Consider the following 114854-nt stretch of genomic DNA (forward strand, 5'->3'; position numbering starts at 1 on the left):
CGTGACGCCGGCGTGCGTGCCGACCGCTCCGACGTGCCCGCCGGCGGGGCCGTGGCCCCCGCTGATAACGCTTCGGTGCACAACTCGGGACGCGATGCGTCCGATCGGACGGCGTCAAGGCACCATGGTCCGATGCGCGAGGACGGGACGACGGTGATCGGTGCACTGGTGCACCGTGCCGTCGACGGGGACGCGCAGGCCACCCACGACCTGCTCGCCCACGTGCACCCCCTCGCCCTTCGCTACTGCAGGACCCGGCTGAACCGGCTGCCCGGTGATGCCCGTCACTTCGTGGAGGACCTCGCACAGGAGGTCTGTGTCGCGGTGCTGATGGCGCTGCCGCGGTACAAGGACACCGGCAGACCCTTCGAGGCCTTCGTCTTCGCCATCGCGGGTCACAAGGTCGCCGACCTCCAGCGCGCCGCGATGCGGCACCCCGGATCGACGGCCGTGCCCTCGGACGAGATGCCGGAGCGGCCCGACGACTCGCTCGGTCCGGAGGAGCGGGCGCTGCTCAGCAGCGACGCGGCCTGGGCCAAGAAGCTTCTCGCCAATCTGCCGGAGAACCAGCGCGAGCTGCTGGTCCTCCGGGTCGCGGTCGGGCTGACCGCCGAGGAGACCGGGCAGATGCTCGGAATGTCCCCGGGTGCCGTCCGGGTCGCCCAGCACCGTGCACTGAGCAGGCTGAGGGCCCTCGCGGGTCAGTAGAGGGCGGTTCCGGTGGCTTCCACGGTGTGGAGGAAGCCACATAACCGCTAGGTGATCTTGATCGTGGAATGAGACACCCCGCGAGGCCGTTAGCATGGACATCCGCACCGATCAAGGCCATTTGGGGAAGGTGTCATGACTGCAAACGTCGACGGAGTGCCCGAGAAGTTCGCGCGGCTCGGGCTGACATACGACGACGTGCTGCTGCTGCCGGGCGCGTCCGAGGTCCTGCCCAACGCGGTCGACACCTCGTCCCTCATCTCGCGCAACGTACGGGTGAACATCCCCCTGTTGTCGGCGGCCATGGACAAGGTGACCGAGGCCCGGATGGCCATCGCCATGGCCCGTCAGGGCGGCGTCGGCGTGCTGCACCGCAACCTCTCGATCGAGGACCAGGTGAACCAGGTCGACCTGGTCAAGCGGTCCGAGTCGGGGATGGTCACCGACCCGATCACCGTGAACCCCGACGCCACACTGGGCGAGGCGGACGCGCTCTGCGCGAAGTTCCGCATCAGCGGGGTGCCGGTCACCGACCCCGCCGGCAAGCTCCTCGGCATCGTGACCAACCGTGACATGGCCTTCGAGTCGGACCGGTCGCGCCAGGTGCGCGAGGTCATGACGCCGATGCCGCTCGTCACCGGGCGGGTCGGCATCTCCGGCGTCGAGGCCATGGAGCTGCTGCGCCGCCACAAGATCGAGAAGCTGCCGCTGGTCGACGACGCCGGGATCCTCAAGGGCCTCATCACGGTCAAGGACTTCAAGAAGGCCGAGCAGTACCCGAACGCCGCCAAGGACGCCGAAGGCCGTCTGCTGGTCGGCGCGGCCGTCGGTGCCAGCCCCGAGGCGCTGGACCGTGCGCAGGCGCTCGCCTCCGCGGGGGTCGACTTCCTGATCGTCGACACCTCGCACGGACACAACAGCAACGCCCTCGACTGGATGGCGAAGATCAAGTCGAGCGTCGGCATCGACGTCATCGGCGGCAACGTCGCCACCCGGGACGGCGCCCAGGCGCTCATCGACGCCGGCGTCGACGGCGTGAAGGTCGGCGTCGGTCCCGGCTCGATCTGTACCACCCGCGTGGTCGCCGGTATCGGGGTCCCGCAGGTCACCGCTATCTACGAAGCCGCGCTCGCCGCACGCGCCGCGGGTGTTCCCGTCATCGGCGACGGCGGTCTCCAGTACTCCGGCGACATCGGCAAGGCGCTCGCCGCCGGGGCGGACAGCGTGATGCTGGGCAGCCTCCTCGCGGGCTGTGAGGAGTCCCCGGGCGAGCTGATGTTCATCAACGGCAAGCAGTTCAAGTCGTACCGCGGCATGGGCTCGCTGGGCGCCATGCAGTCCCGCGGACAGGGGCGGTCGTACTCCAAGGACCGCTATTTCCAGGCCGAGGTGTCCTCGGACGACAAGCTCGTCCCCGAGGGCATCGAGGGCCAGGTGCCCTACCGCGGCCCGCTGGCCAACGTCCTCCACCAGCTGGTCGGCGGCCTCCGCCAGACCATGGGCTACGTCGGCGCCGTGTCCGTCGACGAGATGGAGAGCAAGGGCCGCTTCGTCCGGATCACGTCGGCGGGCCTCAAGGAGAGCCACCCGCACGACATCCAGATGACGGTGGAAGCGCCGAACTACAGCAGGAAGTAACGCATCAGCGCAGGTGAGGGGCGGACCGGGGTTCCCGGGACCGCCCCTCATGTGCGTGTCGGGGATACTGGTCAGCGCAGACGTAGAGGAAAGGCCACACCATCGTGACTGAGATCGAGATCGGGCGCGGCAAGCGCGGTCGGCGGGCATACGCGTTCGACGACATCGCTGTCGTGCCGAGCCGGCGCACCCGTGACCCGAAGGAGGTCTCGATCGCCTGGCAGATCGACGCCTACCGTTTCGAGCTGCCCTTCCTGGCCGCCCCCATGGACTCGGTGGTCTCCCCGCAGACCGCCATCCGCATCGGTGAGCTGGGCGGCCTCGGCGTCCTCAACCTCGAGGGGCTGTGGACCCGGCACGCCGACCCGCAGTCGCTCCTCGACGAGATCGCCGAGATGCCCGTCGAGGCCGCCACCCCGCGGCTCCAGGAGATCTACTCCGCCCCCATCCAGGAGGAGCTGATCGGGCAGCGCCTCAAGGAGGTGCGCGACTCCGGTGTCGTCACCGCCGCCGCGCTGTCCCCGCAGCGGACCGCGCAGTTCTCCAAGGCCGTCGTCGACGCGGGTGTGGACATCTTCGTCATCCGCGGTACGACGGTCTCCGCGGAGCACGTCTCCAGCGCGGCCGAGCCGCTCAACCTGAAGCAGTTCATCTACGAGCTGGACGTCCCGGTCATCGTCGGCGGCTGCGCCACGTACACCGCCGCCCTCCACCTGATGCGCACGGGCGCGGCCGGTGTCCTCGTCGGCTTCGGCGGCGGCGCCGCGCACACCACGCGCAACGTCTTCGGCATCCAGGTCCCGATGGCGACCGCGGTCGCCGATGTGGCCGGGGCCCGCCGCGACTACATGGACGAGTCCGGCGGCCGGTACGTGCACGTCATCGCGGACGGAGGCGTCGGCTGGTCCGGCGACCTGCCCAAGGCCATCGCCTGCGGTGCGGACGCCGTGATGATGGGCTCCCCGCTGGCCCGTGCCACGGACGCGCCCGGCCGGGGCCGGCACTGGGGCATGGAGGCCGTCCACGAGGACGTGCCGCGCGGCAAGCTGGTCGACCTGGGCTCCGTCGGTACGACCGAGGAGGTCCTGACCGGCCCCTCGCACAGCCCCGACGGCTCGATGAACATCTTCGGCGCGCTGCGCCGGGCGATGGCCACCACGGGCTACAGCGACCTCAAGGAGTTCCAGCGCGTCGAGGTGACGGTGGCTGACTCGCAGCACAGCCGCTGATCCCGCTCGGCACGCACGACGGCCCGGACCTTTCCCTGGTCCGGGCCGTCGTGCGTGCGTGAGGTGTCAGCCGGCCCGCCTGGCGCCACCGAAGGCGGCGACCGGACCGAGGAGGAGGAAGAGGTACGTCATGAAGTCGGCCTCCTCCTTCCAGATGTCGATGACGTCGCCGAAGTGGTCGAAGAAGACCTCGGAGAAGCCGACCCCCAGGCCGTCCGCGAGGATCATCGACATGCCGACGAGCTGGCCGAGGAAGACTGCGGCCAGGGAGAACACGGCGGCGGAGCCGAGGACGGCGGGGTTGGCGCCGCCGACCTTGCTCGCGGCGAAACCGACCAGGAAGCCGACACCGATGGCCGCGTAGCCGACCTCACGCTCGATGGATCCGGCGAGGACGCCGTAGAGGATGGCGGCCACGATCGCGGCGCCCAGCCCGGCCAGCACACCGAGACCGACCTGGTTGCGGGCGGCCGGCGGGGCGGGCGGGAACGGGGATCCGCCGAATTGACCCGGCTGCTGACCCTGCGGACCCTGCTGTCCCGCGAAGGGGTTGCCGGTCGGTGCGCCCTGCTGCTGGCCCGCGTACGGGTTGCCCGGCTGCTGCCCCTGCTGCCCCGCGTACGGGTTCCCCGCCTGCTGGTTCGCGTACGGGTTGCCGTCGGCCGGCTGGCCGCCGTAGGGCTGCTGCGGCGGGTTCGGCGGCTGCACGGGCTGGCTCATGGTGGTGTTCCCCCTGGGACGGTGCGCACTGATGTGCGAGAAGTGACGCCGCAGGCTAGCAGCCCGCGCCGACATGGCCCACCACAATCCGTACGGATCCCGGTCAGAGGCGCGCTACAGCCGGTGGGCGGCCCCCGCCGGGGTGGCGCCCCGGGTGTCCAGGAGGAGCTGGGCCTTCACCGCGAGGCCTTGGAGGTCGTACGTGCGGTGGTGCTGGAGCAGCACCGTCAGGTCGGCCCCGGCCGCGGCCTCGTAGAGGGAATCGGCGCGCGGGACGGGGACGTCGCGCACCCGCCAGTCCAGGACGTGCGGGTCGTGGTATCCGACCTGGGCGCCCATGTCCGCCAGCCGGGTCGCGATCTCGCGGGCGGGCGAGGCCTCCTGGTCGGCGAGGTCCGGTTTGTAGGTGACACCGAGCAGCAGGACCCTGGCCCCCCGGACGGACTTGCCGTGCTCGTTCAGCAGCGTCGCGCAGCGCTGGATCACATAGCTCGGCATCCGGTCGTTGATCTCCTTGGCCAGCGAGACCATGCGCAACGGGTGCCCGGGCGTGCGGCTGTTGTACGGGAAGCAGCCGGGGTCCACGGGCGCGCCGTGGCCGCCGACACCGGGTCCGGGGCGGAACGGCTCGAAGCCGAACGGTTTGGTCTCGGCACACCTGATGACGTCCCAGAGGTCGACGCCGAGATCGTGGCAGAGCACCGCCATCTCGTTGACCAGGGCGATGTTGACGTGCCGGAAGTTGGTTTCCAGAACCTTCGTCATCTCCGCCTCACGCGGTCCGCGTGCCCGGACGACCTTGTCGGTGAGCCGCCCGTAGAAGGCGGCGGCGGATTCGGTGCAGGCGGGGGTGAGGCCGCCGATGACCTTCGGCGTGTTGCCGTACACGTGGGTGCGGTTGCCGGGGTCGAGGCGGCCGGGGGAGTGGGCGAGGTGGAAGTCCCGTCCGGCGCGCAGCCCGGAGCCCTCCTCCAGGAGGGGGCGCACGACGTTCTCGGTGGTGCCGGGCGGCACGGCTGATTCCACCAGCACGGTGGTGTGCGGCCGCAGCCGGGCGGCGAGCGCCCGGGCCGCGTCGGTCACGGCTCCGAGGTCGAGGGTCCGGTCCGGTCCGAGCGGGGTGGGGGCACAGATCGCGGCGGTGCGCACCCGGCCCAGCTCGGCGGGGTCGGCGGTGGGCCGGAAGCCTCCCGCGACCATCCGCCGGATGTCGGAGGCGCTGAGAGATCCCTCGACCGGAGTACGGCCCGCGGAGAGTTCGGCGAAGGGGTGTGGGTCGGTGTCGTAGCCGACGGTGTGGATCCCCACACCGACGGCTGCTTGGGCGAGGGGCAGGCCGAGGTGACCGAGTCCGATGACGGCGAGGTCTGCGGGCATGTGGGCCGTCCTTTCCCTAAGACCAAGAGACAGAAAGTGCAACTGCTGGGGACAGCGCTATGTCAGACTAGGCGTAAATATGACCTATATGTCGCATTCTGTGACTCGTGTGGGGCGGGTGTTGTCCACAGGCGGTGGCTGAAGTCGCGGAGCGCGGACAGAATCGAGAGGTGGGCACGGGTGCCCGGCCCCCCGGCCGGTCCCCGCTCCCGTGCCGTACCACCCCGATGCACCGGGATTACCGGGAGGCAGCAGTGAGGACAGCGACACTGGGACCCGCGGAGCGCACCGAAGCGCTGACCGCGATGGCCGAGCGCGAACTGGACGTGCTGGTCGTGGGAGCGGGCGTGGTCGGCGCCGGGACCGTGCTGGACGCGGCCACCAGAGGACTCTCCACCGGACTGGTCGAGGCGCGCGACTGGGCGTCCGGCACGTCCAGCCGGTCGAGCAAGCTGATCCACGGAGGGCTGCGCTATCTGGAGATGCTGGACTTCGCGCTCGTACGGGAGGCGCTGAAGGAGCGCGGGCTGCTGCTCGAGCGGCTGGCACCGCACCTGGTGAAGCCCGTTCCCTTCCTCTACCCCCTGCAGCACAAGGGATGGGAGCGGCTGTACGCCGGCTCCGGCGTCGCGCTGTACGACGCGATGTCGGTCTCCTCGGGCCACGGCCGTGGGCTGCCCACGCACCGGCACCTCTCCCGCCGTCACGCCCTGCGGATCGCCCCCGCGCTCAAGAAGGACGCCCTGGTCGGAGCCCTGCAGTACTACGACGCCTCCATGGACGACGCGCGCTACGTGGCCACCCTGGTGCGCACCGCGGCGGGCTACGGCGCGCACGTGGCCAACCGGGCGCGGGTGACCGGCTTCCTGAGGGAGGGCGAGCGGGTCGTCGGCGCGCGGGTCCAGGACGTCGAGGGCGGCGAGGAGTACGAGATCAGGGCCAAGCAGGTGGTCAACGCGACCGGGGTGTGGACGGACGACACCCAGGCGCTGATCGGCGAGCGCGGACAGTTCCACGTCCGGGCGTCGAAGGGAATCCACCTCGTCGTGCCCAAGGACCGCATCCACTCCTCGACCGGGCTCATCCTGCGGACCGAGAAGTCCGTGCTCTTCGTGATCCCGTGGGGACGGCACTGGATCATCGGCACGACCGACACCGACTGGGACCTCGACAAGGCCCATCCCGCCGCTTCGAGCGCCGACATCGACTATCTGCTCGAACACGTGAACTCCGTGCTGAACACCCCGCTGGGCAGGGACGACGTCGAGGGCGTCTACGCCGGGCTCCGTCCCCTGCTCGCCGGCGAGTCGGACGCCACGAGCAAGCTCTCGCGCGAGCACACGGTGGCGCACCCGGCCCCCGGGCTGGTCGTCGTGGCGGGCGGCAAGTACACGACGTACCGCGTCATGGCGAAGGACGCCGTCGACGAGGCGGTGCACGCCCTGGACCAGCGGGTGGCGGAGTGCGTCACGGAGGACATCCCGCTGCTGGGCGCCGAGGGGTACCGCGCCCTGTGGAACGCCCGCGCCAGGATGGCCGCCCGCACCGGACTGCACGTCGTCCGGGTGGAACACCTGCTCAACCGGTACGGCTCGATGACCGAGGAGCTCCTGGAGCTCGTGCGGGGCGACTCCTCGCTGGGCGAGCCGCTGGCGGGCGCCGAGGACTATCTGCGGGCCGAAGTCGTCTACGCGGCCTCGCACGAGGGCGCCCGGCACCTCGACGACGTCCTGACCCGGCGCACCCGGATCTCCATCGAGACCTTCGACCGGGGCACGCGCTGTGCGCGTGAATGCGCTGACCTGATGGCACCGGTGCTCGGCTGGGACACGGACCAGGTCGAGCGCGAGGTGGAGCACTACCGCAAGCGGGTGGAGGCGGAACGGGAGTCGCAGCGGCAGCCGGACGACCAGACAGCGGACGCGGCTCGGCTGGGGGCGCCGGACATCGTGCCTCGCTGAGGTCGCACCCGGATCCGGGCCCTCAGGAAACCTCGGAGCGGGCCTGCGGGCAGAACTCCGCCTCCAGCAGGCCCGCTTCGAGTCCGTCGCCGGGCGGGGTGTCGGTGTTGACCCGGAAGGTGAGGACGTGACGGCCGTCGCGGGTCGCGGCGGTCCGGACGTAACTGCCGGTGATGTGGCCGCTGTGGCCCCAGACGGTGGTACCGCAGGAGAGTTCCTGCGGATAGATCCCCATGCCGTACGAACCGCCGGCGGCACGGGTGTCGAGGAGCGTGGCCAGCTGGGCGGGCGGCAGCAGCCTGCCGTCCAGCAGCGCCGCGTAGAAGCGGTCCAGGTCGGCCAGTGTGGAGACCAGCTCTCCCGCCGCTCCCGCGATCCGCGGGTCGGCGGCCGTGACCTCACGCAGTGCGCCGTCCGCGGGAGAGCGGTGGTAGCCGCGGGAGTGCGGGGAGGGGAGGGTGGTGCGGTCGCCGGGGAGCGAGGTGCCGGTGAGCCGGAGGGGGATGAGGACGCGGTGCCGTATCTCGGCGGCGTAGGGGCGGCCGGTGACGCGCTGGACGACCATGCCGAGCAGGACGTAGTTGGTGTTGGAGTACGTGTACGAACCGATCGCCGTCACCGGAGGGCGGGCCATCGCCACCCGGACCGCGGCGGCGGGGGTGAGCGGCTGCGCGGAAGGGCCGGCGGCGCCCGTGAGCGACGGGTCGGTGGCGGGCAGGGCCGCCGCGTAGTCGTAGAGGCCGCTGGTGTGGGTCAGCAGCGCCCGCAGGGTGATGGCGGAGCCGTCGTGGCCGTGGCCGCGCACGACCCCCGGAAGGTATGCGTCGACGCCGTCCTCCAGCCGGAGCCTGCCCTCCCGGACGAGTTGGAGGACCACCGTCGCCACGAACGTCTTGGTGATGCTGCCTGCCCGGAAGTGGTCGGCGGCCCCGATACCGGAGCCCGCGGAGCCGTACGTCTCCTCGCCGCCGGGGGTGTTGCGGTGTGCCAGAAAGGCGGCCGCCGGGGCTCCGCCCTCGACGACGAACCGGGGGAGGTAGGAGGATGCGGGCGTGAGGTGTGGTTCGCTTGGCAGGCTCGCGGTTCCCACGGCGAGCAGAGTCAGCACCAGTGGGGCGGCGAACAGCGCCCTGAATATCGGCATGGCAGGGGGTTCCTTCCTCGGGCCACATCATGGCCGACCTCGGACCCGGCACCATGACCGGTCCCGGGGTGAGGGACAATGAACGCTCTGCCAGGGCGGGTTGATCGCAGAGGGGACGCATGTCGGAGGCGGAGCAGGCACGGGAGCCCCAACGGGACAAGGACGGACGTCTCCTCGCGGGGCGGTACCGCCTCGGGGAGGTGCTCGGCCGGGGCGGCATGGGCACGGTCTGGCGTGCTGCCGACGAGACGTTGGGGCGTACGGTCGCGGTCAAGGAACTGCGGTTCCCGTCGTCCATCGACGAGGACGAGAAGCGGCGTCTGATCACGCGGACCCTGCGTGAGGCGAAGGCCATCGCGAGGATCCGCAACACCAGCGCGGTGACGGTCTACGACGTGGTCGACGAGGACGACCGGCCGTGGATCGTCATGGAGCTGATCGAGGGCAAGTCCCTCGCCGAGGTGATCCGTGAGGACGGGACGCTGACGCCGAGGCGCGCCGCGGAGGTCGGCCTCGCCATCCTCGACGTGCTGCGCTCGGCGCACCGCGAGGGCATCCTGCACCGCGATGTGAAGCCCTCCAACGTGCTGATCTCGGAGGACGGCCGCGTCGTCCTGACCGACTTCGGCATCGCCCAGGTCGAGGGCGACCCCTCCGTCACCTCGACAGGCATGCTCGTGGGTGCCCCCTCCTACATCTCGCCCGAGCGGGCCCGTGGCCACAAGCCGGGACCACCCGCCGACATGTGGTCGCTCGGCGGACTGCTGTACGCGAGCGTCGAGGGCCGCCCCCCGTACGACAAGGGCTCGGCCATCGCCACCCTGACGGCCGTGATGACGGAGCCGGTCGAACCGCCGGCCAACGCCGGTGGGCTGGAGGAGGTCATCTACGGCCTGCTGGCCAGGGATCCCGACCAGCGGCTGGACGACGCCGGGGCGCGTGTCCTGCTCAAGAGGGTGATCAACGCTCCGGAGAAGCCCGTCGCACCGCCGGCCGACTCCACCCAGGTCATGGCGCTGCCCACGATCGGTGACTCCGAGAGCGTCAAGAGCAACAAGAGCAACAAGAGCGACAAGGGCAGCAGAGGCGGCAGGAGCGACGCCAAGGGCGGTGCCAAGAAGGCCGCTGCCGCGGCTGCCGCCGCCGCGGCAGCCACCCCGGCCGGCAACGGCAGCGGGTCCGGAGCAGCCGTGGACGCCGGGAAGCCGGCCACCGGCGACTCCGTCGCAGCCGCTCAGGCTTCCGGCTCCTCGGCAGGGGCCTCGTCCGCCACCACTCCGGTCGGCGTGTCCGCGATCGCCGAGAGCACCCGGGACCGGCTGCGCGGCGCGCTGCGGTCCGTACGCAACGCGAAGGCTCCGGCGGCCGCCGCTGCCGGTGCCGCGGCGTCCTCGCAGGCGCAGGGCTCCCCGGCTGCGACGGCATCGGTCTCAGGACCCGCCGTGCCGCCCGGGCGCCCGGCCGCGACCCGCGCGTCCATCACCGATGTCGTGCCGCGCCGCACGCTGGCGGTCATCGCCGGTGTGGTCGTGCTGGCCGTCCTCGGCACGGTCCTGGCACTCACCCTCGGCGACGACGGCGCGGGCAACGAAGGCGGTGGCTCGAAGGGCGACACCGCCGCGTCGGCCGGTGCCACGGCCGGGGACGACGCCGGCAGCGACTCCGGCAAGGGCAAGGACACCGGCACCGACGACGGGAACGGCAAGGACGGCACGGACGCCCCGGGCGAGGACAAGGGCAAGGCGTCCGCCGATCCCTCGCCCACCCCGGAGACCGAGAAGCCTGCCCCCGGCCCGGACGCTCTGCCGGCCGGGTACAGGAAGGTGGCCGACGAGCGGTTCCACTTCACGATGGGGATGCCGGAGAGCTTCAAGCGCAACGCCATAGCGGGAAGCAACTCGGGCGGCATCTACAACGACGGCGGTGGCTTCCCGCGCGTCCAGGTCGACTACAACAGCTCCCCCGGGGAAGACGCCGCCGCCGCATGGCGCGGCCTCATGGGGGCGGTCGCCGGGAGCAGTAACGGCTACAAGCACATCGGCATCAAGAAGGTCGAGTACAACGGCTACCCGACCGTCGCGGACTGGCAGTTCACCCGCACCCAGCAGGGCGTGCGGGTCCGGGTCCTCAACCGGGGCTTCAAGGTCGACGCCGGCCGCGGCTACTCGATCATGATCAGCTGCAAGGCGGACGCGTGGGACGACGCGGAGTGCAGGACGCTGCGTGAAACGGCCTTCGCCACGTTCAAGCCGACCGGCTGAGCCGGCCGGGCGGCCGGGCGGCCGATGGAGCGGCCGGGTTGCCGTGACACGGCCGCGCGGCCGCGACGTGCCACGTATGGTGAGAGGCCAAGGATCGTACGCAGCCGGAACGACGGGTCAATTGCACGGCAAGTGGCCGTGATTGACGGGTTGATGCGGTTTCGATGACCGGGGGACAGCGCGCTCTGGGGAGGCGTCGTGGACGACTATGCGGGTCGGGTGCTCGCCGACCGCTACCGCCTTCCGCTGCCCCCGTCCGATGCGTACGAACTGGTCGAGACGCGGGCATTCGACACGTACAGCGGCCAGGAAGTCCTGGTCCGGCAGGTGCCGTTGCCGGAGGTCGTGGACGCGGAGGTGCTCGACGCCGACGGCCTGCCGTCGGCCAGGCGTGCCACCGGGCGTACGGTGCGGAGGTCCACGGACCCCGCGGTCCGGCGGGCGATCGAGGCCGCGCAGGCCGCGGCCCAGGTGCCCGACCATCCGCGCCTGGACCAGGTCTTCGACGTGTTCGCCGAGGCGGGATCGCTCTGGATAGTGAGCGAGCTGGTCGCGGCCCGGCCGCTCGCCGCGCTCCTCGCGGAGCGGCCCCTCAATCCCTACCGGGCCGCCGAGATCGGCTCCGACGTGCTCACGGCGCTGCGGGTGCTGCACGCGCACGGCTGGACGCACCGCAACATCACGGTCCGCACGGTGCTGGTCTGCGACGACGGCCGCGTCGTGCTGACCGGACTCGCGGCGGGCGCGGCCGAGGAAGCGCTGTGCGGATACGTTCCCGCGCCGCAGCCGGACCAGGAGGACACCTACGGGCCCCCGGCGGTCGAATCGGGCCCCACCGGTCCGTACGAGCCGCCGGCCGCGGAACCGGAGCCCTTCGGGCCCCCGGCCGTGGAGGCCGGCCCGTACGAGCCGCCGGCGTCCGGGCCGTACGAGCCGCCGGCGGTCGGGTCCGGCTCGTACGAACTCCCGTCCGCCGAATCCGGCCCCCACCGCCCCTCGGCGTCGTACGCGCCGGAGGCCCCTCCGGCCGCTTCGGAATCCTTCTTCGCTCCCGAAGCTCCCGACGCTCCCGAAGCTCCCGGCGCTCCCGAATCCTTCTCCGCTCCGGAAGCGCTGCCCGCCCCCAGAGCGTCCACCGACGGAGTGCCGGCTCCCGGCTCCGGTGCCGAGATCGAGGTGGCACCCCCCGTGCCTCCCGCTCCCGCCCCGCCCGCCGAGCCCGGAGCCGGCAACGCGGCGCAGCTGCGCGCCGTCCGTGCCGGGGCCATCGCTGCCTACCGGGCGGGGGCCCGCGCCGCAGCGGCCCGCGCAGGCGAGGAGCAGAGGCGCGCGGAACACGACCGCGAGGGCGGCCCGGGCGAGGAGCGGCGCGAGGAGCCCGGTGAGGAGTCCTCCGCTCCTGACACCCCCGGGGGCCCGCGACTGACCGGTGCCTGGGGCGGAGCGCCGGGCGACCCGTACCCGTACGACGACGAGGACGACGAGGACGACGACGAGGACCCCGGCGGTCCCAGGCCGCCCGGCAGGCGCGTCCACCTCGCCGGTACCTGGGGCGACGGCCCCGGCTCAGGCCGGCCCGTGCCCGCCGGCGGCTCCGGAGGACAGGGAGGATCCGGCGAGGACGCGCTGCGCGCCGACTCCCGGCGTCTCGGCAGCGGACCCGTGGAGCGCCGTGACCGGCTGCCGCAGCCGGTGGCCGCCCGCGCACCCGCCGGGGGGTGGGACGAGGTCGTCGCCGGCGGCGGCACCACCCCCGCCTACCGGGGCCCGGCCACCCCCCTCGCCGCCGAGCGGGCGAGGCAGGCCCGGATCGCGGTCGTCGGAGCCGTCACCGAGCGGTGGGCGCCCGAGCAGGCGGGCCCGGTCCACGACAACTGGCAGCTCGCCCCGCCCATCGGGCCCTCCACCGACCTGTGGGCGCTCGGCGCCCTGCTCTACCGCGCTGTGCAGGGCCACGCCCCGTATCCGGAGGAGAACGCCGCCGAACTCGTCCAGATGGTCTGCGGTGAACCGCCCGCCTTCGCGGAGGAGTGCGGCCCGCTGCGTCCCGTCGTCGAGTCGCTGCTGCGCCAGGACCCCACGGAGCGCCCCGACTTCGAGGAGCTGCGCGGCTGGCTGCGCTCCCTCGTGCGGTCGGCACCCGAGCCCGAGGCCGGCACCGACATCGTCACGATGCCGCCCGCCGACGCCGCCCGCCTGCCGGTCGTACGCCGCCGGGGCGAGCTGGTCCGGCGTCGTTGGGGCCGCGGGGGCGCGGCGCACGGCCGGCACCGTCAGGGGAAGCCGCAGCGCCGCGAGAGGCAGCCGGCGTACGAGCAGGCGTACGAGAAGCCGCAGACGTACGAGAAGCCGTCGCGTGCCCCCCGCGAGCCCAAGGGGCCCAAGGTACTGCGGCAGCCGCAGCCCGGCGGCCGGGCGCCGCGGCGGCTGGGGCGGCTGCTGCTGGTGCTGATCCTGCTGGCGATGGCGGCCGCCATCGCCTACGCCCTGCTCTTCATGCCCAAGGAAGGGTCGGAGACAGGGGCAGGGGCCGAGCCCTCGGGCTCGGCCGCACCGGCCGCTCCGGAGCCCGCGGACAGCCCGTCCTCCGGTTCGTCGGATCCCTCGGCTTCGTCCGGCTCCTCCGGTTCGCAGAGGCCGCAGACCAGCCGTTCGGCCGCCGCCCTCGCACCGGGCTACGAACTGCGCAAGGACGCTGAAGGCTTCGAGATCGGCGTACCGGAGGACTGGCAGCGCAGTCCCGCCAACGCCGACCGTCAGGTCCGTTACGGCAGCGACGGGTTCAGCGTCCTCGTCGTGCCCGGACGGGACACCGTCAAGGCCAACGGAAGTGATCCGCTGGACTACCAGCGGACCTCGGAACCCGAGTTGCAGCCCTTCCGCGAGTCCAGCTGGGCCACCTCCACCGGCCTGCGCCGCGTCGACGTCGGACGACAGGCCATGGCGGAGGGGCAGTTCACCTGGCAGGAGAGCGGCGGTCGTGAGGTGTACGTCCGGAACCTGGTCCTGATCGTCGACGGCAGGTACCACATCGTGCAGGTCATCGGCCCGGAGAACGAGCGGGACAAGGTCTCCGAGATCTACGCCCAGGCCATCTCGTCCTACCGCGTGAGCTCCTGACGGGGCGACAGCGGGGCGCGACAAGCATCACAGCGCGGTCTCGTGAGGGATGCGAGGTTACGTGGGAGCGCCCTCCCTCCGTAACCTGTCGTCCCAAGGAACGGGGCGAGGACACACGTGGAACACGCGCAGGGAACGGACGCGGGAATCGTACTGGCCGGACGTTACCGTCTCGGTGACGTCCTGGGCCGCGGGGGCATGGGCAAGGTGTGGCGCGCCCACGACGAGGTGCTCCACCGGACCGTCGCCGTCAAGGAGTTGACCGCCGGACTGTACGTCGCCGAGGCGGACCGGGCCGTGCTGCACGCCCGCACGCAGAAGGAGGCGCGCGCGGCGGCCCGGATCACGCACCCGGGGGTCGTCACCGTCCATGACGTCATCGAGTACGACGACCGGCCCTGGATCGTCATGCAGTACGTCGACGGTCCTTCGCTCGCCGACGCGGCGAAGGAGTCCGGCGAGGTCGAGCCGCGCGAGGCGGCCAGGATCGGCCTCCATGTGCTGAGCGCCCTGCGGGCCGCCCACGACGCCGGTGTCCTGCACCGGGACGTGAAGCCGGCCAATGTCCTGCTCGCCCGGGACGGCCAGGTCCTGCTGACCGACTTCGGGATCGCCGCCATCGAGGGCGACTCCACCATCACCAGGACCGGTGAACTGGTCGGCTCCATCGACTACCTGGCGCCCGAGCGGGTGCGCGGCGGCGACCCGGGGCCCGCGTCCGACCTCTGGTCGCTCGGTGCCACGCTCTACTCGGCGGTCGAGGGAAGCTCGCCCTTCCGCCGTACGTCCCCCATCTCCACGATGCAGGCCGTCGTCACGGAGGAACCGCCCCCGCCGTTGCGCGGCGGCGCGCTGACACCGGTGATCACCGCGCTGCTGCGCAAGGACCCCGCGGACCGTCCGACGGCCCAGGAGACGGAGCGCATGCTGCTGGACGCGATGGAGGGGCGGAAGCCCCGGGCCGCGCAGGCACACGTGCCGACGCAGCGGCTCTCCGAGGACGACCTGCGCCCCTTCTTCGCGCCGGACGGTTCCACCGCCCACCTCGACCGGCCCCTTCCCCCGCCGTCCGTACCCCCGTACACCTCGACTCCCACCACCCGGCGCAGCCCGGGACGGTGGCGCACCGTCCTGCTGGTCGTGGCGGTGGCCGCCCTGATCGGCGGGGCGGCGGGCCTGGTCGCGATGAAGGCGGCGGGCGACAGCGGTGGTACGACCGGGGGTGCGACGGGGCGGAGTACCGCGGGTCCGGCTCCCGCGCCCTCGGCCTCGGCCGTCGATGACCAGGCCGGGGCCTCGGAGGGGAAGGGCGACGAGCCCGCCCCGAAGGACCTGCCCGACGGCTGGAAGCGGGTCACCGACCCCGAGGGCTTCAGCCTCGCGGTCCCCGAGGGCTGGGAACGGCAGGAGAACAACGGCCAGATCGACTACACACCGGACAACGGAGCTCACCGCCTCCGGATCAGCCTCGATCCGCAGCCCGACTTCGGCAACTCGTACGCGCACATGCAGAGCATCGAGAAGGACCTGGCCGCGCGCCTGCCCGCCTACGAACGTCTGACGCTGGAGGAGAACGTCTTCCGCGACCGCCCCGGTTCCCGCTGGGAGTTCACCTGGGTCGAGTCCAAGGACTTCCCGGGCCCGCGCCACGGCATCGACCAGATGTACTTCGCCGAGGCGGGCGGGCCGGAGTACGCCTTCTACATGACGGGGCCGGAGGAGGACCGGGCCGAGACCCTGAAGCGTTTCGAGACGATGCTGCGCAGCTGGGAGCCGCCGGCGCGGAGTGGCTGAGGGGCACTCGTCCGCCTCCGAGGAGGGCGGCAAGGACGCCACGCGGACGAAGGACGCGAACGTCAGGTTCACGAAGACCGGGCCCCAGGGCAGGACCGCGTACGACATGGCGGCGGCGGAGGACGGCGAGGCAATTCACGCCGAGGTGGCCGAGCGGCTGAAGATTCACGATTCCTGACGTCCGGTCCCGAGAACTACGGTGGATCGCCCCTGATCAGCGGTTATGTAGCCAGTGATCACTGGCTGCATGGCCGGGCGTGCCGAGGGTCTCTGGCGGGGTCTGTGAAAACCTGTTACCCACGGGTACCCAAAGTGGGCGGGTGGACATACTCTCGCCCTCATGACGGACTCGCAGGCCTCCACGACCACCTCCGCCGCCTCCGGCACCCGCGTGGGCACCAATCCGGTGGCCGCCGCCCCGGTGGGCGCGCGCACCGCTGCCGACGTGGTCACCCCCGAGGTGATCGCCCAGCTGACCCGTGGTGTCGTGGGCTCCGGCCGCACGGCCAACCACAGCCCCTTCACCGGGGAGAAGCTGGCCGACCTGCCCGAGTCCGCCCCCGAGGACGTCGAGGCCGCCTTCGTGCGCGCCCGAGCCGCCCAGCCCGCGTGGGCGGCGACCCCCGTCCGGGCCAGGGCCGCCGTGCTGCTCCGCTTCCACGACCTGGTCCTGCAGCGCCAGTCCGAGGTCCTCGACCTCATCCAGCTGGAGACCGGCAAGGCCCGGCTGCACGCCCACGAGGAGGTGCAGGCGGTCGCCGTGTCGGCCCGGCACTACGGGCGCAGGGCCGTCGCGTATCTGAAGCCGAAGCGCCACACCGGGGTCGTCCCTACCCTGACCAAGGTCACCGAACTGCGCCAGCCGCGTGGTGTCATCGGCCAGATCGCTCCCTGGAACTATCCGCTGGAGCTCTCCGTCGGCGACGCCCTGCCCGCCTTCGTCTCCGGCAACGCGGTCGTGATGAAGCCCGACACGGAGACGGCGCTGACCGCGCTGTGGGCCCGTGACCTGCTGATCGAAGCCGGCCTTCCCGCCGAGGTGTTCCAGGTCGTCCTCGGCGTCGGGCCCGTCATCGGGCCTGAGGTCGTCCAGCGTGCCGACTACGTCTCCTTCACCGGCTCGACCACCACCGGGCGGGACGTCGCCCTGCGAGCCGCGGCGCGGCTGGTGGGCGTCTCGCTGGAGCTCGGCGGCAAGAACCCCATGCTCGTCCTCGAGGACGCCGACGTCGAGAAGGCCGCCGAGGGCGCCGTACGCGCCTGCTTCTCCTCGGCAGGGCAGCTCTGCATCTCCATCGAACGGCTGTACGTCCACGCGTCCGTCGCGGACGCCTTCGTGGAGCGTTTCGCCGCCCGCACGAAGGCGATGCGGCTCGGCAACTCCCTCGCGTACGGGGCGGACATGGGGTCGCTCGTCAGCGGGCGGCAGCTGGAGACCGTCACCCAGCACGTCGCCGAGGCCGTCGAGAAGGGCGCCGTGGTCGTCGCCGGTGGTGCCGCCCGCCCGGACATCGGGCCGTACTTCCACGAGCCGACCATCCTGGACAACGTGCAGGAGCCGATGGCCGTCTGCACCCAGGAGACCTTCGGGCCGGTCGTCTCCCTCTACCGCTTCACCGACGAGGACGAGGCGGTGACCCTCGCCAACGCCACCCCGTACGGCCTCAACGCCAGTATCTGGACCAAGGACGCCCGGCGTGGCCACCGGATCGCGGCCCGGCTCCGGGCGGGCACGGTCAACATCAACGAGGGGTACGCCCCCGCGTACGGCAGCGTCCAGTCACCCATGGGCGGCATGAAGGACTCCGGTCTCGGGCGGCGGCACGGCTCCGAGGGCATCCTGAAGTACACCGAGGCCCAGACGGTCGCCCAGCAGCGGCTGATCCCCCTCGCTCCGGCCTTCGGGATGGACGACGAGAAGTACGCCGCCTTCATGAGCCGCAGCCTCAAGGCGATGAAGGCCTTCCGGCTGCGCTGAGCTGCCCCCGCCCCTCCCGCAGCGTTTCCCTTCTGCCCTTTTCGTACCGAGGAGAGCCATGTCCCAGGACAGCCCTGACCGGAACCAGGCCGGACCGGCCGTTCCGGCGGCGGACGACGACGCGTACGACTACGACGTGCTCGTGGTCGGATCGGGCTTCGGCGGCGCGGTCTCGGCCCTGCGGCTGAGTGAGAAGGGATACCGGGTCGGCGTCCTGGAAGCGGGCCGCCGCTTCACCCGCGAGACGCTGCCCAGGAACTCCTGGGACATCAAGAACTACCTGTGGGCCCCGGCGCTCGGTCTGTTCGGCATCCAGCGGGTGCACCTGCTGGGCAAGGTGATGGTGCTGGCCGGCGCCGGCGTCGGCGGCGGCTCGCTCAACTACGCCAACACCCTGTACGTACCACCCGCGCCGTTCTTCGAGGACCGTCAGTGGGCCGGCATCACCGACTGGAAGGCCGAACTGGCCCCGTACTACGACCAGGCGAAGCGGATGCTCGGGGTACGGCTCAATCCGACGGTGACCCCGGCGGACGTCCACCTCAAGGCCGTGGCCGAGACCATGGGCGTCGGCGACACCTTCCACCTCGCCCCGGTCGGCGTCTTCTTCGGCGACGGTCAGGACGCCGACGGGAAGACGCGCACGACGCCCGGCGGGGAGGCGGCCGACCCCTACTTCGGCGGCGCGGGCCCCGCCCGGAAGGCGTGCTCCCAGTGCGGCGAATGCATGACGGGCTGCCGTCACGGTGCGAAGAACACCCTCAACGAGAACTACCTGTACCTGGCCGAGAAGGCCGGTGCCGTCATCCACCCGATGACGTCCGTCGTCGCGGTCACGGACGGCGCGGACGGCGGCTACCGGGTGTCGACCGTGCCCACGAACCGACGCCGCAAGGCGGAACCGTCCGTGCTGCGGGCCCGGAAGGTGGTCATCGCCGCCGGTACGTACGGCACCCAGACCCTCCTGCACACGATGAAGGACGAAGGGCTGCTGCCCCGGCTGTCGTCCCGGCTCGGTGAGCTGACCCGCACCAACTCCGAGGGCCTGGTGGGGGCGCAGACCAGCGACCGGCGCTACCGCAAGAAGCACGGCACCGCCAAGGCCGACTTCACCAGGGGAGTCGCCATCACCTCGTCGATCCATCCCGACGAGAACACCCACATCGAGCCGGTCCGTTACGGCAAGGGCTCCAACGCGATGGGCGCGCTGACCATCCTCCAGGTTCCCTACAGCACGCACCGGGTGCTGAGCTGGTTCGGGAACGTGGCCAGGCACCCGTGGCTCCTGATGCGCTCCCTGTCCAACCGGCGCTGGTCCGAGCGGACCATCATCGGTCTCGTGATGCAGTCGCTGGACAACTCGCTGACCGCCTACCGCAAGCCCGGCGGCGTGGGCAAGGGGCTGCTCACCGCCCGGCAGGGCCACGGCTCTCCCAACCCGACCCAGATCGCCGAGGCCACCCAGGGGGCGACGCTGCTCGCCCAGGAGATCAACGGCTTCGCCGGATCGAACATCGGGGAGCTGATGGGCACCCCGCTCACCGCGCACTTCCTCGGTGGCTGCCCGATCGGGGCGAACCCGGACGAGGGCGTCATAGATCCGTACCACCGGCTGTACGGGCACCCGGGCATCTCCGTGGTCGACGGTTCCGCCGTCTCGGCCAATCTCGGCGTCAACCCGTCGCTGACCATCACGGCGCAGGCGGAGCGCGCGATGTCCTTCTGGCCCAACAAGGGTGAGGCGGACACACGTCCGGCTCAGGACGCGGCCTACGAACGCCTCGCCGCGGTCGAGCCCCGGACGCCCGCCGTGCCCGAGGAGGCGTTCGGGGCGCTGAAGCTGCCGTTCCTGGGGATGCCCGTGGTGCCGCCGAAGAAGGCTGTCACCGACGTCTGACGGCGGGAACGCCAAGGGGCTGCACCCCCCTCCGAGTGCAGCCCCTCGACGTACCTGCCGGTGACGCGCCTTACGCGGCGGCGTCACCGTTCTTGCGACGCCGCACGACGAACATCGCGCCGGCACCCAGCACCACGGCCGCGCCGCCCGCGAGGGCGAACATCGTGGTGCTGGAGGACGAACCGGTCTCGGCGAGGCTGCCGGTCACCTTGGCGGTGTCGCCGGCCGGCTTCGTGTCGGGGACGGGGACGCTGCCGCCCTGCTGGGGCTTCGTGTCGTCCTCGTCACCGGCGTCGACGATCTGGAACTTGTAGGCGACGTCCGTGAAGCACGGCACCGACTCGAGTTCCTCGCCGAAGACGAGACCGCCACCGAGGCTGAAGCCGGCGCCCACCGGGGCGCTCGCCGCCACCTTGAGGCGCAGGTCGATGTCGACCTCGTAGCCGGGCTTGAGCTCGTCGGTCTCGCCGACGTATCCGGACGCGGTGCCGTCGCCCTCCAGGTCCTCCCACGTGCCGTCGGCCTCGTTGAGCGCCTGGATCCTGACCTGCTTGCTGGTGAAGAGGTGCTCGCCCGCCTTGTCGGCAGCGGCGGCCGCGAAGAAGACCACGTTCTTCACGGTCTTGCCCGAGTCGTTGTAGGCGTTCAGGGTGAACCGGTCCCAGCCGCTTCCCCGGGCGATCTTGCCGGACAGGCCGTTGATCGCGAGGTCCAGCGGGTGGGGCTCGCAGTTGCCGAGTTCCTCGTCCTCGCCGGGCTCCTCCTCCTCGTCGGTCTCCGAAGGGGTGGGCGTCGGCGTGGCGGACGGCGTCTCCGTCTCGGTGGCCGTCGGGGCCGGCTCCGAGGTCTCGGGCGTGGTCTCCTCGGACGACTCCGTGGCCTCCGGCGTCGCGGACGGCGATGCGGACTCGGTGTCCTCGGGAGTCGGTGACTCGGACGGGGCCTCGCTCGCCGTCTCGGTCGGCGTGGGCGACGCGGTCTCGGTCGTCGTGGTCTCGGTGTCGGCGAAGGCGGCCGGCGCCGACAGCAGGACGACCGGGCCTATGACGGCGGTGGCGGCAGCAAGTGCCAGGGTGCGGCGGAGCTTCATCTGGGCCTCAGCGGGTCCGTGGTACCGCGTGGGCTGCGGTACGCCTGAAAGGAGTGAACGGGCCTGCCGTTGTGGGGCACGGAACGAGCCGGTGTGTTCGCCAAGCATGACCGGCGGAAGGGGGGAACGGTTGCCCCCGCTTTCACAGAATCTTTATGTGTCGCTCGCCACACCCTCGCGCCGTACTCAACTCGTGATCTTGTGCCGGGCAACTCTCGGCGGCGCCGCGCGGTCGAACCCGTACCGAGTCACAGCAGTCCCACAGCTCCGCCGATCCCCAGAGGTTCGCGATGACACGTCTTCACCCGAGAGCAGCGCTGCGCCGGACGGCAGGCGGCCTCGCCGCCGCCGGGCTGCTCGCCGCCGGTACGCTCGCCGCCGGTGCCCCGGCGCAGGCGGACAGCCCCGCCTTCACGCTCGGCGGGCCCGCCGAGACGGCCCTGCACCCCTACCCGGCGAGCGGCTCCCCGCAGAAGACCTCGCTCGCCCTCACCGTCAGCAATCCGGACGAGGACGAGGAGAGCTACGGGTACGAGGGCGAGGTGACCTACACCGTCGACTTCAGCGGCATCGCGGGCGTCGCCGTCGTCTCCCCCGCCGAGGACACCGGTGCGGACTGCACGATCACCGGCACCACCGCCGTCTGTCACGACTACGGCGTGTACCCGGGGCTCAGCGGCATCGCGGACTTCGGCCTCGCCGCGGCGAAGGGCAGCACGGACGGCGCCTCGGGCACCATCCGGGTCACCGGTGAGGCGGAGGGAGCCACCTTCGTCCCCTTCTCCACGAAGGTCGTCGTAGGCGGCCCCGACCTGGTCATGGAGCAGATCCCCTTCGACCGGGAGACGAAGCCGGGCGACGTGCAGCCGGCCCCGGTCACCTTCACCAACAAGGGGTCGAGGGCCGCCGACGGGGTCCTGCTGACCCTGATGCACTCGCGCGGCCTGGACATCCCCGAGCGCTACGCCAACTGCGAGTACGACAGCGAGGCGGGGGAGGAGCCGCAGGACGCCTTCGCGTGGTCCACCGCGCTGTGCTCCGTCGAGGGCTCCTACGAGCCGGGCGCCACCTACACGCTCGCGGTTCCGCTGTCGGTCCGGGCCACCGAGCGCGCGTACTACGACACCTTCGTCTACCGCATCCACGAGGACAGCGCCGCCCAGCGCTCGGCGCAGCGCGCGGGCGCCTCCTTCGCCCGTGGCGCCGGACCGGAGCTGACCCTGAAGAAGGTGACGTCCTCCGCACGGAGCGCGGACCTCGACCCCTGGAACAACCAGCAGGAGGCCGACTTCCGCACCGAGAACACGGCCGACTTCGCGGCGTACGGAGCCAAGGCCGAGGGCGCCGAGGGCGCCACCGTGACGGCCGAGGTCGGCTACCGCAACGCGGGCCCCGCCTGGATCGGGTACATCCGCTCGGGCGAGGCCGTCGCCACGCTCGACGTCACCGTGCCCGCCGGCGCGGAGGTCACCGGGAAGCCGGAGTCCTGCCAGGGGGTGACGGCCGCCGGCCGGTACCGCGAGAAGCAGCTCGGCGCACCCCGCTACTTCTGCGACTCGTCGATGACCGTGCGGGACGGGGCGGACATCGCTCTGCCCTTCCAGCTGAAGATCAACGAGGTGGTGCCCGGCGCCTCCGGCGCCGTCACCGTCCGTAACACCTGGCTGAGCGAGCCCGCCCTGCCCTTCGACCCCGACACGTCCGACAACACGGCGCAGCTCGTGCTGAACCCCGCGGACACGGGTTCCGAGGACACCGGCGGCACGTCGGAGGGCGCCTCCACCGGCACGGAGGGCGCGACCGGCGGTGACACCTCGGGCTCCACGTCCGGGACGTCGGGCACGACGGGCTCCTCGGGCGACGCGGCCACGTCGGGATCCACGACCGCCAGTGGTACGTCGGGCACGTCCGGCTCCGCCTCGACGGACAACGGGGGCATCCTCGCCTCCACCGGCTCGGCCGCGCTCGTGGCCACCGCCGCCGCAGTGGTCGCCCTGGCCGCGGGCGGCGTGCTGTACGCGACGAACCGGCGCCGCGCCCAGCAGATCTGAGACCGTCGTCCACGACGGTCCGAAGGCGGCCGGTCCCGGGCGTCCCCGGGGCCGGCCGCGCATGGGTGACCGGGCTGCTGTCCCCTGCCGACCGGTCACACGCGCCGGGCCGTGGTCCCACGACGTACCTGCGGTACGTCACACGTCCCGGCGGAGCCACGCGTGGATTCCTGCCGATGCCGCCCCTGGCTGGCACGGACACCCGGAACAACGAAGCGCTCCGGGCCCCGGTCACGCGCCGTACGGGTGAGACCGGGCCCGAACGCCGGTGCGGCCGTACAGCCTTCCCGCACGTCACACCCGGCCGCGGCACAGCTCCAGCAGCGTCATGGCGAGCGCGGTGCCAGGCTTGCCCAGGGCATTGCTGTAGTGGCTGAGGACGTCCATCTCCCGGGAGAGGTTCACCCGGCGGCCACCGGACGTGATCCTCGCCTCCTGGATCACCGCCGAGACGGCCATCCGTTCCTGGATCAGACCGATGATCCGGTCGTCCAGCGCGTCGATGCGCGCCCGGGCGCCCCCGATCAGGGAAGCGGCCTCGTCGGTGTGCGCGCCGGTCCGCTCGGCGGCCGTCTTCGTGGGTGCGGTGCTGGTCATCTGTGACTCCCGAGGGGCTGAGGCCCCCGGAACGACAGGTCCGGAACGCCAGAACGCCCCGGGCCTGTCGGCCCGGGGCGCCTGGAACGTTGCTTGTCAGTTGCTCAAGCAGCACGACCATGGCAGCCGGCGGGCCGGGTGCCATAGGTAAAGACGAAGGTCGTGTGCTGACGCATGCGGGACAGTATGGACCCCGTCCGGGCCGGGGTCGACTCCGGGCCCGGATGGTGAGACGGGAGCCCGGCGGGGCGATGTTCCACGGCCGGTAGAATTGGGAGGACCGACCCCTCTCCACCGCCGGAAGGCCGCCCCGTGCCAGCAGCACCCCCCGCCGCCCCCGACACCACGACCGACGTCGTCCTGGTTGTCGACTTCGGCGCCCAGTACGCCCAGCTCATCGCCCGTCGTGTCCGTGAGGCCCGGGTCTACAGCGAGATCGTCCCGTCCACGATGCCGGTGGCCGAGATGCTGGCCAGGAACCCCCGGGCGATCATCCTGTCCGGCGGCCCGTCCTCGGTGTACGCGGAGGGCGCGCCCAGCCTCGACCGCTCGCTGTTCGAGGCCGGGGTCCCGGTCTTCGGCATGTGCTACGGCTTCCAGATCATGGCCACGACCCTCGGCGGCACGGTCGACGACAACGGCGCCCGCGAGTACGGCCGCACCCCGCTCACCGTCTCCAAGGCCGGCTCCACCCTCTTCGAGGGCACGCCCACCGAGCAGTCGGTCTGGATGTCGCACGGCGACGCCTGCTCCGCCGCCCCCGAGGGCTTCACCGTGACCGCGTCCACGGACGTCGTCCCGGTCGCCGCCTTCGAGAACGACGAGAAGAAGCTCTACGGCGTCCAGTACCACCCGGAGGTCATGCACTCGACCTACGGTCAGCAGGTCCTGGAGCACTTCCTCTACCGCGGCGCGGGCATCGAGCCGACCTGGACGACGACCAACGTCGTCGAGGAGCAGGTCGCCCTCATCCGCGAGCAGGTCGGCGACAAGCGCGCCATCTGCGGTCTCTCCGGAGGCGTGGACTCCGCGGTCGCCGCCGCCCTCGTGCAGAAGGCCATCGGTTCCCAGCTCACCTGCGTGTACGTCGACCACGGTCTGATGCGCAAGGGCGAGACGGAGCAGGTCGAGAAGGACTTCGTCGCCGCGACCGGCGCGAAGCTGAAGGTCGTCGACGCGGAGAAGCGCTTCCTCGACGCCCTGGCCGGGGTCTCCGACCCCGAGCAGAAGCGGAAGATCATCGGCCGCGAGTTCATCCGGGTCTTCGAGCAGGCCCAGCTGGAGATCCTCCAGGAGGACGGCCCCGAGGTCGCCTTCCTCGTGCAGGGCACCCTCTACCCGGACGTCGTCGAGTCCGGCGGCGGCACCGGCACCGCCAACATCAAGTCCCACCACAACGTGGGCGGGCTGCCCGAGGACATCGAGTTCCAGCTCGTCGAGCCGCTGCGCCAGCTGTTCAAGGACGAGGTCCGGATGGTCGGCCAGGAGCTCGGCCTGCCGGAGGAGATCGTCCAGCGCCAGCCGTTCCCCGGCCCCGGCCTCGGGATCCGGATCGTCGGCGACGTCACCAAGGAGCGGCTCGACCTGCTGCGCGAGGCCGACGCCATCGCCCGCGAGGAGCTGACGGCGGCCGGCCTGGACCGTGACATCTGGCAGTGCCCCGTGGTCCTGCTCGCGGACGTCCGCAGCGTCGGCGTCCAGGGTGACGGCCGCACCTACGGCCACCCGATCGTGCTGCGCCCGGTTTCCTCCGAGGACGCCATGACGGCCGACTGGTCGCGCCTGCCGTACGAGACGCTGGCGAAGATCTCCACCCGCATCACGAACGAGGTCGCCGACGTCAACCGCGTGGTCCTCGACGTGACGAGCAAGCCGCCGGGGACGATCGAGTGGGAGTGACCCCTGCTCCCTGAGGTCAAATGCCGATGCCGTCGCTCATTCGTTTGGGCGGCGGCATCGTCGTATCCGCTGGGTAGGCTGACTGGAGAGACGAGACTCTGCCCATGGGAGCAATCATGAGCGCCGCATCCGAGCCCCGGCTCGAAGAGCAGCGGTACCGGTGGCCCATCCCGCCCGAGGGCGGATGGACGTCGGACGACCTCGACCGGATTCCGGGCCTCCCGCCCCACACGGAGTTGCTCGACGGGAGCCTCGTCTTCATGAGTCCGCAGCGGAAGTTCCACACACGCACGATGTGGCTGCTGGAAAAGGCGCTGCTCGCGCACCTTCCGCACGACCTGGACGTCGACCGGGAGATGTCCATCAGGCTAGACGCCAGAAACCGTCCCGAACCGGACCTGCTGGTCTACCGCGCGGGGGCGGACATGGGCGCCACACAGACGTGGTTTCCTCCTGAGGACGTCGTTCTCGCCGTCGAAGTCGTGTCGCCGGACTCCCTCGAGCGTGACCGCGAGGTCAAGCCGCGCAAGTACGCCGCCGCCGGGGTGCCCCACTTCTGGCGGGTCGAGGCGAACGACGACGGCCTGCCCATCGTCTACGTCTACGAACTCGATCCGGCTCTGAGGGCGTACACGCCCACGGGCATCCATCACAACAAGCTCAGGGTGGACGCTCCGTTCCTGGTCGAGGCTGACCTCACGGAGATCTACAACCGCGGCAGATAGAAATTCCGTGGTCCGTCGGAGGCCTGGCGTGCCAGGCTCGTGGAATGTCTGCCGACGAGATCAGAGCCCTCATGTCCGCACCCGGCAACGACCGCCTCACCTGGAACACCCCGCTGTCCGAGGAGCACGCCGCCCAGCTGATCGCAGCCTGCGCCCCGGTTCCCGGGGCGCGGATCGCCGATTTCGGCAGCGGCTGGGGCGAGTTGCTGATGCGCCTGGTCGAGGCGGCGCCCGGATGCACCGGGGACGGCATCGAGACCGACCCGGAAGCCGTGGCGCGAGGGCTTCGGCTGGCAGGGGAGCGCGGGCTCACGGGCCGGGTGCGGTTCCACGAGGTACCGGCGGCGGAGTACCAGGGGGACGGCTACGACCTCGCTGTCTCCATCGGTTCCTCGCACGCCTGGCCGGGCGGCACCTCTGAGGCGCTGAAGGCACTGCGAGCAGCCGTACGCCCCGGCGGCCGGGTGCTGTTCGGGGACGGCTTCTGGGAGCGGGAGCCCTCGCCCGAGGCGCTGGAGGGGCTGGGCGCGGAGCCCGGGGACTTCGGCTCGCTCCTGGAGCTGGTCCGGCAGGCGGAGGCCGCGGGGCTCAGGCCGGTCCAGGTGACCGTCGCCGATCAGCGCGAGTGGGACCTCTTCGAGTCCGCCGCCAACATCGGGCGCGGCGAGCGCTGGGCGCTGGCCAACCCCGGACACCCGCTGCACGCCGCTGTGACCGAGGCCGTCGACGCACGCCGCACCGGGTACTACGGGGGATACCGCGGGACACTGGGCCTCGCCTACCTCGTGCTCAGCACCTGAGAATCGTACATATCCACGACACGCGCCCCTGGCCCGCCCCGATGCGGGACGAGCCCGCTCCGTACGGCACAATTCGCAGAAATCGCAGGCGAGTTGGTTCTACCAGGGTGGAAAGGGCGGCGTTCTCCGTGGCTTTGGACGAGGCGAGGGCGAAAAGTGCGCACGGCGGTAGCTGTACGTGCGGCGACTGCCCGCACGGAGCACGCGAAGGACACCGCCGCGCGGTAGCGGCCTTCCTCACCAAGCGGGACGAATTCGCCGCCGGGCAGGGCCTCCCCGCCGGGGTCGCCCAGTCCGTCTCCGCCTCCCGGCAGTGGGTGTCGGACGAGCTGACGGAGTCGGCCCGCACCGTCGCCGAACGCAGCCGCGAGGCCGGTGACGCCTGGCTGCACACGCTCTGGGTGCGCACCCTCGTGGTCGTCTGGGGCGGTGTCGCCCTGCTGGTCATCGGCGAGGCCGTCACCGCCATCGGCGCCGGCTGGTCGACGGCCCGCACCGCGGGCCTGATCGCCGCACTCGTCACGGCGGGCCTGCTCACCGGCGCCGCCCGCGTCCACCGGACCCGCGGCGGCCTCCTCGCCCCGCTGATCGGCGAGGACAACCGGCTCTCCACCTCGCGCACCGTCGCCGCCTCCTGGGTACTGCTCGCCGTCTTCTCCGTGCTGGTCCTCGCGCTGCAACTGGCCGGGGCGTCCGACCCCGCCGACCGGGACGCCCTGATCGAGGGCCTGGACCTGGTCCGCTCGGCCGGCGTGCTGACCGTGCTCGCGCTGGTGTGCGCCGTCGCCGTCGTCGTGCGCCGGGTGGTGACCGTACGCGTACTGGCCCAGCGACTGCAGAAGCTGCGTGCCGACCGGCCGCGGGCAGCCGACCTGCTGACCGACGACTCCGGGCGGGGCAGCTTCACCGATGTGCAGTACGTGCTGGTCAGCGCCGTCGCCGTGCTGTTCGCGGCGGTCCGTCTGGCCCGCCGCCCCGAGCAGCTGCCGGACCTGCCGTGGGGGCTGGCGATCCTGGTGGGCGTCTCCGCGGCGACGTACTTCGCCGGGAAGTACGCGGAGGGTGGCCGCCCGGTCATCCTGTCGGTCGTCCGGACCAGGGAGGCCGGCGATCTGGACGCCCCCATCCGTACCGGCGACGACATCGAGATCCGCGGCGCGGGATTCGTCCCGCCGGGCGCCGGCAGCCCCGACCGGCTGGCACGGGTGGTCGTCAGGATCGGGCGGGTGCATGTGCACGTCCCCCTGATCCCGGTCACCGGAGGCTTCGCCAACCCGGCGGACACCGTGCTCACCGTGCCCGTGCCCGTCGAGGTCGAACCCGGCGCGGTGGAGGTACAGGTCGTCACGGCGGCGGGCGTGGAGACCAATTCCTGCGTCGTCGACATCACGGACTGAGCCGCACACCTGGTGAGCGGCTCCGAACCGGCGTACGTATGGTCTCTTGAGGGCCAACGGAAGGCGGAGCTGTGATGCACGGGTACAGGGGCGGTTCCTACGGGCTGGACGAGCCGAGAAGCCTCAGGGACCGGGCGGGGGAGTACGCGCTCCTGCCCCTGCGGATCTTCCTCGGCGTCACGTTCGTCTACGCGGGGCTCGACAAGCTGACCGACGAGGCGTTCCTGTCGGCGAGCGGGACCGGCTCCATCGGCGGGATGATGAACGCCGTACGCGACAGTTCGGCGATCCCGGGCCTCGTCGACCTGGCTCTGAAGAGCCCCGAGGGCTTCGGTTACGCCATCGCGATCGGTGAACTCCTCGTCGGCCTCGGCAACCTCGCAGGTCTGTGGGCGCGGCTCGCGGCGCTGGGCGGAGCGCTGATCTCGCTGAGCCTGTGGCTGACCGTCAGCTGGCGGACGGAGCCGTACTACTACGGGAACGACCTGGTCTACCTCATGGCGTGGCTGCCGTTGCTGCTGGCGGGCGCGCCGTACCTGTCGCTGGACGCCCTGAGGGGTGGCCGACGCCGCCGGTGAAGCCGGGCGCGGCGCGGGCCGAGGGCGGCCAGGGACCGCAGCGGGACTGCGCGCCCGGGGTGAGTCCGCGTGTCTCGTCCGGCCGGATCCACGATCGGCCGGACGGCCCCCGTCACGGCAGGCGCCCGTGGCGCCCCGTCAGGGACGGCCGGCTATCGCGCGCCTGCCACCTGCCGTTCGGCGACGGTCACCTGCCGGTGGCACCACCGCAGGACGGCGCCTGCGCCGCCGAGTCCTCAGCCGGGTCCTTCCGCGCCGCACGCCGGCGCCGAAGCCGGTAGCTCACCCAGGTCACCGTGGCGGCAAGCCACAGCCCGCCGAAGAACACCGGGGCGAAGAACGTCCAGGTGGCGTTCCACGCCCTCGCCGCGTCAGCCGCGTAACCGCCTGCCAGCGCGAGCATGACGAGGCCCGCCACCGCGCGGCCGGGCCTGATCTCATGACGCAGCACGGGTGACCTCCAGCTGTCCGATGCCGATTCCCATGCCCAGCTCGACGGTGCCGGCGGGCTTGCTGTCCTTCGGCGGCGCGAGGGTCCGCTCGGTCCGGCGGTCGGGGGCGATGTCCACGTCCTTGCGCAGGTCGGACGGGAACTGGATGTCGCCGAGGCCCGCCTCGGCGTCCACCTCCACCGTCACGCCCGCCGGCACGACCACGAGCGCGCGGCCCGCCCCCACCTCGATACGCGTACGCAGGGTCTGGCCCTTCGGGACGGTGACCCGGGAGAGGTCGAGCTTCGCGACCCCGGTGCCGAGCTTGTACAGGGGCTGGACCGCCGTGACGGAGGCCGGGCGCCATTCCTTGCGGATCCAGTCGGTGCCGATGTCCCTCGGTACGACGGAGGATCCCGCCAGCAGGCCCGCCGTGATCACGGCCAGCAGGATCGTGCCGAACCCGGTCCGGCCCAGCACCGAGGCGACCAGCAGGCCGAGGCCGAAGACCCCGAGTGCGGCGGCGAGCCCGATCTGCAGGCTGGTGCCCAGCGGATGGGTCTGCCAGCTCAGTCCCGTGCCCAGCCCTCCCGCCACCAGGGCGAGCAGGAGGACGAGACCTCCGATCGACCGTGGCCCCCGGGGGCCCGGTGCCCGGTAGGGCGGGCGGTACGGGGCATCCGGCGTCGGCCTGTTCCGGCCGGCCTCCGCCGCCTCGGACGTCGCGTCCGCGGGCCCCCAGAGATAGCCGGTTCCGGCCGGGCCGGTCGTGCCGTCCTTGATGATCGGCTCCCGCCACCAGGACGGACCGCCCGGCGTGGGCGGCGCCTTCACCTCGGGCGGCGCCCCGTGGCCGGGGGCGTGAGCCGTGTACTTCGGGGTGTGCGCCGCCACGCCCGGCGTGTGGTGGGGCGGGTGGTACGGGGCCGTCCTGCGGTGCTGGGTCCAGACCGAGAAGCCGACCACGGTCAGCGACAGCATCGCGGCGAAGGAGAGCATCCCGCCGTTGTGCAGCATCGACAACAGCAGCCCGCAGCCGACCAGGGCCAGCAGCAGGGCGATGAGCGAGGCGCCCTCGACCCGGCCCGACAGCAGTCGGCGTGCCTCGTTCTCGTCCTCGCCCTCCACGGGGAGCAGCAGCCACGCGAAGCCGTAGAAGATCAGGCCGATGCCGCCCGTCACCGCGAGGACGCCCAGTACGATCCGGAAGATCACCGGGTCCACGTCGCAGTACCGGCCGAGCCCACCGCACACCCCGGCCACCACTTTCTGCCGGGGGCTGCGCTGCAGGCGGGGTACCTGCTCGGGGGGCGGGGTGGCGCCGGGAGAGGCGTCCTGGGGAACGGTCATGGCTCCATGGTGACGGCCCGTACGCCCTCGTGGGACCCGCGACGACCCTGGCCGATCCCTGATATTCCGTCCCGGTGGCCCCTGGGGCCCGTCCGCGGGACCTCCGGCCGCGGGACGCCCGCCCTGAGCGCATCAGGGTCGAGTCCGGGCAGACCCTGATGCCACGGCCCGCCGGAACGTGTGACGATCGGTGCATGCCAGCAGCCACGACCCGAGCCCCGAGCTCCCACGCCCCGGACCCGGAGGAGCCGGCGCCGCGCAAGCTGTACCGCAGCGCCGACGGGCGGATGCTCGGCGGGGTGGCGCGCGGGCTCGCCGGACATCTGGGACTGCCCGTCGCCTGGGTCCGGTTCGTCTTCCTCGGACTGTTCTTCGCGGACGGCATGGGCGCCCTGCTCTACGCCGTGTTCTGGATCGTCGTACCCCTCGGGGTCGGCGGGGTCGGAGGGGTGGAGAAGTCCTTCTTCGAGACGGCCCCGGACGGCCGGCGCAGACTTCGCAAGCCCGACGCGGGCCAGGTCTTCGCCCTGCTCGCGCTGCTCGTCGGGGCCGTGATCTTCGTCAGCAACGTCGACATGGGCAGCAAGGCGGACCGGTACGTGTGGCCCGCACTGCTGATCGGCGCGGGCTCCGTCCTGGTCTGGCGCCAGGCCGACAACGCGCGGCGCGCCAGCTGGATCGAGGCGGGCCGCCGCCGCCGGGTACTGCACCTCGCCCGTGCACTGGCCGGTGTCGCGCTCGTCGGCCTCGGCCTCGCCGCCTTCATGGTGGTGCGGGGCTCGGCGGCCCAGCTCGGCACGGCGCTGACCGCGGCCATCGCCGTACTCACCGGCATCGCGCTGCTCGCGGGCCCCTATCTGGTGCGGATGACGCAGGACCTCTCCGAGGAACGCCTGATGCGCATCCGGGCCCAGGAGCGCGCCGAGGTCGCCGCCCATGTCCACGACTCCGTCCTGCACACGCTCACGCTGATCCAGCGCAACGCGGACGACGGCGGCGAGGTCCGCAGGCTCGCCCGTGCCCAGGAGCGCGAGCTGCGCAACTGGCTGTACAACCCGGAGGGCACCGGCAAGGAGGAGGCCGAGGAACCCTCGACCCTCGCCGAGGCGGTCAAGCGCGCCGCCGCCGAGGTCGAGGACAAGCACGGGGTCCCGCTGGAGGTCGTCGTCGTCGGCGACTGCCCGCTCGACGAGAAGCTCGCGGCACAGATGCAGGCCGCACGCGAGGCGATGGTCAATGCCGCCAAGTACGGTGGTGAGGGCGGCGCCGTCCAGGTCTTCGCCGAGGTCGAGGGCCGCACGGTCTTCGTCTCCGTACGGGACCGGGGGCCCGGGTTCGACCTGGACGCCGTCCCGGACGACAGGATGGGCGTACGGGAGTCGATCATCGGCCGGATGCAGCGCAACGGCGGTACGGCGCGGCTGCGTTCGGTGCCCGGCGGGGGCACGGAAGTCGAGCTGGAGATGGAAAGGACGAGCGAGTGACCGAGAACACCGAAGCGACCGGGGGTCCGGAGCGCCGGGTACGGGTCGTGCTCGTCGACGACCACCGGATGTTCCGCACCGGGGTCCAGGCCGAGATCGGCCGTACCGAGGAGACAGGGGTCGAGGTCGTCGGCGAGGCCGCCGACGTCGACCAGGCCGTCACGGTGATCACCGCGACCCGTCCCGAGGTCGTCCTCCTCGACGTCCACCTCCCGGGAGGAGGCGGGGTCGAGGTGCTGCGGCGCTGCGCCCCGATGATGGGGGCGGTCGAGAACCCGGTGCGCTTCCTGGCGCTGTCCGTGTCGGACGCCGCCGAGGACGTCATCGGTGTGATCCGCGGCGGTGCCCGTGGCTACGTCACCAAGACCATCACGGGCACCGACCTGGTGGACTCCGTCTTCCGGGTCCAGGACGGCGACGCGGTGTTCTCGCCGCGGCTGGCAGGGTTCGTCCTGGACGCGTTCGCCTCGACGGACGCCCCGCCGGTCGACGAGGACATGGACCGGCTGACGCAGCGTGAGCGCGAGGTGCTGCGGCTGATCGCCCGGGGATACGCGTACAAGGAGATCGCCAAGCAGCTGTTCATCTCGGTGAAGACGGTGGAGTCCCACGTCTCGGCCGTGCTGCGCAAGCTCCAGCTCTCCAACCGGCACGAGCTGACCCGGTGGGCCACGGCGCGGCGGCTGGTCTGAGCCCCGCACCCGCTCAGGCGGGGGCGAGCGAGATGTTGAGCTTCTCGCCGGTCCTGCGGTAGCCGATGCTCGCGTAGATCCGCTCGACGTCGGGGCCGCCCGGCTCCAGCCACACGGTCTCGAAGCCGCGCTCGAAGGCGGTGCGGGTCAGCCAGGCGGAGAGCGCCGCGCCGATGCCGCGGCGGCGGAAGGTTTCGGCGACGGCCAGGCCGGCCAGTTCGCCGATGCCGTCGGCCGGGACCGAGCAGCCGCCTGCGCCGGCGGGCAGGCCGGCCACGGTGGCGAGAGCTGATACACCGCCGTCCGCCGTCGCTCCGCGCAGCCAGGCGATCTCGCCGTCCTCGGGTCCGCCCTCACCACCGAACCCGCTGTGCTGGACGGCGGCCGCGGCGGTGAACTCGTCGGCGGTGACCGGCTCGGCGATGCGGAGGCCGTCCACCGGCTTCGGCGCGAGCAGGCCGTCGGCGCCGCAGGCCATGACCGGGGCGCGGCTCTCGACCGTGAAACCGGCGTCCAGCAGGGCCGGTTCGACGGCGGGTGCCCAGGCGGGCAGGAACTCCAGCCGGGGCAGCCGGTCATGTGCGCGGAACGCCTCGACGAGATCGGTGATCTCCTGCGCGGTGGGTTCGGCACCCTGGTCGGGGATGGCGTAGTTGACGAACTTCAGTTCCCAGCCCGGGTTGTGGCGCACCGTGAACGGGCCGACCCGGTAGTGGTCCGGGGAGCGGAGGGCGAGTGAGCGGGCGTAGTTCTGGATGGCGTTGTCCATGGGCCCCGGAGCCTAGGCGACACGGGTCCCTCCCGCGAAGGGCATTTCGCTGATCGGCGCGATACGGACGGGGGCGCCCGGGCGTGGGGCGTGGATCATCTGCCCGCCCCCGATGTAGAGCCCGACGTGGGTGACCCCGGGGTAGAAGAAGACCAGGTCCCCCGGGGCGAGTTCGGAGCGGGAGACGCGCTGACCCGCGTTGATCTGGGTGTACGTCGTGCGGGGCAGGGAGACGCCCGCGGCCCGCCAGGCGGCCTGGGTGAGGCCGGAGCAGTCGAAGGAGGAGGGCCCGGTGGCGCCCCAGACGTACGGCTTGCCCAGTGCCCCGTACGCGAAGGCGACGGCCTGTGCCGCACGGGCGTTGGGGGCGGCCACGGAGCCGCGGGGGACGTCCCGGGCGGCACGGACGGCGCTGCCGCCGTGCGCGGCGTCGGCCGAGCGCTCGTAGGCGGCGCGCTGACCGGCGGTGAGGGTGGCCAGGAGTTTCCGGGCGTCGGCGAGCTTGGTGCGGACGGCGTCCTTGTGCTTCTTCAGGTCGGCCCGGCGGGAGGAGAGGACCTCGAGCTCGTCCTCCGCCCGCTCGCGCAGCTGGGCGAGGTCGCTGATCTGCCGGCGTACGCCGTTGACCGCACCGGCCTGGCGGTCGCCCGCCCGGTCCTCGTACGCGGCGCGCTCCAGATACTCGTCCGGGTCGGACGAGAGGGCCAGGCGGATGGCGGGGTCGACGCCGGCGCTGCGGTACTGGGCGGTGGCGAACGAGCCGAGGGCGTCCCGCGCGGTGTTGAGGCGCTCGGTCCTGCGGGCCGCCTCGTCGCGCAGTGCGTCCAGGGACTTCTCGGAGGCGGCGGTCTGCTCCTTCGCGCCGTTGTACTTCTCGGTGGCCACCTCGGCGTCGTGGTACAGCCGGTCGACCTTGGCCTTGACCTGGGCCGGGGTGAGCTGGGGGTCGGCCTGGGCGGCGCCCTCGAGGGCCGTCGCCGTCGCCGCCCCGGCGAGGGCGACGGCGGCTGCGGTGCGGGCAGCAGGCCCGGTGAACAGGCGCTGCCTGGGCTTGCGGTGAGCGGCTTCTCGATGGGCGGCCACGGGGGTGGTGCGTCCTTCCGTTCGACTGCCCGGCGGTGGGTGCCGCGGGCCCGCCGGGGTCCGGCGCCGGGCCACCACGGGGGGAGTGGCCCGCCGCCGGATTCCTGGCGGGGCGACCGGGGCACCGCCCGGTACGGGAGCGGTGGTGAAGAGCCGGTCACCTGGGAGGGACGCTAAACCCGGCGCACGGGGAGGAGGTGTAATGACAGGTATTGCCCTCATGTGCTGTTTCGTTTCCGCCCGATGAACGGAAAAATCAACCTGAGTCCGGCAATTCGTGCAGACTCGGGCCGACTCATCGGTAAGTCGTACCTGGCCGAAGAGTGGTGATATGGCCGCGGTTAGGCTGCGGCCATGGACGTACTCATCAATGTCTTCGTGGCCCTGCACATCATCGGTATCGCCTCCCTGCTGGGCGGCTTCCTGACCCAGATGAAGGCCATGGGGGCGGGCACGGCCCGCTTCGTCCCGGCGATGCTGCACGGCGCGCTCACCATGCTCGTCACGGGGGTCGCCCTGGTCGGGCTCAACCAGGCCGACGACCAGAGCGTGAACAACATCAAGATCGGCATCAAGCTGCTGGTCCTGATCGTGATCCTGGCGCTCGCCTACGTGAAGCGGGACGAGGAGAAGGTGGACAAGGGCGCGTTCGCCGCGGTCGGCGGGCTGACCGTCGCCAACATCTTCATCGCCACGCTCTGGACCTGAGCGGACGGGTACGGCGAGCAGGGGGCGGCCCGTCGGCCGCCCCCTGCTCCGCGTCCTGGGTCAGGCCGGGCGCACGCTGCCGTAGATCGGCATGTAGTAGATCGACTCCTCGCGGACGTTCGCACCCGGCTTCGGTGCGTGGATCATCATGCCGTCGCCCTTGTAGATGCCGACGTGGCTGATGTCGTCGTAGAAGAAGACCAGGTCCCCCGGCTGCAGATCCGCCGTGGCCACGCGGGTTCCGACCTCGACCTGGTCCCAGGTGGTGCGCGGCAGATCGACGCCCGCCTCCCGCCAGGCGGCCTGGGTGAGCCCGGAGCAGTCGTACGAGGAGGGACCCGTCGCCCCCCAGACGTACGGCTTGCCGATCTGGGCGGCGGCGAAGGCCAGGACCTTCCCGGCCTTGGTGGCGTAGCCGCTGTCGGAACCCGTGCCGCCGGTCCCGGTGCCGGTGGCGGGTTCCTCCTGCGAGGCCTCCTCCTTGGCGGCCTGCTCCTTGGCGGCCTGCTCGGCCTTCTCCTTCGCGGCGGCCTGCTGGCGGGCCAGCTCCTCGGCCTTGCGCCGGGCCTCGGCCTCCTTCCTGCGCTCCAGCTCCGCGAGCCGCGCCTTCTCCTCGGCGGTCAGCTCCGACAGCAGCGTGCGGGCCTCGGCGAGCTTCGTCTGCACCTGCTGCTTGCTCGTGCGCAGCGTGGCCTGCGACTCGGTGAGCGTCTCCAGGCTCTTCGTCGCCTCGACGCGCTTCGCCGCCGCCTCCTTCTGCTGCGCGCGGAAGTCGGTGACCGCCTGCTGCTGCTGGCTGGTCATCCGGGCCATCAGCTGGTCCTGGTCGAAGTACGACTGGGGGTCGTCAGCGAGGAAGAAGGTCGCCGTCGGGGCGATCGAGCCGCTGCGGTACTGCGCGGCGGCGTAGTTGCCCAGTTCCCGGCGCGTCTCGTTGAGCTTGTCGGCCCGCTTCGCCGCGGCCTCCAGCAGTCCGTCGACCTTGGAGCGCTGCTCCGCCGACGCGGTCTTCGCCTTGTTGTACTGCTGCGTCGCGGTACCGGCCTGCCGGTAGAGGGCGTCGACCTTCTTCTGTACTTCCTCGATGCTGGGCCTGGGCGCGGCGGGGGCGGCCGTCGCGCTCTGCGTGGAGAGCAGGGTGACGGACGCGAGCGCCGCCGTCGTGAGACCGACGGCAGGGGTGGTGGTGCGCACCCGGGTGCGCGGCTTGCGATGCGATGCCAAGGCCGGCATCTCCTTCCGTGGACCGCCTACCGGGTCGGCGATGGGTTCCCCCCAGGCCGTCCAGGCACTGGGGGAGGGGTCGGGCGGAACGGAAGGCTGCCCTGCGGCCCGGTGGAGACGGACCGATTCACCCCGGTGCTGCGCGTGGGTCCCCGGTTCCTGGCTCCCTTCGGGGGAGCACGGATTCGGCAGGGGCGCCCGTGCGGCGTGGTTCGCCTCAAGGGGGTACGGGGCACCTGTCGGAGCACGCTAGCCAACCCGTGGTGTCCCTGTGAAGGTTGATGTTCGATATGCCCGATACGTTTTCGTGACCTTTTCGGGGCGGCCGGGCACACGGCCGGAAATCGCTCCGGAATCTCACCGACCGTGGGTGAACCGTCTCGTTACGCGCACGGCGCCCGGTCCTTGTCACCGATGCGGCCCGGGCTGTCGGTGCGGCCGCCTAGACTCGTGAGGCGATGAGCAGCCTCTTTGACGACAGTTTCCTGACCGGCCTCCAGCGAGCTGAGGACGGCCCCCCGCCGCCCCCCGAGGAGCACGCACCCGAAGCGGTGCCGGAGGGCCTCTTCGAGGACGTCTTCGACGCGCCTCCGCCGCCGCGTGACGCCTACTACCGCGACGGTGCCCCGCGCCCCGTCATCGACTCCGCAGCGCTGCTCGACGGGCTGAACACCGAGCAGCGCGCCGCCGTCGTGCACGCCGGTTCCCCGCTGCTCATCGTCGCCGGAGCCGGCTCGGGCAAGACCAGGGTGCTCACCCACCGGATCGCCCATCTCCTGGCCGAGCGCGGGGTGCACCCGGGGCAGATCCTCGCGATCACCTTCACCAACAAGGCCGCCGGCGAGATGAAGGAGCGTGTCGAGGACCTCGTCGGCCCGCGCGCCAACGCCATGTGGGTCATGACCTTCCACAGTGCCTGCGTGCGGATCCTGCGCCGCGAGTCGAAGCGCCTGGGCTTCACCTCGTCGTTCTCGATCTACGACGCCGCCGACTCCAAGCGGCTCATGGCACTGGTCTGCCGCGATCTGGACCTCGACCCGAAGCGCTACCCGCCGAAGTCGTTCACGTCGAAGGTCTCGAACCTGAAGAACGAGCTCATCGACGAGGAGACGTTCGCGGGCCAGGCCGCCGACGGCTTCGAGAAGACGCTGGCCCAGGCCTACGCGCTCTACCAGGCGCGGCTCCGCGAGGCCAACGCGCTGGACTTCGACGACATCATCATGACGACGGTCCACCTGCTCCAGGCGTTTCCCGACGTCGCGGAGCACTACCGCCGCCGCTTCCGCCACGTCATGGTCGACGAGTACCAGGACACCAACCACGCGCAGTACACCCTCGTGCGCGAGCTGGTGGGCCCGTCCGGCGAGGCCGAGGCCCCGGGCGAGCTGTGTGTCGTCGGTGACGCCGACCAGTCGATCTACGCCTTCCGCGGCGCGACCATCCGCAACATCCTCCAGTTCGAGGAGGACTATCCGGACGCCACCACGATCATGCTGGAGCAGAACTACCGCTCCACGCAGACGATCCTCTCCGCGGCCAACGCCGTCATCGAGCGCAACGAGAGCCGTCGCCCCAAGAACCTCTGGACGAACGCGGGCGCGGGCACCCGGATCGCGGGATACGTCGCGGACACCGAGCACGACGAGGCGCAGTTCGTCGCCGACGAGATCGACCGGCTGACGGACGCGGGGGACGCGAAGGCCGGCGACGTCGCGGTCTTCTACCGCACGAACGCCCAGTCCCGTGTCTTCGAGGAGATCTTCATCCGCGTCGGACTGCCCTACAAGGTCGTCGGCGGGGTGCGCTTCTACGAGCGCAAGGAGGTCAGGGACGTCCTGGCCTACCTCCGGGTCCTCTCCAACCCCGAGGACACCGTCCCGCTGCGCCGCATCCTCAACGTGCCCAAGCGGGGCATCGGTGACCGGGCCGAAGCGATGATCGACGCCCTGTCGATGCGCGAGAAGATCTCCTTCCCGCAGGCGCTGCGCCGCGTGGACGAGGCGTACGGCATGGCGGCGCGCTCGGCCAATGCCGTGAAGCGCTTCAACACGCTCATGGAGGAGCTCCGCACGATCGTGGAGTCCGGTGCGGGGCCCGCCGTCGTGCTGGAGGCGGTCATGGAGCGGACCGGCTACCTCGCGGAACTCCAGGCCTCCACCGACCCGCAGGACGAGACCCGTATCGAGAACCTCCAGGAACTCGCCGCCGTCGCCCTCGAATTCGAGCAGGAGCGCGCGGAGGAGGAGGGCTCGGGGACGCTCGCCGAGTTCCTGGAGAAGGTCGCGCTCGTCGCCGACGCCGACCAGATCCCCGACGAGGACGAGGACGGCTCCGGCGTCATCACGCTGATGACCCTGCACACGGCCAAGGGCCTCGAGTTCCCGGTGGTCTTCCTGACCGGCATGGAGGACGGCGTCTTCCCGCACATGCGCGCGCTGGGACAGGTGAAGGAGCTCGAGGAGGAGCGCCGGCTCGCCTATGTGGGCATCACCCGCGCCCGTGAGCGCCTGTATCTGACCCGGGCGGCGATGCGGAGTGCGTGGGGCCAGCCCTCGTACAACCCGCCGTCGAGGTTCCTGGAGGAGATCCCGGACCAGCACCTGGAGTGGAAGCGCAAGGGGCCGATGGCCGCTCCGGCGGGGCCGACGTCCGGCATCACGTCGTCGCTGTCCTCGTCGCGCTCGAAGTCCGGCCCCTCGGGATTCGCGACGCGCCGCAGCTCCGAGAAGCCGGTCGTCACCCTGGTGGTCGGGGACCGGGTCACGCACGACCAGTTCGGCCTGGGCACGGTGACGGCGGTCGAGGGGTTCGGCGACCAGGCGAAGGCGACGGTCGACTTCGGCGACGAGCGTCCCAAGAAGCTGCTGCTGCGCTACGCGCCGGTCGAGAAGATCTGACTCAGTACGGGTTGATGCCGTGGCTGCGGAACCACGGCATCGGGTCGATCGCCGAGCCGCCGCCGGGCCGTACCTCGAAGTGCAGGTGCGGGCCGGTGGAGTTGCCGGAGTCTCCCGAGTAGGCGATGACGTCACCGGCCTTCACCGGGCCGGAACGGATCTTCGCGGTGCTGAGGTGGCAGTACCACGTCTCGGTGCCGTCGGCCGCGGTGACGATCACCATGTTTCCGTAGGCGCTGTTCAGCTGCGTGCGCACGGTACCGTCGGTCGCCGCCATCACCGGGGTGCCGTAGCCCACGGGGAAGTCGATGCCCGTGTGCATGGACATCCAGTTCACCCCGGCCTGGCCGTAGATGGCGCTGAGGCCGTGCTGCTTCACGGGCAGCGCGAACTTGGGGCGCGCGGCCTCGCGGCGTGCGGCCTCCTCCTCGCGCTTCTTCTTCTCGGCGGCCTGACGCTCCTTCAGGTCGATGCGCTCCTGGGTGCGGCTGGCACGGTCGGCGAAGTTCTCGGCGTCGGCGCTGAGGTTGGCAAGCTGGGTGTCCAGCTTGTTGTTGGCCACGGCCGGCTGGACCGTGTCGGCGGCGGCCATGGACGTGGTCTCGTCCTTCGTCTCCTCGCCTCCGCCGACGCTCACCGAGGCGGCGGCGATGCCCGCGACGCTCATGACGCAGGCGGAGGGGACGGCGACGGTGAGGAGCGCGGAACGCTTCGCAGGGGTGCGGCGCCTGCCCCGGCCGCCGCCGCGCGGGGCGGCGGAACGGCTCACCGGGCGCGCGGAGGGGGTCACGGAGGCTGATTCCGCGGTCACGTCGACGAGGTCCGCCGTCGGCTCGGGTGCGTCGGCCTCGTGGATCTCGTCGTACGTGTCCGTGTACGCGTCCGTCTGCGGGGTACGGGTCTCGGTGTACTCGGCGTGGTCGTGCGCGCCGGGGGAGTCCTGCGGATCGTGGGAGGCGAACTGGACTGATTCGTAAGGCTCGTAGGACGCCGACTGGTGTTCGTACGAGGGATACGACGTCTGTTCGGGGGCGTACGCGGCGTTCTCGGGCGTGGCGCCTGTGTTCCAGGCCGTGGCGTCGTAGGCGCCGGTGTCCGCGGCTGCGTAGCTTTCGTATCCCGCGGTCTCGAAGGCGGGAGGAGCGAAGGTGCCGGTCGCGTAGGCCGTCGTGTCGAACGTGGTGGTGGGGAACGCGCCGGTGTCGCCGGACCCCCACTGATCGGCCTGGCCGGTCGTGTCCCAGCCCGTGGTGTCCCACTGGCCCGTCGCGTCCGGGGCCGGGGCGGCGGCCTGGGACGGAAGCGCGGCTTCGGGCACCCAGGTCGCGGTGGTGTCCTCGTAGCCCTGGGGCGCCTGCGGGTGGGACGGGGTGTCATACGGGTCGTACGAGGCCTGCTGATGCGCTCCGGTGTCCCACTGGCCGCTGTCGTAGCCGCTGTAGCCGCCGTCGTACGCCGGGGCGTAACCGCCGCCGTACGTCGTCTCGTGGTTGTCGTCCTGCTGACCCGGAAGGGTCCCGAAGAGCGGGTCGGTGTCGAAACCGCCGGTGGGCCGGCTGTCGTATCCGGCATACCCGGCGTGGGGGTGCTGGTCGTTCACCAACTTCTCTCTCGCCTCGGCAGCAGGACCTGTTCCGGGTTCCGGTGGGGGGATCCCAGGGTGAGCAGTGGCCGCGACTGTACCCGGCGGTAGTGGAGGACGACAATCTTCGGCGGCTTTCATCCCCTCAGGAAACGGGCAATCGACCGCCTTTCGGCGGACCGGAGAGCCAGAGTTGGTTCTATGTTCGAAATTCGTTCTAATCGACAGGCGGTGTGCGGGGGTTCCGGGGCGGGGGATCAGGCGACCGAGGCCGTCCCAGGAGTGCCGATGGCCGTCCCGTCGGACTCGAGCGCCTGACGGATCGCGGACGCGACGGCGGGGTGCACCGGGAGCGCGAGATGGCCGATGCCGGTGACGCGCACGTTCACCGCGTCGAGGTCGGGGTGATCGACGCAGGCCGTCTCGACCGGAAGTATCACCCTGTCCAGCTCGCTCCAGAAGCTGATGAACCGTGTCCTGCAGCCCGGAGCGGGGCGGCGCAGTTCCTCGATCAGCGCGGAGCCGCTGCGCATCTGGCGGACGATGGGGTGGGCGCCTGCCAGCGGCGCGGCGGCAGTGCCGCCGTGCGGTGTACCGAGGGTGACGAGCGTGCGTACCCGGCGGTCCCCGCCGAGCCGCTGTACGTAGTACCGCGCGATCAGGCCGCCGAGGCTGTGGCCGACGATGTCGATCTCACGGTGCCCGGTACGGGCGCAGATCTCCTCCACATGGCGGTCGAGCAACTCGGCAGCCGTGCGGATGTCGCAGGTCAGGGGCGAGTAGTTGAGCGACTCCAGATGGTGCCAGCCGTGCCGGGCCAGGGAGCGGCGGAGCAGGACGAAGACGGAACGGTTGTCGATGAAACCGTGCAGCAGGACGACCGGGGGCCGGTCGTCGGCCGGGATGGGCAGAGCGGTCGTGTCCGCCGGACGGGTGACCCCGCCGGTGTCGGCGCCGGTGTCCTGCGGAGGTGTGGGGGTCCGGCGCTCGGGGGTGAGGCCGGACGGGTAGATCAGCGCGTGCCCGGCGAGGATCGCCAGCTCCAGTGCCGTGGCCCTGATCAGTGCCGACGACAGCCAGGCCGGGCGCAGGCACGGCCTGCGCAGCAGTAGGGGTAGGAAGGACAGGACCTTCATGGCCGACCTCCTGCACGGCACGCGGGGGAGGCGGCTCCCTGACCCGTATGCCCTCACGGGGGTCGCTGCGGAGGCGGCCGGCAGCCCTGATGCGGCCGGGGGCCGTACCACCGTGCCGTGCGGCTGACGGCGCGGTGGGACGGCGACCTCGTTGCGGCTCCCCTGGCGGCGCTCCCCGCGCGGCCGTGGGCCGCCCGGTGCTGGGAACGACGCCGGCGAACATGTCCCATGTGTGATTTCCCCCTCCCGGCCCACCGCGAAACGACGCCGTGCGGGATGCTGTGGATAACGTTCGTTCACATCACCGGCCCTCCGGGCACGGGAGACGCATGTGGAGGCATAGATGGGTGTGACCGGTCCGATCCGTGTGGTGGTGGCCAAGCCGGGCCTCGACGGCCATGACCGCGGGGCCAAGGTCATCGCGCGGGCGCTGCGGGACGCGGGCATGGAGGTCATCTACACGGGGCTCCACCAGACGCCCGAGCAGATCGTGGACACAGCGATCCAGGAGGACGCCGACGCCATCGGTCTCTCGATTCTCTCCGGTGCCCACAACACGCTCTTCTCCAAGGTCATCGAGCTGCTGAAGGAGCGCGAGGCGGAGGACATCAAGGTGTTCGGCGGCGGCATCATCCCCGAGGCGGACATCGCTCCGCTGAAGGAGCAGGGCGTCGCGGAGATCTTCACCCCGGGTGCCACGACGGCCTCGATCGTCGACTGGGTGAACGCGCACGTCCGACAGCCGGCGGAGGCCTGAGCGCGCCGTGGCCCGGGGTGGGACCGCGGCTCGGCGCCTTGGTGCCTCGGCCTCCGGAGCGGGGCTCGGACGGCTCCGGCCGTAGCGGGGCTCGGTCCCTCAGGGCGGGGCCACTGGGGCTCAGGCTCTGTGGGCGGATCCAGGTCCACGGCCGCTTCGGCCCATGGCGGGGCCCGGCGCGGGGCCTGCGGGGCGGATCCACAAGGCCTGGGCATCCGCAGTGCTTCGGCCGACGCTGGGCGGGGCCCTTCCTTCCGCGCGTCCGTCTCCTGACGCCTGCCCTGCCGCTGCCTTCTGCTGCCTGCCTCCTACTGCCTGCCACCTTCTGCCTCGTCGCTGCCCCTCCCCGTTGCTGTTCCTGCCCCTCCCGGCCGGTCCTGGCGGTCCTGGGCCAGTTCCGCGTCCATGGCGGCGCGCAGGCGCAGGGTGGACACCAGCCGCAGGAACGCCTCCGACCAGTAGCCGCCCGCGCCGGGTGAGGCGCCTTCCGGCTCGTCCGGCGTGGTGGTGAGCACCGCGAGCCGGTCCGCCTCGGCCGGGTTCAGGCAGCGCTCGGCGAGCCCCATCACCCCGCTGAAGCTCCAGGGGTAGCTCCCCGCGTCCCGGGCTATGTCCAGTGCGTCGACCACCGCCCTGCCGAGCGGCCCGTCCCAGGGCACGGAGCAGACGCCGAGCAGCTGGAAGGCCTCGGACAGGCCGTGCGCGGCTATGAAGCCGGCGACCCAGAGCGCACGCTCGGAGGGGGGCAGGGTGGCGAGGAGCTTCGACCGCTCGGCCAGCGACACCGTCCCCGGGCCGTTGGCCAGGGGGGTCGACGGGGCGCCGAGCAACGCCCGTGCCCAGCCGGGGTCCCGCTGCCGCACGGCGGCCCGGCACCAGGCGGCGTGGAGCTCCGCGTCCCAGCCGTCGGAGACCGGCAGCATCACCAACTCCTGCGCCGTCCGGCCGCCGAACTTCTCCCGCCAGACCCCGAGCGGGGTCGCCTCCACCAACTGGCCGAGCCACCATGACCGTTCGCCTCGGCCCGAGGGGGGTACCGGCACCACTCCGTCGCGCTCCATGGCGGCGTCGCACTCGTGCGGCGCCTCCACGGCGATGGACACGTCACCCCCCGTACGGTCGGGGTTCACGCAGGACGTGGCACGAGCCGCCATCCGTCGGGCGAGCGCAGAACCGGGCAGCGCGGACAGCAGCTCGGCTGCCGTGGAGCGGACGTTGCGGCTGCGGTCCGCGAGCGCCTCCTCCAGAAACGCTTCGTCGCTCCCGGAGAGCCCGGACCGGAGGGAGTCGACGAACATCAGCCGGTCCTCGGCCCGCTCCGTGGACCACGTGGCGGTGAGCAGCGACCTGGCCGCGTCGGGATCCTGCTCCCGCACCGCCCCGAGCAGCGCGACCCGCTCGGCGAAGAGCCCCTCCTCCCAGAGCCGGCGAACCGCCTCCGGATCCGATGTGTCCGGCCGGTGCGCACCGCGGTGCGAGGCCCGCAGCGCGAACCTCCACTCCGGATTCAGCCCGGCCAGCCAGAGTCCGCGCGGTCCGGCGAACGCCAGCACGTGCGGACGCAGATCCGAGCGCGCTCGTGCCGCGTCCAGCAGGGCGGGCAGGAGCTCCGCCGGTGCCCGGTAGCCGCGTGCGTGGGCGGAGGCCAGCCACTGGGGGATGAGCTCGGTGAGATCGGGAGCCGCTCCCCGGCGCCCGCCACTGGGCGGAGCCGAGCGGTCGGCCAGCAGCTGGGCGAGCCGGCGGCGGGCGGCGGCCGGCAGCGGCGGCCGGGGATCCGCAGGCGCCGGCACGGGCAGGACGGCTCCTGTGGCCGGCCGCAGGGCCGCCCTGCGCCGCAGCGTGTGCACGGCGGCCGCGTCGAGCAGCGCCACCGGGCCGGCCGCGGTGCCGCCTGCCGCGCGGAGCGGACGCCGGTCGGTGCCGAGGAGTGCCGAGGTGACCAGGTCTTCCCATGGGGGGTTCACGGGTACGTCCGGCGTCGTGATGTCGGTGGGCATCGGGTCCCTTCCGGTGGTCCGGGGACAGCGGGTCGCAGGCTTGCGGCGGTCGAGGAGGACGCGGTACGTCAGGCGAGGGCCACTGCCGCGCTCGCTCCGGCGTCGTCGGAGGTCTCGGGAGGCCAGGCCGCGAGCGGGTCGAAGCCCCGGTGCCCGCACTCGCCGAACACGGTCAGGGGGCCTCCGCCGGACAGTGCCACGAGCTTCCAGAGCCCTGGCCGGGACAGTGCGGAGGGCGCGATCGGAAGGGCGGAAGCGTCCGCCGCGCCGACCAGGCGCCAGCCGTCCCCGGACGGCGCGGGTATGACATCGCTCAGCGTGACCGGCCACGCGTCGAGCCAGGGGTCGTCCCGAAGCGCCCGCCCGTACGCGGCGACGGCCTCGGCTGTCGTGCCGCCGGGCGGCGGTGCTGCCGTGACGACGGGCTCGCCGTACCGAGGTCCCAGCTCGGCCCGCAGCCCTCCGCCGCCCGAGAAGGGCGTCACCTCGGCGTCCACCACAGCGCCCACCGGCAGTGCATGGGCGGGAGCTCGCCCCGGCGCACCGTAGGACAGCAGCAGGGCGGTGCGCGCCGACTCCGTGCCGTACAGCCAGATGCGGCGGGTGACGATCCGGCCGTCAGGTACGTCGTACTGCGCGAGGACGAGCCAGCGATCGCGGACGGCCGGTCCTTCGGCCGAGGCCGTCAGTCCCACCCTCCTGCGGACGGTCGCGGCCAGCGGGCCGGGCAGCCGGTCGCGCCCGAGCCAGCCCGAGTCCAGCAGATGCAGGAGCGCGCACTCCTCGAGCAACCGCGCCGGCCAGCCGGGTCCCGAAGCCGGAAGCGACCCCAGATCCCGCACCCGGTTGGCGAGCCCCGGCGCCTGGGCGTCGACCATGCGGGCCGCCGTTTCCTCCCACAGCCCGTATCCCGGCCGGTCCACCTCCGCGAGTCCGCCGCGCAGCAGATCGGTGAGGCGCTGCTCCAGCTCCCGCGTGCCGCCCGTGATGCGCTCGGCCCTGCGGTCGGCGCGCCGGGCGGCCTCCCGGCTCGCGGGCCCTTCGGCCGCCGCCGGTCCTGGAGGTGCCTCGGCCGCCGCCCGGCCGCGTCGGTCCGCAGGCCGCCGCGCGGCCCAGGCGGGCGGCTCCTGGACCCGGCCGAGTACCCGCGCGTCGGAGGCGAGGAGCAGCAGGAGTCCCAGGACATGCCGGCAGGGGGATTCCTCCCGGCGGCAACTGCACCTGTAGTCAGGCACGTTCGTGTCGACCGTCGTGCGGTGCGGGGGACCGTCGCCGTCCGCGCACACCCCCCACGCGACACCCGGACCGCCGCGCCCCGCACCGGACCACACGCGCTCCGAACCGAGCGCGAGGCCCGCCGCACGTGACTTGTCGTCAGGAGCGAGCTCCAGCACCCACTCCGTCGTCTTGTGCTCCACCCGACCGGCGGAGCGCCAGGGTTCTCCCCCGTGAGACAGCACCATGGAACCGACGGTAGGGCGTGCCACTGACAATCAGCCGCGACCTGCGATTCCGCCCGTTCCGCGCTGACTTGACCGTTTCGCTTCGGTGCGCTTCTCTGCGAAGAGGACAACGACATCGGGGGATTCGGATGAACCGCACCACACGCACCACCCGTATCGGGCGCACCACCCGTGCCGCGGTGGCGGGGCTGGCCGCCTGCGGCCTCGCGCTCGGCCTCGGCGCCTGCTCCGACGAAGCCGTCGAGGCCGTCGACAAGGTCACGGACGAGACCTACGAGGTGACCTACGAAGTCACCGGTACGAGCGCCGGCGAGATCCAGTTCCACGGTGGTGGCGGCAAGGCCCTGGAGCCCGAGACCGAGTCGGTCGAGTCGCCCGTGCTGCCGTGGAAGAAGACCGTCACGCTGCGCGGGATCATGCCGCCGGCGGTCATGCCGGTCCCACCGGACGCGGGCGCGGCGGACCTCGCCTGCACCATCACCCACAAGGGCGAGGTCATCGCGGAGGCGAAGGGCGAGGAGCTCCTCACGAGCGGCGGATGCGTCGCGGTCTCGCCCGTCACAGGCTGATCCTCCGCCTGGTCCCCGATCGGTCCCGGGCCCGTGCCGGGACCGATTGTCAGTGCCGTGGTGCACGGTGGAAACCGCATCGGATCGACCGATCCGGAGGGGGATTCATGACCGTGTCCGTACAGACCGACGCCGCTGGCGGCGAAGCCCTGAGGCCGCACGCCGAGCATGCCTTCGCCGACGAGCTCAAGGCGCTCGCCGCCGCTGACGACCGCCCCAGGCCCGCCCGTTGGAAGCTCTCGCCCTGGGCCGTCTCCACCTATCTGCTCGGCGGGACGCTTCCGGACGGCACACTGATCACACCGAAGTACGTGGGCCCGCGCCGCCTCGTCGAGGTCGCCGTGACCACGCTCGCCACCGATCGGGCCCTGCTGCTCCTCGGCGTTCCGGGGACCGCCAAGACCTGGGTGTCCGAACACCTCGCCGCAGCCGTCAGCGGGGACTCGACCCTGCTCGTCCAGGGAACCGCGGGCACCCCCGAGGAAGCCGTCCGCTACGGGTGGAACTACGCGCAGTTGCTGGCCCAAGGGCCCAGCCGTGAGGCGCTGGTGCCGAGCCCGGTCATGCGGGCCATGGCCGAGGGCATGACCGCACGCGTGGAGGAGCTCACCCGCATCCCCGCCGACGTGCAGGACGCGCTCATCACGATCCTTTCGGAGAAGACACTTCCCGTTCCCGAGCTGGGCCAGGAGGTCCAGGCGGTCCGGGGGTTCAATCTCGTCGCCACGGCGAACGACCGCGACCGCGGGGTCAACGAGCTCTCCAGCGCGCTGCGCCGCCGGTTCAACACCGTCGTGCTGCCGCTGCCCGCGACACCTGAGGCCGAGGTGGACATCGTCTCCCGGCGCGTCGCCCAGATCGGGCGCTCGCTCGACCTGCCCCCGGCGCCCGACGGGATGACCGAGATCCGGCGCGTCGTCACGGTCTTCCGCGAACTGCGCGACGGCATCACCACGGACGGCCGGACCAAGCTCAAGTCGCCGTCGGGGACACTGTCCACGGCCGAGGCCATCTCCGTCGTCACCGGAGGCCTCGCGCTCGCCGCCCACTTCGGCGACGGTGTCCTGCGCCCGGGTGACGTGGCAGCGGGAATACGCGGGGCCGTCGTCCGCGATCCCACGGCCGACCGCGTGGTCTGGCAGGAGTACGTGGAGACCGTCGTCCGGGAGCGGGACGGCTGGAAGGACTTCTACCGCGCCTGCCGCGAGGCCGCCGAATGACACCCCGCGCCGGAGGGGCCACCGCCCCAGGGGGGCCGCTGCTGCTGGGGGTTCGCCATCACGGTCCCGGCTCCGCCCGTGCGGTCCTGGCAGCCCTGGAATCCGTACGGCCGGGTGCCGTGCTCGTCGAGGGACCACCCGAGGGCGACGCGCTGCTGCCGCTCGCCGCGCACAGCCGGATGCGTCCCCCCGTCGCGCTGCTGGCGCACGCCGTGGACGACCCGGGACGTGCCGCGTTCTGGCCGATGGCGGACTTCTCGCCCGAGTGGGTGGCGATCCGCTGGGCATCGGCGCACGGGGTCCCCGTGCGTTTCGTGGACCTGCCCGCCGCGCACTCCCTGGCGCTGACGGAACAGCGGGAGGGCGGGCCGGGGGAGGGCCGGGGGATGGATCCGATCGGAATCCTCGCCGGGACCGCCGGCTACGACGACCCCGAGCGCTGGTGGGAGGACGTCGTCGAGCACCGCGCGACGGGCGGGCAGCCCGCCGACCCGTGCGCCCCGTTCGCCGCGCTCGCCGAGGCGATGACGGCGCTGCGGGAGGCCTACGGGGACGGGGGACATCCGCAGGACGCCGTCCGGGAGGCCTGCATGCGCCTTCAGCTGCGCGCCGCCCGGAAGGAGTTCGGCGACGACATCGCCGTGGTCTGCGGCGCGTGGCACGTTCCCGCCCTCACGGCGAGGACGACCGTCGCCGCCGACCGGGCGCTCCTCAAGGGGATGCCCAAGGTGAAGACGGAGCTGACCTGGGTGCCCTGGACCCATCGCAGGCTCGCCCGGTACAGCGGATACGGCGCGGGGATCGAGTCACCCGGCTGGTACGGGCACCTGTTCGCCGCCCCGGACCGGCCCGTCGAGCGCTGGATGACGAAGGTGGCCGGACTCCTGCGCGACACGGACAGGACCGTGTCCTCCGCGGACGTCATCGAGGCCGTCCGCCTGGCCGGGACCCTGGCAGCCCTGCGAGGCCGCCCGGCCGTGGGCCTGGACGAAGCCACCGACGCCGTCAGGGCCGTCATGTGCGAGGGATCCGATGTGCCACTCGCCCTCGTACGGGACCGGCTCGTCGTCGGCGAGATCCTCGGGGAGGTCCCGGACACCGCCCCGGCCGTCCCCCTCCAGCGCGACCTGGACAGGCAGCAGCGCACACTGAGGCTCAGGCCCGAGGCGGAGAAGCGCGAGCTGGAGCTCGATCTCCGCAAGGACACCGACGCGGCCCGCAGCAGACTGCTGCACCGGCTGCGGCTCATCGGGGTGCACTGGGGCGAACCCGCCGCGGGCCGGGGCAGCACGGGGACGTTCCGGGAGGCCTGGCGGCTGCACTGGGATCCCGAACTCTTCGTGCGGATCGCCGAGGCCGGGGTGTGGGGCACCACGGTGCTGGGCGCCGCGACCGCCAGGGCCGAGGCGGACGCCGTGTCGGCGTCCTCGCTCGCCGGGGTCACCGCGCTCGCAGAGCAGTGCCTCCTGGCCGGCCTGACCGAGGCTCTGCCCGTCGTGATGAGGGCCCTCGCCGACCGGGCCGCCCTCGACGCGGATGCCGGCCACCTCGCCGACGCACTGCCCGCCCTCGCCCGCTCCCTGCGGTACGGGGACGTACGGGCCACGGACACCACGGCTCTGGGAGAGGTGGCCGTCGGCCTGGCCGAGCGCGTCTGCGTGGGCCTGCCGCCCGCCTGCACCGGCCTCGACGCGGACGCGGCCGAGGAGGCGCGGCGACGGATGGACGGCGTGCACATCGCGATCGGGCTGCTCGCCACCACCGTACGGGCGGAAGGGCTGCCCGAGCGGTGGGCGGGCGTCCTGCACAAGCTGTCCGCCAGGGACGCGGTCTCCGGTGTGATCCGGGGCCGTGCCACGCGCCTGCTCCTGGACGACGGGCGGCTGGCCGGGAGCGAGACCGCGCGCCTGATGGGGCTGGCCCTCTCGCCCGCCGCCGCACCGGCCGAAGCGGCGGCGTGGATCGAGGGGTTCGTCGGCGGAGCGTCGGGCGGCGGTCTGCTGCTCGTCCACGACGAGCGGCTCCTCGGCCTCGTCGACACCTGGCTGACGGGCGTACCGGCCGACACCTTCGCCGACGTACTGCCCCTGGTGCGCCGCACCTTCTCCGCCTACGAGCCGGGTGTGCGGCGCACGCTGGGTGAGCTCGTCCGCCGGGGGACGGGCCCCGGGAGGGCGGCGCGCGACGAGGGCGTGGCCCCCGCGCCGGGCTTCGGCGAAGGACTCGATGAGGAGCGGGCGGACGCGGTGGTGCCGGTGGTGCGGCTGCTGCTCGGCCTCGACACCCCGGCGGAGCGGGCGGTGAGGGGATGACCACGGACCGGGCGCGCCCGGAGGAGGAGAGGGCGATGGACACGGCTCCCGCAGAGGACGAGCGGCTGCGGCGTTGGCGCATGGTGCTCGGCGCGGACAGCGCCGAGAGCACGGGACGCGCGCTCACCGGACGCGACGCGGCGATGGACGGGGCCCTGACCGCTCTGTACGACGGCGGGAGGAAGCCGGGCGGCCGGGGCGGAGCCGAGCGTTCCGCGGGGCTCGGGGCATCCGCCCCGTCGGTGGCCCGCTGGCTCGGCGACATCCGCACGTACTTCCCGGCCTCCGTCGTCCAGGTCATGCAGCGCGACGCGATCGACCGCCTCGGGCTCTCCGCCCTGCTGCTGGAGCCGGAGATGCTGGAGGCCGTGGAACCCGACGTCCATCTGGTCGGCACCCTGCTCTCGCTCGGCAAGGCGATGCCGGAGACGACGAAGGAGACGGCCCGGGCCGTCGTACGCAAGGTCGTCGACGACCTGGAGCGCCGGCTGGCCACCCGCACCAGGGCGACGCTCACCGGCGCCCTCGACCGCTCGGCCAGATCGGCCCGGCCGCGCCACCGCGACATCGACTGGGACCGCACGGTCCGGGCCAACCTCAGGAACTACGTGCCCCTTCCCGGCCGTGAAGGGGCCGGGACGGTGATACCCGAGCGTCTCGTCGGGTACGGGCGGGCGGCCCGGTCCGTGAAGAAGGACGTCATCCTCTGTGTCGACCAGTCGGGGTCCATGGCGGCCTCCGTCGTCCACGCCTCGGTCTTCGGCGCGGTGCTCGCATCGATGCGGACCCTGGCGACCCGGCTCGTGGTGTTCGACACGGCTGTCGTCGACCTCACCGACCAGCTCGACGATCCGGTCGACGTCCTGTTCGGCACGCAGCTCGGCGGCGGTACGGACATCAACCGCGCGCTCGCCTACTGCCAGTCGAGGATCACCCGCCCGGCGGACACCGTCGTCGTCCTCATCAGCGATCTCCACGAGGGAGGGATCCGCGAGGAGATGATGCGACGGGCCGCCGCGATGAAGGCGTCCGGCGTGCAGTTCGTGACGCTGCTCGCCCTCTCCGACGAGGGCACACCCTCCTACGACCGGGACCACGCAGCCGCGCTGGGGGCGCTCGGCGCCCCTGCCTTCGCCTGCACTCCGGACCTCTTCCCCGAGGTCATGGCGGCGGCGATCGAGAAACGGCCTCTGCCGGTACCGGACACGGGCCGGTGACCCCACGGACCCCGGTCCGCGATCCCGGCCACGGGCCGTCCCACCCGGCCGGCGGAGAGCCGTTTTGTCCTCCGCACCCCCGTCACCAGCGCGGTCTGTGACCGGTATCACCGCTCAGGTGTGATGTGCAATTTAGGGTCCGGCGCGGCGCGGGGGATAACCTGCCGGATGGACATGCCGCGTACCCGGTCACCGTGTGCGCCTCCCTAGTGACTGCGCAGTCACGTTGCCCTCGCGGCACGCCCACGCAGAAAACCAACCGCGAGACCACTAAAAGGGACGGACGCGCGTGGACCTGTTCGAGTACCAGGCGAGGGACCTCTTCGCCAAGCACGGTGTACCGGTGCTGGCCGGTGAAGTCATCGACACGCCTGAGGCAGCCCGCGAGGCGACCGAGCGGCTGGGCGGCAAGTCCGTCGTCAAGGCGCAGGTGAAGGTCGGCGGCCGCGGCAAGGCCGGCGGCGTGAAGCTGGCGGCAGACCCGGAGGAGGCGGTCGCTCGCGCGACCGACATCCTCGGCATGGACATCAAGGGCCACACGGTCCACAAGGTGATGATCGCCGAGCTGTCCCCGGAGATCGAGGCGGAGTACTACGTCTCGTACCTCCTCGACCGCACCAACCGCACCTTCCTCGCCATGGCGTCGGTGCAGGGCGGCATGGACATCGAGGAGGTCGCGGAGAAGACCCCCGAGGCCCTCGCGAAGGTCCCGGTCAACGCCGTCGACGGCGTGGACATCGAGAAGGCCCGCGAGATCGTGGCCCAGGCGAAGTTCCCGGCCGAGGTGGCCGAGGGTGTCGCCGAGGCCATGGTGACCCTGTGGGACACCTTCGTCGCCGAGGACGCGCTCCTCGTCGAGGTCAACCCGCTGGTGAAGACCAAGGACGGCCGCATCCTGGCGCTGGACGGCAAGGTGTCTCTCGACGAGAACGCCGACTTCCGCCAGCCCGACCACGAGGCGCTCGAGGACAAGGCCGCGGCCAACCCCCTCGAGGCCGCGGCCAAGGCCAAGAACCTCAACTACGTCAAGCTCGAGGGCGAGGTCGGCATCATCGGTAACGGTGCCGGTCTGGTCATGTCGACCCTGGACGTCGTCGCGTACGCCGGTGAGAAGCACGGCAACGTGAAGCCCGCCAACTTCCTCGACATCGGTGGCGGCGCCTCCGCGGAGGTCATGGCGAACGGCCTGGAGATCATCCTCGGCGACGCGGACGTCAAGTCCGTCTTCGTCAACGTCTTCGGTGGCATCACCGCCTGCGACGAGGTCGCCAACGGCATCGTCCAGGCCCTGGAGCTGCTCAAGTCCAAGGGCGAGGACGTCACCAAGCCGCTGGTCGTGCGCCTCGACGGCAACAACGCGGAACTGGGTCGCAAGATCCTCTCCGACGCCAACCACCCGCTCGTTCAGCGTGTGGACACCATGGACGGCGCGGCCGACAAGGCCGCCGAGCTCGCCGCGGCTGCGAAGTAAGGGACGAGGGACTCCAACACCATGGCTATCTTCCTCACCAAGGACAGCAAGGTCATCGTCCAGGGGATGACCGGCGCCACGGGCATGAAGCACACCAAGCTCATGCTGGCCGACGGCACCAACATCGTCGGTGGCGTGAACCCGCGCAAGGCGGGCACCTCCGTCGACTTCGACGGCACCGAGGTACCCGTGTTCGGCTCCGTCGCCGAGGCGATGGAGAAGACCGGCGCCGACGTGTCCGTCCTCTTCGTCCCGCCGGCCTTCGCGAAGGCCGCCGTCGTCGAGGCGATCGACGCCGAGATCCCGCTGGCCGTCGTGATCACCGAGGGCATCGCGGTCCACGACTCGGCCGCCTTCTGGGCGTACGCCGGTTCGAAGGGCAACAAGACCCGGATCATCGGGCCGAACTGCCCCGGTCTGATCACCCCCGGCCAGTCCAACGCCGGCATCATCCCGGGCGACATCACCAAGCCCGGCCGCATCGGTCTCGTGTCCAAGTCCGGCACGCTGACCTACCAGATGATGTACGAGCTCCGTGACATCGGCTTCTCGTCCGCCGTCGGTATCGGTGGCGACCCCGTCATCGGTACGACGCACATCGACGCCCTCGCGGCGTTCGAGGCGGACCCCGAGACCGACCTCATCGTGATGATCGGCGAGATCGGTGGCGACGCCGAGGAGCGTGCCGCCGACTACATCGCGAAGAACGTCACGAAGCCGGTCGTCGGCTACGTCGCGGGCTTCACCGCCCCGGAGGGCAAGACCATGGGCCACGCAGGCGCCATCGTCTCCGGCTCCTCCGGTACCGCCGCGGCCAAGAAGGACGCCCTCGAGGCGGCAGGCGTGAAGGTCGGCAAGACGCCGACCGAGACCGCCAAGCTGGCACGCGAGGTCCTCGGCGGCTGACCGCCCACCCCGCTTCACCGCGGAACGGCGCGGGGCCCCCCCCCCTACAACCAGGGGGGGGGGGCCCGCCCGTTTTTCTCCCCCCCACCCCCCCGGGGGGGGTGGGGGGACGAAAACGGCGGGGGCCGGCCCCCCTGGTCGTAGGGGGGCGGGCCCGCGCCGTTCCGCGGTGAAGCGGTCGAGCTGATGAGGAGCACCCCGAAGCAGAGTGCCGCCCGGGTCCAGAGTTCCGCGATGCGCTCGCCGCCCGCGCGGACGGCGGGTGCGGACGGTGGCGCGGGCACGTCCTCCGCGAGGGCGAGTGCGCGGAGCCGTTCATGGAGCACCACGGACCGGCCGCCGGGCCCCGGGGACTCCACCAGGCCGGGCACCTGCTCCACGACGGCGGTCCGTGCGTTCACCAGCCTGCTTGCCGCGGCAGGCGTACTCGCCTCCGTCTCCGCGGCCGTCTCCGGCAGCCCGAGGCCCACACCGTCATGGAGCAGCAGCGTGCGGCGGTACGAGGGCGGAAGGCCGAGCAGCGCGTCGAGCAGGGCGCCCCGCGCCGGATCCCCGGGAAGCGGGTCGGCCCGGCGGTGGGCGGGGCGCAGCCGGTGCCAGGGGGACATCGCGTACTCGTACGCCGCCGCCCGTACCCAGCCCGCCGGATCACGGTCCCTGACCACCTCGGGCCAGCGCTGCCAGGCGATCCGGAAGGCGTGTTCGACGGCTTCCCTGGAGAGGGTCCGGCGGCCGGTCAGCAGAAAGACCTGACGGGTGAGGCCCGGCGCCGTGCGGCTGTACAGGACGTCGAACGCCTCCTCGGACGTGAGGCTCTCCCGGGCCCGGGGGACGAGGCCCGGCCCCTTCGGCGGGGCCGGCTCCGGCTCGGGGGCGGTCCGGGTGCCGACAGCGGGGCCGGTTCCGGGGTCGGTCGCGGGTGCGGTCGGGGGCGTCGTGCTGCTCCGGGGGACGTCGACGGAGGGGGGCGGCGCGGAGGGAGGCGGCGCGGAGGGGGGCGGCGCGGAAGGGTTCGGCGCGGAGGGGTGTCCGGCGCAGCCGAGCAGCTTGGCGTAGGCGGCGCGCAGGCGGCCCCGCGGGCTGGTGCGCCCCTTCTCCCAGGAACGGACGGTGGCGGGCGTGACGCCCACGACTCTCGCCACATCTTCCTCGCTCAGCGCTCTGGCCTCGCGCAGCCTCCGGCGCTCCTTGGGAGAGGGCAACGGGGCGGCGGGAGCCGGACCGGTGATGCTCCGTGTCATGCCCGGCCTCCGTCCCCGGCGGCACTGCACTGGGTGAAAAAGTACATAAACGTATATTGAGCGACACAGCGGCCGTTAGCCCGTTACACGAAATAAGCGCGTGTCGTTGGCAGCATGGCCGCGTGACCCAATTGACCGAGAACAGCCCGATGTTGCCGGCCGAGCGGAGCCGGTCCGGCGCGCTGGCCTCTGCCTTCGTGCGCGGGGTGCTCGCGGCGGGGCTCGGGCTCGGCGCGCTGGCCGTCCTGGTCATGGGGGTGTGGATCAGCTCTCCGTACCCCGACAGCGGGCCGGTCGGGGCACTGCACGTGGCGGCCGGGCTCTGGTTGCTCGCCCACGGTGCCGAACTCGTCAGGGCCGACACCCTGGGAGGGCACCCGGCGCCCGTGGCGACCATTCCTCTGCTGCTGGTCGTGCTGCCGGTGTGGCTGGTGCACCGGGCCGCCAGGGACTCGGTGGAAACGGGCGGAAAGGCTCCCGGCGAACACTCGGTGGCCGGGGCGCTCTGCGCGGTCAGCGCCGGATACCTGCTGGTGGTAGTGGCCGCGGCCGCTTACGGGCGGAATGGCGGGCTGCCCGCCGACCGGGTCTCGATCGCCTTCCCGGTGACCCTCGTGGTGACCGGTACGGCCGCCGCGGGGGTGTGGGCGGCGTGCGGCCGGCCGCTGGCTCCGCTCCTGGTCTGGGCCCCGCTGCGGCTCCAGGAGGCGGCCGCCCGCTCCCGCTTCCGTTCGAGCGCCGTTGTGGCCCTGCGGTCGGCCGCCGCCGGTGTGCTCATGCTGCTCGGAGGCGGGGCGCTGCTGGTCGCGACGGCGCTGGTGTGGCACGCGGGGGCGGCGAGGGAGTCGTTCCTGGGGCTGTCGGGCGACTGGGCGGGCCGGATCTCCGTACTCCTGCTGGCGACGGCGCTCGTGCCGAACGCGGCGATGTGGGGTGCCTCCTACGGCCTCGGGCCGGGATTCGCCCTCGGCACGGCGTCCATGGCCACTCCGCTCGCGTTCACCGGTCCTCCCGCGCTGCCGGACTTCCCGCTGCTCGCCGCGGTCCCCTCCCACGGTCCGGGGACGGCGGTGAACTGGGCGTCGGCCGCGGTGCCGGCCGTGGCCGGTCTGGCCGTCGCCCGCTTCGTCGCGCGGGGCGCGGCTCCGGTGCGCGGGGCGCGCGAGGAGGCGTGGGGCCAAGGGCGGACCGCGGTGGTGGCAGGCCTGGCGGCCATGGGCTGCGGGGCCGGCGCGGCGGTCCTCGCGGCGGCGTCGGGTGGCCCGCTGGGCACCGGGGCGCTGGCGGAGTTCGGCCCCGTGTGGTGGATGGTGGGCCCGGCCGCCCTCGCGTGGACCGGCGTCATCGGCGTACCGGCGGCGCTGCTGCTCAGGGTGTGGCGGCTGAGGGAACACCGGTGGGGGTGGCGGTGGGAGGCGGCGCGCGGGGAGCCGGGGGTGGCGGCGCCGGGGCTCGCGCCGGGGCTCGCGCCGGAGGAGGCGGCGGGGGAGTTGGCGGAGCAGGCGGCGGAGAAGGGGCCCGGGGTGGCAGGCGGGAGCGCGGAACCGTACGACTTCCTGTCGGCCGGCCCGTGGCACGAGGAGGGGGCGAGGGAAGCGCGCTGGGCCAAGCTCAAGAAGGGTTCGGGTGGGCTGATGGCGGACTTCGAGGCCGAGGGGGAGGCGGTGCAACCCACGGCGCCGCCCGTGCCGGTCCTCGCTCCCGCGCCGCCGGACTCCCCGCCCGCTTCCGTTCCCGCGCCGCCGGACTCCACACCCGCTCCCGTTCCCGCGCCGGACTCCCCGCCCGCTCCCGTTCCCGCGCCGCCGGACTCCCCGCCCGCTACGCAGCCCGGCCGGGTTCCGGATGCCCAGGGGCACCCGGAACCCGGCCGGGAAGGCGACGCTCGGTAGCGAGCGTCCCGGTCTCGGTCCGGACGGGCTACTTCTTCACCCCGAAGAAGGGCTCCAGCGGATCGGGCAGCTTTTCGTTGCAGGCGATGGCGCCGGACTTGGTGAGTGCGTCGTTCACACAGGTGTAGTAGTCGCGGTAGACCAGCTGGACCGTATACCCGGTGGCCACGATCGCCAGGGCCAGCAGCGCCGTCACGAGACCGCTGACAGCGGCCGTCGTCTGCTGCCTGCTGCCGGTCTGCCGGGTTCCGGGGGCGGATCCGGGTGCGGCCGCCGGGGGCGGCGGCGTGGCGGCCCGGCCCGTGCTGATCGCGCCGGGATCCGAGGCCGTTCCCGCGCCGGGCTCCTGGGGTTTCCGCGGCCCGCCGCGGAGGGCGCTGACCGACCAGTACACGGCGAGGGCACCGAGGAGCATCGCGATCTCGGGGAAGTCGAACAGGGCGAAGAAGAACGCCCACATGCCGCCCAGCACCGCATAGCGTGCGCGCCGCTGGACGGGGTCGGTCGGGTCCCAGCGCAGCCCGCCGGGACTGCCCTCGGGGCCGCCGCCCTGGCCCGCCGGTCCGCCGGTGCCGCCGGGCCGGCCGCCGAACCCGCCGCTCTGGCGTCCCGGCTGCTGGTCGCTCCACTGACTGCCCCAGGCCGGACGGTCGCCGGAGTGCCCGTCGCCGCCGTCACCGCTCCCGCCGTCGCCTCGGTCTCCCGGCGTGTGGGAAGGGTGGCGGGGCTGCCAGGGCTGGTCGGGCCGGTCCTCGGGCGGTGCGGCGAACGGATTGTCGTCGGACGACCCGGACGAGGATCCCGACGAGGAGCCTGAGCCCCTGGAGGAGCCCGGCCCCGACGGGGATCCCGATCCTGATGGATTGTCCGGTGATGAGGACTTGCGTTCCCGCATCAGCGTGGATGCCCGCTCGGGCAGCGGGTGGCCAAGGGCGGTGCGGAGGCGGTCCGGCATGTGGTGAACGTCTTCCCCATCTCGTCATTTCCGCCCGGGGGCGGTTCCCTGTCCCCTGACGCTACCTCCCGGTCACGCCCCCGTCCCGTGGGGGCCGCCGGGTGTGCCGGTATCGTTGCTGACGGTCGGACCGTTCGTAGAGTTCCCCGTATCACGGGGTGAGCTTCTTTCGTACGACCATACAAACGCACCTCCTGTACATCGCGTACCAGCTGCACCACGCGAGAAAGGGCCCTGCCGTGGCCTCCCCGCCCCCCTCCGCCGCTCCGGCCCGTGTGGTCGTGCTCGTGTCCGGCTCAGGCACGAACCTCCAGGCACTCCTCGACGCGATCGGTGACGACCCCGAGGGCTACGGCGCCCGGATCGTCGCGGTCGGCGCGGACCGCTACGGCACCGTCGGCCTCGAACGCGCCGAGCGCGCCGGGCTGCCCACCTTCGTGTGCAAGCTCGGCGAGTACGCGAGCCGTGACGACTGGGACGCGGCCCTGACCGAGGCCGTGGCGGCGCACCGCCCGGACCTCGTCGTGTCCGCGGGATTCATGAAGATCGTGGGCAAGGCCTTCCTGGCCGGGTTCGGCGGCCGTGTCGTCAACACCCACCCCGCCCTGCTCCCCAGCTTTCCCGGCGCTCACGGCGTGCGCGACGCGCTCGCGTACGGCGTGAAGGTCACCGGGTGCACCGTCCACTTCGTCGACGACGGCGTCGACACCGGTCCGATCATCGCGCAGGGCGTGGTCGAGGTGACCGAAGAGGAAACGGTGGAGGGTGAAGCCGCCCTCCACGAACGCATCAAGGAAGTCGAGCGCAAGCTGCTCGTCGAGGCCGTGGGGCGGCTCGCCCGTGACGGCTATCGCATTGAGGGACGAAAGGTTCATCTCGGTCATGTCGGTGAATAAGCCCATCCGCCGCGCCCTGGTCAGCGTCTACGACAAGACGGGGCTCGAAGACCTCGCCCGCGGTCTGCACGAGGCGGGTGTCGAGCTGGTGTCCACCGGCTCCACCGCCGGGAAGATCGCAGCCGCCGGCGTGCCGGTCACCAAGGTCGAGGAGCTCACCGGCTTCCCCGAGTGCCTCGACGGCCGTGTCAAGACGCTGCACCCCCGTGTGCACGCCGGCATCCTCGCCGACCTGCGTCTGGACGCCCATCGCGAGCAGCTCGCCGAGCTGGGTGTGGAGCCGTTCGACCTCGTGGTCGTCAACCTGTACCCGTTCAAGGCCACCGTCGCCTCCGGCGCCTCCGACGACGAGTGCGTGGAGCAGATCGACATCGGCGGTCCGTCGATGGTCCGCGCAGCGGCCAAGAACCACCCGTCCGTGGCGGTCGTGACCAGCCCGGAGCGCTACGCCGACGTCCTCGCGGCGGTCAAGGCGGGCGGCTTCGACCTGACCGCCCGCAAGCGGCTCGCCGCCGAGGCCTTCCAGCACACCGCCGCCTACGACGTGGCGGTCGCCTCCTGGTTCGCGGACGACTGCGCGGCCTCCGACGACTCCGGCCTCCCCGAATTCCTCGGGGACGCCTTCGCGCGCAAGAACGTCCTGCGCTACGGGGAGAACCCGCACCAGCCCGCCGCGCTCTACACCTCGGGCGAGGGCGGACTCGCCGAGGCCGAGCAGCTGCACGGCAAGGAGATGTCCTACAACAACTACACGGACACCGACGCCGCGCGCCGCGCCGCGTACGACCACGCCGAGCCGTGCGTGGCGATCATCAAGCACGCCAACCCGTGCGGCATCGCCATCGCCGACGACGTCGCGACCGCGCACCGCAACGCGCACGCCTGTGACCCGCTGTCCGCGTTCGGCGGCGTCATCGCCGTCAACCGGCCGGTGACCGTCGAGATGGCCGAGCAGGTCGCGGAGATCTTCACCGAGGTCATCGTCGCCCCGGCGTACGAGGACGGCGCCGTCGAGGTGCTCGCCCGCAAGAAGAACATCCGGGTCCTGCGCTGTCCCGGCGCCCCGGCCTCCGAGGTCGAGGTCAAGCCGATCGACGGCGGCGCCCTGCTCCAGGTCACCGACCGCCTCCAGGCCGAGGGCGACGACCCGGCGAACTGGACCCTGGCCACCGGCGAGGCGCTCTCCGCCGACGAGCTCAAGGAGCTCGCCTTCGCGTGGAAGGCCAGCCGTGCGGTCAAGTCCAACGCGATCCTGCTCGCCAAGGACGGCGCCTCCGTCGGCGTCGGCATGGGTCAGGTCAACCGCGTCGACTCCGCGAAGCTCGCGGTCGAGCGGGCCGGCGAGGAGCGGGCCCGGGGCGCGTACGCCGCGTCCGACGCCTTCTTCCCCTTCCCCGACGGCCTGGAGATCCTGACCGCCGCCGGCATCAAGGCCGTGGCCCAGCCGGGCGGCTCGGTCCGTGACGAACTGGTCGTCGAGGCCGCGAAGAAGGCGGGCGTGACCATGTACTTCACGGGCACGCGCCACTTCTTCCACTGACACTCCCGCGGTGGCACGACCACCGAGGGGGCAGTGACGACACCGCAGGCCGCACCCGACGGGTGCGGCCTGCGGTGCGTCCCGGCGTACGGAAAAGAGTCGTCCCTCTGTTCTAATGAATGGCCTTGCCGGGCCGTGGCGGGCGGGACCGGTGCGTCCGGCAGTGACCAGTGTGGGACTCCGTTGCGGGGGCATCGTGCTTGACCTGAACCAGAGCGAGACCGGCGTGCCCGGGGAGCAGGCCCCGGAGCCGGCCACGCGTACGCCGCACCCGGCGCCGCTGCGCCCGTACCTGATCGCCGCCGTGGTCCTGTGCGCGCTCTACTTCCTCTACGGGTACCTGCGGTACAGCCATTTCCTGTCGCCCTCCTGGGACCTCGGCATCTTCGAGCAGGAGGTGCGCGCGTACGCCGGGTTCGACGCCCCGGTCGTGGACATCAAGGGGCCGGGTTACCTGATCCTCGGTGACCACTTCAGTCCGCTGGTGGCGCTCCTCGTCCCGCTCTACTGGATCTGGCCGTCCGCCGTCGCCCTCCTGTTCGCCCAGGCCGCCCTGTTCGCCGCCTCCGCCGTCATCGTCGGGCGTACCGCCCAGCAGATCCTCGGCGGCCGCTCCGGCATCTGCGTCACCGTCGCGTACGGGCTCTCCTGGGGCCTCCAGGAAGCCGTGAAGGCCGACTTCCACGAGATAGCCTTCGCCGTCCCGCTGCTGGCCCTGGTCTGCCGGGCGCTGCTCATGGAGCGCTGGCGGGCCGTCGTCCTGTGGTCGCTGCCGCTGGTCCTGGTCAAGGAGGACCTCGGGATCACCGTCGCTGTCGTGGGCGGGCTCCTTGCCCTGTACGGGCGGCGGTTCCAGGGCTTCCTGCTGGCGGCCTTCGGCGTGTGCGCGTTCGCGCTGACCGTGCTGGTGCTCATACCGGCGGCGAGCAGCGCGGGGACGTACGACTACTGGAAGAAGATCGAGGAGAACGGCGGGCAGGAGGTCTCCCTGCTCGACTCCGTCCTCGGCGTGCTCGACTCCTCGGTCAAGCTCGAGATGCTGGTCTTCCTGGTCGGCGTCACCGCCTTCATGGCGCTGCGCTCCCCCCTGATCCTGCTCGTCCTGCCCACCCTGGGCTGGCGCCTGCTCTCCCAGGACTCCAACCACTGGGGCATGGTCTGGCACTACAGCGCGATCCTGATGCCCGTGGTTTTCCTGGCCATGGCCGACGGCATCCGCCGCAGCCAGGGGTCGGGGCGCTCCTGGCTCGTCTCGTATGCGAACGTCGCCGTCCCGGTGGCCACGGCGATCGCCGTCGCCCTCACCCAGCACCTTCCGCTCCGCGACCTGCTGCGCCCGGAGACGTACCGCGCCGACGCGCGCACCCACGCGGCCGAGGCGGCCCTGGACGCCATCCCCGTGGGCGCGAGGGTGGAGACGGACATCACGCTGATGGCGCACCTGACCGCGGACCGTACGGTCTACTGGGTCGGCGGGGCCCCCGGCACCGCACCCGACGTCGTCGCGATCAACCTGGACTTCGGCTGGTCGCGGCCGATCGACGACCCGGTGAAGTACGCCGAGCAGCTTCACCCGGAGGCGCGCTACCGGGTCACCAGGGAGGTGGGCTCCTTCGTCGTCATGGAGCGGACCACGCCGGTGCCCGCAAACAGCTGAAGGCCGCACACCCGCTGGTGAGCGGGTGTCACGGCCTTCATGCGCGGGCGCGCTCAGAAGCTCAGTACTGCGGCTGCTGCTGACGGTTGAACCAGGCGCCGCCGTCGGACTTCGCCACGAAGACGACGACCAGGATGGCCAGGACCGTGTGGATGAGGCCGATCACGATGAACGGGTAGATACCGAGGATCGCGGTGATCACGCCGAAGATGATGGCCGTGATGCGGATTCCGTTGCCCCCCTTGCCGAACTTGGCGCCGAGGAAGACGGCGAGGACTCCCCAGAGCACGGCGAAGACGGCCATGCCCCACAGTGCGGCGCCCGAGTAGTCGGCGAGCTGCTGGAACTGGACGTCGTCCTTCAGCGTCGCGTCGTTCTTGGCCGCGTTCACAGCTGCGGCGGCGAGGGCGACGAAGATCGCACCGATGACCTGGAGCCCGGCGATCACGAAGAGCATGACGCGGGCGGCCTTCACACCGCCCGGCATCTCGGTGGGTCCGCCGGGGAAGCCGTAGCCGCCCTGGACCGGCGGTGCCTGCGGGTAGCCGTACCCCTGCTGGGGAACGCCCTGCGGGGCCTGCTGGGGGTAGCCGTAGCCCGGCTGCTGCCCGCCCGGCTGCGCGCCCTGCTGCTGGCCGTAGGGGTTGTTGGGGTCGCCGAAGCTCATGGCGAGGTTCCTCCGTTGCGAAGTGCGGGGACGACGCGGGTCGCGCGGAGGAATCATGTGCAATTGAACGGTGGTCCCCCCGACACTGTCCGCGGTGATGCGGGCCTTATCGTCGTCGTGACATCCGCTTTTTGTCCAGCTGATTGCCGAATGTGTTGTGCAAGTGCAATCTCCCGTCCACGTGGCAGGCCAGGATTGGTACGCGGGCGGGGTCATCCGCGAGGATGGGTGTCATGACTGCCCAGATTCTCGATGGCAAGGCCACCGCAGCTGCGATCAAGTCCGATCTGACCGTCCGCGTGGCGGCCCTCAAGGCACAGGGCATCACCCCCGGCCTGGGAACCCTGCTCGTCGGCGACGACCCGGGCAGCCGCTGGTACGTGAACGGCAAGCACCGTGACTGCGCCCAGGTCGGCATGGGCTCCATCCAGCGCGAACTCCCCGACACCGCCACCCAGGAGGAGATCGAGGAGGTCGTACGGGAGCTCAACGCCAACCCGGAGTGCACGGGCTACATCGTCCAGCTCCCGCTCCCCAAGGGGATCGACACCAACCGCATCCTGGAGCTGATGGACCCGGCGAAGGACGCGGACGGGCTGCACCCGATGAGCCTGGGCAAGCTCGTGCTGAACGAGTCCGGCCCGCTGCCCTGCACCCCGCAGGGGGTCGTCACGCTGCTCCGCCGCCACGGCGTGGAGATCAACGGCGCCCATGTCGTCGTCGTCGGCCGCGGAGTCACCATCGGCCGCCCCCTCCCGCTGCTGCTGACGCGCAGGTCCGAGAACGCGACCGTCACGCAGTGCCACACCGGCACCCGTGACCTCTCGGCGCACCTGAGGCAGGCCGACATCATCGTGGCGGCCGCCGGTGTGCCCCACCTCATCAAGCCCGAGGACGTGAAGCCGGGCGCCGCGGTGCTGGACGTGGGCGTCAGCCGGGACGAGAACGGCAAGATCGTCGGCGACGTCCACCCCGGTGTGGCCGAGGTGGCCGCCTGGGTCGCCCCGAATCCGGGCGGCGTCGGCCCCATGACCCGGGCCCAGTTGCTCGTCAACGTGGTCGAGGCGGCCGAGCGCGGTGCCGCCGAGGCCTCCGCCGTGTCCGCAGGCTGACCCGGACCGGAGGAACGTCATGGGCGCTGGTACGAGTCCGGCGGACGGTACGCACACGGACGGGCCGGCCGGGCGGACGGGGACGTCCGGCACCGCGGGGAAGCCCGGGGAGGCGCGGGTGTCCGAAGAGGCACGGGTGTCCCAGGAGGCCGGTGCGCGGGGAGGACCCGGGCAGCACGGGGAATCCGAGGCCTCGGGGGCTTTTGTCGCCGACGGGGCTTCCGTCGCCGACGGGGCGGGCGGGGCCGCCGTGGTCACAGAGGGCAGTGGTTCGACCCTGGAACCCTCACGTCGCTTCTCCCTGACCCGGGACACCGCGCGTCCCGAGGGCGGCGGCCGCGCGGCTCCGGGGGATGCTCCCGCCCCCGCCCGGCAGTGGCCGTTGCTCACGGTGCTCTGCACCGCGGGGCTCGGGCTGCTGATCGTGGGGACCGACCCCTTCGCCCAGGCCTTCAGGATCGGCGCGATGCTGATGGGCGTCGCCCTGCTCGCCGGGGCGGTGCTGCGCTGGGTGGTCCCCTCCGTCGGCATGCTGGCCGTACGGTCCCGGTTCACCGATCTGGTGACCTACGGGCTGATGGGTACGTTGATCGTGCTGCTGGCGCTGATGGCGCAGCCCCAGCCGTGGCTGAAGGTCCCGTTCCTGCAGGACGTGGTCCACTTCACGATCCGCTGAGGGGTGTCCGTCCCCTCCCCCGAGGAGGGACGGACACCCGGACAGGGAGCCGACGCAAGTAGAGCCGCTTTGCGGTGACTTGAGCGGCCTTGACCTGTCCTGGGAACAAGCGTCATGGACATGAGGTGCGGGTTCAAGAGGTGCCCGGCGCCTGTGGCACGGAAGTGACCATTCCGCCACCGTGTGATCGTCACGCAACGGAGAGGGACCGGTGCGGCGCGGTCTACGGCGCACAACGGAGCAGGTACTCATACCGAATGCCCCGTGCGCCTCTTTGTCCGGAACTGGCATCCTGGATCCGTGCATCCTTCTGGGTAGTTCGGAGCGTGGAGCCGACCGTTCCGATGTCAGGGAGGGGCCCGGCGCCGGCGCAGGGGGCGCGCCGGGACGTCCGGGGGATATCGACTGGGGGGGGGAAAGCAATGCCTCGTTGGAAGGCTCTACCGGAAGAACTCGATCCGCAGATGCGGGAGTTCGTGGGTCAGCTGCGCAGGCTGGTGGACCGCAGCGGGATGAGCCTGGCCGCGGTCGCCGACCGCACGGGCTACAGCAGGACCTCGTGGGAGCGTTATCTGGGCGGCAGGCTGCTGCCGCCCAGAGGGGCGATCGTCGCGCTCGCCGAGGTGACGGGTACGCAGCAGCACCATCTGACGACCATGTGGGAGCTGGCCGAGCGCGCCTGGAGCCGCTCCGAGATGCGGCACGACATGACGATGGAGGCCATCAGGATCTCCCAGGCGCGTGCGGCGCTCGGGGAGGCCGGTGTGGCCGCGGCCCCCGTGGCGAGTCGGCGTGCGGCCCGCTCGGCCGGCGCAGGCACGGGGGTGTCCACCGCCGCGGGGCCCGGGGGAGGGGGGTGGGACGCGGGGCGTCCACCGTCCGTGCCCGTCCAGCGCGGCACGGTTCCGCGGATTCCGCAGCAGCCGCGCCCGGGGCCCGCGACGGGTCCGGACGGAGGCGGACTCCGTACGGACGGTGGTGACGGAGGGCGGCAGGGGAGCGGCCGTCGCAGGGTGACCGTGGTCCTCGCAGGTCTCGTGGGCGCTCTCCTGCTGATAGCCGGCGCCGTGCTGCTGACCGGTCCGGGCGGGGACGACGACGCCGGCGCGGTGGCCGCGACACCGTCCGCCGAGCCCGGCACCAGCGCGCCCCAGGCGCCCGCCGGAGTCGGGTGCAGCGGTGCCGACTGCACCGGGCAGGACCCGGAAACCATGGGCTGCGGCGGCCAGTTCGCCGACACGGTGGCCAGGGCGGCCGTCGGCGGCGGCCTCGTGGAGGTCCGCTACAGCGAGGCATGCGGGGCGGCGTGGGCCCGTATCACCCAGGCGTCCCTGGGAGACATCGTGCAGATCACCTCCGGTACGTCGGAGCAGGACGGCACGGTGTACGCCGACGCCGAGGCGTACACCCCGATGGTCGCCGTGGAGAAGGCGTCGGACGTCGAGGCCTGCGCGACCCTCGCTTCGGGGACGACCGGCTGCACCACACCGGAGTGACGTGAGGGGCGGCTGCGCTGAGTGACCGACTGTGTGCGGTCCCACAGGGGGGCGGGCCGCCCGTACGGCGAGGGTCGGATAGCCTGACCGCTGGATATCTCTTCACGTCAAGATTCAGAGATATCCAGCACCAGGGGCAGGGACCCCCACCGCCAGCTGTCTAACGGAGATCGCCATGACCCGCACTCCCGTGAATGTCACCGTGACCGGCGCAGCCGGCCAGATCGGCTACGCGCTGCTCTTCCGCATCGCCTCCGGCCACCTGCTCGGCCCGGATGTGCCGGTCAACCTGCGACTCCTCGAGATCCCGCAGGGCCTGAAGGCCGCAGAGGGCACCGCCATGGAGCTCGACGACTGCGCCTTCCCGCTGCTGCGGAACATCGAGATCACGGACGACGCCAACGTCGGCTTCGCCGGCGCCAACGTCGCCCTCCTGGTCGGCGCACGCCCGCGCACGAAGGGCATGGAGCGCGGCGACCTGCTGTCCGCCAACGGCGGCATCTTCAAGCCGCAGGGCAAGGCCATCAACGACAACGCCGCGGACGACATCAAGGTCCTCGTCGTCGGCAACCCGGCCAACACCAACGCCCTCATCGCGCAGGCCGCCGCCCCGGACGTGCCGGCCGAGCGCTTCACCGCGATGACGCGCCTGGACCACAACCGCGCGATCTCGCAGCTGGCCGCCAGGACCGGTGCCGCCGTCTCCGACATCAAGCGGCTGACGATCTGGGGCAACCACTCGGCGACCCAGTACCCGGACATCTTCCACGCGGAGATCGCCGGCAAGAACGCCGCCGAGGTCGTCAACGACGAGGCATGGCTGGCCGACACCTTCATCCCGACCGTCGCCAAGCGCGGCGCCGCGATCATCGAGGCCCGTGGCGCCTCCTCGGCCGCATCGGCCGCCAACGCCGCCATCGACCACGTGCACACCTGGGTCAACGGCACCGCCGAGGGCGACTGGACCTCGATGGGTATCCCGTCGGACGGCTCCTACGGCGTTCCCGAGGGCATCATCTCCTCCTTCCCGGTCACCACGAAGGACGGAAAGTACGAGATCGTCCAGGGCCTGGACATCAACGAGTTCTCCCGTGCGCGCATCGACGCGTCGGTACAGGAGCTCTCCGAGGAGCGCGACGCGGTCCGCGAGCTCGGCCTGATCTGACCGGGGACCGGCCTCCGGGCCGGACTCCGGAGTCGTACGAGGGCGCCCCCGGCAGGATCCGCTGCCGGGGGCGCCCTCGTACGTGCTTCAGCGGCCGAGCAGCCGGTCGGCGAGGCCGCGCACGGCGTCTGAGGCCCTGTGCTGCAACTGAGGACCGAAGGTGATCCGTGTGGCGCCCAGCTCTCCGAGCCGGCGGACGGCGGACGGGCCGTCGGGTGCGCCGACGGCGTTGAGCGGGACCGGCACCGCGGCGGCCACACGGGGGAGGACGTCGGCCGGGGCCATGATCGGATACACGCAGTCCGCGCCGGCTTCCGCGTAGAGCCGGGCGCGGGCGACCGTCTCCGTCACCACGTCCGTGGCGGCGGGGCCCGCGTGGACGTACGTATCGACGCGGGCGTTGACGAACAGACGCCCGCCCGCGACGGCGCGCACCTCCGCGAGCCGGTCGGCGTGCCGCCGGGGGTCGGTCAGGACGCCGTCCGCCGAGTCCTCCAGATTGCAGCCGACCGCCCCGGCCTCCAGGAGGCGTTCGACGAGTTCGTCCGGCGCCAGGCCGTAGCCGGCTTCGACGTCCGCCGACACGGGGACGGACACCGCTCGTGCGATCCGTGCCACGGCCGCGAACATCTCGGCGGCGGGCGTCTGCCCGTCGGCGTACCCGAGGGAGGCGGCCACACCGGCGCTCGGTGTGGCCAGGGCCGGGAATCCGGCGTCCTCGAACACCCGGGCACTCGCGGCGTCCCAGGGGCCGGGCAGGACCAGCGGATCGGCCGGAAGGCGTCCGTGGTGCAGGGCGCGGAAGACGGAAGCGGGATCGTTCATCAGGACTCCGGGACGGGAGGAACGCGGGGTGGTGGTCCGGCACGCACGGGGCGAAGGGTTCCCTCGCCCCGTCGCTCTCAGTGCTTGACGTCGCCGGGCGTGTAGTGCCCCGGGGTCAGCCGGGTCGTCACACCGAACCGGTTCCAGGCGTTGATCACCGTGATCGCGGCGATCAGCTGGGCGAGCTCGGTCTCCTCGAAGTGCTCGGCGGCCTTCGCGTAGACCTCGTCGGGCACGAAACCGTCGGTCAGGACCGTCACCGCCTCCGTCAGCCGGATCGCCGCCAGCTCCTTCTCCGTGTAGAAGTGCTGCGACTCCTCCCAGGCGCTGAGCTGGATGATCCGCTCGACGGACTCACCCGCAGCGAGGGCGTCCTTCGAGTGCATGTCCAGGCAGAAGGCGCAGCGGTTGAGCTGGGATGCGCGGATCTTCACCAGTTCGAGGAGAGCCGGGTCGACTCCCTTCCGGGCGGCGACGTCCAGTCGGACCATGGCCTTGTAGACGTCGGGGGCGAGCTGCGCCCACTGAAGCCGGGCGGGGTGCTCGGGGGCGTACTCGGCGGGCGTGGCGTGGTGGTGCGTGTGCGTGGTCATGGGTTCGACGCTAACGGGCTGATGGCGCACCGGTATGGTCCATTTCCATGACGGATTCCTGGGCCGCTTTCGGCGCCGACCTGCACATCGAACCCGTCGGCGCCGGGCTGCGCAGCGGGCTGATGAACGCGCTGAGGGAGGCCGTGCGCACCGGACGGCTGACGCCGGGGACCCGGCTGCCCTCCTCCCGGACGCTCGCCGTGGACCTCGGCGTCGCCCGTAACACCGTCGCCGACGCCTATGCCGAGCTCGTGGCCGAGGGCTGGCTCACCGCGCGGCAGGGATCGGGGACCAGGGTGGCGCAGCGGGCCGATGCGGCCGGTCCGGGAGCCCGCCGTGCTCCGTCCCGGCCGGTTCGGCGGCGGCCCACCCACAGCCTGATGCCGGGATCGCCGGACCTCTCGGCCTTCCCCCGGGCCGAATGGCTCAAGGCGTCGAGGCGCGCCCTCGCCGCCGCGCCCGACCAGGCCTTCGGGTACGACGATCCACAGGGCCGCATCGAGCTGCGCACCGTCCTGGCCGGCTACCTGGCGCGAGCGCGGGGGGTGTACGCGGACCCGGAGCGCATCGTGATCTGCTCCGGTTTCGTCCACGGGCTCACCTTGATGGGGAAGGTGCTGGCGCGGCGCGGGGTGCGGGAGGCGGCCGTCGAGTCGTGCGGGTTGGACATCCACTGGGGTCTTCTGGCCGGGGCGGGCCTGGCCACTGTGTGCCTCCCTGTTGACGAGCTCGGGGCCAGGACCGGGGAACTGGGGGGTATGCGCCGTGTGGGCGCCGCCCTGCTGACACCCGCCCACCAGTTCCCCACGGGAGTCCCGCTCCATCCCGACCGGCGGGCCGCGGCGGTGGACTGGGCACGGGCCTCGGGCGGCCTCCTCCTGGAGGACGACTACGACGGCGAGTTCCGTTACGACCGGCAGCCGGTGGGCGCCCTCCAGGGGCTCGACCCGGAACGGGTGGTCTATATGGGAACTGCCAGCAAATCGCTGGCTCCCGGGCTCCGGCTGGCCTGGATGGTGCTGCCGGAGGGCCTGGTGGACGAGGTGTGCGAGGCCAAGGGCGGCCCCGAGTGGATGACCGGGTCGCTGGACCAGCTGACCCTCGCGGAGTTCATCGCGTCCGGGGCGTACGACCGGCATGTGCGGGCCATGCGGCTGCGCTACCGCCGCCGCCGCGACCAGCTCGTGCGGGCGCTCGCCGAGCGGGCACCGGACTTCCGGGTGAGCGGCATCGCGGCGGGGCTGCACGCCGTGCTCGAACTGCCCGAGGGGACCGAGCATCCGGTCGTCCAGGCGGCCACCTGGCAGGGGCTCGCGCTGGAGCGGCTCTCGCGCTTCCGGCACCAGGACGCGGAGCCGGGGCGCGAGGGGCTGGTCATCGGCTACGGCACGCCGTCGGAGAGCGGATGGGCAGGAGCGCTGGACGCCCTCTGCCGGGTGCTCCCGTAGACGGGGATATCGGTACATGCGGGGTGCGGGTGCGCACCGGGTTTCAGCCGAGAGGGGCGTGCATCTAATCTGACTGGCAGTTCGAGGGCCGACGGATGCCGGCCCGTGGGTACGACGGGGGAGAACAGAACGTGAAGAGGCGCAAGCTGAGGTCGAGCACCGTCGTGCTCGGCGGCATGGGAGTGCTCGCGGCAACGCTCACCGCATGCAGTTCGGAACCGGACGAGCGGTGCGTCCATCCGGTGACCCAGGAGATCCTGCCGGACTACGAGTGCGAGGACAGCGACGGCAGCGGTACGTACTACTACGGCGGCAGCAGCCACAAGAACCGGGTCTCCGGCGGCAGTTTCAACAAGTCCGCGGTCGAACGCGACGGATTCGGCTCCTCCAGCTCCAGCGGCGGCTGACACCCTCATGGAACGCCGCACCATCGAACCACGCCCCGGGTGGCAGGAGACCGTCGAGGAACAGGGGCTGATCTATCCCCTGACCCGCTACCCGGACGGATCGCTGCGCCCGTACTGGGACGAGAGCGCCTACTACGTCTTCTCGCTGCCCGAGGTCGAGGCGCTGGAGGAGGTCGTGGAGGAACTCCACGGGATGTGTCTGGCCGCCGCCGCGCACATCGTCGAGCACGACCGCTTCACCGATCTCGGCATCACCGACCCCCGGCTGGCGGGCCTGATCGCGGAGTCCTGGCGACGCCGTGCCGAACTCCCCTCCCTGTACGGCAGGTTCGACCTGCGGTACGACGGGACCGGTCCGGCCAAGATGCTGGAGTACAACGCGGACACCCCCACCTCGCTCGTCGAGGCGGCCAGTCCCCAGTGGTTCTGGATGGAGGACCGCTTCCCCGGGGCCGACCAGTGGAACTCCCTGCACGAGCGTCTCGTCGACGCGTGGAAGCGGCAGGCCCCGCTGCTGCCTCCGGGCCCCCTGCACTTCGCCCACTCCGACGGCGACGAGCTGGGCGAGGACCTGATGACGGTGGCGTATCTGCGGGAGACCGCCGCGCAGGCCGGGATCGAGACCGAGGCGCTCTCCGTCGAACGGATCGGCTGGGACCGGCTGTCCGGCCGATTCGTCGACGAACGGCTCCGCTTCATCCGCAGCTGCTTCAAGCTGTACCCGTGGGAATGGCTGACGACGGACCGCTTCGGCCCGCACGTGCTCGGCACCCTCGACAACGGCGGGGGCACCGGCAGCACCTGCTGGATCGAGCCGGCCTGGAAGATGCTCCTCTCCAACAAGGCGCTGCTGGCCATCCTCTGGGAGCTGTATCCGGGCCACCCCAACCTCCTCCCCTCCTACCTCGACGGCCCCCGCGAACTGGCCGGGCCCGACGGAGCGGGTTACGTCGCCAAGCCGCTGCTCGGCCGCGAAGGCGCCGGGGTCACCGTCCACGAACCGGGTGGCGCCGCGGTGACGCGCGACGAGCCGTGCTGCTACCAGGAGCTGGCACCCCTGCCCGATTTCGAGGGCAACCGCGTGGTGCTCGGCGCCTGGGTGGTCGAGGACGAGTCCGCCGGGCTCGGCATCAGGGAATCAGCGGGGCTGATCACGGACGAGTACGCCCGCTTCCTGCCCCACGTCATCCTCTGAGCCGGTGGCCGCCCGCCGCCGCTGCGGATTCAGCCCGCCAGTACGCCGCGCAGCTGGTCCAGGCCCCAGTCCAGGTCCTCCTTACTGATCACCAGGGGCGGGGCGATCCGAATCGTGGAGCCATGGGTGTCCTTGACCAGCACCCCGCGGTCCATCAACTTCTCGGAGATCTCCCGGCCCGTCCCCAGGGCCGGGGAGACGTCGACCCCTGCCCACAGACCCCGCCCCCGCACGGCCTGCACCGCGCCGCCGGTCAGCAGCCCCAACTCGTGGTGGAGGTGGTCGCCCAGCTCCGCGGCACGCTGCTGGAACTCACCGGTGCGCAGCATCGCGACCACCTCCAGAGCGACCGCGCAGGCCAGGGGGTTCCCGCCGAACGTGGATCCGTGCTCGCCCGGCCTGTAGACACCGAGCACCGCGGCGGAGGACACGACGGCCGAGACGGGCACGACGCCACCGCCCAGCGCCTTGCCCAGAACGTACATGTCGGGCACGACCCCCTCGTGCTCGCAGGCGAAGGTCCGGCCCGTGCGGCCCAGGCCCGACTGGATCTCGTCCGCGATGAACAGCACATTCCGCTCCCGGGTCATCTCCCGCACTCCCGCGAGATAGCCCGGCGGCGGAACCAGGACCCCGGCCTCGCCCTGGATCGGTTCCATCAGCACCGCGACGGTGTTCTCGGTCATCGCTCCGGCGAGTGCGGTGAGATCCCCGTACGGCACGATCTCGAACCCCGGCGTGTACGGGCCGAAGTCGTCCCGCGCCTCGTGGTCGGTGGAGAAGCTGACGATCGTCGTCGTCCTGCCGTGGAAGTTGTCGGCGGCGACGATGATCTTCGCCATCCCGTCCGGAACGCCCTTGACCCGATAGCCCCATTTGCGGGCCGTCTTCACCGCTGTCTCGACGGCTTCCGCCCCCGTGTTCATGGGGAGGACCATCTCCATGCCGCAGAGCTCGGCCAGCTGCGTACAGAAGTCGGCGAACCGGTCGTGATGGAAGGCGCGCGAGGTCAGCGTCACCCTTTCGAGCTGGTCCTTGGCCGCGTCGATCAGCCGCCTGTTGCGGTGTCCGAAGTTGAGCGCCGAGTAGCCGGCGAGCATGTCGAGGTAACGGCGCCCCTCCACATCGGTCATCCAGGCGCCGTCCGCCGAGGCGACGACGACCGGCAGCGGGTGGTAGTTGTGCGCGCTGTGCGCCTCGGCGGAGGCGATGGCGGTTTCCGTGGTCGACACGGGATCTCCGTTCGTCGTGCGGCGTGGGCGGGGTGTGCCCACTTTGTATCGTCGGTCGGATTCAGGACCCGGAAACCTTCAGCCCGTGGCGCGCCTCGCGAGCTCCGTCCCCGGCGAGCGTCCGCATCGCTGCCGCGAGCGCCCGCCGCCGTGCTGCCGCCGAGCCGCCGATGAGTGCCTGGCGCCGTCCGGGGCCCCACGCGCCGAGTCCCGCCGGCCCCACGCGCCGAGTCCCGCCGGCCCCACGCACCGAGTCCCGCCGGCCCCTGGCGGCGGGGCGGCCAGGGTGACCACCGGGCCCACCGCCCGACCGGGTACGGCACGCCGCCAGGGGCCCAGGAGTGCGCACGGCCCCGAGACCCGTCGGCCCGGTCCACGGACCGCTCGGATCGTCGACCCGGCGATCGCGGCGTGCCTCGGACAGCCTCCTCACCTCTTCCGGCCGGGACGTCATCCGCCCGCCCCGCACCCACAACGGCGTCGGGCCGGCGGTCCGTTCGGACCTGACCCCCTTGGTGCCGTCCTCATCGACCCTCGTGAGCGCCTGGAGACGCGGCCCCGCGAGCCACGCCCCGTCAGGCCGGCCCGCGACCTGACCGTCCTGGCCTTCCCCTTCGCCTCCTCCACCACCTCCACCTCCCCGGAGCACCTCGGGCGCCACCGGCGGGCAGTCCGCCCGCCGGACCGCCTCGTGCACGGGCAGCGGCGCTCCGTGGCCCGGCCCCCGCGCCTCCCGCACCGGGGAGCCACCCGGCGGGCCCGGCACCCACCGCACCTCGACCCCGCCGAAGCCGAACCGATCGGCGACCGCCGCCCGTACCGGGGGGCGTGAGCACCAGCACCACGAGCAGACCGGAGAAGGCCGCGGCGAGGGCCCGGACGCGTCCGCGGGTCCATGCGCGGATCCGCTCCAGGCGTCCCACCGGTTCTCGCACGGGCACGGGCACCGCCTCCGCCACCATCTGCGCCAGGACCCGCTCGGCCATCGTCGCGCCGTCGGTGTCCGGCACGTCCAATCCGTCGCGCAGCGCCCGCAGCTCCGCCCGCAGGCGCGCCCGCTGCCCGTCCTCCGGCAGCCCGGGACGCTCCGGGTCATCGCCGACCGTCACCCTGCCCACCGCCTCCGCCTCCCTCCTGCTCGTACCGCTCGTCCTGTTCCGGCCCCAGCTGTCCTCCGAGCCGCCGCTCCAGCTTCCTCAGCGCGCGGTTCAGCCGGGACTTCACCGTCCCCCGCGGCCAGCCGAGGGCCTGTGCCGTCTCCGCTTCGCCCATCTCCAGCAGATAGCGGCAGGTCACCACCTGGCGCTGCTCCTCGCTCAGCTCGTCCAGCGCGGCGGTCAGCAGTGTCCTGCCTTCCCGGGCGAGGGCAGCCGCCGCCGGGTCCGCCGAGTCGGGTATCACCGGATCGGCGCCGCGGTAGCCGGCCTCACGGCCGGCCACCGCGCGCGCACGTCCGGCCGAGCGGACCGTGTTTCTCGTCTCATTCATCACGATGCGCAGCAGCCACGGCCTGAAGGACGCACCGTCCCGGAAACGGCCCAGGGCCTGATACGCCTTGAAGAAGGCGGACTGCACCACGTCCTCCGCGTCCGCCCCCGCTCCGAACGCGACCGCGGCCCGCAGGGCGACCCCCGTGTGGGCGCGCACCAGCTGCGCGTATGCCTCCGTGTCCCCGGCGCGCACACGAGCGACCACCGCGGCCTCACCGTCGTCGCCTCCGGACAGCCCTCCGGCCTGCCCGACAGCACCGCTCCCACCCGCGTCGTCGGTGGTGCGGCTCTCTTCCAGGCCCGGCTGTGGAGCCCCTTCCCGCGTCCTCACATCTTTCCTACACCGGTTGCCGGAGATCGGTTCCACACCTGAGACAATGAGTTCATGGCCTCTGATCGACCCCGCGTGCTCTCCGGAATCCAGCCCACCGCAGGCTCGTTCCACCTCGGCAACTATCTCGGTGCGGTCCGCCAGTGGGTGGCGCTGCAGGAGTCCCACGACGCCTTCTACATGGTGGTGGACCTGCACGCGATCACCGTGCCGCAGGACCCGAAGGACCTCCGGGCCAACACCCGGCTGGCCGTCGCCCAGTTGCTCGCGGCCGGGCTGGATCCGGAGCGGTGCACGCTCTTCGTCCAGAGCCATGTCCCCGAACACGCCCAGCTCGGCTGGATCATGAACTGCCTCACCGGTTTCGGCGAGGCGTCCCGCATGACGCAGTTCAAGGACAAGTCGGCCAAGCAGGGCGCCGACCGGGCGACCGTGGGCCTCTTCACCTACCCGGTCCTCCAGGTCGCCGACATCCTGCTGTACCAGGCCGACCAGGTCCCGGTCGGTGAGGACCAGCGTCAGCACATCGAGCTCACCCGGGACCTCGCCGAGCGTTTCAACGGCCGCTTCGGTCAGACGTTCACCATCCCGGCGCCGTACATCCTCAAGGAGACGGCGAAGATCTTCGACCTGCAGGATCCGGCGGTCAAGATGAGCAAGTCGGCGTCCACGCCGAAGGGCCTGGTCAATCTTCTCGACGACCCGAAGGTCACCGCCAAGAAGGTCAGGAGCGCGGTGACCGACACGGACACCGTGATCCGCTTCGACGCGGAGAAGAAGCCCGGCGTCAGCAACCTCCTGAGCATCTACTCCACCCTCACCGGCACCGCCGTCACGGATCTGGAACAGAGGTACGAGGGCAAGGGTTACGGCGCGCTCAAGACCGACCTCGCCGAGGTCATGGTGGAGTTCGTCACTCCGTTCCGCACCCGGACCCAGGAGTACCTGGACGATCCGGAGACCCTGGACGCCCTCCTGGCCAAGGGCGCCGAGAAGGCCAGGACCGTCGCGGCCGAGACGCTGGCGCAGACCTACGACCGGATGGGCCTTCTGCCTGCGAAGCACTGAGTCCAAGGACCCTGGCGATACCACGGCCGAAGGGGCCACACTGGCGTCGGCACCACTGAAGAACGACCTGCGACGATAGAGGAGAACGATGTGGGGACCGTAACGCTTGGCGTTTCGATCGCGGTCCCGGAGCCGTACGGCAGCCTGCTCCAGGAGCGGCGCGCGAGCTTCGGGGACCCTGCCGCGTACGGCATCCCCACCCACGTCACCCTTCTTCCGCCGACCGAGGCCGAGGCGGCCGACCTGCCGGCGATCGAGGCCCATCTCTCCCACATCGCCACGGCCGGGCGCCCCTTCCCGATGCGGCTGTCCGGTACGGGCACCTTCCGCCCGCTCTCGCCGGTCGTGTACGTCCAGGTGGTCGAGGGCGCCTCGGCCTGCTCCTGGCTCCAGAAGCGGGTCCGGGAGGCCTCCGGGCCCCTGGTGCGGGAGCTGCAGTTCCCGTACCACCCGCACGTGACCGTGGCTCACGGCATCGAGGAGGAGGCCATGGACCGCGCGTACGAGGAGCTCTCCTCGTACGAGGCGGCCTGGACCTGCGGTTCCTTCGCGCTGTACGAACAAGGCGCGGACGGTGTCTGGCGCAAGATCAACGAGTTCCCGTTCGGAGCCGGCGGCGGCGCGCCCGCGGTACCGGCCCAGGGCAGCAGTTCCATGGACCAGCCGTCCCTGCACCCCTGAGTTCGGATCAGGCACGGCCCGGGACAGCCCGGCGCAGGCCTGATCCGGCCCACGGACTACCGGACCGGAAGCCGGCGGAACAGCGGACGCGGCACGTGCCGCAGGGCCGACATCACCACCCGTAGCGCCCCCGGCACCCACACCGTCTCCGCACCCCGCCGCAGCCCCGCCACGATCGCGTCCGCGACCGCCGCCGGGGTCGTGGCGAGCGGGGCCTCCTCGCGCCCCGCGGTCATCCGGGACCGCACGAAGCCGGGGCGTACGACCATCACGTGCACCCCCGTCCCGTGCAGCGCGTCGCCGAGCCCCTGGGCGAACGCGTCCAGGCCCGCCTTGCTGGAGCCGTAGATGAAGTCGGCGCGCCGGGCGCGTTCACCGGCCACCGAGGAGAGCACCACGAGCGACCCGTGGCCCTGCGCCTGGAGTGCGCCGGCGCACACCAGGCCGGCCGAGACCGCCCCCGTGTAGTTGGTCTGCGCCACCCGGACCGCGGAGAGGGGCTCCTCCTCGTCGCGCGCCTGGTCGCCCAGGACGCCGAAGGCCAGCAGCACCATGTCGATGTCGCCCTCGGTGAAGAGCTTTCCGAGCACCTCCTCGTGGGAGGCGGAGTCGAGCGCGTCGAAGGCAACGGTACGGACGTCGGCCCCGAGCTCGCGCAGCTCGGCAGCGGCCCGTTCCAGGGCGGGGGAGGGCCGGCCGGCCAGCCGGACGGTCCGGGTACGGCGGGCGATCAGCCGCCGCGCGGTGGCCAGGCCGATCTCCGAGGTGCCGCCGAGGACGAGCAGGGACTGAGGGGCACCGAAGGCGTCCTTCACGGGATGACTCCTAGCAGGAAGAGAGGGCGGGGAGGCGGGAGAGCGGAACGGCGGAGCGCACGCGACGGCGGCGGGCACGACGGAACGGCCGTGAGCGAGCGAGGCCGTGGAGGAGCGGACGGGGCGGCGGAAGAGCGGACGGGGCCGGAGCGCCACCCCGTGGCGTGGCGGGGCCGGGGGGCGCGGGGCGCGGGTCAGAGCGCGAGGCGGCGGGAGAGGTCGGACCGGAAGGCCCCCGCCGGGTCCAGCTCCTCGCGCAGTGCGCGGAACTCGGGCAGCCGCGGGTACATCGCGGCGAGCAGACCGGGCCGCAGGCGTGCGTCCTTCGCCAGGCAGACCCTGCCGCCCGCCGCCGCGACCTCCTCGTCCAGCCCGTCGAGCAGGCGGGCCAGACCTGGCAGGCCGACGGGCAGCCCGAAGGAGAGCGTCCAGCCGGGCGCCGGGAACGAGAGCCACCCCGGGCCGCCCTCGCCGAAGCGTTTGAGGACGGCGTGGAAGGCGGGGCAACGGCGCAGGGTGAGCCGGCGGACGATCCGGTGCAGGGTCTCCTCCTGACCGTGTCCGACGGTGAACTGGTACTGGACGGAACCGCCCCGGCCGGGGGCACGGCCCCAGCGGGGTGCGGCGTCCATGGGGTGGAAGAAGGTGGAGATCCCCTGCGGTTCCCCGCTCCGCGAGGCGGGTGAGCCACGGAAGCGGAGCCCGTTCAGGAGCGCCGCCGGGGTCCGGCCGAGGAGCCCCTCCGGGATCAGCGCGGACGCGGTGGGCAGCGGCCCGGGGCGGAATTCCAACGCCGTGCGCCTGGCGCGCGCCGGGAGCGCGTCCAGGGGTGCGTGCTCCCCACGGGTGACGACGGCGCGGCCCGTGCTTCTCCCGCGCGCCAGGAGGTCGATCCACGCAGCCGCGTACGGTGTCCGGTCGCCGCAGGCGGCGAGCCGGGCCAGCGCCTCGTCCAGGTCGTTCGCCCGTGCGGTGTCGACCGACATCAGGGAGCTGGTGACGGGGCGCAGGCCGAGGGTGGCGGAGAGGATGACGCCGGTGAGCCCCAGGCCTCCGGCGGTCGCGTCGAAGAGGGCGGAGCCCGGCAGCACCGTCCGTACCTCGCCGTCGGCGGTCAGCAGCTCCAGGGCGCGCACGTGCCGGGCGAACGAGCCCGCGGTCCGGTGGTTCCTGCCGTGGACGTCCGAGCCGATCGCTCCCCCGACGGTGACCTGGCGTGTGGCGGGGGTGACCGGGAGGAACCAGCCGAGCGGGAGCACCGTCCCCATCAGGCGGTGCAGGCTCACCCCGGCATCGCAGACCACCGTCCCCGCGACGGCGTCGACCGCGCGGATCCGGTCCAGTGCGGTCATGTCGATCACGGAACCCCCCGCGTTCTGCGCGGCGTCACCATGGGCGCGGCCCAGCCCCCGGGCGACGACCCCCCGGGGACCGCGGCCCCGCACGACGAGCGCGGCGTCTTCGTACGTACGAGGGCGGAACCGCAGGGCGGTCGTCGGGGCGGTGCGGCCCCAGCCGGACAAGGACACCGTGTCGACAGACATGGTCGTGACCGTATCGCCCAGCAAAACCCTTTTGAGGGATTTGTTACAGCACTCACCGAAATGGGTGATTGGTGAGTCGAGAGGCGGTCCACGCCGGTTTTCCGCGCCCGGAAGGGTACGCGTACGTCATGGACTGGCTGAAGAAACTTCCCGTCGTCGGGCCGCTCGTCGGGCGGCTGATGGAGACGCACGCCTGGCGCTCCTACGAGACGCTGGACCGGGTCCACTGGACCAGGCTCGCGGCGGCGATCACCTTCCTCAGCTTCCTCGCGCTCTTCCCGCTGATCGCGGTCGGCGCCGCGGTCGGCGCCGCCCTGCTCTCCCCCGAACAGCTCGACAAGATCGAGGAGAAGCTCGCCGACCAGGTGCCCGGCATCTCGGACCAGCTCGGCATCGACAACCTCGTGGACCATGCGGGCACGGTGGGAGTCGTCGCCGCCGTGCTGCTGCTCCTCACGGGCATCGGGTGGGTCGGCTCGATGCGGGACTGCCTGCGCGCGGTGTGGGAGAAGGACGACGTGGACGAGGGCAATCCGGTCGTCCGCAAGCTCAAGGACGCCGGTCTGCTGCTGGGCCTCGGCGGAGCGGCCCTCCTGACGCTCGCCGTGTCCACGGTCGCCTCCACGGCCATCGGCTGGACCGCCGACCGCCTGGGCATCCCCGAGAACGGCCTCGGCGGGGTGCTGCTCCAGCTGGCCGCCGTGGCCGTGGCGGTCCTCGCCGACTTCCTGATCCTGCTCTACCTGCTGACCCTGCTGCCCGGGGTCGAGCCGCCGCGCCGGCGCCTCGTCGTGGCCGGGCTGGTCGGCGCGGTCGGCTTCGAGCTGCTCAAGCTGTTGCTCGGCAGCTACATGCGGGATGTCGCGTCGAAGAGCATGTACGGCGCGTTCGGCGTGCCGATCGCGCTCCTCCTGTGGATCAACTTCAGCGCGAAGCTGCTGCTGGTCTGCGCCGCCTGGACGGCGACGCCCAGCAAGGACGGCGTCAAGGGCGAGGAGGGCGCGGACGTCAGCGGCGGGGGAGGCGACGCGCCAGGTCGGGAAGCGGCCAGCGCCGGTTGACCAGGAACACACCGGCGGCCAGGACCGCCAGCAGCCCGCCGGTGACCGACAGCGCGGTCCACACCCCGCCGGACCCGGCCGGGGCCGCCGTCGTGGCCGCCGCGGCCGCGTGTTCCTTCCCCTCGGCCTTGCCCGCGCCCGTCGCGGCTTCGGAGCCCTTCGCCGCCACGGCGGACTTCGGGGGTACCAGCTCGCCCACCGGTGTCACCTTGCCGCTGGCGGAGAAGCCCCAGTCGAGCAGGCCGGCGGCCTCCGTGTAGACGGCGTGGCTCTCGTCGGACGAGGGGTTCATGACCGTCACCAGCAGCACCTTCCCGTCGCGTTCGGCGATGCCCGTGAAGGTGTTGCCCGCGTGCGTGGTGTAGCCGTTCTTGACGCCCGCGATGCCCTTGTAAGGCTCCACCCCGATGTCGCCGGTGATCAGCCGGTTGGTGTTCTGGATCTCGAAGCTCTTCCGCTTCTTGCCCTTCTTCTGCTCGCCCGGGAACTCCGCCGTCGCCGTCGCGGCGTACTCACGGAAGTCCGCCTTCTGCATCCCGCTCCGTGCGAACAGCGTCAGGTCGTAGGCGCTGGAGACCTGCTCAGGGGCGTCGTAACCGTCGGGCGAGACGACCCTGGTGTCCAGGGCCTGGAGCTCCTCGGCGTGACGCTGCATCGCGGCGACCGTCGCGGGGACGCCGCCGTACATCTCCGAGAGCACGTGCACGGCGTCGTTGCCGGAGCGCAGGAACACACCGAGCCACAGGTCGTGGACCGTGTAGAGGTGGTCTTCCTTGACACCCACCAGGCTGCTTCCCTCGCCGATGCCGGAGAGTTCGTCCTCGGTCACCAGGTGGGTCAGGGACTTCGGCTGCAGGGCGGGCAGGACCGTGTCGGCGAAGAGCATCTTCAGGGTGGATGCGGGAGGCAGCCGCCAGTGGGCGTTGTGGGCCGCCAGGACGTCCCCGCTCTCCGCGTCCGCCACGATCCACGACCGCGCGCTGAGATCCTTCGGCAGGACCGGGGCACCGGGCCCCAGGGAGACCTGGGTGCCCACCTCGCCCAGCCGCTCGCCTCCCACGGTCGACATCGGACCGGTCGGCTTCGGCTGTTTGTCGTCGGTCTTGTCCTTGTCGGCCGCCCCTGCGGGACTGACGACGCATACGGACAGCAACGCGGCGGAGAGGACCGTCATTACGGTCTTTTTCAGAGCAGGCACGGTCGGAAACGTACAGGGCGTTGCTGAGGATGGGGACCCGGATGGCCTGACCCGCCGGACATACCGCCGGGACAGCCCACCCCGGGCGATCGGTCGGGAGCGCGGCGGCGATACTGATTCCATGAAGCTCAGCCGCCCCGTCTCCTGGTTCCTGCTCGTCTTCGGAGCGTGGAGCTGGGTCATCTGGGTCACCTTTGTGAAGAATCTCTGGAAGGACGGCAGCGGACTCGCGTTCGACGACGCGGGTGACCCGACTGCGTACTTCTGGGTCCATCTCGCGCTCGCCATCACCTCGTTTCTTCTGGGGACGGCTGTGGGGGTCATCGGGTTCCGTGGTGTCAGGGCTTCGCGTCGTGAGAGCACATGACGGAACGGGCACGGCTCGTCATCCGGACAGGATCGTTTCAGCGGGGGAGCGTACGTGGTTGTGGTCTTCGTACTTGTGGCGGTCGCGGTCTTCGCGCTGCTCGCGGGTGTGCACAGATATGTGTGGCGCCGGCTGATCGGTGACACCACGGAGAAGGGCGGTGTCGCGCGCCGGGCGGGCACCGTCGCGGCCTTCGTGCTGCCGCTGCTCACCGTCGGTGCCTTCGTCTCCAGCCGTGCCGGGTTCCCCTTCTGGCTGCAGCAGGTGCTGGCCTGGCCGGGTTACCTGTGGCTGGCGGTCCTGCTCTACCTGACGCTGGCTCTGCTGGTGGGAGAGGCCGCCCGCCCCCTGCTGCGCCGCCTGCTCGCGCGCCGGGCCGGAACAGCCGGCGCCGGACCTGCGGACCAGGCCACCGGGAAGGCCGACGCACGCACCGGCCGGACGCCCCTGGCGGCGGAGGACCAGACGGACCAGGCCCCCGCCTCCACCCCCCGGCAGGCGGAGCGGGCAACCGCCACGGCCACGGGACCCGGCTCCGCGACGGGCAGCACCCGTACGGAACTCGCGCCGGCCGCCGAGACCGCCGCCCCGCCCGTCGCCGACCCCTCGCGGCGGCTGTTCGTCGCCCGCGCCGTCGGCGGAGCGGCTGCTCTCGCGGGGCTCGGTACGGTCGGCTACGGCACCTACGGGGTGCTGCGCGGCCCCAAGGTGAAGCGGGTCACCGTGCCGCTCGCCAGGCTGCCGCGCTCCGCCCACGGCTTCCGGATCGCCGTGGTCAGCGACATCCACCTCGGCCCCATCCTCGGCAGCGCGCACACCCGCCGCATCGTGGACACGATCAACGCGACCCGGCCCGACCTGGTCGCCGTCGTCGGGGACCTCGTCGACGGAACCGTCGCCGATCTCGGTACCGCGGCAGAGCCGCTCGCCGGGCTGGAGGCACGCCACGGCAGCTACTTCGTCACCGGCAACCACGAGTACTTCTCCGGCGCCGCCGAATGGGTCGACCACGTGCGCGAGCTGGGTCTGCACCCGCTGGAGAACGCCCGCGTGGAGATCGCCGGCTTCGATCTCGCCGGAGTGAACGACGTCGCGGGCGAGAGCGAGGGCCAAGGGCCCGACTTCGCCCGAGCGCTCGGCGACCGGGACCGCAGCCGCGCCTCCGTCCTCCTCGCGCACCAGCCCGTCGTCATCGATGACGCCGTCGAGTACGGCGTCGGTCTCCAGCTCTCCGGCCACACCCACGGAGGCCAGCTCTGGCCCGGGAACATGCTGGCGGGACTCGCCAATCCGACCGTCGCCGGGCTCGAACGCTACGGCGACACCCAGCTGTACGTATCGCGCGGTGCGGGTGCCTGGGGACCGCCCGTGCGCGTCGGCGCCCCCTCCGACATCACCGTGGTGGAACTCGCTTCCCCGCAGGCCTGAAGTCAGCCGGCTCCGCCGTCCCGTGCGCCCCGCGAGGACGCCCCGGGCATGAACTCCACCAGCACGTCGTGGACCTGCCGCACGAGCGGTCGCAGCACCCGGAAACGGGAGAGCGCGATCGCCCGGGCGGCGATCGGCGCGGTGCGCTCGACGAGCCGGCGGCTGCGTTCCGTGCCCTCGGACCGGTCGTAGACCCAGAACAGCACCAGGCCCATCTGCATCAGCCACATCAACTGCGGCAGCAGTCGGGCGAGTTCGGGGTCGGCTTTGGTCGAGGAGCCCGCCAGGCAGCGTTCGTGCACCGAGATGACCGCCTCGCGGGCCGCGGCAGAATCCTGCGAGAAGGGGGAGAGCGGACTGTCCGGGTCGGCGGCGTTCTTGAAGAACTGCGCGGCGAAGCGGTGGTACTGGCCGGCCACGTCCAGCCAGCTCAGCAGCACTCCCCGGATGCGTACGGCGAGGTCCTCGTCCCCGGCCAGCACGGGTTGTACCGCCACCTCGTGCTCGGCGGCGAGCCGGTCGTAGAAGCCCTGGACCAGGTGCTCCTTGGACGAGAAGTAGTAGTACGCGTTCCCGACGGAGACCCCTGCCTCCTGGGCGATGGCCCGCATCGTCGTCCGGTCGTAGCCGCGCTCCTCGAAGAGCCGGAGCGCGGTCTCCAGGATCAGGGTGCGGGTCTGCTCGCTCTTCGGTGCCTTCGCCGGCTTCTCTTCCTTGGCCACGCTCCCAGGCTATCCGGGAGCCTCGTACGCCGGATCCTTCGAGGTCATGGCCTCGACGAACTCCGCCCGCAGTGCGTCGGGGGACGGGAGGTCCTTGCCGAGCGTCGTGTTCCACCACGCGGCAGCCTCGTCCGCTCCCGAGCGGAAGCCCCGTCGGAGAGGGATCCGGAAGAGGAGCTGCTCCACGGAGATCCCGGTGGAGCGGCGCCACTCCCGTATGCGTACGGCCGTCGTCGCCGGCGGGGCGCCGGGAGCGCTGCGCGGTGCGGCAGGGGAGGGGGCGGAGGTGACCGTGCACCGCGCTCCGGCGCGCAGGTGACGGCCTCTCACCAGCCTCACACCCGGCACCTTCTCACCGGCCTCCAGCGGGGCACCCTCCCGGTCCGTCCGGGTGGCCTCGACGACGTCCAGCATGAGCGCGGCGCAGTCGTCGAACGAGGCGCGGTCCAGGGCCGTGACCACGACGGTGTGGTGGAAGCGGGCCATTCGGCCCGGTCTCAGGCGCTCATCGAACGCGCGGTGTTGACCTGGGACATGACCCACTGGAAGGTCTCGGGCCCCGTCGCGGGGATCATCGTCTGGTGGTGCCGGCCGCCGCTGGTGACCGTGATCTGCACGAAGCCGGTCGTGCGCTTCTCCTTCATCAGGAGGAACAGCAGGCCGATGAGGCAGAACAGCGCGAACACGATCGCCAGCACGATGCCCACGGTGGGGATCTTCTCCTCCGTGCGCGACATGTCGGTCGCCGTCCACACCGCGCCCTTGAGCGGCAGGGTCCCGGACGGGGTCACGATGCCGTCGTTCATCACCGTGATGTCACCCAGCGAGAGCATCGGCACGCCGCCGCCCTGCTGCACCGGGAGGTTGAAGCCGGGCTCGGTCGGCTGACCGGCGCCCGGATAGCCGTAACCGGGGACGGGCTGCGCCGCGGACTCGGGCAGCGGCTGCGGGTAGCCGTACGCCGGAGTGCCGCCCGGCGCCGGATAGCCGTATCCCTGGCCGTCCGGCATCGTGGGCGGATTACCCTGCGGCTGGGGCGGGCCCCACTTGTATGAGTCGTCCGCGTACGGATTCGGATCGCTCATGACGTTCCCCGTTCTCCATCAAGCCATGTGCTCCCGTGCCGTGCGCCGGGAGAGGCGAGCCGGTCAGCGGCTCCGCACGACCGTACCGTTCCTGACCGCCCGACGCACCAAGAGGCCCCGTTCCCCGCACGGTCGGTGCGGCGAACGGGGCCTCCTGAGGCAACGCCTGGGTCAGAAGCGGCGGGTGATGAGTGCGCGCTTCACTTCCTGGATCGCCTTGGTGACCTCGATGCCACGCGGGCAGGCGTCCGTGCAGTTGAACGTCGTGCGGCAACGCCACACACCGTCACGGTCGTTGAGGATCTCCAGCCGCTGCTCGCCGGCCTCGTCACGCGAGTCGAAGATGAAGCGGTGCGCGTTGACGATGGCCGCCGGGCCGAAGTACTGGCCGTCGTTCCAGAACACCGGGCACGAGGACGTGCACGCGGCGCACAGGATGCACTTGGTGGTGTCGTCGAAGCGCTCGCGGTCCTCGGCGGACTGCAGGCGCTCACGCGTCGGCTCGTTGCCCTTGGTGACGAGGAAGGGCATCACGTCGCGGTAGGCCTGGAAGAACGGGTCCATGTCGACCACGAGGTCCTTGAGGACCGTGAGGCCCTTGATGGCCTCGACCGTGATCGGCTTGTCCGGGTTGATGTCCTTGATCAGCGTCTTGCAGGCGAGCCTGTTCTTGCCGTTGATCCGCATCGCGTCGGAACCGCAGATGCCGTGCGCGCAGGAACGCCGGAACGTCAGGGTGCCGTCCTGCTCCCACTTGATCTTGTGAAGGGCGTCGAGCACACGCTCCTTCGGGTCGATCGAGATCTGGAAGTCCTGCCACTGGACCTCGTCGGAGACCTCGGGGTTGAACCGGCGGATCCGGAACGTGGCCGTGATGTACGGGGTGTCGGCGAAGCCCGCCTCGGCCTTGTCGGTCTTGTCCAGGGTCGGGGTAGCCATCAGTACTTACGCTCCATCGGCTGGTAGCGGGTCGTGACGACCGGCTTGTAGTCGAGCCTGATCGACTCGGTGCCGTCGTCCGCGACCTCGCGGTACGCCATGGTGTGGCGCATGAAGTTGACGTCGTCGCGGTTCGGGAAGTCCTCGCGGTAGTGACCGCCGCGGGACTCCTTGCGGGCCAGCGCGGAGGTCGCCATGACCTCGGCCAGGTCGAGCAGGTTGCCCAGCTCGATGGCCTCCAGCAGGTCGGTGTTGAACCGCTTGCCCTTGTCCTGGATGGACACGTTGAGGTAGCGCGCCCGCAGTTCGGCGATCTTTTCGACCGCCGTCTTGATGGTCTGCTCGGTGCGGAACACCATCACGTTGGCGTCCATGCACTCCTGCAGCTCCGTGCGGAGCGCGTGCACACGCTCGGTGCCCGTCGAGTTGCGCAGCCGCTCGACCTGGTCCTGGACCAGCTGTGCCGGGTTCTCGGGAAGCTCGACGAAGTCGTTCTTCGCGGAGTACTCGGCGGCGGCGATGCCCGAGCGGCGCCCGAAGACGTTGATGTCGAGCAGTGAGTTGGTACCCAGGCGGTTGGCGCCGTGCACGGAGACACAGGCGACCTCGCCGGCGGCGTACAGGCCCGGCACGACGGTGGTGTTGTCGGCCAGCACCTCGCCCTCGACGTTGGTCGGGATGCCGCCCATGGCGTAGTGCGCGGTCGGCTGGATCGGGATCGGGTCCGTGTAGGGCTCGATGCCGAGGTACGTGCGCGCGAACTCGGTGATGTCCGGAAGCTTCGCGTCCAGCTGCTCCGGCGGGAGGTGCGTGAGGTCGAGGTAGACGTGGTCGCCCTCGGGACCGCAGCCGCGGCCCTCACGGATCTCCGTGTAGATGGAGCGGGACACGACGTCACGGGACGCGAGGTCCTTCATGACCGGCGCGTACTTCTCCATGAAGCGCTCGCCGTCCTTGTTGCGGAGGATGCCGCCCTCACCACGGGCGCCCTCCGTCAGCAGGATGCCCATGCGCCAGATGCCCGTCGGGTGGAACTGGAAGAACTCCATGTCCTCCAGCGGCAGACCGCGGCGGTACGCGGCGGCCTGGCCGTCACCGGTCAGGGTGTGGGCGTTGGACGTCACCTTGAAGAACTTGCCGGTGCCGCCGGAGGCGAAGATGATCGACTTCGCCTGGAAGACGTGGATCTCGCCGGTCGCCAGCTCGTAGGCGACGACGCCCGCGGACTTCTTGACGCCGTCGACCTCCTGGAGCAGGAGGTCCAGGACGTAGAACTCGTTGAAGAACTCCACGCCCTCCTTGACGCAGTTCTGGTACAGCGTCTGGAGGATCATGTGGCCGGTGCGGTCCGAGGCGTAGCAGGAGCGGCGGACCGGGGCCTCGCCGTGGCTACGGGTGTGACCACCGAAGCGGCGCTGGTCGATGCGGCCCTCGGGCGTGCGGTTGAACGGCAGGCCCATCTTCTCGAGGTCGAGGACGGCGTCGATGGCCTCCTTCGCGAGGATCTCGGCGGCGTCCTGGTCGACCAGGTAGTCGCCGCCCTTGATCGTGTCGAAGGTGTGCCACTCCCAGTTGTCCTCCTCCACGTTGGCCAGCGCGGCGGCCATGCCGCCCTGCGCGGCGCCCGTGTGGGAGCGGGTGGGGTAGAGCTTCGTCAGCACGGCGGTGCGGCTGCGCTTGGTCGACTCGATGGCCGCGCGCATGCCGGCGCCGCCGGCGCCGACGATGACGGTGTCGTACTTGTGGATCTGCATGGTTTTCCTCTGGTCCCTCTGTCCCGGCGCCTAGCGGATGTTCGGGTCGAAGGTGAAGATCACCAGCGTGCCCAGCAGGACGGTGAACACCGTGGCGGTGTACAGGAGCATCTTCAGCCAGAAGCGGGTGTTGTCCCGTTCGGCGTAGTCGTTGATGACCGTACGGAGGCCGTTGGCGCCGTGCAGCATGGCGAGCCACAGCATCGCCAGGTCCCAGATCTGCCAGAACGGCGAGGCCCAGCGGCCTGCGACGAAGGCGAAGCCGATCTTGGACACGCCGCCGTCGAGCACCAGCTGGATCAGCAGGTGGCCGATGACGAGGACGACCAGCACGATGCCCGACAGGCGCATGAAGAGCCAGGCGTACATCTCGAAGTTGGTGCGCGAACCCTTGGGGGTCTTGCCCGTGCGCTTGCGCGGGGGCTCGATGACCGGCGCCGGGTTGTCGACGTCGTAGAGGCTTACGCCCTCGACGTCGCCGATCGCGGAAGAAGGTGTCTCGGTGGACATCGGCGTCAGCTCCCGAAGACTTCGCGTACGGCGTGACCGAGGACGGGGTACAGGGCCCCGACCATCAGCACGATCCAGATACCCAGGACGGTCCAGAGCATCTGCTTCTGGTAGCGCGGGCCCTTGGCCCAGAAGTCCACGGCGACGATGCGGAGACCGTTCAGCGCGTGGAAGAGGATTGCGGCCACCAGGCCGTACTCGAGCAGCGCGACGAGCGGGGTCTTGTAGGTGGCCACGACGTCGTCGTACGCCTCGGGGGAGACACGCACGAGGGCGGTGTCCAGGACGTGCACGAACAGGAAGAAGAAAATGAGGACACCGGTGACTCGATGAGCCACCCAGGACCACATGCCTTCCCGGCCGCGGTACAGCGTTCCAGCCGGCACGGAAGAACCCTCCGGGAGCGGGGATTGGGGTCGGCCGGCTTGACTGTCGGTCTGACCCGGCCGGGTACGGTCCACCGGCCCTGGCCATCGTAGCGACGCTTTGTCGGTTCCACGGAGGCGGGGCCTCCGGTGTGATCAAAGCGGCAGTCAAACAGGCACGGACGGGCTATCGGGGGGCATATGCCGCCTGGGGGAACGGGCCGGGCGCACGGCCCGCCTCCGTCATCAGCTCGATGATGCGTCCCCGGGCGAGTCGCCGCATCTCCTCGGCGGTCAGCGCGCGCTCCTCGTCCGGATCGTGCGCCAGGCGGGTGCGGATGGCGGCCAGCACCTGGTCGACGTGCTGGGAGGGGCGCAGGCCGTCGAGACAGATCACGAAGACATGGCCGAACCGGCTCTCGTACGCGGCGTGCGCGGCGCGCAGGGCCAGGTGGGCCGCGCGGGGTGCGTCATGGTGCAGGCACGGGGCGCTCTCCGTGGTGAGCGCCTCGGAGATGTCGGCCGGCGCGAGGTCGTACCCCGCCTCGTCGGACGCGGCGATCAGTGTGTCCACGTCCGGGTAGGGGCGGTGGGCGGCCAGCCGTTGGGCCCAGCGGGTGCTGCCGCAGCACTCCAGCAGGGCGGCCTCGGCCTGGTCGCGCGACCAGGCGTTGAAGCGGCCGAGCCCACTCGAGTGGGCACTCGGGCGGGTACTCACCGACACTGGTTGCGGAACGGGGGCCTCCGCCGGAGCCTCCCGCAGGGCCGGGGCCGGACCCCGGTGCTGGACGGGAACGGCCGTCCGCCCGGCCTGCTGCGGTGGGTTCGGCAGGTCGGCGTGGGACTCGCTGGACCTGGACAGCGGAACTCCTCGAATGAATGACATCTGTGACCCGGGAGAGGGGCCGGAGAGCGACGAGGTTGCGCGGGGGTGGGAGTGAGGACTGATTCCTGTGTGCTGTCACGCTAACGAGACCGGGCGACGTGTGACCGGATGATGCGAGAAGTTCACCCGGACGGGAGAGTTCCGCAACACTGGATGGACGAATCAGTGGGGGAAATGCCCGGCTTTCTCATTCTTCTTCGACCTGTTTCTCCCCCAATCCGGAGGTTTCTGACCGATGTCGCCCTCACGTGCACCCCTGGTGGCCGGCGCCGCCGTCGCGGTGGCAGCAGCCGTCACCCTCACCGTCGTCGTCTGGCCCGAGGACTCGGGTCCCGGCACCCGGAGCGGAGCGTCGGCCTCGTCCCGCACGTCCGCCTCACCGTCGCCCACCCGGAGCTACCCGCTCTCCACGACGCCGCGGACGGTACCCGCGGTCCGGGAGCACACGGCCGCCCGCGGGCCCGGCTGGAAACCCGCCGGGGGCAGCACGGTCGTCGCGGCCGACCCGCAGCTCACCGACGAGGCGAAGCTGCTCGCCGGGGAGCTGGGGATCGGCTACCGGGGGGAGAAGCCGGCCCGGCCCGGTGACGTCGAGCTGGCGCTCGCGTCCTCGGGCAAGGGCGACCCGGAGTCGTACACCCTGAAGACCTCGGACGACCGGGTCGTCATCAGCGGTCCGGGTGAGGCGGGCGTCTTCTACGGGACCCGCACCCTCAAGCAGTCCCTGGCCGCCGACAGCACCGTGCCCGAGGGCGTGGTCAGCGACACTCCCGACAGGCCGCAGCGCGGGCTCAACCTCGACATAGCCCGCAAGCACTACTCGGCGGACTGGATCGAGGACAGGCTGCGCGAGATGGCCGACCTCAAGCTCAACCAGCTCGGCCTCCACTTCTCCGACGACCAGGCCTTCCGGATCGAATCCGACACACACCCCGAGGTGGTCTCCGAGGACCACCTCACCAAGGCCGAGGTGCGCCGGATCGTGAAGCTCGCCCGGAGCCTCCACATCACCGTCGTCGGCGAGATCGACTCCCCGGGACACCTGGGTGCCGTCATGCGCGCCCACCCCGATCTCCAGCTGCGCAACACGCAGGGCGTCGCGCGGCAGGGTGCCATCGACATCTCGAAGGCCGGCTCGGCGCGGATCGTGGACGACCTGCTCAACGAGTACGCGGAGCTCTTCCCCGGCGACTGGTTCCACGTCGGCGCGGACGAGTACCAGGCGCTCACGGTGAGCGATCCGGCGGCCTCCTACCCGCAGCTGGCCGCCGCCGCGCGGGAGAAGTACGGCGACGACGCCACCGTCCAGGACCTGACGGAGGGCTGGCTGAACGACCGTGCCGCCGTCATCCGCAAGGCGGAGAAGATCCCCAAGGCGTGGAACGACGGCTTCTTCAGCGGCGGGAAGGTCACCGCCGACAAGGGCATCGAGGTCGAGTACTGGACCGGCAAGGAGATCGGTGCCCGGCCGCCCCAGGACTACCTGGCCGAGGGCCGCAAGGTGATCAACCTCAACGACGAGTACCTCTACTACGTGCTCGGCCAGCCCAACGACTTCACGTACCCGACCGGCGAGCGGATCTACGAGCAGTGGACCCCCTTCGTCCTGCGCGGTACCGAGCCGGTGGCCGAGCGCTACTCGAAGCAGATCCTGGGCGGCCGGTTCGCGGTCTGGGGCGACCTCCCGGACGCGCAGACGCAGGCGCAGGTGGCGGAGGGCATCCGGATGCCGCTCAACGCGGTCTCCCAGAAGCTGTGGGACCCGCGGGAGCCGAAGCTGACCTGGGCGCAGTTCACCGCGCTGGCGGACGAGGTCGACTCGTCGGACTGATCCTCGTGCGCAGGCTGACCCGGGTGCAGGGCGAGCGCGCGGCCCTCGGCCCGGCCCCGCTCTCCACCCCGTCGCCGACCGGTCCGGCGGCCGTCTGAGTTGACCCGTTTTCGCGCTTCCCCGTGGCGCCGGGTGGGAAGAATGGCAGCCCGGACCGCGGGGGGAGCGCGACGTGGGTTTCTGGGGCTGCTATCTGGTGGGCCGCAGCGGTGAGCCGCTCATCGGCCACCCCGCGCTGCGGGACGCGCGTGAGCGTCTGACGCTGCGGGAGTACCGGGCTGACGGCTGGCAGGTCTGGTCCCACCCCACGGAGCCCCCGCTCGGCAGCATGACCGCCCTCGCCGACGCGGCGCGGGCACCGGTCCTCCTCGGGTCCCTCATGGACGGTGTCTGCGTCGCCGTCGAGGCGGCCGCGCCGTACAGCGGGTCCTGGTACGCCTGCCTCGGCAGGGAGCCGATGGCCGAGCACCTCGGCCCGGACGGCATGACGCTGGAGGACCTTTTCCTGCCACCCGAGGACGCGGCGGCCCGGGCCGTGCTGTGGGCGGCCGAAACCGGCCGGGCCGTCCTCGAAGGCCCTCTGCTCGAACTGTTGCGTATCGGACAGCCCGAGTGGTCCGCAGACCAGCTTTTCTTCGCTTTCCTGGACTGTCTGGGCATCGAAAGTCAGTCCGACTGAGCTCTGCTGTGATCTCTCGTGTCGGGAGAGTGACGCTTTTCAGCCATCTGGCGCTGTATGCGGTAACGGGAAGCGGTGAGCTCCCCGGGACCGATGGACCGATGGGGGAGGCGCCGATGAGTCTGCTCGAACTGCTCGCTCGTGCCGACGAGCGAGGCCTGGCGGCGAGCGGGGTCGCCTGTCTGGACCGCTGTCTTCCGCCGCCGGAGGACGGCGGCGATCCGGAGCCGCTGCGCCCGCTCTGGGCGGCCTGCGAGAGCGGGGCGGAATGGGCCACCCGGCTCGACGCCGCGCACGCGGCGCTGGAGAGCGCGGCGGGGAGCGACGACACGGCGGCCCGCGTCCGGACGCTGCTCGGTGGAGCGCCCCGGGACTTCGACGCGGGAGCGCTGCGCGCGTGGGCGGACGCCTGCTCGCTCCTCGCGCTGGACGTCCACCGGGAGTTCGACGTCCCGGCCGGCGCCGGCCCGGGGACGTCCGGGCACGGCCGGGCCGGGGCGGCCGCGGACAGCGGTCCGCTCGCCGCGGGAGAACTCCGCCGCCAGACCCAGATCCTGGAGGGTCTCGCGGAGACGGCCGGGACGGCCGGCGCCGGCACGGGCCTGCGCCGGGTCCTGGATCTGTCGACCGAGGGCCGGAGAGTACTGCGCGCGGTGGTCTCCCGCCGGGCCCGCGGGCGGGCGGCGCGACCCTGAAGTGACGCCACGAGGGGGAGAGGACGACGACCGGGGCCGCCACCCCCCACAGGAGAGGCCCCGGCCGTCTTCCACAGGGCCGCAGGGCGACCCCGTACTCATCTCAGCGCCACGGGTGCGTTTTCTGTCACACCGCACCGGGTCAGGAGACGGTTGCAGGTTGTACAAGTCATGGACGGGGCACCGTCCGACCACGTAGCGTGCTGAGTCACGCAGGGTGGCGCAGTAGTGGTGACCAGCTACGATTCGAATCAGCAGGGCGGGTTGAGGGAGTGCTGGGGGACGACGCGGAGCTGACCGCCGCGGTGCTCGCGGCACAGGACGGGGACGAGGACGCCTTCCGTACTGTGTACCGCGCTGTGCACCCACGGCTGCTGGGCTACATACGGACTCTGGTCGGTGAGCCGGACGCCGAGGACGTGGCGTCCGAGTCCTGGCTGCAGATAGCGCGCGACCTCGACCGCTTCAGCGGGGACGCCGACCGGTTCCGCGGCTGGGCGGCCCGGATAGCGCGGAACCGCTCGCTCGATCACATACGGATGCGGGGCAGGCGCCCGGCGATCGGCGGGGACGAGAGCGAGCTGGCAGGCGAGCCGGCCGAGTCCGACACGGCGGGCGAGGCGCTGGAGGCGCTGGCCACCGGACGCACGATGTCCCTCATCGCACAGCTGCCCCAGGACCAGGCCGAGGCGGTCGTGCTCCGGGTGGTCGTCGGTCTCGACGCGAAGAGCGCGGCCCGGACGCTGGGCAAGCGCCCCGGCGCGGTGCGCACCGCGGCTCACCGAGGACTGAAGCGGCTGGCTGAGCTGGTCGGCGCCGACGGCGGCCCGGAGGACGGAATTCCGGCGGCCGGCGCGGAACTCGGCGCCGTACCCGCGCAACGCCCCGGCCGCCAGGGTTCGGTGGCGCCCGCCGGTGTGACGCATTCGAGTCCGTGGACGCAGAGGGACATGTGATGGCCGACGAGCAGTACGAGTGGCTTGACGCGGACGCGGCGGAGATGTTGCTCCGTGGCGAGCCCGTCGAGCCCGTCGGCGATCACGCGAGGACCGAGGCCCGGCGGCTGGAGGCCGCCCTGGGCGCGCTGCGGATCCCCGGCCCGCCCGGCGGCGAGCTGCCCGGCGAGGCCGCCGTGCTGGCAGCCTTCCGAGAGGCGTCCGGGGGCGGGAAGCGGATGGCCGGCGAGGCGGGTCCCGCCGGCCTGGCGGGGCAGGACGCGCTGCACACCGTACGGATCGGGACGGGGCCCGCAGCTCCGCGCCGGCGGCCGCGCTGGTCCCGCCCGGTGCGCTACGGCCTCGCCGTCTCGCTCGCGGGGTGCGCGCTGGGCGGTGTGGCGGTCGCCGCGGGGACGGGCATGCTTCCCGCACCCTTCGGCGGCCACGGCTCACCGGTTCCGGCCACGTCCGTCTCCGCGGCCGCGTCCCCCGAGGAACTGGAGACCGAGGTGCCCGACGCCCGGGAGCAGGCGCCACTGCCCTCCGGGACACCCCGTGCCCCCCGCCCGCCGGCGCCCCCGGACGCGCCCGAGGGCGGGACGGCCGGCGGCGACGGGCCGGCAGGCCAGGACGGCGGGGGCACCCCGGACCGCGAGGACACCGGCCGGGACAGCGGAACCACCGGCGGCACCCAGGACGGCACGGACGGACGCGAGGTGCCCGGGGACAGGTCCCCGGCCGAGGTGTACAAGAAGTCGGTCAAGGCCTGCCGCGACTACCGGGAGGACGCCCTGAGCCCGGAGGACGAGCGACGGCTCCTCCGGCTGGCCGACGGCGAACGCAACCTGGACCGCTTCTGCGACCGTCTCCTGAACCCGGCCGACCGTGACGGCGGGAGCGGGGCGGACGAGGACGGCCAGGGCGACGACAAGAACAGCGGCGGGGGCAAGGGCGGGGACGGTGAGGGCTCGCTCCCCTCGATCACCTTCCGTACGCAGTCCGCCGAAGGTCACGCGGATGACGCGCCGCAGGACGGACCCGATGCGCGGCCGACGGCCGGCCCTACGGCGAGTTCACTGTCGATGCTCCTCCCGGCAACGCGCTGACCTGCGCAGACGCTCCAGCTGTAACGTTCTTCGGCAGCCCGGCGCAGTAGTGAGTGCCGACTGGTCATCGGCCGCGCAACGAGCCGGGGTTCCCCCCGTACCTTCGGCTCGGCGCACTCGGCGCGGGCGGGACACGTTCCCCCGGTCCCGCCCGCGCCCCCGAACCTCCTGAGCCCTTCACCAGTAGATGACGACCTTGTCGCCGTTCCGCACCTGGGCGTAGAGCGACGCGATCTTCCCCTCGTCCCGTACGTTCACACAGCCGTGCGAGGCACCGTTGTAGCCGCGTGCCGCGAAGTCCGACGAGTAGTGCACCGCCTGGCCACCGCTGAAGAACATGGCGTACGGCATCGGGGAGTCGTAGAGCGTCGACACGTGATGGCGGGACTTCCAGTACACCGAGAAGGCGCCCTCACGGGTGGGCGTGTACTGGGAGCCGAACCGCACGTCCATCGACGAGACGACCCTGCCGTCGATCATCCAGGCGAGCGTGCGGCTGTTCTTGCTGATGCACAGGACCCGGCCCTCCATGCAGCGGGCGTCGGGCTTCACCGCCTCCGGCTCGGCGGTGGGCGGGTCGAGCTCCTCCGGTGACGGCTCCCGCGTCATCGCGAGCAGCCTGTCCCAGGTGACGGTGTCGGTCCTGCCCGTACGCTCCAGGCCCCGCTTGTCCTGGAAGGACCGCACGGACGCGACGGTCGCCGAGCCGTAGTACCCGGTGGGGCTGCGGTCGAAGTGGCCGATCTGGCGCAGCCGGGCCTGGAGTTCCCTCACGCGCTCGCTCCGGTCGCCGACGGACATCAGGGTGCTGGGCCGCGGGGAGGGCCGTGCGCTCGGTGTCCGTGAGGCAGTGGGCGAGGGGGTGGCCTGGGGAGCGGCCGAAGGGCTTGCCCCGCCGCCCGGCTTCGCGTCGTCCGTGGGGCGCGTCGGTGCCTGCACCGGGAGGGCGGTGGGTTCGGCGGCCCCCACCGTCTCGACCTTGCAGCCCGCGGTCAGGGTGACGAGCGCGACCACGCCGACGGCTGCCGCGGCCGCCGTGCGCACTCCGCGCGCGTCACTGTTCGTCAGTCCGCGTCTCATCTCTGCCCCCTGGTCGGGTCCGTCGCCGCCCGGTCCCGCGTGACCCGTCGCGTGGCACGGACATCTCATGAGACGGATTCCCGTCCTGCCCGGTTGCCGAATCCTGCGCATCATGGGAGACATGCGTCCAGACCTTCGGGCAGGCGCTGTGGGCAGGGTCAGCGGCAGAGGCCTCCCGGAGACCGTGGGACGACGCGGACGGAGTGCGTCGCGCGGTTCGTCACCGACAAGCAACGTGAGCGGGAGGCACAGCACATGACGCGTGAGTCCGAGTCGGGACTGCCCATCGAGCCGGTGTACGGGCCGGAGGCGCTCGACGGCTGGCGGGCCGAGGAGAAGCTGGGCGCCCCGGGTGCCTTCCCCTTCACACGCGGTGTCTACCCCACGATGTACACGGGCCGGCCGTGGACGATGCGGCAGTACGCGGGTTTCGGCACCGCCACCGAGTCCAACGCCCGCTACAAGCAGTTGATCGCCAACGGGACGACGGGCCTGTCCGTCGCCTTCGACCTGCCCACCCAGATGGGACACGACTCGGACGCCCCCATCGCCTCGGGTGAGGTCGGCAAGGTCGGCGTGGCGATCGACTCGGTCGACGACATGCGCGTCCTGTTCGGCGGGATCCCGCTGGACCAGGTCTCCACCTCGATGACCATCAACGCCCCGGCCGCGCTCCTGCTCCTGCTCTACCAACTGGTCGCGGAGGAGCAGGGCGTGGCGGCGGACAAGCTGACCGGCACGATCCAGAACGACGTGCTGAAGGAGTACATCGCCAGGGGCACGTACATCTTCCCGCCGAAGCCCTCGCTGCGGCTGATCGCCGACATCTTCAAGTACTGCAAGGCCGAGATCCCGAAGTGGAACACGATCTCGATCTCCGGCTACCACATGGCGGAGGCGGGGGCCTCGCCCGCGCAGGAGATCGCGTTCACCCTCGCGGACGGCATCGAGTACGTCCGTACCGCCGTCGCGGCCGGCATGGACGTGGACGACTTCGCGCCCCGGCTCTCCTTCTTCTTCGTCGCCCGTACGACGATTCTCGAGGAGGTCGCCAAATTCCGTGCCGCACGCCGGATCTGGGCGAGGGTGATGCGGGAGGAGTTCGGCGCGAAGGACCCCAAGTCGCTGATGCTGCGCTTCCACACCCAGACCGCCGGCGTCCAGCTCACCGCACAGCAGCCCGAGGTCAACCTGGTCCGGGTCGCGGTGCAGGGCCTGGGCGCGGTCCTCGGCGGCACGCAGTCGCTGCACACCAACTCCTTCGACGAGGCGATCGCCCTGCCGACGGACAAGTCCGCCCGCCTGGCGCTGCGCACCCAGCAGGTCCTGGCGTACGAGACGGACGTGACGGCGACGGTGGACCCCTTCGCCGGTTCGTACGTCGTCGAGAGGATGACCGACGACGTCGAGGCGGCGGCGCTGGAGCTGATGCTCAAGGTCGAGGACATGGGCGGCGCGGTCGACGCCATCGAGCGCGGCTTCCAGAAGGGCGAGATCGAGCGCAGCGCGTACCGCATCGCCCAGGAGACGGACAGCGGCGAGCGCGTCGTCGTCGGGGTCAACCGTTTCCGGCTCGACGAGGAGGAGCCGTACGAGCCGCTCCGCGTCGACCCGGCGATCGAGGCCCAGCAGGCGGCCCGCCTGGCGAAGCTCCGCGCCGAACGCGACCAGGGGGCGGTGGACGCGGCGCTGGCGGAGCTGAAGAAGGCGGCCGAAGGCACGGACAACGTGCTCCACCCGATGAAGGACGCGCTCAGGGCCCGGGCCACGGTGGGCGAGGTCTGCAACGCGCTTCGGGAGGTGTGGGGGGCGTACGTCCCGGCCGACGCGTTCTGAGGGGCTCGGCCACCCGCGCGGGTGATCTCTCGCCGTTCGGCCGCACCCGTGGATAGGCTCGTGAACGGTGGTCTCCGAAAGGAGGATGCCGTGGCTGTGACACAGCACGAGGAGCTGGTGACGATGCAGTCGGAGCTGACGATCGGCGAGGCGGCCGAACAGGCCGCACGCTCGCTGCCCGGGCATCGCGTGGAGATTCTCCAGGGGAGGCTCACGGTGACACCACCGGCCGACGTTGCGCATGCGCTGGCGTTGTCCTGGCTCGGCGAGGAATTCGGTGCCAGGGCGCGCGGAGTCGGGCTGAGGCTGGTCCAGGCGGTCGGAATCTGGCTGCCCACCGGCCCGGACGACTACGCGATTCCCGATCTGTCAGTCGTCGAGGCAGACATCCGCGACGCTCATGTCATGAAGAACTGCTACGCCCCGCACGTCTTCCGCATGGTCCTGGAGGTCACCTCGACCGACTGGGCGGACGACCTCGGCCCCAAGGTCGAGGGCTACGCCCAGGCCGGGATCCCGGTCTATGTGGTGGCCGACCGCAAGCACGACCAGGTGCTGGTCTGCACCGACCCGCGCGGCGGCGAGTACAGGACCCGGACGCCCCACAAGCGGGGCATGTCCTTCACCGTGCCGGACGTGGTCGGGGTGGAGATGGAGCTCTCCGTGGACCGGCTGCTCAACGGCGACGAGGACTGACCGGCCGCATTCCGGACGCCCGGACGCAGTGTCGTACCCGCGTGCGAGACTCCGTTCATGCTGGGTGTCACCGATCTTCCGACCTATCTCGCCGGCCTGGTGCTGATCATTCTCCTGCCGGGGCCGAACTCGCTGTACGTGCTCTCCGTCGCCGCCAGACGTGGGGTGCGCACCGGCTATGTGGCTGCTGCCGGGGTCTGGACCGGGGACGCGATCCTGATGACGCTGGCCGCACTGGGCGCCGCCTCCCTGCTGCAGACGACGCCCCTGCTCTTCGCGGTCGTCAAGTTCGCCGGCGCGGGCTATCTGACCTGGATGGCGATCGGGATGATGCGGACGGCCGTGTCGATGTGGCGCGAGCGGCAGCAGCACATGGCCGAACTGGCGGTGGAGGACGGGGCGCCCGCGAAGGAGGCGGAGCATCCCTACCGTCGTGCGCTCGTGGTGAGCCTGCTCAATCCCAAGCTGATCCTGTTCCTCATCTCCTTCTTCGTGCAGTTCGTGGATCCGGGCTACGCCTATCCGGGACTCTCCTTCCTGCTGCTGGGCACGCTGTTGCAGCTCGGCAGCTTCCTCTACCTCTCGGCGCTCATATTCGGCGGCACCCGGCTGGCCGCCGTCTTCCGCCGCCGCAAGCGGCTGTCGGCGGGGGCCACTTCGGCGGCGGGTGTGCTGTTCCTCGGGTTCGCGGCGAAGCTGTCCTTCAGCAGCGTGTGAGCGTGGCGGTGGTCAGTGGTGCCAGGCCTTGCCGCCCACGTTGTGGATCATCCGCTGGAGGACCTTGAGGGCGGCGACGAACTCCTCGTCCGGGATCCCCGCGTGGATCTCCGCACTCGCCCTGCTGACCCGTTCGGCGGCCTTGGCGCGCAGCGCGTGTCCTTCGGGGGTGAGCCGCAGGCGGGTGGTGGGGTCCTGGGTGACGAGGCCTTGCACGATGAGGGTGTCGATCTCGGGTTCGAGCGAGTCGCCGACGTTCAGATAGCCGCGGAGCATCGCGACCACCTCGGCGCGCGGGCGGCCGTGCTCGTCCGCTTCGGTGAGCTGGTTGAGGACCCACCAGGGGGGCTGGGTCAGGCCGTGTTCGGCCAGTGCGGCCCGGATGTGGGTCACGGTCGCGTCGTGGGCCGCCCAGCTCCAGTAGCCGATGGGCTGGCGTGCGAGTCCGGCGTCGTCATGTGAGTAGTCCATGTCCTGGACCGTAGGACCTCAATCAAAGTTGAGGTCAAGGCCGCCGTCGGTGTGCTTCCGGGATACGGCAGTCCGTGTGCGTGGGCACGGCCACGAGCGCGCCCCGCGGCGTGGCGCGGCCCGTGCGGTACGGCCCCGGTGCGGGTCACTCCGGCGACGCCCAGAGTTCACCCTTCGTCGGGCCGGGCGACACCCTCTCCTCCACCCGCGTCACTAGCGTGTGCGGACCATGATCGAAGGCGAGGGCTCGCGTGCCGAAACTGTCCGTTGTCGTTCCGTTCCACAATGTCGGCGCCTTCGCCGACACGACGCTGGGCAGTCTTGCCCGTAACGCGGGCCCGGACATCGAGTTCCTGCTGATCGACGACTGCTCCACGGACGACACCCCGGCGGTCATCGACCGCTGGGCCGACAGACTTCCGCACGCCGAGGTCATCCGGCACGAGCGGAACGTAGGCATCGCGGCGGCCCGCAACAGCGGCATCGACGCCGCCCGGGGCGACTTCGTCACCTTCCTCGACGGCGACGACTGGTACGCGCCCGGCCACCTGGGCCGACTGCTGCACGCCGCCGACGAGCTGGACTGCGACTTCGCCCGCACCGACCACGTCCAGGCCACGGGCACCAGCCGGGTCGTGCGGCGCGCGCCCGCGCGACTCCGCGACACCGTGCTGGATCCGCGCCAGGGCATCGCCGCTCCCGAATGGGAGACGATGGTCGACTACCCCTTCGTATGGGCGGGTGTCTACCACCGGCGCCTCTTCGAGGACGGCGGCCACCGCTTCACCACCAGGCTGCGCACCGCCGAGGACCGGCTGTGGATCTGGCAGCTGCACCTGCGGGCCCGTACCTACGCGGCACTGAACCTGTACGGCATCTTCTACCGGCGCGGCGTCACCACGTCCCTGACGCAGATCAAGGACTCGCGTCAGCTGGACTTCTTCCCCGCCTACGACACGCTGATCGACGAGATCCGTGAGGACCGGGACGCGGAACTGCTCCTCCCCAAGGCCGTCCGCACCTACTGCGCGATGATCGCCTTCCACAACGAGAAGGCGGACGCGTACGAGCCCGCGACCTTCCGGCGGCTGCGCCAGGAGTCCGCAGCCGCGCTGCACCGCATGCCGCAGCAGGTGCTCGACCACACCCTGACGATGATGGACACCAGGCGCAGCACCCTGCTCAACCGCCTGCGTGACAAGCAGAAGGCCGCCTGACCCATGCCCACGCGCACCCAGATCTTCCAGGTGTCGACCCTCTACGGGGCGGCCACACTCGCGGCGGCGCTGGACGCCGGCCAGTTCGGACCGGGGCAGGACAGCCACCGCGTCCTGCTCGTCTCCAACAACGCGGCGGTCCCGGAGACCGCCCTCCGGCTCGAGGAGATGCGCGGCTACGGGGACATAGCGGCCCGCTTCGACTCCGTCGTCGACTGGAACGACGCCATCAGTCCGCACCACCCGAGCGGCTGGGGTCCGCGCGCCGAGGAGACCGAACTCTGGCAGCGCGCGTTCCGCCTCGCCTGGGGCATCGACCCCGACGGCCCCGTCGACCTCGCCGTCGAATCCATCCAGGTCAACCCGGCCCGCGCTCTGGCCGCGATCTTCTCCGAGAGCGCCGTGCACGTCTACGCCGACGGCCTGATGAGCTACGGCCCGACCCGCAACAAGGTTCCGCGCTCCATCGCCTGCCGGATCCAGCGGGTGCTCCACCTGGATCTCGTACCGGGACTGCGTCCGTTGCTCCTCGCCGAGTCCGGCGTCGAACCCGAGCTCGTGCCGGACGAGGCCTTCCGCAAGGTGCTCGGCGAGATCGCCCGGGCGGCGGACGGCGACCGCAGGCTCGCGGAGGCCGAGGCCGAGGCGCCCACGGCCGTGCTCCTGGGCCAGTACCTCGCGGCCCTGAACATCCTCACGGCCGAGGAGGAGGAGGACCTGCACCTGCGGATGCTGCGCGGCGCGGCGCGGGCCGGGCACACCTCCGTCCTCTTCAAGCCCCACCCCACCGCACCGGCCCGTTACTCCAGGGCGCTCGACGACGCGGCCGCCGCACTGGGAGTGCGGCTGACCACGCTGGACAGCCCGCTGCTCGCCGAGACCCTCTACGAGCGGTGCTCGCCCACACTCGTCGTCGGCTGCTTCTCGACCGCGATGTTCACCGCCGCCGCGTACTACGGCATCCCGGTCGCCCGGGTCGGCACCCGCCTCGTCCTGGACCGCATCACCCCGTACGAGAACAGCAACCGCATCCCGCTGACGATCGTCGACCACCTCGTGCCCGACCTGGACGAACAGGGCGCCGAGCCCCTCCCCGAACTGCCGTCCACGGCCCCGGAAAGCCTCGCTCCACTGGTGCGCACGGTCGGCTACTGCATGCAGGCAGGGCTCCACCCCACGCTGCGTGCCGAGGCCGAGTCCTGGCTGCGGGACCACCTCGACAGCAGCACGCAGTTCTACTTCAAGCGGCGCCGCCTGCAGAAGCTCACCCTGCCCGGCGGCGGCCCGCGAGGAGCGGCGGTCAGGCTGCGCCGCACCGTACGGCGTACCCGCAGCAGCCTGGGCCTCTGATCCCGGACCGGGCACCTGCCCCGGCCGGCCACTGATGACAGAACGGCGGAACGAGCATGGGCCAGACCTTGACGGGGCTGCTCAAGGCGGTGCGGGCCAGGACCGGGCAGGGCGGCACACCACGGCCGGAACCCACGGCCGCTCTGCGCCTGTGCGGCGACTACCTCGCGGACCTCGCCGCCGGCGGCGCCCTGGGCGACGCCGGCCGGACCGGGCTCGTCTCCGCCATCGGCGGCCTCACGACGGCCTCCGGGACCGGCGGGGACGGACTGTTCGACGCCCTGCTCCGCACCGGGCAGCGGGCTCTCGAGGCCGGCGGGGAGGCCGAGACACGACTCGCCCTGGACATCGCCGTCGAGGCCACCGCGCTGCGCTCCAGGTCCAAGGGCGCCTGGCGGCTGCGCGGGAACGCCCTGGACGCGCTGGGCCGACGGGACGAAGCGGTGCAGGCGTACGAACGGCATCTCGCGCTCCAGCAGAACCCGGCGTCCGCCGAGGACGTCCGGCGCCGGATCGCAGCCCTGAAGGACCTCCGCGCCTGTCTGGAGGAGGCCGCGGAGCTGCTCCCCGGTGAGGACGGCACGGCCCTGCGGGCGCTGCACAACGCCCCCGCCGGACAGGCGCGTACCGTCTTCGCCGAGATCGTGCGCCGGCACACCGCCGAGGGCGGCGGCATGGCAGATCCGGCCGTCCGCCGCCTCACCGCCCGGTACGCCGCCTACCGCCGGCTGCTGGACCGGGACAGGATGGCCGACCCCCTGCTCGGCGGCGCGGAGCCGGTCGGGGTCTCCGGACTCCGCCGCACGGTCGCCGGCCGGTCCGTCTGCCTCGTCGCCGGCGCGGCCCGGATCGCCGACGAGGAACGGGACCCGGACGGCCCGCTCGGCAAGCTGATCGACGGGTACGACCTGGTGGTGCGCTGCGACGCCCTGCCGGCCGCCGCCCCCCGGACCGACGTGCACGCCGTCACGCTGCGCGGGGACACCCCGTGGACCGGCCCCGCCTGGGGCCACCGGGCGGGCACCCGCCTCGTCTTCGGTGACCCGCTGGCGCACTGGCGCCGGTCGCTGCGCGCCCGCCTGGCCGCGGGCGCCCAGGACCGCGTCGGCGACGCCTCGCTCCGGCGTCCCCTGGACGATCCGGCGCTGCTCGGCGAGGACGGCTGGGGAACCCGGACCACCACCGCGTTCACCGTCCTCCGGCTCCTGTACTTCCTGGACGCCGCCGACCGCCTGGACCTCATCGGTTTCGGACTGCCGGGGCAGCTGCTGCCGCGCGAGCGGGAGTGGGTCGCGGCCCGGGCGACACATGAGGACGAGACCGAGATGAGGACCGCGCTGCGATGAACACTCCCGCCGAACCCGCCGCAGAGAGACGGAACGGGCCCGCAGCCGGCCCCGGACAGGGAGATCCGGCGGCCGGCCGGCACGAAGGCCCGGCCGTCGTGGCCGACGACCGCCGTGCCCTCACGGGCAGGCGGAGGATCGCCTTCGCCGCCTACGCGGACGAGGACCGGATGCCCGGCGTCCTGGTGTTGCTGCGAAGCCTGGCACTGGCGGACCCGGCCGTCTGCGAGGACTTCCTCCTCCTGCACCCCGGACTGCCCGACTCCGCGTTCGACGCCGCCCGGCGGCTGCACCCGCGCATCGTCCCGCGCACCGCGGACAGCCGTCTCGACGCGTTCCGGGCCTCCGGCTACGACACCGTCGTCGTCCTCGGCCCCGGCATGGTCGTCCTCGGCTCCCTCCTGCCACTGCTGGCCCTCCGTACCGGAGTGGCCGCCGTGCCGCAGCCCGGCCCCGCAGGCGGACGGACCGTGCGGGACGACGGGCTCCTCGTGATCCAGCGCCAGGACGTGACGGACGCCGTGCTCGAGGCGCTGGACGAGGGTGGCGAGGACGTGGTGGACCGTGCGATCGGGGAGGCGGGGCTCCTCGAACCGCTCGGCTCCCGCTACGACTTCCCGGCGGGCCGGCTGTACGACGACGCCCCCGTGCCCGCGAGCACCGTCGTCCTGCACTTCGAAGAGGACCTCTCCGGAGAGGAGCCCGCCCACGGCGGCCCGGCGCGTGAGGCGCGCGAGCGCTTCGAGATGGACGACGAGGAGTTCCGCTCCGCGTACCGGGCCCTGCCGGGGCCCAACCATCCCGAACTGCTCCTGCACTGCGCCCTGCCGTTCCCCGAAGGCGGGCGTGCGCCGGTGGACCTGGTCCGTCAGGTCGCCGAGGTGCACAGGCAGCAGGGCCGCTACGACGAGGCCGTCGCCCTGCTCACCGCCGCCGTGGCGGACCGGCCCGACCTGCCGCGCTGCCACGAGACGCTGGGCATCAGCCTGATGGCCCTGTCCCGCTACGAGGAGGCCGAGGCCCATCTCCTCCTGGCCACCGTGTCACCGGACTTCGCCGCCCGTGCCTACGGTCAGCTCGCCCGACTCGCCTGGCTGCTGGGCCGGACCGAGGAAGCGCACGCGTACGCCCGGGAGGGGATCGACGCCGACCCCACCGACGGCAACTGCCATGCCTGGTTCGTCCGTACGAGCCCGGATCGGGGCGCAGTCCCCTCCGCCGGTCCCGCGCCCGCAGGGGAACAGCTCGCCCACGTCGCCCTGTTCGCCGACGGTCAGGAGAACGCCGGTGACAAGGTGCTCCCCGAAGCCGTGCGGATGTGTTTCGGTTCCGACACCGGCCCCGCCCGCTGGCACGAACGTTCCGTGCACCGTCTGGTCGACGAGCCCGCGCTGGAGGAGCTGAACGCCCGGCGCGGCATCGTCGTCGGCGGTGGCGGGCTCTTCCTCCCGGACACCGCGCCCAACGGCAACAGCGGCTGGCAGTGGAACATCGCCGACGACGTGCTGGCCCGGATCACCGCGCCGCTCGCCGTCTTCGCGGTCGGATACAACGTCTTCGACGGCCAGCGCTACCGCCGGGAGCGCTTCGCGGAGAGCCTGCGCGCCCTGGTCGGGAAGTCGGCCTTCTTCGGGCTGCGCAACCAGGGCTCCGTGGACCGGGTCAGGGAACTCCTGCCGGAGGAGCTGCGGGACCGGGTGCGCTACCAGCCCTGCCCGACGACCGTGGCCCGCCACCTCGACCCCGGCCTCGACGACGGTGCGGGGCGGGACGACACCGTGCTGATCAACTGCGCCTACGACCGCGCCGGTCTGCGCTTCGGCCACGACTACGGCCACTTCCTGGCCGAGACGGCCGCCGCCGTGCGCGCCATCGGTGAGCGTGCCGAGGTCCGCTACGCGGCCCATATGCCGGCCGACGAGAAGTTCGTCCACGACCTGCGCAGGGAACACGGCACAGCCCTCCCGGTGGAGCCGCTGTACCTGTTCTCCAACGACCGCATCCGCGCGCTCTACCGGCGCACGCGCCTGGTGATCGGCATGCGCGGGCACGCGGGGATGATTCCCTTCGGCTGCGGCACGCCGATCATCAGCCTCGTCTCCCACCCCAAACTCGCCTACTTCCTCACCGACATCGACCGCCCCGAGTGGGGCGTCTCCGTCCACGACCGGTCGCTGGGCGCCCGCCTCGCCGAGCGGGCGGCGGCCGTGCTGGACGACCACGGGGCGGCCGTGGCCGACGTGCACGGCCGGCAGGAGCACCTGTGGTCGGTGACCCGCGCCAACCTCGCCGAGCTCCAGGGCCTGTTCGGGCTTCCGGACCCCTTCCCCGAAGGCCCGCGTGTCCCCGGCCCGAGGACCGCCGGGCCGGCACGGGGCCTTCACCTGCCCGACACCCGGACGAAGTGACTGTTCACCTGACCGGAGTTCAACCGCGCCCCTCGCGTTCATAGCCTTCGATGACCATGCCTTCCTCTGTCTCCCAGGCCGGCTCCCCTGCTCCCGCGCAGACCCCGCAGCCCGCCCCCGAACCCCGCCCGCACCGCGAACACCGGTACGACATCGACCTGATCCGGCTGCTCTGCTCCGTCGGCGTGATCCTCTGCCACACGGGCTCCGCGTTCGTGAACACGGCGGGCCGTGAGGCAGCGAACGGACCCGGCACCTACTGGGCGGGTCTGGTGGCGGACTCGGCGGGCCGCTTCGCGGTCCCGCTGTTCTTCGCGATCGCCGGATGGGTCGTCCTCGTCGGAGCCCCGGTCCGGGACGGCCGGCAGCTGTGGCAGCGGATCGTCCGGATCCTGGTGCCGCTCGCGGTGTGGACGGTGCTCTACGTGGCATGGGGCCGGCTGCGCGACACCAACGACGCACCGGCCGGTGAGCTGGGGCTCGACGCGCTGTTCGCCTCGGTACGCCCGGCCTACCACCTCTGGTACCTGTACGCGTACATCCCCGTGATCATGCTCCTCGCCTTCGCCGCCCTGGTGAAGTCGGGCAGGCGCCCCTGGGGCCTCGGTGCCGCCCTCCTCGTCCTGGGTGCGGCCCCGTCCCTGTTCGGCGACCTGGCCCGGGTCACGGACCTCGAACTGCCGCGCTTCGGATGGGGCTTCGGCCCGTACCAGCTGATCTACGCGGTCCTCGGAGCCCTGCTCCTCGCCCTGCCCGCCGGGACCTTCGGCAGGCGGAGCCTGTGGTGGCTGCTCCCGGCCGGCGTCTTCCTGGCCGCGGTCATCACGTACCAGCACGAGGTGCACTACGCGATCCCGTACGCGAGCGTCCTGGTGGCCCTGTTCAGCGCGGGCGTGCTGCTCTCCCTGCACCGCCTGCGCGTCCCCGACCGCGTGCGTCCCGCCCTGACCCGCCTGGCGGGCGCCTCGTTCGGCGCGTACATGATCCACGTGCTGGTGCTGGGCGTCCTCACCGACGTGCTGGTCGACGCCGATCTCACCCTGCCGGTGGCGGCGGCCCTGGTGCTCGCCGTCACCGCCGCCACGACCGTCCTCTCCTTCGGCGTCGCCGTGCTGTGGACCCGCCTGGGGCTGACGCGGCTGCTGGGCTGAGCCCCGGCGGCGAAGCTCTGCGCGCGGCGGGACCTGTACCGGTGCCGTCGGATGACGGGTGTGCCATCTCGGCAACAGCGGCCAGGCGAAGACTGCCTGGGTTGGGCAATGAGCCGAGGCCACGCACGGGGGAGGATGCAGCCGCCGGGGATGTGGGGGCGCCCGGGACCTGATGCCGGCTCAGGGCCCGTGCGAGGCGTCCCGACCTCCGGACTCTCCGACCGCTCATCGACCTGAGGTGTGTCTTCCATGAGACTGACCCGCGCGGCGCTGGCCGTGACCGCAGGAGCCCTCGCTCCGGCCCTTCTGCTCGCCACCCCCTCCCTCGCCGCAGATGCGGCCCCGTCGCCCGTCACCGCGTCGGTGGCGAAGGACGCGTCCGGCTCGGACTCCCCGTACGACTCCATGTCGCTGACCGAGCTGCGCATCGAGGTCTTCACGGTCCTGGGTGACCCCGGCACGGGTCCCAGCGTGCGCGAGGAGGCGGTGAAGGCGCTGGAGACCGATACGGCGGAGGCGCTGCGGTACTTCCTGAAGACCGGACGCGGGATCGCGCAGGTGACGGACGACCGCGTGGCGGTGTTCACGGTCCTGGGTGACCCCGGCACGGGCCGGGCGGTTCATGAGGCGGCCGTGAAGGCGCTCGAAGCCGATACGGCCGAGGCGCTGCGCCACTTCCTGGAAACCGGCCGCTGGGACGCGCAGGAGGTGGACGACCGCGTGACGGTGTTCACGATCCTGGGCGCCCCCGGGACCGGAGAGGCCCTGCGGGCTGCGGCGATCGCCGTGCTGGAGGAGGGTTCCCGGGCCGCGCTGCGCCACTTCGTCGAAGTAGGACAGTACGAGGTGTGACCTCCCCCGAGGCCTGCGCTTCGCGTCGTCTCAGCTCCCGGCTCCCCGCCTCAGCGCCCGCGCCCGCCGGGCCAGTCTGCGCAGCGTGGCGTTCCGGCGGACGAAGGAGAGACGGGCGGGGACGACGCCGGGGAGGGCCAGGGAACCGAGGCGGCGGCGTTTGAAGTAGCGCCAGGTCCGGGCGTTCAGATGGGCGGAGAGGTAGCGCTCGGCCGCCGGGCGGAGGTCCGGGCGGACGCGCGGCTGCATGGCGAAGGCCACGGCCGGCAGCAGGCCGCCCAGGGCCTCCGCCACTGTCGCCTCGGTCAGCGGTGACTGACCGGACACGGCGGCGGGTTCGGCCAGGTCGGGCAGCAGGGCGTCGGTGATCGTGACGGGGATCCGCGCGGGGTTCTCGTACGGGGTGAGGCGCTCCAGCAGGGTTCCGGTCCCGGTCCTGGCCACCGGCAGGCCGTAGAGCGCCGCCGCGGTGAGCAGGGCCGTCGACGAGCGGCCGACGACGAGCGCGGGGCGAAGGCGCTCGTAGAGGACCTCGGCCAGGACCGGGGCGCCGGGCAGGCCGGAGTCCGGCACCGTCAGTCCGACCCCGAGGCGTGCGGCCTCCGCCCGTACGGCCGGGGTGGCGGTCACGGGGCCGTGGTGGTGGGGGTGGACGAGAACGAGGTGGGTGTGGCCGAGGGCTGCCGTGGAGCGGACCGTCCGCAGGTGGAGTTCCTCCTCCTCGGCGGCGGGCAGCGTCCCCGTCCCGGGGAGAAGCAGGATGGCTGCCCCCTCGGGTGCCCCGGGGTCCGGCGCGGCGTCGGCCAGTTCACCGAAGACCTTCCGCAGGGCCGCGGTGGGCAGTGGGCGGGGTACGGTGCCGAACTCCCCCAGCAGCAGCGGTTCCAGGCCCGGGAGCAGGCCGGGGTGGAGGAGGTGCCGTACGCGGGTGCCGACCAGCGGCGGGACCTTGCCCCCGGTCGGGCCGTATCCGGTCAGGCCGGACGCGTACACGGTCACCGGACCGCCGGTGAAGATCTGGGCGACGGCCTGGGAGGGGCCGGTGTGCGGGGATTCCAGGACGAGTTCGACCTCCTCGTCCCCGAGGCCCCACGCGCGGCGCAGGTGCCGCTCCCACAGGGGTACGTCGTCGGCGCGGGGGGTCCAGGAGCCGGGGTGCAGGGGGAGGACGGCGTCGTTCCAGGAGCGCACCTCGTCGAAACGGGTGCGCAGCCGTCCGAATCCGGGCAGCGTCTCGGCCGGAGCCGCCGCCTCGGGCACCGCCCTGGTGTCGCAGAGCAGCAGGAGGCGGCGTCCGGAGTCCCCGAAACAGCCGGAGTCGACCGCCGCGGCGAGCACCGCCGTACCGTGGAGGCCGGAGGCGACGAAGATCTGGATGGTCACGCGGCTGCCGCTCCCCGGGTGGTGGCGGACCGGCGGCGCAGCCTGCGCAGCACGGTCGCCCGTTCGGTGTCCATGGAGTCCAGGACGTCGTCGAGTACACGCTGGGGCATGTTTCCGAGAGCCGCCGAACACAGAGTTCTCAAAGTACGGGCCACGGACGGTTCGAATTTCCCGACGGAACCGATGTGGTGGGAAATGACGGCGCAATACGTCCGCACCGCTTTCGGCATCAGGGTGTCCGCGTCGCGGTCCGCAGCGGTCTCGGACATCACCTGGTCATAGGCCCGGATGAAATCCAGCTGGCGTTCGTCGCCGATCTGGGTGAGGGAAGAGGCGACGCCCCGCCGGTAGAAATGGCCCAGTGTTCCCAGCACCGCGAAGGATTCCGCCTCCCGGTGCAGCCGCCAGATCCACGGCCGGTCCTCCGCGGTGCGCAGCCCGTCCGTGAAACGCAGCAGCCCCCGGTCCAGCAGGCTGCGGTGGTAGAGCCCCGCCCAGGCGAACGCGTAGTCGACCGAGGTGGTCCGGCCGGCGGGCAGGATCGCGTCCCGGGGGTCGCCCACCACTCCCCGCAGGCCGTGCGGGACGCGGCGCACCGTGCGGGACGTACCGGTGACCTGGACGTGGTCCGTGCGCACGAACGCGCAGCCCAGGGCCTCGGTCCGGGCGAGCAGACCGGCGTAGTGGCCGGGCGCGACCCAGTCGTCGCCGTCCAGGAAGGCGATGTACTCGCCGCGGGCCGCGGCCAGACCGGTGTTGCGGGCCGTGGCCAGACCGGCGTTGCGCTCGTGTCTGTGGACGACCACCCCCTCGATGTCGTCCTGGGCACGGCGCAGGAGGTCCGCCGTCCCGTCGGTCGAGCAGTCGTCGACGAGGATGAACTCGAAGTCCCCGCGGGTGTTGGCCCGCAGGCTTCCGAGCGTGTCGGGGGCGTATGCCTGGACGTTGTAGAACGGCACGATGACGGAGAGCTTAACCACCCGCGTCACGCTAGGGGTGGCCCCGGCATTTGCCTTGACCCCCGCCCGTACGGAAAGTGAACGGCGCGCGGCAGAAAAGTGAACCCGCCCGAATTCGAAGGCGTTCTCACCCTCCGGCGGGCCGAATCCCCAACCGTCGACCGGCTGTTAACCATCTGTTGCCACCGCGTTGGGCCGCGGATCGAAATGGCTTCCTAGCTTTTACGACGTGCCCCCCAGTACCGATGACGCGGCCGCTCCGGCCGCCACCCCAGCAGCCGGCCGTGCGACGCTCCGCATAGCCGTGCTCGCCGACTCCGACACCCGGTGGAAATGGGGCGCGCTCACCGCGCGCCGACTCTCCGGGGCGGCGGAGGCAGGCGCGGCGGAACGCCCCGTCGAGATCAGCGGGCTGCTGTTGCGCGGCCGGGCCACCCCGACCCCGCGCCAGCTCGCCGAAGTGGGTGAGGTGGGGGTCGACGCGGGCCGGGTGCGCGAGGTGACCACCGCCGAGTTCCTGCACACGGTGCGGGACGAGGCGTACGACGTCGTGGTCCTCGCCCTCGTGGGCGGCGCGGTCCAGGCGATGATCCACGGTCTGGCCGCACTGGACCTTCCCCGCAGGCCCGTCGTCGTCACCGGCTACGTCGGGGTCGTCTACGAGAAGCTCGCCGACGGGCTCCTGCTGCGCCACGGTGCGGACATGGTCCTCGCCAACTCCCGTGACGACGGAGCGCGTTTCCGCGCGGTCTACGAGGGGGTCGGCGCCGACGCGTCGTCCGTCACGGAGGCGGCCCTGCCGTTCCTCGGCGGGGAGCCGCACCGGGCCCAGGAGGGCCGCGACACCGTGGTGTTCGCAGCCCAGCCCTCCGTACCCGCGTCCCGCGCGGACCGTACGTACCTGCTGCGCCGGCTCGTCGAGCACGCCAGGCTGCACCCCGGCCGCGAGGTGCTGCTGAAGCTGCGCTCCAAGCCGGGTGAGCACACCACGCACATCGAGGAACTGCCCTACCAGCGTCTCGCGGAGCGGATCCCCGGCGGCCTGCCGCCCAACTTCCGCCTCGTGTACGGGCACATGGGCGAGGTCCTGGACCGCACCGACCTGCTGGTCACCGTGTCCTCGACCGCCGCGCTGGAGTCCCTGCACCGGCGGATCCCGACGGCGATCCTCTCCGACCTCGGCGTCCGCGAGGCACTCGGCAACCACCACTTCATCGGCTCGGGACTGATCACGTCCTGGGACCACCTCGACGGCGGCCTGCGCCCGGAGCCCGACGAGGAGTGGCTCGCGGGCCAGGGCGTCGCCGCCGACGGCACGTACGCGACGGCCTACGACACAGCCCGCGCCCGGGTCTCGGCGCTGCTCTCCGCAGGACCGCTCCCCCGCCTCGCCCCCTACTACACGCCCGCCACCGCGCCCGGATACCTCCCCGGCATCCTCGCCCGCTACCACCTGGGCCCCGACGGCCACCCGCTGCCGGGTGCCGCCGCGTCCGGCGAGACGGGCCGGGTCAGGGGCGCGGTCCGCCAGACCGTACGCAACGCGGCGCGTGGCGCCTACCGCCACGGCGTCCAGCGGGTCGCCCCCGTGATCCGGCGGATGGGCGAGCTGTGACCACCGATTCAGGAGCAACCATGACCCCGCCCCCCACCGTGCTCGCCGTGATCCCCGCCCGCGGCGGATCCAAGGGCGTGCCGGCGAAGAACCTCGCCAAGGTCGGCGGCGTACCGCTCGTCGCCCGCGCGGTCCGCGCCTGCCTCGCCTCGCCCGAGGTCTCGGACGTCGTCGTCACCACCGACGACCCGGCCATCGCCGCCGCGGCCAGGGCCACGGCCGAGGCGCTGGGGGAGGACGCCCGGCTGCTCTGTGTGCAGCGTCCCGCCGCCATCGCCGGCGACACGGCGACCAGCGAGGACGCGGTCCTGCACGCCCTGCACTCCTACGAGGCGACGGCGCACGGCCGGAAGGCCGACGTGGTGCTCCTGGTCCAGTGCACGAGCCCCTTCATCACGCGCGAGGACATCGACGGCGTCGCCGCCGCGGTCGCCAGGGAAGGCGCCGACACCGCGGTCACCGTGGCCCCCTTCCACGGCTTCGTGTGGCGCGACGGCAGCGCGGTCGAGGAGGACACCTACGGTGTCAACCACGACAAGGCCGTACGCCCCCGCCGCCAGGACCGGCCCCAGGACTACCTGGAGACCGGCGCCGCGTACGCCATGGACGTCGAGGGCTTCCGGACCCACCGCCACCGCTTCTTCGGCCACACGGCGCTCGTACGGACCGACCCCGCCCGGGTCCTGGAGATCGACGACCCGCACGACCTGGCCCGCGCCCGCGCCCTCGCGCCGCTCCTCGACCCCTCACCGCTGCCCACCCGCGCGGACATCGACGCCGTCGTCCTCGACTTCGACGGCACGCAGACCGACGACCGCGTCCTCATCGACTCGGACGGCCGCGAGATCGTCGCCGTGCACCGCGGCGACGGCCTCGGCGTCGCCGCCCTGCGCCGGGCCGGCGTACCGATCCTGATCCTCTCCACGGAACAGAACCCGGTCGTCGCCGCCCGCGCCCGCAAGCTCCAGGTCCCCGTCCTGCACGGCATCGACCGCAAGGACCTGGCACTCAAGCAGTGGTGCGAGGAGCAGTCCATCGCTCCCGACCGCGTGCTCTACGTCGGCAACGACGTCAACGACCTGGCCTGCTTCGGCCTGGCGGGCTGGCCCGTCGCCGTCGCGAGCGCCCACGACTCGGTACGCGCCGCCGCGCGTGCCGTGACCACACAACCCGGCGGCTTCGGCGCCATCCGCGAGATCGCGGCCTGGCTGCTCGGCCCCACCCTCACTCTCTCCACCGAAACCCCCGGCACCCCCACCAAGTAAGGAAGCACCACCATGAGCAACACCTCCCGCCTGCGCACGTTCGGCACCCGCACCGCCGGCCCCGGCCACCCCGTCTACGTCACCGGTGAGATCGGCATCAACCACAACGGCGACCTCGACAACGCCCTCGCGCTGATCGACGTGGCCGCCGAAGCCGGCTGCGACGCGGTCAAGTTCCAGAAGCGCACCCCGGAGATCTGCACCCCGCGTGACCAGTGGGACATCGAGCGGGACACCCCCTGGGGCCGGATGACGTACATCGACTACCGTCACCGCGTCGAGTTCGGCGAGGCCGAGTACACCGCCATCGCCGAGCACTGCGCCAAGCGCGGCATCGACTGGTTCGCCTCCCCGTGGGACACCGAGGCCGTCGCCTTCCTCGAGAAGTTCGACGTCCCCGCGCACAAGGTCGCCTCCGCCTCGCTCACGGACGACGAGCTGCTCCGCTCGCTGCGCGCCACCGGCCGCACCGTCATCCTCTCCACCGGCATGTCGACGCCGAAGCAGATCCGGCACGCGGTCGAGGTCCTCGGCAGCGACAACATCCTGCTCTGCCACGCCACCTCGACGTACCCGGCGAAGGCCGAGGAGCTCAACCTGCGGGTCATCAACACCCTGCAGCAGGAGTACCCGAACGTCCCGATCGGCTACAGCGGCCACGAGACCGGCCTGCAGACGACCCTCGCCGCCGTCGCGCTGGGCGCCGCGTTCGTCGAGCGTCACATCACCCTGGACCGCGCCATGTGGGGCTCCGACCAGGCCGCCTCCGTCGAGCCGCAGGGCCTCACGCGCCTCGTCCGCGACATCCGCACCATCGAGGCGTCGCTCGGTGACGGGGTCAAGAAGGTGTACGAGTCGGAGCTCGGCCCGATGAAGAAGCTCCGCCGGGTCGCGGGCGTCGTCGCCGAGAACGAAAACGCGCCGGCCGCCGAGCCGGTCGCGGTCTGACGGGCCGGCCGGTGAACCTCGCCTTCGTCGAGAGCCCGGTCCAGCTCCTGAACGTCCTGGAGTGGACCCACACCCGGGGAGGACCCGACACCACGGTCGTCGTCCTCCCCCCGGTCGACCCGATGTCGCGCGGACAGCTGCGCAGGATGGCGGAGCTGGCCCGCGACGAGGGCGTCACCGTCCGCTGGCAGGAGGCGCGCGGTGAGAACGGCGCGCCTCTGAAGGCCCTGCGCGCGCTGACCGGCCTGATCCGCAAGGCGGACCGCATCGTCATCGGGGACCCGTTCTCCCGGTACGTGCAGCTGCTCCTCAGCCTGGTCCGTACCCGCCGGATCACGGTCGTCGACGACGGCACCGCCACCATGGAGTTCGTCGCCCAGCTGGCCCGCGGCGAGCGCCTGGTGCGCTGGCACCGCCGGGGGAGCGGGGGTCCGCGCGAGCTGCTCCTGGCCCCGGTCACCTCCGCCGCCCGCCGCAGCTTCACCCCGTCGGCGTCCCGCACGGTCGAGGTGTTCACCGCGATGCCGGTGGATGCCCCCGAGGGCATCGAGGTCACGGCGAACACCTTCGCCTGGACCCGGGAGCGGTTCGGCCCGCCCCTCATCACCAAGGGGGCCGACCTGGTCGGGACCTCCCTGGTGGAGACGGGCGTGGTCGACCCCGTCCCCTACGAGGAAGCGGTCTCCTCCCTCGCCCGTACCCACGGTGCGACCCGCTACTTCGCCCACCGCCGTGAATCCGCGGACAAGCTCCACGCCCTGGAATCCGCCACCGGCCTGGAGATCGTCCGCCCGGACCTCCCCCTGGAGCTGATCGCCCGCAGAGGCCCCATCGG

General features: G+C 71.9%; 97 protein-coding genes (1 of these 97 cut by a window edge). 61 read left to right on the forward strand and 36 right to left on the reverse strand.

Annotated features, from left to right (window positions below):
- Positions 1–132 precede the first annotated feature (132 nt).
- The 3 genes from OO67_RS05625 to OO67_RS05635 all read left to right on the forward strand — a co-directional run bounded on the left by OO67_RS05625 (position 133) and on the right by OO67_RS05635 (position 3575).
- Positions 133–708, forward strand: coding sequence for a sigma-70 family RNA polymerase sigma factor (locus OO67_RS05625; protein ID WP_033297643.1), 576 nt, complete (start codon positions 133–135; stop codon positions 706–708).
- Between the two features lie 135 nt (positions 709–843).
- A complete protein-coding gene (guaB, locus tag OO67_RS05630) occupies positions 844–2346 on the forward strand; it encodes an IMP dehydrogenase (RefSeq protein ID WP_033297644.1) in 1503 nt (500 codons plus the stop codon).
- A gap of 104 nt (positions 2347–2450) precedes the next feature.
- On the forward strand, positions 2451–3575 hold the full coding sequence (locus OO67_RS05635; RefSeq protein ID WP_033297645.1) for a GuaB3 family IMP dehydrogenase-related protein: 1125 nt from the start codon (positions 2451–2453) through the stop codon (positions 3573–3575).
- A gap of 66 nt (positions 3576–3641) precedes the next feature.
- Here the strand turns inward: OO67_RS05635 and OO67_RS05640 are convergent, their stop codons facing one another.
- Positions 3642–4295 carry a hypothetical protein gene (locus OO67_RS05640; protein ID WP_033297646.1) on the reverse strand — a complete coding sequence of 218 codons (654 nt, stop codon included), beginning with the start codon at positions 4293–4295 and terminating at the stop codon, positions 3642–3644.
- A 114-nt stretch (positions 4296–4409) separates the two neighbouring features.
- On the reverse strand, positions 4410–5672 hold the full coding sequence (locus OO67_RS05645; RefSeq protein ID WP_033297647.1) for a nucleotide sugar dehydrogenase: 1263 nt from the start codon (positions 5670–5672) through the stop codon (positions 4410–4412).
- Positions 5673–5926: 254 nt separating this feature from the next.
- On the opposite strand from OO67_RS05645, the gene OO67_RS05650 reads away from it, so the two are divergent.
- Positions 5927–7633, forward strand: coding sequence for a glycerol-3-phosphate dehydrogenase/oxidase (locus OO67_RS05650; RefSeq protein WP_033297653.1), 1707 nt, complete (start codon positions 5927–5929; stop codon positions 7631–7633).
- Positions 7634–7655: 22 nt separating this feature from the next.
- Here OO67_RS05650 and OO67_RS05655 read toward each other — a convergent pair whose 3' ends face one another.
- A complete protein-coding gene (locus OO67_RS05655; protein WP_033297655.1) occupies positions 7656–8777 on the reverse strand; it encodes a serine hydrolase domain-containing protein in 1122 nt (373 codons plus the stop codon).
- A gap of 119 nt (positions 8778–8896) precedes the next feature.
- Here OO67_RS05655 and OO67_RS05660 point away from each other — a divergent pair, with 119 nt between their 5' ends.
- The 6 genes from OO67_RS05660 (at position 8897) to OO67_RS05685 (ending at position 19827) form a co-directional block, all read left to right on the forward strand.
- A complete protein-coding gene (locus OO67_RS05660) occupies positions 8897–11038 on the forward strand; it encodes a serine/threonine-protein kinase (protein WP_033297661.1) in 2142 nt (713 codons plus the stop codon).
- Positions 11039–11236: 198 nt separating this feature from the next.
- Positions 11237–14158 (forward strand): protein kinase, encoded by a 2922-nt coding sequence (locus tag OO67_RS05665; RefSeq protein ID WP_033297663.1) that lies wholly within the window; start codon positions 11237–11239, stop codon positions 14156–14158.
- 117 nt (positions 14159–14275) lie between these two features.
- Entirely contained in the window at positions 14276–15952 is a 1677-nt protein-coding gene (locus OO67_RS05670) for a serine/threonine-protein kinase (protein ID WP_033297665.1), read from the forward strand.
- A complete protein-coding gene (locus tag OO67_RS05675; protein WP_033297668.1) occupies positions 15945–16130 on the forward strand; it encodes a hypothetical protein in 186 nt (61 codons plus the stop codon). Before OO67_RS05670 ends, OO67_RS05675 begins: the two co-directional genes overlap by 8 nt.
- A 162-nt stretch (positions 16131–16292) precedes the next feature.
- Positions 16293–17930 (forward strand): succinic semialdehyde dehydrogenase, encoded by a 1638-nt coding sequence (locus OO67_RS05680; protein ID WP_033297670.1) that lies wholly within the window; start codon positions 16293–16295, stop codon positions 17928–17930.
- A gap of 58 nt (positions 17931–17988) precedes the next feature.
- Entirely contained in the window at positions 17989–19827 is a 1839-nt protein-coding gene (locus tag OO67_RS05685) for a GMC oxidoreductase (RefSeq protein ID WP_033297672.1), read from the forward strand.
- 70 nt (positions 19828–19897) lie between these two features.
- Here the strand turns inward: OO67_RS05685 and OO67_RS05690 are convergent, their stop codons facing one another.
- The gene (locus OO67_RS05690; RefSeq protein ID WP_033297674.1) at positions 19898–20917 is read right to left on the reverse strand and encodes an LPXTG cell wall anchor domain-containing protein; all 1020 of its coding nucleotides are present in this window, start codon (positions 20915–20917) and stop codon (positions 19898–19900) included.
- Positions 20918–21207: 290 nt separating this feature from the next.
- Here OO67_RS05690 and OO67_RS05695 point away from each other — a divergent pair, with 290 nt between their 5' ends.
- On the forward strand, positions 21208–22968 hold the full coding sequence (locus OO67_RS05695; RefSeq protein WP_051709150.1) for a hypothetical protein: 1761 nt from the start codon (positions 21208–21210) through the stop codon (positions 22966–22968).
- A gap of 294 nt (positions 22969–23262) precedes the next feature.
- On the opposite strand, the gene OO67_RS05700 is transcribed toward OO67_RS05695, so the two are convergent.
- Positions 23263–23565, reverse strand: a complete 303-nt coding sequence (locus OO67_RS05700; protein WP_033297676.1) for a chorismate mutase — start codon at positions 23563–23565, stop codon at positions 23263–23265.
- A 312-nt stretch (positions 23566–23877) separates the two neighbouring features.
- Here OO67_RS05700 and guaA point away from each other — a divergent pair, with 312 nt between their 5' ends.
- The 5 genes from guaA (at position 23878) to OO67_RS05725 (ending at position 28964) form a co-directional block, all read left to right on the forward strand.
- The gene (guaA, locus tag OO67_RS05705; protein ID WP_033297678.1) at positions 23878–25464 is read left to right on the forward strand and encodes a glutamine-hydrolyzing GMP synthase; all 1587 of its coding nucleotides are present in this window, start codon (positions 23878–23880) and stop codon (positions 25462–25464) included.
- Positions 25465–25580: 116 nt separating this feature from the next.
- Positions 25581–26189 (forward strand): Uma2 family endonuclease, encoded by a 609-nt coding sequence (locus OO67_RS05710; RefSeq protein WP_033297680.1) that lies wholly within the window; start codon positions 25581–25583, stop codon positions 26187–26189.
- 44 nt (positions 26190–26233) lie between these two features.
- A complete protein-coding gene (locus OO67_RS05715; protein ID WP_033297682.1) occupies positions 26234–26989 on the forward strand; it encodes an SAM-dependent methyltransferase in 756 nt (251 codons plus the stop codon).
- 128 nt (positions 26990–27117) lie between these two features.
- Positions 27118–28386 carry a hypothetical protein gene (locus tag OO67_RS05720; protein WP_033298709.1) on the forward strand — a complete coding sequence of 423 codons (1269 nt, stop codon included), beginning with the start codon at positions 27118–27120 and terminating at the stop codon, positions 28384–28386.
- Positions 28387–28460: 74 nt separating this feature from the next.
- Positions 28461–28964, forward strand: a complete 504-nt coding sequence (locus OO67_RS05725) for a DoxX family protein (protein WP_033297684.1) — start codon at positions 28461–28463, stop codon at positions 28962–28964.
- A gap of 187 nt (positions 28965–29151) precedes the next feature.
- Here the strand turns inward: OO67_RS05725 and OO67_RS05730 are convergent, their stop codons facing one another.
- Both OO67_RS05730 and OO67_RS05735 read right to left on the reverse strand, forming a co-directional pair.
- On the reverse strand, positions 29152–29415 hold the full coding sequence (locus tag OO67_RS05730) for a hypothetical protein (RefSeq protein WP_033297686.1): 264 nt from the start codon (positions 29413–29415) through the stop codon (positions 29152–29154).
- A complete protein-coding gene (locus OO67_RS05735) occupies positions 29402–30745 on the reverse strand; it encodes a PspC domain-containing protein (RefSeq protein WP_033297688.1) in 1344 nt (447 codons plus the stop codon). The genes OO67_RS05730 and OO67_RS05735 overlap by 14 nt, the downstream gene beginning before the upstream one ends.
- Positions 30746–30939: 194 nt before the next feature.
- On the opposite strand from OO67_RS05735, the gene OO67_RS05740 reads away from it, so the two are divergent.
- Entirely contained in the window at positions 30940–32229 is a 1290-nt protein-coding gene (locus tag OO67_RS05740; protein WP_033297690.1) for an ATP-binding protein, read from the forward strand.
- On the forward strand, positions 32226–32921 hold the full coding sequence (locus OO67_RS05745) for a LuxR C-terminal-related transcriptional regulator (RefSeq protein WP_033297692.1): 696 nt from the start codon (positions 32226–32228) through the stop codon (positions 32919–32921). Before OO67_RS05740 ends, OO67_RS05745 begins: the two co-directional genes overlap by 4 nt.
- Before the next feature lie 13 nt (positions 32922–32934).
- On the opposite strand, the gene OO67_RS05750 is transcribed toward OO67_RS05745, so the two are convergent.
- Both OO67_RS05750 and OO67_RS05755 read right to left on the reverse strand, forming a co-directional pair.
- Positions 32935–33690 carry a GNAT family N-acetyltransferase gene (locus OO67_RS05750; RefSeq protein WP_033297694.1) on the reverse strand — a complete coding sequence of 252 codons (756 nt, stop codon included), beginning with the start codon at positions 33688–33690 and terminating at the stop codon, positions 32935–32937.
- Positions 33691–33702: 12 nt separating this feature from the next.
- The gene (locus tag OO67_RS05755; protein ID WP_033297696.1) at positions 33703–34773 is read right to left on the reverse strand and encodes a C40 family peptidase; all 1071 of its coding nucleotides are present in this window, start codon (positions 34771–34773) and stop codon (positions 33703–33705) included.
- Between the two features lie 354 nt (positions 34774–35127).
- Between OO67_RS05755 and OO67_RS05760 the strand changes: the two genes are divergently transcribed.
- Complete coding sequence (locus tag OO67_RS05760) at positions 35128–35481, forward strand: hypothetical protein (protein WP_033297698.1); 354 nt, start codon at positions 35128–35130, stop codon at positions 35479–35481.
- Between the two features lie 60 nt (positions 35482–35541).
- Here OO67_RS05760 and OO67_RS05765 read toward each other — a convergent pair whose 3' ends face one another.
- Positions 35542–36714, reverse strand: coding sequence for a C40 family peptidase (locus tag OO67_RS05765; RefSeq protein WP_033297699.1), 1173 nt, complete (start codon positions 36712–36714; stop codon positions 35542–35544).
- A 449-nt stretch (positions 36715–37163) separates the two neighbouring features.
- Between OO67_RS05765 and pcrA the strand changes: the two genes are divergently transcribed.
- Positions 37164–39602, forward strand: coding sequence for a DNA helicase PcrA (gene pcrA / locus OO67_RS05770; RefSeq protein ID WP_033297700.1), 2439 nt, complete (start codon positions 37164–37166; stop codon positions 39600–39602).
- Position 39603: 1 nt separating this feature from the next.
- Here the strand turns inward: pcrA and OO67_RS05775 are convergent, their stop codons facing one another.
- Both OO67_RS05775 and OO67_RS05780 read right to left on the reverse strand, forming a co-directional pair.
- Positions 39604–41202, reverse strand: coding sequence for a M23 family metallopeptidase (locus tag OO67_RS05775; RefSeq protein ID WP_033297701.1), 1599 nt, complete (start codon positions 41200–41202; stop codon positions 39604–39606).
- Positions 41203–41441: 239 nt separating this feature from the next.
- Positions 41442–42320 (reverse strand): esterase/lipase family protein, encoded by an 879-nt coding sequence (locus OO67_RS05780; RefSeq protein WP_078597653.1) that lies wholly within the window; start codon positions 42318–42320, stop codon positions 41442–41444.
- 343 nt (positions 42321–42663) lie between these two features.
- On the opposite strand from OO67_RS05780, the gene icmB reads away from it, so the two are divergent.
- Entirely contained in the window at positions 42664–43077 is a 414-nt protein-coding gene (icmB, locus tag OO67_RS05785; protein WP_033297702.1) for a coenzyme B12-dependent isobutyryl CoA mutase small subunit, read from the forward strand.
- A gap of 308 nt (positions 43078–43385) precedes the next feature.
- On the opposite strand, the gene OO67_RS05790 is transcribed toward icmB, so the two are convergent.
- A complete protein-coding gene (locus OO67_RS05790; protein WP_051709152.1) occupies positions 43386–45077 on the reverse strand; it encodes a DUF5691 domain-containing protein in 1692 nt (563 codons plus the stop codon).
- 68 nt (positions 45078–45145) lie between these two features.
- Positions 45146–46540: an SWIM zinc finger family protein gene (locus tag OO67_RS05795; protein ID WP_051709154.1), complete on the reverse strand. Its 1395-nt coding sequence runs from the start codon at positions 46538–46540 to the stop codon at positions 45146–45148.
- 128 nt (positions 46541–46668) lie between these two features.
- Here OO67_RS05795 and OO67_RS05800 point away from each other — a divergent pair, with 128 nt between their 5' ends.
- From OO67_RS05800 to sucD, 6 genes are all read left to right on the forward strand, one after another.
- Positions 46669–47109, forward strand: a complete 441-nt coding sequence (locus tag OO67_RS05800) for a hypothetical protein (protein WP_078597655.1) — start codon at positions 46669–46671, stop codon at positions 47107–47109.
- Between the two features lie 107 nt (positions 47110–47216).
- Positions 47217–48329 (forward strand): ATP-binding protein, encoded by a 1113-nt coding sequence (locus tag OO67_RS05805; RefSeq protein WP_033297704.1) that lies wholly within the window; start codon positions 47217–47219, stop codon positions 48327–48329.
- Positions 48326–50641 (forward strand): DUF5682 family protein, encoded by a 2316-nt coding sequence (locus OO67_RS05810; protein WP_051709156.1) that lies wholly within the window; start codon positions 48326–48328, stop codon positions 50639–50641. The genes OO67_RS05805 and OO67_RS05810 overlap by 4 nt, the downstream gene beginning before the upstream one ends.
- A gap of 35 nt (positions 50642–50676) precedes the next feature.
- Entirely contained in the window at positions 50677–51858 is a 1182-nt protein-coding gene (locus OO67_RS05815; protein WP_033297705.1) for a VWA domain-containing protein, read from the forward strand.
- A gap of 289 nt (positions 51859–52147) precedes the next feature.
- Entirely contained in the window at positions 52148–53329 is a 1182-nt protein-coding gene (gene sucC / locus OO67_RS05820) for an ADP-forming succinate--CoA ligase subunit beta (RefSeq protein WP_033297706.1), read from the forward strand.
- Positions 53330–53350: 21 nt separating this feature from the next.
- On the forward strand, positions 53351–54235 hold the full coding sequence (gene sucD, locus OO67_RS05825; protein WP_033297707.1) for a succinate--CoA ligase subunit alpha: 885 nt from the start codon (positions 53351–53353) through the stop codon (positions 54233–54235).
- 44 nt (positions 54236–54279) lie between these two features.
- Here the strand turns inward: sucD and OO67_RS05830 are convergent, their stop codons facing one another.
- Complete coding sequence (locus OO67_RS05830; RefSeq protein WP_078597657.1) at positions 54280–55476, reverse strand: sigma factor-like helix-turn-helix DNA-binding protein; 1197 nt, start codon at positions 55474–55476, stop codon at positions 54280–54282.
- Between the two features lie 131 nt (positions 55477–55607).
- Here OO67_RS05830 and OO67_RS05835 point away from each other — a divergent pair, with 131 nt between their 5' ends.
- Positions 55608–57368: a cell division protein PerM gene (locus OO67_RS05835; RefSeq protein ID WP_033297708.1), complete on the forward strand. Its 1761-nt coding sequence runs from the start codon at positions 55608–55610 to the stop codon at positions 57366–57368.
- A 28-nt stretch (positions 57369–57396) separates the two neighbouring features.
- Here OO67_RS05835 and OO67_RS05840 read toward each other — a convergent pair whose 3' ends face one another.
- Positions 57397–58323 (reverse strand): hypothetical protein, encoded by a 927-nt coding sequence (locus OO67_RS05840; RefSeq protein WP_033297710.1) that lies wholly within the window; start codon positions 58321–58323, stop codon positions 57397–57399.
- 239 nt (positions 58324–58562) lie between these two features.
- On the opposite strand from OO67_RS05840, the gene purN reads away from it, so the two are divergent.
- The 3 genes from purN to OO67_RS05855 all read left to right on the forward strand — a co-directional run bounded on the left by purN (position 58563) and on the right by OO67_RS05855 (position 62416).
- A complete protein-coding gene (gene purN, locus OO67_RS05845; RefSeq protein ID WP_033297713.1) occupies positions 58563–59219 on the forward strand; it encodes a phosphoribosylglycinamide formyltransferase in 657 nt (218 codons plus the stop codon).
- A complete protein-coding gene (gene purH / locus OO67_RS05850; protein ID WP_033297714.1) occupies positions 59206–60759 on the forward strand; it encodes a bifunctional phosphoribosylaminoimidazolecarboxamide formyltransferase/IMP cyclohydrolase in 1554 nt (517 codons plus the stop codon). The genes purN and purH overlap by 14 nt, the downstream gene beginning before the upstream one ends.
- Positions 60760–60955: 196 nt before the next feature.
- Positions 60956–62416 carry a DUF2079 domain-containing protein gene (locus OO67_RS05855; protein WP_382055363.1) on the forward strand — a complete coding sequence of 487 codons (1461 nt, stop codon included), beginning with the start codon at positions 60956–60958 and terminating at the stop codon, positions 62414–62416.
- Positions 62417–62477: 61 nt separating this feature from the next.
- Here OO67_RS05855 and OO67_RS05860 read toward each other — a convergent pair whose 3' ends face one another.
- Positions 62478–63083 carry a hypothetical protein gene (locus OO67_RS05860; RefSeq protein ID WP_033297715.1) on the reverse strand — a complete coding sequence of 202 codons (606 nt, stop codon included), beginning with the start codon at positions 63081–63083 and terminating at the stop codon, positions 62478–62480.
- 233 nt (positions 63084–63316) lie between these two features.
- Between OO67_RS05860 and OO67_RS05865 the strand changes: the two genes are divergently transcribed.
- The 4 genes from OO67_RS05865 (at position 63317) to OO67_RS05880 (ending at position 67532) form a co-directional block, all read left to right on the forward strand.
- Positions 63317–64195 (forward strand): bifunctional methylenetetrahydrofolate dehydrogenase/methenyltetrahydrofolate cyclohydrolase, encoded by an 879-nt coding sequence (locus tag OO67_RS05865; protein WP_033297716.1) that lies wholly within the window; start codon positions 63317–63319, stop codon positions 64193–64195.
- Between the two features lie 19 nt (positions 64196–64214).
- A complete protein-coding gene (locus tag OO67_RS05870) occupies positions 64215–64871 on the forward strand; it encodes a DUF3017 domain-containing protein (RefSeq protein ID WP_033297718.1) in 657 nt (218 codons plus the stop codon).
- A gap of 422 nt (positions 64872–65293) precedes the next feature.
- Entirely contained in the window at positions 65294–66367 is a 1074-nt protein-coding gene (locus OO67_RS05875) for a helix-turn-helix domain-containing protein (RefSeq protein ID WP_033297720.1), read from the forward strand.
- 175 nt (positions 66368–66542) lie between these two features.
- On the forward strand, positions 66543–67532 hold the full coding sequence (locus OO67_RS05880) for a malate dehydrogenase (protein ID WP_033297722.1): 990 nt from the start codon (positions 66543–66545) through the stop codon (positions 67530–67532).
- Between the two features lie 87 nt (positions 67533–67619).
- On the opposite strand, the gene OO67_RS05885 is transcribed toward OO67_RS05880, so the two are convergent.
- Together OO67_RS05885 and OO67_RS05890 are read right to left on the reverse strand one after the other, a co-directional pair.
- Positions 67620–68357, reverse strand: a complete 738-nt coding sequence (locus tag OO67_RS05885; protein WP_033297723.1) for an isocitrate lyase/PEP mutase family protein — start codon at positions 68355–68357, stop codon at positions 67620–67622.
- A 77-nt stretch (positions 68358–68434) separates the two neighbouring features.
- Entirely contained in the window at positions 68435–68950 is a 516-nt protein-coding gene (locus tag OO67_RS05890) for a carboxymuconolactone decarboxylase family protein (protein WP_033297726.1), read from the reverse strand.
- A gap of 47 nt (positions 68951–68997) precedes the next feature.
- On the opposite strand from OO67_RS05890, the gene pdxR reads away from it, so the two are divergent.
- The 3 genes from pdxR (at position 68998) to OO67_RS05905 (ending at position 72000) form a co-directional block, all read left to right on the forward strand.
- Positions 68998–70398, forward strand: a complete 1401-nt coding sequence (gene pdxR / locus OO67_RS05895) for a MocR-like pyridoxine biosynthesis transcription factor PdxR (RefSeq protein ID WP_033297728.1) — start codon at positions 68998–69000, stop codon at positions 70396–70398.
- Positions 70399–70529: 131 nt separating this feature from the next.
- Positions 70530–70805, forward strand: coding sequence for a hypothetical protein (locus OO67_RS05900; RefSeq protein ID WP_033298720.1), 276 nt, complete (start codon positions 70530–70532; stop codon positions 70803–70805).
- 7 nt (positions 70806–70812) lie between these two features.
- Positions 70813–72000, forward strand: coding sequence for a glutathionylspermidine synthase family protein (locus OO67_RS05905; RefSeq protein WP_033297731.1), 1188 nt, complete (start codon positions 70813–70815; stop codon positions 71998–72000).
- 29 nt (positions 72001–72029) lie between these two features.
- Here OO67_RS05905 and rocD read toward each other — a convergent pair whose 3' ends face one another.
- Complete coding sequence (gene rocD / locus OO67_RS05910) at positions 72030–73232, reverse strand: ornithine--oxo-acid transaminase (RefSeq protein ID WP_033297741.1); 1203 nt, start codon at positions 73230–73232, stop codon at positions 72030–72032.
- A gap of 1092 nt (positions 73233–74324) precedes the next feature.
- A complete protein-coding gene (locus OO67_RS39535) occupies positions 74325–75053 on the reverse strand; it encodes an RNA polymerase sigma factor (RefSeq protein WP_382055367.1) in 729 nt (242 codons plus the stop codon).
- Between the two features lie 54 nt (positions 75054–75107).
- Between OO67_RS39535 and trpS the strand changes: the two genes are divergently transcribed.
- A complete protein-coding gene (gene trpS, locus OO67_RS05920) occupies positions 75108–76121 on the forward strand; it encodes a tryptophan--tRNA ligase (protein ID WP_033297742.1) in 1014 nt (337 codons plus the stop codon).
- A 90-nt stretch (positions 76122–76211) separates the two neighbouring features.
- The gene (locus tag OO67_RS05925; protein WP_033297743.1) at positions 76212–76802 is read left to right on the forward strand and encodes a 2'-5' RNA ligase family protein; all 591 of its coding nucleotides are present in this window, start codon (positions 76212–76214) and stop codon (positions 76800–76802) included.
- A gap of 56 nt (positions 76803–76858) precedes the next feature.
- Here the strand turns inward: OO67_RS05925 and dprE2 are convergent, their stop codons facing one another.
- Both dprE2 and dprE1 read right to left on the reverse strand, forming a co-directional pair.
- Complete coding sequence (dprE2, locus tag OO67_RS05930) at positions 76859–77617, reverse strand: decaprenylphospho-beta-D-erythro-pentofuranosid-2-ulose 2-reductase (RefSeq protein ID WP_033297744.1); 759 nt, start codon at positions 77615–77617, stop codon at positions 76859–76861.
- A 194-nt stretch (positions 77618–77811) separates the two neighbouring features.
- Positions 77812–79161 carry an FAD-binding oxidoreductase gene (gene dprE1, locus OO67_RS05935; RefSeq protein WP_033297747.1) on the reverse strand — a complete coding sequence of 450 codons (1350 nt, stop codon included), beginning with the start codon at positions 79159–79161 and terminating at the stop codon, positions 77812–77814.
- A gap of 128 nt (positions 79162–79289) precedes the next feature.
- On the opposite strand from dprE1, the gene OO67_RS05940 reads away from it, so the two are divergent.
- A complete protein-coding gene (locus OO67_RS05940; protein WP_033297755.1) occupies positions 79290–80222 on the forward strand; it encodes a YihY/virulence factor BrkB family protein in 933 nt (310 codons plus the stop codon).
- On the opposite strand, the gene OO67_RS05945 is transcribed toward OO67_RS05940, so the two are convergent.
- The gene (locus OO67_RS05945) at positions 80170–81420 is read right to left on the reverse strand and encodes a D-alanyl-D-alanine carboxypeptidase family protein (protein WP_033297758.1); all 1251 of its coding nucleotides are present in this window, start codon (positions 81418–81420) and stop codon (positions 80170–80172) included. The two genes, OO67_RS05940 and OO67_RS05945, sit on opposite strands and share 53 nt — an antisense overlap.
- Positions 81421–81541: 121 nt before the next feature.
- On the opposite strand from OO67_RS05945, the gene OO67_RS39540 reads away from it, so the two are divergent.
- Both OO67_RS39540 and OO67_RS05955 read left to right on the forward strand, forming a co-directional pair.
- On the forward strand, positions 81542–81787 hold the full coding sequence (locus OO67_RS39540; RefSeq protein WP_033297760.1) for an SCO4848 family membrane protein: 246 nt from the start codon (positions 81542–81544) through the stop codon (positions 81785–81787).
- Between the two features lie 54 nt (positions 81788–81841).
- Positions 81842–83215 carry a metallophosphoesterase gene (locus OO67_RS05955; protein ID WP_033297761.1) on the forward strand — a complete coding sequence of 458 codons (1374 nt, stop codon included), beginning with the start codon at positions 81842–81844 and terminating at the stop codon, positions 83213–83215.
- 2 nt (positions 83216–83217) lie between these two features.
- Here OO67_RS05955 and OO67_RS05960 read toward each other — a convergent pair whose 3' ends face one another.
- The 8 genes from OO67_RS05960 to OO67_RS05995 all read right to left on the reverse strand — a co-directional run bounded on the left by OO67_RS05960 (position 83218) and on the right by OO67_RS05995 (position 89308).
- Positions 83218–83937 carry a TetR/AcrR family transcriptional regulator gene (locus OO67_RS05960; protein ID WP_033297762.1) on the reverse strand — a complete coding sequence of 240 codons (720 nt, stop codon included), beginning with the start codon at positions 83935–83937 and terminating at the stop codon, positions 83218–83220.
- A 9-nt stretch (positions 83938–83946) separates the two neighbouring features.
- On the reverse strand, positions 83947–84423 hold the full coding sequence (locus tag OO67_RS05965; RefSeq protein ID WP_033297763.1) for a hypothetical protein: 477 nt from the start codon (positions 84421–84423) through the stop codon (positions 83947–83949).
- 11 nt (positions 84424–84434) lie between these two features.
- Positions 84435–85022: a hypothetical protein gene (locus tag OO67_RS05970; RefSeq protein ID WP_033297765.1), complete on the reverse strand. Its 588-nt coding sequence runs from the start codon at positions 85020–85022 to the stop codon at positions 84435–84437.
- A gap of 171 nt (positions 85023–85193) precedes the next feature.
- Positions 85194–85961 carry a succinate dehydrogenase iron-sulfur subunit gene (locus OO67_RS05975; protein WP_033297767.1) on the reverse strand — a complete coding sequence of 256 codons (768 nt, stop codon included), beginning with the start codon at positions 85959–85961 and terminating at the stop codon, positions 85194–85196.
- Entirely contained in the window at positions 85961–87715 is a 1755-nt protein-coding gene (gene sdhA, locus OO67_RS05980; RefSeq protein ID WP_033297769.1) for a succinate dehydrogenase flavoprotein subunit, read from the reverse strand. The genes OO67_RS05975 and sdhA overlap by 1 nt, the downstream gene beginning before the upstream one ends.
- Positions 87716–87745: 30 nt before the next feature.
- Positions 87746–88225 (reverse strand): succinate dehydrogenase hydrophobic membrane anchor subunit, encoded by a 480-nt coding sequence (locus tag OO67_RS05985; protein ID WP_033297770.1) that lies wholly within the window; start codon positions 88223–88225, stop codon positions 87746–87748.
- A gap of 5 nt (positions 88226–88230) precedes the next feature.
- Complete coding sequence (sdhC, locus tag OO67_RS05990) at positions 88231–88611, reverse strand: succinate dehydrogenase, cytochrome b556 subunit (protein WP_014154475.1); 381 nt, start codon at positions 88609–88611, stop codon at positions 88231–88233.
- A gap of 166 nt (positions 88612–88777) precedes the next feature.
- Positions 88778–89308, reverse strand: a complete 531-nt coding sequence (locus tag OO67_RS05995; protein ID WP_244300043.1) for a 2-oxo-4-hydroxy-4-carboxy-5-ureidoimidazoline decarboxylase — start codon at positions 89306–89308, stop codon at positions 88778–88780.
- A gap of 403 nt (positions 89309–89711) precedes the next feature.
- On the opposite strand from OO67_RS05995, the gene OO67_RS06000 reads away from it, so the two are divergent.
- The 5 genes from OO67_RS06000 (at position 89712) to OO67_RS06020 (ending at position 94725) form a co-directional block, all read left to right on the forward strand.
- Positions 89712–91307: a beta-N-acetylhexosaminidase gene (locus OO67_RS06000; protein ID WP_033297771.1), complete on the forward strand. Its 1596-nt coding sequence runs from the start codon at positions 89712–89714 to the stop codon at positions 91305–91307.
- Positions 91308–91479: 172 nt separating this feature from the next.
- Positions 91480–91986, forward strand: a complete 507-nt coding sequence (locus OO67_RS06005; protein ID WP_033297772.1) for a hypothetical protein — start codon at positions 91480–91482, stop codon at positions 91984–91986.
- A gap of 116 nt (positions 91987–92102) precedes the next feature.
- Positions 92103–92681 (forward strand): hypothetical protein, encoded by a 579-nt coding sequence (locus OO67_RS06010; RefSeq protein ID WP_033298726.1) that lies wholly within the window; start codon positions 92103–92105, stop codon positions 92679–92681.
- Between the two features lie 272 nt (positions 92682–92953).
- Positions 92954–93637 (forward strand): RNA polymerase sigma factor, encoded by a 684-nt coding sequence (locus OO67_RS06015; RefSeq protein WP_033297773.1) that lies wholly within the window; start codon positions 92954–92956, stop codon positions 93635–93637.
- On the forward strand, positions 93637–94725 hold the full coding sequence (locus tag OO67_RS06020) for a hypothetical protein (RefSeq protein ID WP_033297774.1): 1089 nt from the start codon (positions 93637–93639) through the stop codon (positions 94723–94725). Before OO67_RS06015 ends, OO67_RS06020 begins: the two co-directional genes overlap by 1 nt.
- A 177-nt stretch (positions 94726–94902) precedes the next feature.
- Here the strand turns inward: OO67_RS06020 and OO67_RS06025 are convergent, their stop codons facing one another.
- Positions 94903–95805 (reverse strand): L,D-transpeptidase family protein, encoded by a 903-nt coding sequence (locus OO67_RS06025; protein WP_051709169.1) that lies wholly within the window; start codon positions 95803–95805, stop codon positions 94903–94905.
- 255 nt (positions 95806–96060) lie between these two features.
- Between OO67_RS06025 and OO67_RS06030 the strand changes: the two genes are divergently transcribed.
- The 3 genes from OO67_RS06030 (at position 96061) to leuE (ending at position 99054) form a co-directional block, all read left to right on the forward strand.
- Positions 96061–97641, forward strand: coding sequence for an acyl-CoA mutase large subunit family protein (locus OO67_RS06030; protein WP_033297776.1), 1581 nt, complete (start codon positions 96061–96063; stop codon positions 97639–97641).
- Between the two features lie 90 nt (positions 97642–97731).
- The gene (locus OO67_RS06035; protein WP_033297777.1) at positions 97732–98337 is read left to right on the forward strand and encodes a Uma2 family endonuclease; all 606 of its coding nucleotides are present in this window, start codon (positions 97732–97734) and stop codon (positions 98335–98337) included.
- A gap of 57 nt (positions 98338–98394) precedes the next feature.
- Positions 98395–99054, forward strand: coding sequence for a leucine efflux protein LeuE (gene leuE, locus OO67_RS06040; RefSeq protein WP_033297779.1), 660 nt, complete (start codon positions 98395–98397; stop codon positions 99052–99054).
- A gap of 12 nt (positions 99055–99066) precedes the next feature.
- On the opposite strand, the gene OO67_RS06045 is transcribed toward leuE, so the two are convergent.
- Entirely contained in the window at positions 99067–99525 is a 459-nt protein-coding gene (locus OO67_RS06045; protein WP_033297780.1) for a MarR family winged helix-turn-helix transcriptional regulator, read from the reverse strand.
- Between the two features lie 251 nt (positions 99526–99776).
- On the opposite strand from OO67_RS06045, the gene OO67_RS06050 reads away from it, so the two are divergent.
- The 6 genes from OO67_RS06050 (at position 99777) to OO67_RS06075 (ending at position 107849) form a co-directional block, all read left to right on the forward strand.
- Positions 99777–100742 carry a glycosyltransferase family 2 protein gene (locus OO67_RS06050; RefSeq protein ID WP_033297781.1) on the forward strand — a complete coding sequence of 322 codons (966 nt, stop codon included), beginning with the start codon at positions 99777–99779 and terminating at the stop codon, positions 100740–100742.
- Positions 100743–100745: 3 nt separating this feature from the next.
- Positions 100746–102092, forward strand: a complete 1347-nt coding sequence (locus OO67_RS06055; RefSeq protein WP_033297782.1) for a polysialyltransferase family glycosyltransferase — start codon at positions 100746–100748, stop codon at positions 102090–102092.
- A gap of 56 nt (positions 102093–102148) precedes the next feature.
- Positions 102149–103438, forward strand: a complete 1290-nt coding sequence (locus tag OO67_RS06060) for a tetratricopeptide repeat protein (protein ID WP_033297783.1) — start codon at positions 102149–102151, stop codon at positions 103436–103438.
- Positions 103435–105846: a polysaccharide pyruvyl transferase family protein gene (locus OO67_RS06065; RefSeq protein WP_078597663.1), complete on the forward strand. Its 2412-nt coding sequence runs from the start codon at positions 103435–103437 to the stop codon at positions 105844–105846. Before OO67_RS06060 ends, OO67_RS06065 begins: the two co-directional genes overlap by 4 nt.
- A gap of 50 nt (positions 105847–105896) precedes the next feature.
- Complete coding sequence (locus OO67_RS06070) at positions 105897–106997, forward strand: acyltransferase (RefSeq protein WP_033297785.1); 1101 nt, start codon at positions 105897–105899, stop codon at positions 106995–106997.
- Positions 106998–107246: 249 nt separating this feature from the next.
- Entirely contained in the window at positions 107247–107849 is a 603-nt protein-coding gene (locus OO67_RS06075; protein WP_033297787.1) for an ALF repeat-containing protein, read from the forward strand.
- 30 nt (positions 107850–107879) lie between these two features.
- Here the strand turns inward: OO67_RS06075 and OO67_RS06080 are convergent, their stop codons facing one another.
- Positions 107880–109232 (reverse strand): hypothetical protein, encoded by a 1353-nt coding sequence (locus OO67_RS06080; protein WP_033297789.1) that lies wholly within the window; start codon positions 109230–109232, stop codon positions 107880–107882.
- Positions 109229–110212 carry a glycosyltransferase family 2 protein gene (locus OO67_RS06085; protein ID WP_033297791.1) on the reverse strand — a complete coding sequence of 328 codons (984 nt, stop codon included), beginning with the start codon at positions 110210–110212 and terminating at the stop codon, positions 109229–109231. Before OO67_RS06085 ends, OO67_RS06080 begins: the two co-directional genes overlap by 4 nt.
- 208 nt (positions 110213–110420) lie before the next feature.
- On the opposite strand from OO67_RS06085, the gene OO67_RS06090 reads away from it, so the two are divergent.
- The 4 genes in view from OO67_RS06090 to OO67_RS06105 are tightly spaced (at most 20 nt apart) and all read left to right on the forward strand, a layout consistent with a single transcriptional unit that may run on beyond the window.
- On the forward strand, positions 110421–111806 hold the full coding sequence (locus tag OO67_RS06090; protein ID WP_033297793.1) for a DUF6716 putative glycosyltransferase: 1386 nt from the start codon (positions 110421–110423) through the stop codon (positions 111804–111806).
- Between the two features lie 20 nt (positions 111807–111826).
- Positions 111827–113071: an acylneuraminate cytidylyltransferase gene (locus OO67_RS06095; RefSeq protein WP_033297795.1), complete on the forward strand. Its 1245-nt coding sequence runs from the start codon at positions 111827–111829 to the stop codon at positions 113069–113071.
- A gap of 12 nt (positions 113072–113083) precedes the next feature.
- A complete protein-coding gene (locus tag OO67_RS06100; protein ID WP_033297797.1) occupies positions 113084–114019 on the forward strand; it encodes an N-acetylneuraminate synthase family protein in 936 nt (311 codons plus the stop codon).
- A gap of 11 nt (positions 114020–114030) precedes the next feature.
- Positions 114031–114854 carry the 5' portion of a hypothetical protein gene (locus OO67_RS06105; RefSeq protein WP_033297798.1) on the forward strand. It continues 217 nt past the right edge of the window, so 824 of the gene's 1041 nt are visible here — the first part of the coding sequence; it begins with the start codon at positions 114031–114033; the stop codon falls past the right edge of the window.

Source organism: Streptomyces atroolivaceus, assembly GCF_000717025.1.
Classification (GTDB): domain Bacteria; phylum Actinomycetota; class Actinomycetes; order Streptomycetales; family Streptomycetaceae; genus Streptomyces; species Streptomyces atroolivaceus.

What these genes read in the sequence shown, in the direction of transcription:
- OO67_RS05625 (WP_033297643.1), top strand. Translation starts at nt 133, where the DNA reads ATGCGCGAGGACGGGACGACGGTGATCGGTGCACTGGTGCACCGTGCC.
- guaB (WP_033297644.1), top strand. Translation starts at nt 844, where the DNA reads ATGACTGCAAACGTCGACGGAGTGCCCGAGAAGTTCGCGCGGCTCGGG.
- OO67_RS05640 (WP_033297646.1), bottom strand. Translation starts at nt 4,295, where the DNA reads ATGAGCCAGCCCGTGCAGCCGCCGAACCCGCCGCAGCAGCCCTACGGC.
- OO67_RS05645 (WP_033297647.1), bottom strand. Translation starts at nt 5,672, where the DNA reads ATGCCCGCAGACCTCGCCGTCATCGGACTCGGTCACCTCGGCCTGCCC.
- OO67_RS05655 (WP_033297655.1), bottom strand. Translation starts at nt 8,777, where the DNA reads ATGCCGATATTCAGGGCGCTGTTCGCCGCCCCACTGGTGCTGACTCTG.
- OO67_RS05660 (WP_033297661.1), top strand. Translation starts at nt 8,897, where the DNA reads ATGTCGGAGGCGGAGCAGGCACGGGAGCCCCAACGGGACAAGGACGGA.
- OO67_RS05680 (WP_033297670.1), top strand. Translation starts at nt 16,293, where the DNA reads ATGACGGACTCGCAGGCCTCCACGACCACCTCCGCCGCCTCCGGCACC.
- OO67_RS05685 (WP_033297672.1), top strand. Translation starts at nt 17,989, where the DNA reads ATGTCCCAGGACAGCCCTGACCGGAACCAGGCCGGACCGGCCGTTCCG.
- OO67_RS05690 (WP_033297674.1), bottom strand. Translation starts at nt 20,917, where the DNA reads ATGAAGCTCCGCCGCACCCTGGCACTTGCTGCCGCCACCGCCGTCATA.
- OO67_RS05695 (WP_051709150.1), top strand. Translation starts at nt 21,208, where the DNA reads ATGACACGTCTTCACCCGAGAGCAGCGCTGCGCCGGACGGCAGGCGGC.
- OO67_RS05700 (WP_033297676.1), bottom strand. Translation starts at nt 23,565, where the DNA reads ATGACCAGCACCGCACCCACGAAGACGGCCGCCGAGCGGACCGGCGCG.
- OO67_RS05710 (WP_033297680.1), top strand. Translation starts at nt 25,581, where the DNA reads ATGAGCGCCGCATCCGAGCCCCGGCTCGAAGAGCAGCGGTACCGGTGG.
- OO67_RS05715 (WP_033297682.1), top strand. Translation starts at nt 26,234, where the DNA reads ATGTCTGCCGACGAGATCAGAGCCCTCATGTCCGCACCCGGCAACGAC.
- OO67_RS05725 (WP_033297684.1), top strand. Translation starts at nt 28,461, where the DNA reads ATGCACGGGTACAGGGGCGGTTCCTACGGGCTGGACGAGCCGAGAAGC.
- OO67_RS05735 (WP_033297688.1), bottom strand. Translation starts at nt 30,745, where the DNA reads ATGACCGTTCCCCAGGACGCCTCTCCCGGCGCCACCCCGCCCCCCGAG.
- OO67_RS05740 (WP_033297690.1), top strand. Translation starts at nt 30,940, where the DNA reads ATGCCAGCAGCCACGACCCGAGCCCCGAGCTCCCACGCCCCGGACCCG.
- OO67_RS05750 (WP_033297694.1), bottom strand. Translation starts at nt 33,690, where the DNA reads ATGGACAACGCCATCCAGAACTACGCCCGCTCACTCGCCCTCCGCTCC.
- OO67_RS05760 (WP_033297698.1), top strand. Translation starts at nt 35,128, where the DNA reads ATGGACGTACTCATCAATGTCTTCGTGGCCCTGCACATCATCGGTATC.
- OO67_RS05765 (WP_033297699.1), bottom strand. Translation starts at nt 36,714, where the DNA reads ATGCCGGCCTTGGCATCGCATCGCAAGCCGCGCACCCGGGTGCGCACC.
- pcrA (WP_033297700.1), top strand. Translation starts at nt 37,164, where the DNA reads ATGAGCAGCCTCTTTGACGACAGTTTCCTGACCGGCCTCCAGCGAGCT.
- OO67_RS05780 (WP_078597653.1), bottom strand. Translation starts at nt 42,320, where the DNA reads ATGAAGGTCCTGTCCTTCCTACCCCTACTGCTGCGCAGGCCGTGCCTG.
- icmB (WP_033297702.1), top strand. Translation starts at nt 42,664, where the DNA reads ATGGGTGTGACCGGTCCGATCCGTGTGGTGGTGGCCAAGCCGGGCCTC.
- OO67_RS05790 (WP_051709152.1), bottom strand. Translation starts at nt 45,077, where the DNA reads ATGCCCACCGACATCACGACGCCGGACGTACCCGTGAACCCCCCATGG.
- OO67_RS05795 (WP_051709154.1), bottom strand. Translation starts at nt 46,540, where the DNA reads ATGGTGCTGTCTCACGGGGGAGAACCCTGGCGCTCCGCCGGTCGGGTG.
- OO67_RS05800 (WP_078597655.1), top strand. Translation starts at nt 46,669, where the DNA reads ATGAACCGCACCACACGCACCACCCGTATCGGGCGCACCACCCGTGCC.
- OO67_RS05805 (WP_033297704.1), top strand. Translation starts at nt 47,217, where the DNA reads ATGACCGTGTCCGTACAGACCGACGCCGCTGGCGGCGAAGCCCTGAGG.
- OO67_RS05810 (WP_051709156.1), top strand. Translation starts at nt 48,326, where the DNA reads ATGACACCCCGCGCCGGAGGGGCCACCGCCCCAGGGGGGCCGCTGCTG.
- OO67_RS05815 (WP_033297705.1), top strand. Translation starts at nt 50,677, where the DNA reads ATGGACACGGCTCCCGCAGAGGACGAGCGGCTGCGGCGTTGGCGCATG.
- sucD (WP_033297707.1), top strand. Translation starts at nt 53,351, where the DNA reads ATGGCTATCTTCCTCACCAAGGACAGCAAGGTCATCGTCCAGGGGATG.
- OO67_RS05830 (WP_078597657.1), bottom strand. Translation starts at nt 55,476, where the DNA reads ATGACACGGAGCATCACCGGTCCGGCTCCCGCCGCCCCGTTGCCCTCT.
- OO67_RS05840 (WP_033297710.1), bottom strand. Translation starts at nt 58,323, where the DNA reads ATGCCGGACCGCCTCCGCACCGCCCTTGGCCACCCGCTGCCCGAGCGG.
- purH (WP_033297714.1), top strand. Translation starts at nt 59,206, where the DNA reads ATGTCGGTGAATAAGCCCATCCGCCGCGCCCTGGTCAGCGTCTACGAC.
- OO67_RS05860 (WP_033297715.1), bottom strand. Translation starts at nt 63,083, where the DNA reads ATGAGCTTCGGCGACCCCAACAACCCCTACGGCCAGCAGCAGGGCGCG.
- OO67_RS05865 (WP_033297716.1), top strand. Translation starts at nt 63,317, where the DNA reads ATGACTGCCCAGATTCTCGATGGCAAGGCCACCGCAGCTGCGATCAAG.
- OO67_RS05870 (WP_033297718.1), top strand. Translation starts at nt 64,215, where the DNA reads ATGGGCGCTGGTACGAGTCCGGCGGACGGTACGCACACGGACGGGCCG.
- OO67_RS05875 (WP_033297720.1), top strand. Translation starts at nt 65,294, where the DNA reads ATGCCTCGTTGGAAGGCTCTACCGGAAGAACTCGATCCGCAGATGCGG.
- OO67_RS05880 (WP_033297722.1), top strand. Translation starts at nt 66,543, where the DNA reads ATGACCCGCACTCCCGTGAATGTCACCGTGACCGGCGCAGCCGGCCAG.
- OO67_RS05885 (WP_033297723.1), bottom strand. Translation starts at nt 68,357, where the DNA reads ATGAACGATCCCGCTTCCGTCTTCCGCGCCCTGCACCACGGACGCCTT.
- OO67_RS05890 (WP_033297726.1), bottom strand. Translation starts at nt 68,950, where the DNA reads ATGACCACGCACACGCACCACCACGCCACGCCCGCCGAGTACGCCCCC.
- pdxR (WP_033297728.1), top strand. Translation starts at nt 68,998, where the DNA reads ATGACGGATTCCTGGGCCGCTTTCGGCGCCGACCTGCACATCGAACCC.
- OO67_RS05905 (WP_033297731.1), top strand. Translation starts at nt 70,813, where the DNA reads ATGGAACGCCGCACCATCGAACCACGCCCCGGGTGGCAGGAGACCGTC.
- trpS (WP_033297742.1), top strand. Translation starts at nt 75,108, where the DNA reads ATGGCCTCTGATCGACCCCGCGTGCTCTCCGGAATCCAGCCCACCGCA.
- dprE1 (WP_033297747.1), bottom strand. Translation starts at nt 79,161, where the DNA reads ATGTCTGTCGACACGGTGTCCTTGTCCGGCTGGGGCCGCACCGCCCCG.
- OO67_RS05940 (WP_033297755.1), top strand. Translation starts at nt 79,290, where the DNA reads ATGGACTGGCTGAAGAAACTTCCCGTCGTCGGGCCGCTCGTCGGGCGG.
- OO67_RS39540 (WP_033297760.1), top strand. Translation starts at nt 81,542, where the DNA reads ATGAAGCTCAGCCGCCCCGTCTCCTGGTTCCTGCTCGTCTTCGGAGCG.
- OO67_RS05965 (WP_033297763.1), bottom strand. Translation starts at nt 84,423, where the DNA reads ATGGCCCGCTTCCACCACACCGTCGTGGTCACGGCCCTGGACCGCGCC.
- OO67_RS05970 (WP_033297765.1), bottom strand. Translation starts at nt 85,022, where the DNA reads ATGAGCGATCCGAATCCGTACGCGGACGACTCATACAAGTGGGGCCCG.
- OO67_RS05975 (WP_033297767.1), bottom strand. Translation starts at nt 85,961, where the DNA reads ATGGCTACCCCGACCCTGGACAAGACCGACAAGGCCGAGGCGGGCTTC.
- sdhA (WP_033297769.1), bottom strand. Translation starts at nt 87,715, where the DNA reads ATGCAGATCCACAAGTACGACACCGTCATCGTCGGCGCCGGCGGCGCC.
- OO67_RS05985 (WP_033297770.1), bottom strand. Translation starts at nt 88,225, where the DNA reads ATGTCCACCGAGACACCTTCTTCCGCGATCGGCGACGTCGAGGGCGTA.
- OO67_RS06000 (WP_033297771.1), top strand. Translation starts at nt 89,712, where the DNA reads ATGTCGCCCTCACGTGCACCCCTGGTGGCCGGCGCCGCCGTCGCGGTG.
- OO67_RS06010 (WP_033298726.1), top strand. Translation starts at nt 92,103, where the DNA reads ATGAGTCTGCTCGAACTGCTCGCTCGTGCCGACGAGCGAGGCCTGGCG.
- OO67_RS06020 (WP_033297774.1), top strand. Translation starts at nt 93,637, where the DNA reads ATGGCCGACGAGCAGTACGAGTGGCTTGACGCGGACGCGGCGGAGATG.
- OO67_RS06025 (WP_051709169.1), bottom strand. Translation starts at nt 95,805, where the DNA reads ATGAGACGCGGACTGACGAACAGTGACGCGCGCGGAGTGCGCACGGCG.
- OO67_RS06030 (WP_033297776.1), top strand. Translation starts at nt 96,061, where the DNA reads ATGACGCGTGAGTCCGAGTCGGGACTGCCCATCGAGCCGGTGTACGGG.
- leuE (WP_033297779.1), top strand. Translation starts at nt 98,395, where the DNA reads ATGCTGGGTGTCACCGATCTTCCGACCTATCTCGCCGGCCTGGTGCTG.
- OO67_RS06045 (WP_033297780.1), bottom strand. Translation starts at nt 99,525, where the DNA reads ATGGACTACTCACATGACGACGCCGGACTCGCACGCCAGCCCATCGGC.
- OO67_RS06055 (WP_033297782.1), top strand. Translation starts at nt 100,746, where the DNA reads ATGCCCACGCGCACCCAGATCTTCCAGGTGTCGACCCTCTACGGGGCG.
- OO67_RS06060 (WP_033297783.1), top strand. Translation starts at nt 102,149, where the DNA reads ATGGGCCAGACCTTGACGGGGCTGCTCAAGGCGGTGCGGGCCAGGACC.
- OO67_RS06065 (WP_078597663.1), top strand. Translation starts at nt 103,435, where the DNA reads ATGAACACTCCCGCCGAACCCGCCGCAGAGAGACGGAACGGGCCCGCA.
- OO67_RS06070 (WP_033297785.1), top strand. Translation starts at nt 105,897, where the DNA reads ATGACCATGCCTTCCTCTGTCTCCCAGGCCGGCTCCCCTGCTCCCGCG.
- OO67_RS06075 (WP_033297787.1), top strand. Translation starts at nt 107,247, where the DNA reads ATGAGACTGACCCGCGCGGCGCTGGCCGTGACCGCAGGAGCCCTCGCT.
- OO67_RS06095 (WP_033297795.1), top strand. Translation starts at nt 111,827, where the DNA reads ATGACCCCGCCCCCCACCGTGCTCGCCGTGATCCCCGCCCGCGGCGGA.
- OO67_RS06100 (WP_033297797.1), top strand. Translation starts at nt 113,084, where the DNA reads ATGAGCAACACCTCCCGCCTGCGCACGTTCGGCACCCGCACCGCCGGC.